Source organism: Bradyrhizobium diazoefficiens (assembly GCF_016616235.1).
Classification (GTDB): Bacteria; Pseudomonadota; Alphaproteobacteria; order Rhizobiales; family Xanthobacteraceae; genus Bradyrhizobium; species Bradyrhizobium diazoefficiens_H.
The window spans coordinates 5,811,688-5,923,688 of sequence record NZ_CP067100.1 but is presented as its reverse complement, the minus strand read 5'-3'; the positions used below and the strand labels follow the sequence as shown (position 1 = coordinate 5,923,688).

General features: G+C 62.9%; 111 protein-coding genes and 12 pseudogenes (2 of these 123 only partly in view). 56 read left to right on the top strand and 67 right to left on the bottom strand.

Going from position 1 to position 112,001, the window contains the following annotated elements:
* The 7 genes and pseudogenes from JJB99_RS28160 to JJB99_RS36980 form a co-directional block, all read left to right on the top strand.
* A protein-coding gene (locus tag JJB99_RS28160) for an SCO family protein (protein WP_246775015.1) crosses the window boundary here: on the top strand, positions 1–521 show its 3' portion. 79 nt of this gene lie to the left of the window's left edge; 521 of the gene's 600 nt are visible here — the last part of the coding sequence; its start codon lies beyond the left edge, outside the window; the stop codon is at positions 519–521.
* Between the two features lie 223 nt (positions 522–744).
* Complete coding sequence (locus tag JJB99_RS28155; RefSeq protein WP_200495499.1) at positions 745–1,110, top strand: VOC family protein; 366 nt, start codon at positions 745–747, stop codon at positions 1,108–1,110.
* Between the two features lie 392 nt (positions 1,111–1,502).
* The gene (locus tag JJB99_RS28150; protein WP_200495498.1) at positions 1,503–2,072 is read left to right on the top strand and encodes a sensor histidine kinase; all 570 of its coding nucleotides are present in this window, start codon (positions 1,503–1,505) and stop codon (positions 2,070–2,072) included.
* A complete protein-coding gene (locus JJB99_RS28145) occupies positions 2,051–2,452 on the top strand; it encodes a sensor histidine kinase (protein WP_200495497.1) in 402 nt (133 codons plus the stop codon). Before JJB99_RS28150 ends, JJB99_RS28145 begins: the two co-directional genes overlap by 22 nt.
* Before the next feature lie 379 nt (positions 2,453–2,831).
* Positions 2,832–2,936 (top strand): annotated as a pseudogene (locus tag JJB99_RS36710) (DUF892 family protein); the annotation flags it as partial.
* An 83-nt stretch (positions 2,937–3,019) separates the two neighbouring features.
* Positions 3,020–3,250 carry a DUF892 family protein gene (locus JJB99_RS36705; RefSeq protein ID WP_283815997.1) on the top strand — a complete coding sequence of 77 codons (231 nt, stop codon included), beginning with the start codon at positions 3,020–3,022 and terminating at the stop codon, positions 3,248–3,250.
* Positions 3,251–3,298: 48 nt separating this feature from the next.
* Positions 3,299–4,075, top strand: a complete 777-nt coding sequence (locus JJB99_RS36980; RefSeq protein WP_433995733.1) for a hypothetical protein — start codon at positions 3,299–3,301, stop codon at positions 4,073–4,075.
* A 32-nt stretch (positions 4,076–4,107) separates the two neighbouring features.
* On the opposite strand, the gene JJB99_RS28130 is transcribed toward JJB99_RS36980, so the two are convergent.
* A complete protein-coding gene (locus JJB99_RS28130; RefSeq protein ID WP_200495496.1) occupies positions 4,108–4,839 on the bottom strand; it encodes a DUF3750 domain-containing protein in 732 nt (243 codons plus the stop codon).
* Positions 4,840–5,133: 294 nt separating this feature from the next.
* Here JJB99_RS28130 and JJB99_RS28125 point away from each other — a divergent pair, with 294 nt between their 5' ends.
* Positions 5,134–6,531, top strand: coding sequence for an NAD(P)/FAD-dependent oxidoreductase (locus tag JJB99_RS28125; RefSeq protein WP_200495495.1), 1,398 nt, complete (start codon positions 5,134–5,136; stop codon positions 6,529–6,531).
* Between the two features lie 219 nt (positions 6,532–6,750).
* On the opposite strand, the gene JJB99_RS28120 is transcribed toward JJB99_RS28125, so the two are convergent.
* Entirely contained in the window at positions 6,751–7,113 is a 363-nt protein-coding gene (locus JJB99_RS28120) for a hypothetical protein (RefSeq protein WP_200495494.1), read from the bottom strand.
* A 228-nt stretch (positions 7,114–7,341) separates the two neighbouring features.
* Here JJB99_RS28120 and JJB99_RS28115 point away from each other — a divergent pair, with 228 nt between their 5' ends.
* Both JJB99_RS28115 and JJB99_RS28110 read left to right on the top strand, forming a co-directional pair.
* Positions 7,342–7,530 carry a hypothetical protein gene (locus tag JJB99_RS28115; RefSeq protein WP_200495493.1) on the top strand — a complete coding sequence of 63 codons (189 nt, stop codon included), beginning with the start codon at positions 7,342–7,344 and terminating at the stop codon, positions 7,528–7,530.
* Between the two features lie 221 nt (positions 7,531–7,751).
* The gene (locus tag JJB99_RS28110; protein WP_200495492.1) at positions 7,752–8,480 is read left to right on the top strand and encodes a Crp/Fnr family transcriptional regulator; all 729 of its coding nucleotides are present in this window, start codon (positions 7,752–7,754) and stop codon (positions 8,478–8,480) included.
* Here the strand turns inward: JJB99_RS28110 and JJB99_RS28105 are convergent.
* The gene (locus JJB99_RS28105) at positions 8,477–8,782 is read right to left on the bottom strand and encodes a DUF6894 family protein (protein WP_200495491.1); all 306 of its coding nucleotides are present in this window, start codon (positions 8,780–8,782) and stop codon (positions 8,477–8,479) included. The genes JJB99_RS28110 and JJB99_RS28105 overlap by 4 nt on opposite strands.
* A complete protein-coding gene (locus JJB99_RS28100; protein WP_200495490.1) occupies positions 8,758–8,949 on the bottom strand; it encodes a hypothetical protein in 192 nt (63 codons plus the stop codon). Before JJB99_RS28100 ends, JJB99_RS28105 begins: the two co-directional genes overlap by 25 nt.
* A 167-nt stretch (positions 8,950–9,116) precedes the next feature.
* On the opposite strand from JJB99_RS28100, the gene JJB99_RS28095 reads away from it, so the two are divergent.
* Positions 9,117–9,290, top strand: coding sequence for a hypothetical protein (locus tag JJB99_RS28095; RefSeq protein ID WP_200495489.1), 174 nt, complete (start codon positions 9,117–9,119; stop codon positions 9,288–9,290).
* 529 nt (positions 9,291–9,819) lie between these two features.
* Here the strand turns inward: JJB99_RS28095 and JJB99_RS28090 are convergent.
* The 3 genes from JJB99_RS28090 to JJB99_RS28080 are packed head-to-tail and all read right to left on the bottom strand — an operon-like array spanning position 9,820 to position 10,726.
* Positions 9,820–9,993: a hypothetical protein gene (locus tag JJB99_RS28090; RefSeq protein ID WP_200495488.1), complete on the bottom strand. Its 174-nt coding sequence runs from the start codon at positions 9,991–9,993 to the stop codon at positions 9,820–9,822.
* A 35-nt stretch (positions 9,994–10,028) separates the two neighbouring features.
* A complete protein-coding gene (locus tag JJB99_RS28085) occupies positions 10,029–10,244 on the bottom strand; it encodes a hypothetical protein (protein ID WP_200495487.1) in 216 nt (71 codons plus the stop codon).
* A gap of 20 nt (positions 10,245–10,264) precedes the next feature.
* A complete protein-coding gene (locus tag JJB99_RS28080; protein ID WP_210347629.1) occupies positions 10,265–10,726 on the bottom strand; it encodes a DUF4142 domain-containing protein in 462 nt (153 codons plus the stop codon).
* A 229-nt stretch (positions 10,727–10,955) separates the two neighbouring features.
* Between JJB99_RS28080 and JJB99_RS28075 the strand changes: the two genes are divergently transcribed.
* The 5 genes from JJB99_RS28075 (at position 10,956) to JJB99_RS28055 (ending at position 14,322) form a co-directional block, all read left to right on the top strand.
* Positions 10,956–11,486, top strand: coding sequence for a DUF2243 domain-containing protein (locus JJB99_RS28075; RefSeq protein WP_246775014.1), 531 nt, complete (start codon positions 10,956–10,958; stop codon positions 11,484–11,486).
* Positions 11,458–11,622, top strand: a complete 165-nt coding sequence (locus tag JJB99_RS28070) for a hypothetical protein (RefSeq protein ID WP_200495485.1) — start codon at positions 11,458–11,460, stop codon at positions 11,620–11,622. Before JJB99_RS28075 ends, JJB99_RS28070 begins: the two co-directional genes overlap by 29 nt.
* A gap of 66 nt (positions 11,623–11,688) precedes the next feature.
* A complete protein-coding gene (locus JJB99_RS28065) occupies positions 11,689–12,474 on the top strand; it encodes a succinate dehydrogenase iron-sulfur subunit (protein WP_200495484.1) in 786 nt (261 codons plus the stop codon).
* 72 nt (positions 12,475–12,546) lie between these two features.
* Positions 12,547–12,957 carry an NUDIX hydrolase gene (locus JJB99_RS28060; protein ID WP_200495483.1) on the top strand — a complete coding sequence of 137 codons (411 nt, stop codon included), beginning with the start codon at positions 12,547–12,549 and terminating at the stop codon, positions 12,955–12,957.
* A 168-nt stretch (positions 12,958–13,125) separates the two neighbouring features.
* Positions 13,126–14,322 carry an NADH-quinone oxidoreductase subunit D gene (locus JJB99_RS28055; RefSeq protein ID WP_200495482.1) on the top strand — a complete coding sequence of 399 codons (1,197 nt, stop codon included), beginning with the start codon at positions 13,126–13,128 and terminating at the stop codon, positions 14,320–14,322.
* 22 nt (positions 14,323–14,344) lie between these two features.
* On the opposite strand, the gene glgX is transcribed toward JJB99_RS28055, so the two are convergent.
* The 3 genes and pseudogenes from glgX to JJB99_RS36425 all read right to left on the bottom strand — a co-directional run.
* Positions 14,345–16,582 carry a glycogen debranching protein GlgX gene (gene glgX, locus JJB99_RS28050; RefSeq protein ID WP_200495481.1) on the bottom strand — a complete coding sequence of 746 codons (2,238 nt, stop codon included), beginning with the start codon at positions 16,580–16,582 and terminating at the stop codon, positions 14,345–14,347.
* A gap of 21 nt (positions 16,583–16,603) precedes the next feature.
* Positions 16,604–16,885 carry a DUF3606 domain-containing protein gene (locus tag JJB99_RS28045; RefSeq protein WP_200495480.1) on the bottom strand — a complete coding sequence of 94 codons (282 nt, stop codon included), beginning with the start codon at positions 16,883–16,885 and terminating at the stop codon, positions 16,604–16,606.
* A gap of 219 nt (positions 16,886–17,104) precedes the next feature.
* A pseudogene (locus JJB99_RS36425) lies at positions 17,105–17,233 on the bottom strand (glycosyltransferase); the annotation flags it as partial.
* A gap of 190 nt (positions 17,234–17,423) precedes the next feature.
* Between JJB99_RS36425 and treZ the strand changes: the two are divergent.
* Positions 17,424–19,235 (top strand): malto-oligosyltrehalose trehalohydrolase, encoded by a 1,812-nt coding sequence (gene treZ, locus JJB99_RS28035; RefSeq protein WP_200500330.1) that lies wholly within the window; start codon positions 17,424–17,426, stop codon positions 19,233–19,235.
* A gap of 1,229 nt (positions 19,236–20,464) precedes the next feature.
* Here the strand turns inward: treZ and JJB99_RS28030 are convergent.
* From JJB99_RS28030 to JJB99_RS28015, 4 genes and pseudogenes are all read right to left on the bottom strand, one after another.
* Positions 20,465–21,352 (bottom strand): annotated as a pseudogene (locus tag JJB99_RS28030) (manganese catalase family protein).
* A gap of 214 nt (positions 21,353–21,566) precedes the next feature.
* On the bottom strand, positions 21,567–21,896 hold the full coding sequence (locus JJB99_RS28025; protein ID WP_200495479.1) for a hypothetical protein: 330 nt from the start codon (positions 21,894–21,896) through the stop codon (positions 21,567–21,569).
* A gap of 44 nt (positions 21,897–21,940) precedes the next feature.
* Positions 21,941–22,826, bottom strand: a pseudogene (locus JJB99_RS28020) (MBL fold metallo-hydrolase).
* Positions 22,827–22,849: 23 nt separating this feature from the next.
* Positions 22,850–23,422: a NuoB/complex I 20 kDa subunit family protein gene (locus JJB99_RS28015; RefSeq protein WP_283815996.1), complete on the bottom strand. Its 573-nt coding sequence runs from the start codon at positions 23,420–23,422 to the stop codon at positions 22,850–22,852.
* A gap of 229 nt (positions 23,423–23,651) precedes the next feature.
* Here JJB99_RS28015 and JJB99_RS36975 point away from each other — a divergent pair.
* Positions 23,652–23,825: pseudogene (locus JJB99_RS36975) on the top strand (DNA ligase D); the annotation flags it as partial.
* On the opposite strand, the gene JJB99_RS28010 reads toward JJB99_RS36975, so the two are convergent.
* On the bottom strand, positions 23,790–24,125 hold the full coding sequence (locus JJB99_RS28010; protein ID WP_433995793.1) for a hypothetical protein: 336 nt from the start codon (positions 24,123–24,125) through the stop codon (positions 23,790–23,792). The pseudogene JJB99_RS36975 and the gene JJB99_RS28010 overlap by 36 nt on opposite strands.
* 38 nt (positions 24,126–24,163) lie before the next feature.
* On the opposite strand from JJB99_RS28010, the pseudogene JJB99_RS28005 reads away from it, so the two are divergent.
* The 3 genes and pseudogenes from JJB99_RS28005 to JJB99_RS27995 all read left to right on the top strand — a co-directional run.
* Positions 24,164–24,738 (top strand): annotated as a pseudogene (locus tag JJB99_RS28005) (Ku protein); the annotation flags it as partial.
* 116 nt (positions 24,739–24,854) lie between these two features.
* Entirely contained in the window at positions 24,855–25,151 is a 297-nt protein-coding gene (locus JJB99_RS28000) for a hypothetical protein (RefSeq protein ID WP_200495477.1), read from the top strand.
* Between the two features lie 692 nt (positions 25,152–25,843).
* On the top strand, positions 25,844–26,005 hold the full coding sequence (locus tag JJB99_RS27995) for a hypothetical protein (RefSeq protein ID WP_200495476.1): 162 nt from the start codon (positions 25,844–25,846) through the stop codon (positions 26,003–26,005).
* 117 nt (positions 26,006–26,122) lie between these two features.
* On the opposite strand, the gene ligD is transcribed toward JJB99_RS27995, so the two are convergent.
* From ligD to JJB99_RS27955, 8 genes and pseudogenes are all read right to left on the bottom strand, one after another.
* Positions 26,123–27,070, bottom strand: a complete 948-nt coding sequence (gene ligD, locus JJB99_RS27990; RefSeq protein ID WP_200495475.1) for a non-homologous end-joining DNA ligase — start codon at positions 27,068–27,070, stop codon at positions 26,123–26,125.
* 189 nt (positions 27,071–27,259) lie between these two features.
* Positions 27,260–27,451, bottom strand: a complete 192-nt coding sequence (locus tag JJB99_RS27985; protein WP_200495474.1) for a DUF3606 domain-containing protein — start codon at positions 27,449–27,451, stop codon at positions 27,260–27,262.
* 138 nt (positions 27,452–27,589) lie between these two features.
* A pseudogene (locus JJB99_RS27980) lies at positions 27,590–28,448 on the bottom strand (glucose 1-dehydrogenase).
* Positions 28,449–28,450: 2 nt separating this feature from the next.
* Positions 28,451–30,286, bottom strand: coding sequence for a glycoside hydrolase family 15 protein (locus JJB99_RS27975; protein WP_200495473.1), 1,836 nt, complete (start codon positions 30,284–30,286; stop codon positions 28,451–28,453).
* A gap of 181 nt (positions 30,287–30,467) precedes the next feature.
* The gene (gene dinB / locus JJB99_RS27970) at positions 30,468–31,568 is read right to left on the bottom strand and encodes a DNA polymerase IV (RefSeq protein ID WP_200495472.1); all 1,101 of its coding nucleotides are present in this window, start codon (positions 31,566–31,568) and stop codon (positions 30,468–30,470) included.
* A 38-nt stretch (positions 31,569–31,606) separates the two neighbouring features.
* Positions 31,607–31,879, bottom strand: coding sequence for a hypothetical protein (locus JJB99_RS27965; RefSeq protein ID WP_200495471.1), 273 nt, complete (start codon positions 31,877–31,879; stop codon positions 31,607–31,609).
* Positions 31,880–32,025: 146 nt separating this feature from the next.
* Positions 32,026–32,627: pseudogene (locus JJB99_RS27960) on the bottom strand (SOS response-associated peptidase family protein); the annotation flags it as partial.
* A 494-nt stretch (positions 32,628–33,121) separates the two neighbouring features.
* Positions 33,122–34,739: pseudogene (locus JJB99_RS27955) on the bottom strand (alpha-amylase family protein).
* A gap of 371 nt (positions 34,740–35,110) precedes the next feature.
* Here JJB99_RS27955 and JJB99_RS27950 point away from each other — a divergent pair.
* The 4 genes from JJB99_RS27950 (at position 35,111) to JJB99_RS27935 (ending at position 37,515) form a co-directional block, all read left to right on the top strand.
* On the top strand, positions 35,111–36,268 hold the full coding sequence (locus JJB99_RS27950; RefSeq protein ID WP_200495470.1) for a glycosyltransferase family 4 protein: 1,158 nt from the start codon (positions 35,111–35,113) through the stop codon (positions 36,266–36,268).
* A gap of 128 nt (positions 36,269–36,396) precedes the next feature.
* The gene (locus JJB99_RS27945) at positions 36,397–36,684 is read left to right on the top strand and encodes a hypothetical protein (RefSeq protein WP_200495469.1); all 288 of its coding nucleotides are present in this window, start codon (positions 36,397–36,399) and stop codon (positions 36,682–36,684) included.
* A 174-nt stretch (positions 36,685–36,858) separates the two neighbouring features.
* Positions 36,859–37,080 (top strand): hypothetical protein, encoded by a 222-nt coding sequence (locus tag JJB99_RS27940; protein ID WP_200495468.1) that lies wholly within the window; start codon positions 36,859–36,861, stop codon positions 37,078–37,080.
* Positions 37,081–37,092: 12 nt separating this feature from the next.
* Positions 37,093–37,515, top strand: a complete 423-nt coding sequence (locus tag JJB99_RS27935) for a hypothetical protein (protein ID WP_200495467.1) — start codon at positions 37,093–37,095, stop codon at positions 37,513–37,515.
* 333 nt (positions 37,516–37,848) lie between these two features.
* Here JJB99_RS27935 and JJB99_RS27930 read toward each other — a convergent pair whose 3' ends face one another.
* The 4 genes from JJB99_RS27930 to JJB99_RS27915 all read right to left on the bottom strand — a co-directional run bounded on the left by JJB99_RS27930 (position 37,849) and on the right by JJB99_RS27915 (position 44,678).
* Positions 37,849–39,006, bottom strand: a complete 1,158-nt coding sequence (locus JJB99_RS27930; RefSeq protein ID WP_200495466.1) for an MFS transporter — start codon at positions 39,004–39,006, stop codon at positions 37,849–37,851.
* 783 nt (positions 39,007–39,789) lie between these two features.
* Positions 39,790–40,107: a hypothetical protein gene (locus JJB99_RS27925; RefSeq protein ID WP_200495465.1), complete on the bottom strand. Its 318-nt coding sequence runs from the start codon at positions 40,105–40,107 to the stop codon at positions 39,790–39,792.
* Positions 40,108–40,396: 289 nt separating this feature from the next.
* Positions 40,397–41,320 carry a response regulator transcription factor gene (locus JJB99_RS27920; RefSeq protein WP_200495464.1) on the bottom strand — a complete coding sequence of 308 codons (924 nt, stop codon included), beginning with the start codon at positions 41,318–41,320 and terminating at the stop codon, positions 40,397–40,399.
* On the bottom strand, positions 41,310–44,678 hold the full coding sequence (locus JJB99_RS27915) for a hybrid sensor histidine kinase/response regulator (RefSeq protein WP_200495463.1): 3,369 nt from the start codon (positions 44,676–44,678) through the stop codon (positions 41,310–41,312). Before JJB99_RS27915 ends, JJB99_RS27920 begins: the two co-directional genes overlap by 11 nt.
* Before the next feature lie 171 nt (positions 44,679–44,849).
* On the opposite strand from JJB99_RS27915, the gene urtA reads away from it, so the two are divergent.
* The 8 genes from urtA to JJB99_RS27875 all read left to right on the top strand — a co-directional run bounded on the left by urtA (position 44,850) and on the right by JJB99_RS27875 (position 52,633).
* A complete protein-coding gene (urtA, locus tag JJB99_RS27910; RefSeq protein WP_200495462.1) occupies positions 44,850–46,109 on the top strand; it encodes an urea ABC transporter substrate-binding protein in 1,260 nt (419 codons plus the stop codon).
* A 151-nt stretch (positions 46,110–46,260) separates the two neighbouring features.
* Positions 46,261–47,187 carry an urea ABC transporter permease subunit UrtB gene (urtB, locus tag JJB99_RS27905; RefSeq protein ID WP_200495461.1) on the top strand — a complete coding sequence of 309 codons (927 nt, stop codon included), beginning with the start codon at positions 46,261–46,263 and terminating at the stop codon, positions 47,185–47,187.
* A 22-nt stretch (positions 47,188–47,209) separates the two neighbouring features.
* A complete protein-coding gene (gene urtC / locus JJB99_RS27900; protein ID WP_200495460.1) occupies positions 47,210–48,349 on the top strand; it encodes an urea ABC transporter permease subunit UrtC in 1,140 nt (379 codons plus the stop codon).
* Between the two features lie 67 nt (positions 48,350–48,416).
* Positions 48,417–49,172, top strand: a complete 756-nt coding sequence (urtD, locus tag JJB99_RS27895; RefSeq protein ID WP_200495459.1) for an urea ABC transporter ATP-binding protein UrtD — start codon at positions 48,417–48,419, stop codon at positions 49,170–49,172.
* A 12-nt stretch (positions 49,173–49,184) separates the two neighbouring features.
* A complete protein-coding gene (gene urtE, locus JJB99_RS27890; protein WP_200495458.1) occupies positions 49,185–49,874 on the top strand; it encodes an urea ABC transporter ATP-binding subunit UrtE in 690 nt (229 codons plus the stop codon).
* 29 nt (positions 49,875–49,903) lie between these two features.
* Complete coding sequence (gene fmdA / locus JJB99_RS27885; RefSeq protein ID WP_200495457.1) at positions 49,904–51,133, top strand: formamidase; 1,230 nt, start codon at positions 49,904–49,906, stop codon at positions 51,131–51,133.
* Positions 51,134–51,197: 64 nt separating this feature from the next.
* Positions 51,198–51,548 carry an FmdB family zinc ribbon protein gene (locus JJB99_RS27880; RefSeq protein ID WP_200495456.1) on the top strand — a complete coding sequence of 117 codons (351 nt, stop codon included), beginning with the start codon at positions 51,198–51,200 and terminating at the stop codon, positions 51,546–51,548.
* A 44-nt stretch (positions 51,549–51,592) separates the two neighbouring features.
* On the top strand, positions 51,593–52,633 hold the full coding sequence (locus JJB99_RS27875; RefSeq protein WP_200495455.1) for an aliphatic amidase: 1,041 nt from the start codon (positions 51,593–51,595) through the stop codon (positions 52,631–52,633).
* A 675-nt stretch (positions 52,634–53,308) separates the two neighbouring features.
* Here the strand turns inward: JJB99_RS27875 and JJB99_RS36415 are convergent.
* Positions 53,309–53,617: a hypothetical protein gene (locus tag JJB99_RS36415; RefSeq protein ID WP_246775011.1), complete on the bottom strand. Its 309-nt coding sequence runs from the start codon at positions 53,615–53,617 to the stop codon at positions 53,309–53,311.
* A 150-nt stretch (positions 53,618–53,767) separates the two neighbouring features.
* Positions 53,768–54,343: an HdeD family acid-resistance protein gene (locus JJB99_RS27865; protein WP_200495453.1), complete on the bottom strand. Its 576-nt coding sequence runs from the start codon at positions 54,341–54,343 to the stop codon at positions 53,768–53,770.
* A gap of 379 nt (positions 54,344–54,722) precedes the next feature.
* Here JJB99_RS27865 and JJB99_RS27860 point away from each other — a divergent pair, with 379 nt between their 5' ends.
* A complete protein-coding gene (locus JJB99_RS27860) occupies positions 54,723–56,492 on the top strand; it encodes an SDR family oxidoreductase (protein WP_200495452.1) in 1,770 nt (589 codons plus the stop codon).
* A gap of 42 nt (positions 56,493–56,534) precedes the next feature.
* Here the strand turns inward: JJB99_RS27860 and JJB99_RS27855 are convergent, their stop codons facing one another.
* The 12 genes from JJB99_RS27855 to JJB99_RS36700 all read right to left on the bottom strand — a co-directional run bounded on the left by JJB99_RS27855 (position 56,535) and on the right by JJB99_RS36700 (position 66,719).
* Positions 56,535–56,891, bottom strand: coding sequence for a c-type cytochrome (locus tag JJB99_RS27855; protein WP_246775010.1), 357 nt, complete (start codon positions 56,889–56,891; stop codon positions 56,535–56,537).
* A 41-nt stretch (positions 56,892–56,932) separates the two neighbouring features.
* Positions 56,933–57,565 (bottom strand): c-type cytochrome, encoded by a 633-nt coding sequence (locus tag JJB99_RS27850; protein ID WP_200500328.1) that lies wholly within the window; start codon positions 57,563–57,565, stop codon positions 56,933–56,935.
* Positions 57,565–58,401 carry a substrate-binding domain-containing protein gene (locus JJB99_RS27845; RefSeq protein ID WP_200495450.1) on the bottom strand — a complete coding sequence of 279 codons (837 nt, stop codon included), beginning with the start codon at positions 58,399–58,401 and terminating at the stop codon, positions 57,565–57,567. Before JJB99_RS27845 ends, JJB99_RS27850 begins: the two co-directional genes overlap by 1 nt.
* Positions 58,385–60,220 carry a methanol/ethanol family PQQ-dependent dehydrogenase gene (locus tag JJB99_RS27840; RefSeq protein WP_200495449.1) on the bottom strand — a complete coding sequence of 612 codons (1,836 nt, stop codon included), beginning with the start codon at positions 60,218–60,220 and terminating at the stop codon, positions 58,385–58,387. The genes JJB99_RS27845 and JJB99_RS27840 overlap by 17 nt, the downstream gene beginning before the upstream one ends.
* A gap of 112 nt (positions 60,221–60,332) precedes the next feature.
* A complete protein-coding gene (locus JJB99_RS27835) occupies positions 60,333–61,124 on the bottom strand; it encodes a heme-binding protein (protein ID WP_200495448.1) in 792 nt (263 codons plus the stop codon).
* A gap of 72 nt (positions 61,125–61,196) precedes the next feature.
* Positions 61,197–62,120 (bottom strand): cytochrome c oxidase assembly protein, encoded by a 924-nt coding sequence (locus tag JJB99_RS27830; protein WP_200495447.1) that lies wholly within the window; start codon positions 62,118–62,120, stop codon positions 61,197–61,199.
* Positions 62,108–62,335: a hypothetical protein gene (locus JJB99_RS36410; protein WP_246775009.1), complete on the bottom strand. Its 228-nt coding sequence runs from the start codon at positions 62,333–62,335 to the stop codon at positions 62,108–62,110. Before JJB99_RS36410 ends, JJB99_RS27830 begins: the two co-directional genes overlap by 13 nt.
* Before the next feature lie 122 nt (positions 62,336–62,457).
* The gene (locus JJB99_RS27820; protein WP_200495446.1) at positions 62,458–63,057 is read right to left on the bottom strand and encodes a cytochrome c oxidase subunit 3; all 600 of its coding nucleotides are present in this window, start codon (positions 63,055–63,057) and stop codon (positions 62,458–62,460) included.
* Positions 63,054–64,967 (bottom strand): cytochrome c oxidase subunit I, encoded by a 1,914-nt coding sequence (gene ctaD, locus JJB99_RS27815; protein WP_200495445.1) that lies wholly within the window; start codon positions 64,965–64,967, stop codon positions 63,054–63,056. The genes JJB99_RS27820 and ctaD overlap by 4 nt, the downstream gene beginning before the upstream one ends.
* Positions 64,964–65,974 carry a cytochrome c oxidase subunit II gene (gene coxB, locus JJB99_RS27810; protein WP_200500326.1) on the bottom strand — a complete coding sequence of 337 codons (1,011 nt, stop codon included), beginning with the start codon at positions 65,972–65,974 and terminating at the stop codon, positions 64,964–64,966. The genes ctaD and coxB overlap by 4 nt, the downstream gene beginning before the upstream one ends.
* A 64-nt stretch (positions 65,975–66,038) precedes the next feature.
* Positions 66,039–66,503, bottom strand: a complete 465-nt coding sequence (locus JJB99_RS27805; protein ID WP_200495444.1) for a DUF421 domain-containing protein — start codon at positions 66,501–66,503, stop codon at positions 66,039–66,041.
* 93 nt (positions 66,504–66,596) lie between these two features.
* On the bottom strand, positions 66,597–66,719 hold the full coding sequence (locus tag JJB99_RS36700) for a hypothetical protein (protein WP_283815995.1): 123 nt from the start codon (positions 66,717–66,719) through the stop codon (positions 66,597–66,599).
* Positions 66,720–67,052: 333 nt separating this feature from the next.
* Between JJB99_RS36700 and JJB99_RS36405 the strand changes: the two genes are divergently transcribed.
* The 4 genes from JJB99_RS36405 to JJB99_RS27790 all read left to right on the top strand — a co-directional run bounded on the left by JJB99_RS36405 (position 67,053) and on the right by JJB99_RS27790 (position 71,941).
* Entirely contained in the window at positions 67,053–67,301 is a 249-nt protein-coding gene (locus tag JJB99_RS36405) for a hypothetical protein (protein ID WP_246775008.1), read from the top strand.
* A gap of 53 nt (positions 67,302–67,354) precedes the next feature.
* Complete coding sequence (locus JJB99_RS36400) at positions 67,355–67,666, top strand: SDR family oxidoreductase (protein ID WP_246775007.1); 312 nt, start codon at positions 67,355–67,357, stop codon at positions 67,664–67,666.
* A gap of 378 nt (positions 67,667–68,044) precedes the next feature.
* Complete coding sequence (locus JJB99_RS27795; RefSeq protein ID WP_200495443.1) at positions 68,045–68,542, top strand: ferritin-like domain-containing protein; 498 nt, start codon at positions 68,045–68,047, stop codon at positions 68,540–68,542.
* Between the two features lie 780 nt (positions 68,543–69,322).
* Positions 69,323–71,941 (top strand): MMPL family transporter, encoded by a 2,619-nt coding sequence (locus JJB99_RS27790; protein ID WP_200495442.1) that lies wholly within the window; start codon positions 69,323–69,325, stop codon positions 71,939–71,941.
* A 58-nt stretch (positions 71,942–71,999) separates the two neighbouring features.
* Here the strand turns inward: JJB99_RS27790 and JJB99_RS36390 are convergent.
* Positions 72,000–72,438, bottom strand: a pseudogene (locus JJB99_RS36390) (S1C family serine protease); the annotation flags it as partial.
* Between the two features lie 336 nt (positions 72,439–72,774).
* Here JJB99_RS36390 and JJB99_RS36695 point away from each other — a divergent pair.
* Positions 72,775–72,903 (top strand): hypothetical protein, encoded by a 129-nt coding sequence (locus tag JJB99_RS36695; RefSeq protein WP_283815994.1) that lies wholly within the window; start codon positions 72,775–72,777, stop codon positions 72,901–72,903.
* A gap of 876 nt (positions 72,904–73,779) precedes the next feature.
* On the opposite strand, the gene JJB99_RS27780 is transcribed toward JJB99_RS36695, so the two are convergent.
* Positions 73,780–74,286, bottom strand: a complete 507-nt coding sequence (locus tag JJB99_RS27780) for a YkgB family protein (RefSeq protein ID WP_200495441.1) — start codon at positions 74,284–74,286, stop codon at positions 73,780–73,782.
* Between the two features lie 47 nt (positions 74,287–74,333).
* Positions 74,334–74,870, bottom strand: a complete 537-nt coding sequence (locus JJB99_RS27775; RefSeq protein ID WP_200495440.1) for a carboxymuconolactone decarboxylase family protein — start codon at positions 74,868–74,870, stop codon at positions 74,334–74,336.
* Between the two features lie 127 nt (positions 74,871–74,997).
* On the opposite strand from JJB99_RS27775, the gene JJB99_RS27770 reads away from it, so the two are divergent.
* Positions 74,998–75,999, top strand: a complete 1,002-nt coding sequence (locus tag JJB99_RS27770; protein ID WP_200495439.1) for an AraC family transcriptional regulator — start codon at positions 74,998–75,000, stop codon at positions 75,997–75,999.
* Positions 76,000–76,062: 63 nt separating this feature from the next.
* Here the strand turns inward: JJB99_RS27770 and JJB99_RS27765 are convergent, their stop codons facing one another.
* Together JJB99_RS27765 and JJB99_RS27760 are read right to left on the bottom strand one after the other, a co-directional pair.
* Positions 76,063–76,737, bottom strand: coding sequence for a peroxiredoxin-like family protein (locus tag JJB99_RS27765; protein WP_200495438.1), 675 nt, complete (start codon positions 76,735–76,737; stop codon positions 76,063–76,065).
* A gap of 258 nt (positions 76,738–76,995) precedes the next feature.
* On the bottom strand, positions 76,996–77,874 hold the full coding sequence (locus JJB99_RS27760) for a LysR family transcriptional regulator (protein ID WP_200495437.1): 879 nt from the start codon (positions 77,872–77,874) through the stop codon (positions 76,996–76,998).
* 149 nt (positions 77,875–78,023) lie between these two features.
* Between JJB99_RS27760 and JJB99_RS36690 the strand changes: the two are divergent.
* Positions 78,024–79,200, top strand: a pseudogene (locus tag JJB99_RS36690) (patatin-like phospholipase family protein).
* Positions 79,201–79,351: 151 nt separating this feature from the next.
* On the opposite strand, the gene JJB99_RS27750 reads toward JJB99_RS36690, so the two are convergent.
* Positions 79,352–79,711: a hypothetical protein gene (locus JJB99_RS27750; RefSeq protein WP_200495436.1), complete on the bottom strand. Its 360-nt coding sequence runs from the start codon at positions 79,709–79,711 to the stop codon at positions 79,352–79,354.
* A gap of 306 nt (positions 79,712–80,017) precedes the next feature.
* Here JJB99_RS27750 and JJB99_RS27745 point away from each other — a divergent pair, with 306 nt between their 5' ends.
* The 5 genes from JJB99_RS27745 (at position 80,018) to JJB99_RS27725 (ending at position 83,137) form a co-directional block, all read left to right on the top strand.
* Complete coding sequence (locus JJB99_RS27745) at positions 80,018–81,205, top strand: CaiB/BaiF CoA transferase family protein (RefSeq protein ID WP_200495435.1); 1,188 nt, start codon at positions 80,018–80,020, stop codon at positions 81,203–81,205.
* A gap of 146 nt (positions 81,206–81,351) precedes the next feature.
* Positions 81,352–81,519 (top strand): DUF2934 domain-containing protein, encoded by a 168-nt coding sequence (locus JJB99_RS27740; RefSeq protein WP_200495434.1) that lies wholly within the window; start codon positions 81,352–81,354, stop codon positions 81,517–81,519.
* Positions 81,520–81,743: 224 nt separating this feature from the next.
* Entirely contained in the window at positions 81,744–82,046 is a 303-nt protein-coding gene (locus JJB99_RS27735) for a hypothetical protein (protein ID WP_200495433.1), read from the top strand.
* A 78-nt stretch (positions 82,047–82,124) separates the two neighbouring features.
* Positions 82,125–82,532 carry a VOC family protein gene (locus tag JJB99_RS27730; RefSeq protein ID WP_200495432.1) on the top strand — a complete coding sequence of 136 codons (408 nt, stop codon included), beginning with the start codon at positions 82,125–82,127 and terminating at the stop codon, positions 82,530–82,532.
* Positions 82,529–83,137, top strand: a complete 609-nt coding sequence (locus tag JJB99_RS27725; protein WP_200495431.1) for a cysteine hydrolase family protein — start codon at positions 82,529–82,531, stop codon at positions 83,135–83,137. Before JJB99_RS27730 ends, JJB99_RS27725 begins: the two co-directional genes overlap by 4 nt.
* A 27-nt stretch (positions 83,138–83,164) precedes the next feature.
* Here the strand turns inward: JJB99_RS27725 and JJB99_RS27720 are convergent, their stop codons facing one another.
* Positions 83,165–83,449 carry a hypothetical protein gene (locus tag JJB99_RS27720; protein WP_200495430.1) on the bottom strand — a complete coding sequence of 95 codons (285 nt, stop codon included), beginning with the start codon at positions 83,447–83,449 and terminating at the stop codon, positions 83,165–83,167.
* A 201-nt stretch (positions 83,450–83,650) separates the two neighbouring features.
* Between JJB99_RS27720 and JJB99_RS27715 the strand changes: the two genes are divergently transcribed.
* Entirely contained in the window at positions 83,651–83,854 is a 204-nt protein-coding gene (locus JJB99_RS27715) for a hypothetical protein (protein ID WP_200495429.1), read from the top strand.
* Between the two features lie 8 nt (positions 83,855–83,862).
* On the opposite strand, the gene JJB99_RS27710 is transcribed toward JJB99_RS27715, so the two are convergent.
* Complete coding sequence (locus tag JJB99_RS27710) at positions 83,863–84,585, bottom strand: DUF72 domain-containing protein (protein ID WP_200495428.1); 723 nt, start codon at positions 84,583–84,585, stop codon at positions 83,863–83,865.
* A gap of 134 nt (positions 84,586–84,719) precedes the next feature.
* Between JJB99_RS27710 and JJB99_RS27705 the strand changes: the two genes are divergently transcribed.
* On the top strand, positions 84,720–84,941 hold the full coding sequence (locus tag JJB99_RS27705; protein WP_200495427.1) for a hypothetical protein: 222 nt from the start codon (positions 84,720–84,722) through the stop codon (positions 84,939–84,941).
* A gap of 1 nt (position 84,942) precedes the next feature.
* Here JJB99_RS27705 and JJB99_RS27700 read toward each other — a convergent pair whose 3' ends face one another.
* The 7 genes from JJB99_RS27700 to JJB99_RS27670 form a co-directional block, all read right to left on the bottom strand.
* Positions 84,943–86,091: an amidohydrolase gene (locus JJB99_RS27700; RefSeq protein WP_200495426.1), complete on the bottom strand. Its 1,149-nt coding sequence runs from the start codon at positions 86,089–86,091 to the stop codon at positions 84,943–84,945.
* A 96-nt stretch (positions 86,092–86,187) separates the two neighbouring features.
* Positions 86,188–87,276 carry a mandelate racemase/muconate lactonizing enzyme family protein gene (locus tag JJB99_RS27695; RefSeq protein WP_200495425.1) on the bottom strand — a complete coding sequence of 363 codons (1,089 nt, stop codon included), beginning with the start codon at positions 87,274–87,276 and terminating at the stop codon, positions 86,188–86,190.
* A 146-nt stretch (positions 87,277–87,422) separates the two neighbouring features.
* Complete coding sequence (locus JJB99_RS27690) at positions 87,423–88,616, bottom strand: M20/M25/M40 family metallo-hydrolase (protein ID WP_200495424.1); 1,194 nt, start codon at positions 88,614–88,616, stop codon at positions 87,423–87,425.
* A gap of 32 nt (positions 88,617–88,648) precedes the next feature.
* Complete coding sequence (locus tag JJB99_RS27685; protein WP_200495423.1) at positions 88,649–89,896, bottom strand: MFS transporter; 1,248 nt, start codon at positions 89,894–89,896, stop codon at positions 88,649–88,651.
* A gap of 126 nt (positions 89,897–90,022) precedes the next feature.
* On the bottom strand, positions 90,023–91,642 hold the full coding sequence (locus JJB99_RS27680) for an inorganic phosphate transporter (RefSeq protein ID WP_200495422.1): 1,620 nt from the start codon (positions 91,640–91,642) through the stop codon (positions 90,023–90,025).
* Between the two features lie 60 nt (positions 91,643–91,702).
* Positions 91,703–92,113: an avidin/streptavidin family protein gene (locus JJB99_RS27675; RefSeq protein WP_200495421.1), complete on the bottom strand. Its 411-nt coding sequence runs from the start codon at positions 92,111–92,113 to the stop codon at positions 91,703–91,705.
* Between the two features lie 26 nt (positions 92,114–92,139).
* The gene (locus tag JJB99_RS27670) at positions 92,140–93,645 is read right to left on the bottom strand and encodes a CYTH and CHAD domain-containing protein (protein ID WP_200495420.1); all 1,506 of its coding nucleotides are present in this window, start codon (positions 93,643–93,645) and stop codon (positions 92,140–92,142) included.
* 181 nt (positions 93,646–93,826) lie between these two features.
* Here JJB99_RS27670 and JJB99_RS27665 point away from each other — a divergent pair, with 181 nt between their 5' ends.
* Both JJB99_RS27665 and JJB99_RS27660 read left to right on the top strand, forming a co-directional pair.
* Positions 93,827–93,964: a hypothetical protein gene (locus JJB99_RS27665; protein ID WP_200495419.1), complete on the top strand. Its 138-nt coding sequence runs from the start codon at positions 93,827–93,829 to the stop codon at positions 93,962–93,964.
* Positions 93,961–94,161, top strand: coding sequence for a hypothetical protein (locus JJB99_RS27660; protein ID WP_200500461.1), 201 nt, complete (start codon positions 93,961–93,963; stop codon positions 94,159–94,161). Before JJB99_RS27665 ends, JJB99_RS27660 begins: the two co-directional genes overlap by 4 nt.
* A gap of 267 nt (positions 94,162–94,428) precedes the next feature.
* Here the strand turns inward: JJB99_RS27660 and JJB99_RS36685 are convergent, their stop codons facing one another.
* Positions 94,429–94,665: an HGGxSTG domain-containing protein gene (locus tag JJB99_RS36685; RefSeq protein ID WP_283816045.1), complete on the bottom strand. Its 237-nt coding sequence runs from the start codon at positions 94,663–94,665 to the stop codon at positions 94,429–94,431.
* A 29-nt stretch (positions 94,666–94,694) separates the two neighbouring features.
* Positions 94,695–95,363 (bottom strand): hypothetical protein, encoded by a 669-nt coding sequence (locus JJB99_RS27655; protein ID WP_246775006.1) that lies wholly within the window; start codon positions 95,361–95,363, stop codon positions 94,695–94,697.
* A 405-nt stretch (positions 95,364–95,768) separates the two neighbouring features.
* Here JJB99_RS27655 and JJB99_RS27650 point away from each other — a divergent pair, with 405 nt between their 5' ends.
* Positions 95,769–96,752: a Bug family tripartite tricarboxylate transporter substrate binding protein gene (locus JJB99_RS27650; RefSeq protein ID WP_200495418.1), complete on the top strand. Its 984-nt coding sequence runs from the start codon at positions 95,769–95,771 to the stop codon at positions 96,750–96,752.
* A gap of 72 nt (positions 96,753–96,824) precedes the next feature.
* Here JJB99_RS27650 and JJB99_RS27645 read toward each other — a convergent pair whose 3' ends face one another.
* From JJB99_RS27645 to JJB99_RS27625, 5 genes and pseudogenes are all read right to left on the bottom strand, one after another.
* Positions 96,825–97,595, bottom strand: a complete 771-nt coding sequence (locus JJB99_RS27645; RefSeq protein WP_200495417.1) for an outer membrane protein — start codon at positions 97,593–97,595, stop codon at positions 96,825–96,827.
* A gap of 237 nt (positions 97,596–97,832) precedes the next feature.
* Positions 97,833–100,373: a branched-chain amino acid ABC transporter ATP-binding protein/permease gene (locus JJB99_RS27640; RefSeq protein WP_200495416.1), complete on the bottom strand. Its 2,541-nt coding sequence runs from the start codon at positions 100,371–100,373 to the stop codon at positions 97,833–97,835.
* Positions 100,370–101,245, bottom strand: coding sequence for a branched-chain amino acid ABC transporter permease (locus JJB99_RS27635; protein ID WP_200495415.1), 876 nt, complete (start codon positions 101,243–101,245; stop codon positions 100,370–100,372). The genes JJB99_RS27640 and JJB99_RS27635 overlap by 4 nt, the downstream gene beginning before the upstream one ends.
* A 27-nt stretch (positions 101,246–101,272) precedes the next feature.
* A pseudogene (locus JJB99_RS27630) lies at positions 101,273–102,515 on the bottom strand (ABC transporter substrate-binding protein).
* 139 nt (positions 102,516–102,654) lie between these two features.
* On the bottom strand, positions 102,655–103,566 hold the full coding sequence (locus JJB99_RS27625) for an IclR family transcriptional regulator (RefSeq protein ID WP_246775005.1): 912 nt from the start codon (positions 103,564–103,566) through the stop codon (positions 102,655–102,657).
* Positions 103,567–103,790: 224 nt separating this feature from the next.
* Between JJB99_RS27625 and JJB99_RS27620 the strand changes: the two genes are divergently transcribed.
* The 3 genes from JJB99_RS27620 to JJB99_RS27610 are packed head-to-tail and all read left to right on the top strand — an operon-like array spanning position 103,791 to position 106,729.
* Positions 103,791–105,590 carry a thiamine pyrophosphate-binding protein gene (locus JJB99_RS27620; RefSeq protein ID WP_200495413.1) on the top strand — a complete coding sequence of 600 codons (1,800 nt, stop codon included), beginning with the start codon at positions 103,791–103,793 and terminating at the stop codon, positions 105,588–105,590.
* 39 nt (positions 105,591–105,629) lie between these two features.
* On the top strand, positions 105,630–106,334 hold the full coding sequence (locus tag JJB99_RS27615; protein WP_200495412.1) for an SDR family oxidoreductase: 705 nt from the start codon (positions 105,630–105,632) through the stop codon (positions 106,332–106,334).
* 11 nt (positions 106,335–106,345) lie between these two features.
* Positions 106,346–106,729 (top strand): cupin domain-containing protein, encoded by a 384-nt coding sequence (locus tag JJB99_RS27610; protein ID WP_200495411.1) that lies wholly within the window; start codon positions 106,346–106,348, stop codon positions 106,727–106,729.
* Between the two features lie 25 nt (positions 106,730–106,754).
* Here JJB99_RS27610 and JJB99_RS27605 read toward each other — a convergent pair whose 3' ends face one another.
* On the bottom strand, positions 106,755–107,216 hold the full coding sequence (locus JJB99_RS27605; RefSeq protein ID WP_200495410.1) for an NUDIX domain-containing protein: 462 nt from the start codon (positions 107,214–107,216) through the stop codon (positions 106,755–106,757).
* 107 nt (positions 107,217–107,323) lie between these two features.
* Between JJB99_RS27605 and JJB99_RS27600 the strand changes: the two genes are divergently transcribed.
* Positions 107,324–108,442 (top strand): DUF1236 domain-containing protein, encoded by a 1,119-nt coding sequence (locus JJB99_RS27600; RefSeq protein ID WP_200500325.1) that lies wholly within the window; start codon positions 107,324–107,326, stop codon positions 108,440–108,442.
* Between the two features lie 47 nt (positions 108,443–108,489).
* Here JJB99_RS27600 and JJB99_RS27595 read toward each other — a convergent pair whose 3' ends face one another.
* Positions 108,490–109,446 (bottom strand): lytic transglycosylase domain-containing protein, encoded by a 957-nt coding sequence (locus tag JJB99_RS27595; protein ID WP_200495409.1) that lies wholly within the window; start codon positions 109,444–109,446, stop codon positions 108,490–108,492.
* Between the two features lie 336 nt (positions 109,447–109,782).
* Here JJB99_RS27595 and JJB99_RS27590 point away from each other — a divergent pair, with 336 nt between their 5' ends.
* Entirely contained in the window at positions 109,783–110,196 is a 414-nt protein-coding gene (locus JJB99_RS27590) for a L,D-transpeptidase (RefSeq protein WP_246775334.1), read from the top strand.
* 116 nt (positions 110,197–110,312) lie between these two features.
* On the opposite strand, the gene JJB99_RS27585 is transcribed toward JJB99_RS27590, so the two are convergent.
* Positions 110,313–111,170 carry a VOC family protein gene (locus JJB99_RS27585; RefSeq protein ID WP_200495408.1) on the bottom strand — a complete coding sequence of 286 codons (858 nt, stop codon included), beginning with the start codon at positions 111,168–111,170 and terminating at the stop codon, positions 110,313–110,315.
* Between the two features lie 117 nt (positions 111,171–111,287).
* Positions 111,288–112,001, bottom strand: partial view of a urate hydroxylase PuuD gene (locus tag JJB99_RS27580; RefSeq protein WP_200495407.1) — the 3' portion only. The gene runs 501 nt beyond the window's last position; the window shows 714 of its 1,215 coding nt (coding positions 502–1,215); its start codon lies beyond the right edge, outside the window — the gene reads right to left on this strand; its stop codon occupies positions 111,288–111,290.

Sequence of the window (112,001 nt, the reverse complement as noted above, 5' to 3'; positions counted from 1 at the left end):
CCTCGGCCGCGGAGATGATGGACGACCTGATGTACGCCCGGGGGCCAATCGGTGGAACGTTCACCCTATCTGACCAGCACGGAAAGATACGCAGCGACACCGAGTTTCGTGGCAAGCTGATGATCATCTATTTTGGCTACACCTTCTGCCCTGACGTCTGCCCAACCGACCTAATGGCAATCACGCAGGCGTTGGACGCGCTCGGTTCCAAAGCCGAAAGCATTCAACCGATCTTCATCACGATCGACCCGGAACGTGACACGGACGTGCTTGCCGACTACCTTGAAGCGTTTCACCCCAGCTTCATCGGGCTGACTGGATCTTCCAAAACAATCAAGGAACTCGCCAATTCCTACAAGGCGTACTACGGGAAGGTGGAAGACAACCGGAGCGGCGAGTATTCCATCGATCACTCGGGTGTCATTTATTTGATGGGACGGAACGGCGAATACCTCGGCTTCATCCCGCCGCAGACGGGGCCGGATCGGCTCATCGAAATCCTTCGCAAGTATCTCAATTGACGCGCCGGACCTCCCGCTCCTCATTCATGATAGCAGCAATAGAGCGTTCGATGCTCAGTCTGCTGTTGTCCCTTAGCCGAACCATTCTGATCCTAGTTTGATGTCGGCTGTCGGTGCTAAACCGGACGCCCACCCACGCGTGGCCTCAACCGCCGCTTTTGACCCGCAATAGACCTAAGCTAAGTTGGTTGCTACAAAGCTGCTCATCCGCTGGAGCTGTTCCATGGCTGATCATACTGGCATTGGGGCCGCAGACGGCGCGCGCTCCGCGGCGTTCTATGACCATGCGCTCGGAGTTCTTCGTCTGCCAAAAGTGATGCAGATGCGGGAAGGCGCGGGAACAGACGGCATCGGATACGGCGAAGACTATCCAATATTCTGGATCGACAGGTTTCATCCGCATTCTGTCAAGCAACACACCGCCTTTGTCGCGAGAACAAAAGCCGAAGTTGACGCGTTTTACAACGCTGTGCTTGCGGCAGGCGGAACGGATAACGGCAAGCCGGGGCTGCGTCGCCCCCACTATTACGCTGCGTTCGTTCTTGATCCCGACGGGAATAATATTGAAGCGGTCTATCGCGGCGCGTGATCTACAATAGCGCCGCACGACCGCTTCAGGCCGATCTCCCCGTTGATGCGTGCCGATCCATGTCGGTTCACAGGGGCAGTTCGGAAGGTGGCGGCAGTTCGGAAGGTGGCGGCTGAGCGCCCAAAGTAACGCTTGTGACCCAGATCAGTCGTGGCGTGCTCTCTGGGCAGTCTCTGGCGATGAACGCGATTGATCACCGTCCTTCATCCTTGAGCGGCGGCAGCGCTTCCTCGCCTGGGAATTTTGTGTATCGTGCTGTGCCGCTTCGCGTGCTTCAGGTCAATGGGGAGCTGTAGCGGAAGCATCAGCTGGCTGCGTGATCTGGCGTCGTGAGCGCCATAGATTCCGTGGCGGCGTTGATAACACTAATGCCGGACGCGTAAGGCTGATCAATGGAACGAATCCTCTACTTCCTTCCTGAGAAGCGGCAGCCTCTGTGGGTCAGGTACGCGACAACCACGATCGTAATGGCGCTCTGCATTGCGGTGCAAATCGGACTTCAAAATCTAACGGGCTTTGTTGGCCTCTTCTTCCTTCTTCCCGGCATTTTCGCGGCGGGCCTTTTGTTCGACCGCGGGGCGTCTCTGTATGCAACTGCGCTTGGCGTGATGTTCGCATACCTCTCCAGCATCCCAGCTGCACCGTCTGTGGCGGCGGCCTCCATCTTGTTCGCTGCGACTGGAGCCGTCTTTGGACTCGTGGCCGTAGCGCTGCGGACCGAGATGGAAAAGGTCGTAAGGGCCGAGAAGGCCAAGACCGTTCTTCTTATGGAGCTGGCTCACCGCACCAAAAACAACCTGGCAATGCTATCTGCAATGATGCGACTTCACGCGAAGCATCCTGACGTGACGGCTTCAGATGCACTCCGCGAGATGGCCGATCGCGTTCAGTCATGGCGCAAGTATATGACCATCTCACGATACGCGCGGACCGGAAGGTCGTGGATGCAAGGGAGTACCTGACGGAAATCTGCCAGCACCTCACCGCGTCGATCAGCGGAACGAGCCCGGTTGTCATCAAAGCCGATGCCGACGAGCTGTATATTCATAGCGAACAGGCCGTACCCATTGCGATTATCGTCAACGAACTTGTGACAAACGGCCTTAAGTACGCCTTTCCGGAGGGCCGCGCTGGTCTTATCCAGGTTACGCTGCGAGCCGGAGATGAAGTGGTTCTCTCCGTAAGCGACAATGGCGTGGGCGTGCACAGAGATCAACGTGAAGGCGTCGGCTCGCGCATAGTGTCGCTCTTGGCCCAGCAACTCGGGGGGACGATAACACGTGAGAATGATCTTGGGTCTGGCTGCAGCGTGACACTGCGTATGCCGAAGCCTGCCATCTAGCTCCGGTCGCCTGCATTTCGGCTTCTGGCCCATGGCGACATACTGCTCTGCCGCACAAACTTGGTCGCTATAGGAGCAAAGCCGAGTTAGGCAGCAGTCACATGACGCCGCCGGGTTTATAGGTACACGGCCTAGTGCGCAGGCAAAAGCTGGTCCGAGATACACCCGCAAGTACTATCGGCAGGGCCTCACTCCTTCCGTCGAAGGCAGGCCGAGGGTGTCGCGCAGCTCCGATACTGACTTCTTACCGAGATCTTGCAAGCTCACTAGCGTTTTGTCAGTCGCACCGCGGACCTCCCAGACCGTTTTGAAGCCGGCGAAGTAATAGGCCCGTCAGCCTGAACCGGCGGCCCTATTGCGACAAGCTAATCGCTCACTGATGGAGCGGCAATCGGAACGGATGGACGATTATCCCGAGGTGAAGGCAAAGGTCGCAGCGCATCTTCAGGAGACGAATGCGCAGTTGCAGCGGCTTGAGCAGTGTCTCGACGTCTGCGGGGAGAGCGCCTCCACCCTCAAGGATACGACCCAGTCGATCGCCGCGATGCGATGGCGATGGCACATTCCATGGCCGGCGACGAGATCCTCAAGAATACCTTCGCCAACAACGCCTTCGAGCACTTCGAGATCGCAGCCTACAAGTCGCTGCTGGCATTGTGTTCGGCTGCGGGAATGGAGTCGGCGCGGGGGCCGCTGGAGGCCTCGCTGGAGGAGGAAGAGCGGATGGCGGCCTGGATCGACGCCAACGTGGAGAAGGTCACCATGGAGTACGTAGCGCACGAACAGCAGGCGGCATAGGAGCCTTCCAGTGGCCCCTTCCGGTCGGAGCTCGACCACGCCGGGGGCATGGTCGACGACGACGTACTGGACTGGCTGCGGCAGGTGCACGCCACGAGGACGCGGACCGCATCGGTCTGTACCGGAGCGCTGATCCTTGGGGGCGGCGGGAATCCTGAAAGGCCAGACGCGACGACCCACTGGCAAAAGATGGGCGTCCTCCGGATCATGGGCGCGAAGCCGAGGCCCGAGGAACGCGTCGTGCGCTCGGGGAAGATCGTCACGGTTGGCGGGGTCACGGCGGGCGTCGACCTGGCGCTCTGGCTGGCGCGCGAAATTGCGGGGCGGGCGGAGGCGATCCAATTGGTCCTCGAGTACGATCCGCAGCCGCCGTTCGGTGCCGGTCACTACGGCAAGGCGTCGCCCGCTGTCCGGAAGCTCGCGATCAGGATGATGGACGAGAGCATTCCGCCGGACCAGAGCAGGTTCGTCCCGAAGATAGCGTGGAGGCGTTTCATCGACCCTGATCCGGACGCGCAAATCGCGCGCCATTTCTCGAGTCTCGATCAGGTACTGGCTCACATCTCGCTGGTCGTCTTGCGATTCTGGCCCAGCTTCGGCTCCTGCCCCATCAGCCTCTCCCTGACGAACTCGAAGGCGGTGACGGCTGCGCTCGCGGGTCCATCCCACAATTCGGCCCTGAAAGGTTCGATCCGGAGCAGGCTCACGTCCGGACTGGACGGACCGTCAGGCCACCACACCTCGGCAGTCTTTCGCCAGATCGCCTTCGTCTTCTCGACATCGCGCAGGTCGGAGGCGTCCCGTCATCGAATTTACCATGACTGAATGGCCTCGCTCGCCACTGTCCGCGTGTCCCCTTACAAGCCAGTTGCGATCCCAAGGCGCCCAAGACCAGGGAGCTTAAGGGCAGGGCGCCGTACGTCGATCCCGAGCACGGCGCCAAAGAAATTGACTTCGATCCCTTCAACCCATCCTATGGTAAGGCCTACATAGCCAGCCAGCGTGGCGAAAACACCGGTTCCGGAGGGCGTCGTGCCAATCCAGCGGCCATCGTAAGGGAAGTCCTTACCGATCGCTGTTGGCGGTAGGACGACATGCAGCTCGGGCACCGAGTCCAGTGCGGCCTGAACGAAGGTGTTCGAGTTCGGACCGGGCCAGGCGCTGTAGTCGCCGTAGGCGCGGAATTTGTAATTCTCGATCACGTACCGAATTTTGGGAATGAGCGCCTGTGCGCGCTGGCCGTCAACAGCTGCGATGACTTGGGGGATCGCGCCGAACCATCGCCCGTCGGGCGCGAAGCCATTGATGCGGATCGGATCCCCCCACGCCGTATAATCGTATCGGGAGTAAGACGTCGCGTCCTTTTCCTTCAGCGCGATCCAGGTGTGGACAGCGAAGATGCTGCGCCAGCGGACAGTGCGTGCGGCGAACACCCGGATCAGCGCTTCTGAATGCTCTGACGCCGGCGGCAACAGCCCCGCGCTGGAGCGATCAGCTGTCTGCCAGTTGTCGCGGCCATCGCCGAGCCAAAAATAGCGAGCCGCCGACGCTGTGATCGGCGCGAATATGAGGAATAGGAAGACGAGCAAGGGTTTCTTCAACGGGAGTGCGCGACGGATTGACCGGCAAAGATATGGTTCGCAAGCGCAGACGTGCTAGGTCAGGGTATGTAGGAGCTCCAGCTCCAGCCTCGTTGGTCAGGTCGACGGGCACATCGGCGCGCACGGGAAGGGTGTAATTAGCATACCCGCGGATTAAACTCAGGACACTTATGGGCCGAGGAGGCCGTAAAACTAGGATCTGCACCGCAGAAGCCCTCAGGACTGGTCACCTTCATGAGCAGCGCCTGACTACGGCATCGAGGACGATCAGGAGTCCAGCACGTGGAACATGTTGTCGTGATCGGATCGGGTCTCGCGGGGCTCACCTCCGCAATCCTGATCGCCCGTCAAGGTCTGCGGGTCACTGTGCTCGAAAAAGATGAGATCTCCGCAGCTCCTCGTACAGCCGGCTCCTGGGTCCGGCCTGGCGTCGGGCAGGGCAGTCAGACGCATTCGTTTCTGGCGCTATCGAGTGAGATCCTTCGCGAGGAAGCGCCCGACCTGCTCGCCGCGGTTCATGCCGCCGGTGTGGTCGACGTGGTCGCGCCTTTGCAGGTGGATGGATCGCCAGAGCCGGCGCGTCCCGTGTTCGATCGGCGTTTGGCCTATGAGCACGTGCTGAAGGAAAAGGCCCTGCTCGAAACCAATATCGAGTTTCGGCCGGGCGCCATGGTGATTGCGCTGGTTGCCGAGAGGTCGACCTCGGTACCCCACGTCCGCGGCGTGGAGGTGCGCGGGGCGGGTGGTGAGACATGCCTTGTCCACGCCGATCTCGTCATTGATGCGTCTGGCAGAAAGTCGCCGGGCAGGCGGATGCTCGAGCAGATCGGTGCGGCGCCAATGCCGGAAGAGGCGCACCGTTGCGACCTCCAATACCTCACCCGCTGGTATCGCCTGGACGATGGCTGTGCATTCCCGAACCGCGCCGCGCCTGTGCGTGGTCGAAGCTGGTTTGGTTCTTTTCTGCTTTGCGCGGCTGGCGACAGGCAATTTTCGATCTCCCTCGTGTTATCTGTCGAGGATCCGCTACGCCATGCGCTCCGCGAGCCTGCGGTTTTTGATCGATTCGTCGCCAGTGTGCCTCGCCTCGCGGAATGGCTGAACCTCGCCAGTGCGACGGACGACCCAATTCCCTTTGCCGGGATCGAGAATCGACGAAGAGAGCTTGTGAACGCGGACGGCCCCATCGTTGCCCGCTACTTGCTGGTGGGCGATTCTGCCATGCATACGAACCCAACTCTCGGCCGTGGCACGAGCTTAGCCTTCAGGCAGGCTCAATTTGTTGCTCGCCACATTGCAACAGCACTGGCCGAGCCTGACAACTTTTGCGCAGCATTCGCCAAATGGCTGAGACAGGATATCGGTTTCTGGTTTGACAGCCAGGTCTTTGCGGATGCCGAGCTGTGCGAGCGCCTGCGGGCTTTGGCGCGGGAGGAGGAACTGCCCGCACTCTCACATCAAGGTCGGCTCGGCCTTGCGATGCAAATGTTGGCGCCGCACGACCCGAGGATCGCATGCCAAGGCGCCCGCATCTTTCAGATGCTGTCGAAGCCGACGGACGTGTTGGCGGACGAAACCACTGGGCGGGCGATCAATGAGTTCTTGGCCAAGAACCCAGGACTCACGGAGCCTCGCGAGGGAGCTTCGAGAGCCTTGCTCGTGGCTTCTCAGCACGGGTAGACCAGCGAGCGTTCTCATTTAAGCGGGATTTGCTGCCGGCTTTTGGGTAGGTGACAATGGTTTGAATAGCTCGGATGCGTTCCGCCCGGGTGATAGCGTTGCATCCCCCACGTCATGAGAAGCCCCATAAAGCAGCGCGAGCCGCAGCGGCCAAGCAATTCGGACGAGACACCCATCATCGTTGAAGAAGGGCGTGAAGCCTTTGCCGTTCCTGCCTCGTCAGGCGGCCCAACGCAGCGGCAATGCGAGTTGGAGAGCGAATGGGCGCGACGCATTGGCTTGGATGAAAGCCTCCAGCGCGGGCGAAAGGTCGAGCCGTTCGCGTGCAGCCCGTTCGGCGAGCGCGTCTGCGATGTCCTCCGTTGCGTCGCGGGACCATCCCTCGATGGCGTTGAAGACCACGATCCTGGCGGGGTAGGCATATTGGCCGGAGATGATGTCCCGCAGCACCGTCTCCCGGTCGGTGTCCTGCTCGTCGGTCTCGCGCCATGCGCAGCCGGCGCGGGCTCCGAAGTCCTCCAGCACCAAGTAGATGTCGCGGTCGAGACGATCCAGCGGCACGATCGAGGGCGAGGCACGCATACGCTTACTCCGATACGCCGCGGAGAGACGGCCCCGGCTCGCAGGGGGCTTGGGGGGTATGGGCCGGGGCCGCTCCGCCAGCTCGGTCGGCGAGCCAGCGAGACTCCCAAGCCGGTACCGCGGCCTTTGTTCCTCGCCCACATTTCGGGGGAATTACCGGTTGTCAGCCTCCTCCAATGCACGCGAAATGCTCGCGTCTGGTTGACCGCGGGTCTATGCGTTCAATGCGTGATGTTTATCGTGCCGCAAAACGAAGGCTTCCGCGTCTCCGGCGGCGCAACTGAGTTCGGCAAGGGCCGGAACAAGGCTGCCCAGACAGCGATCGGGAATATCATTTTGTTAGGCTCGACGATCCGAGCCAGCATGACAGGATGCATGGTGATGAAGATCGGCGTCTTGCAGCAAAGACGCGAATGAAGCAGCTTTCGGAGTTCTTGTGCCTTCCCGACGCAGTGCCGCCCAAGGTTGTGATTTTGGTCTCAAACTTGCTGAATGAGGCATTTAGGAACGATCTTATAACCTTGCGTTGTCTTACATCGTCGGCAGAGTCTCTTGGGCGCCGATGCTGAGAGTATACCGCTCCCGCCTAACGGGCCGGAGTGGTTTGCTCCATTCGGGTCTCAAAAATGGAGCACCCGATGTCGGCACATCTCGCTTCCGCGCTGATCACCAAGCTGACTGTGTCCAACAATCTGGACGCCGACGACATTCGTGCGATTCATAGCCTTCGGATTCGCGCGCGGCATCTCGACGCCGGCGAAGTCATCGTGGCCGATGGAGACCGGCCGAGCGACTGCTGCCTGATTGCCGATGGATTTGCATTTCGGTCGAAGACGACTGCCGATGGCAAGCGACAGGTGCTCTCGATCCACATTCCCGGAGAGATCCCCGACCTGCAAAGCCTTCACCTCGAGGTCATGGATCACGACCTGATCGCCGTCACGCCGTGCCTACTGGGCTTCATCTCCCACGACGAACTCAGAGAGGTCAATCGGCAACGCGCGAATCTGGCGTCGGCACTATGGCGCGAAACTCTGATCGATGGAGCGATCTTCAGGGAATGGATTGTCAATGTCGGGCGCCGGGAGGCAACCCCGAGAATGGCTCACCTCCTGATCGAGCTGCACAAGCGGCTCAAGGCCATCGGGCACACGCGAGATGGAGAGTTCGGCCTGCCCATCACGCAAGCCGACCTGGGCGACTGCCTCGGTCTGTCAGTGGTGCACACCAACCGGGTCCTCCAGCATCTTCGCAAGGAGGGGCTGGTGTCTGTGACCAGATCGGAGTTTCACATCCTCAAGCCCAAGCAGCTCGAAGAGCTCGCAGGCTTCGAGCCAACCTATCTGCATCTGACCCCAAGTGTTTAGGAAAGCTTTTGGGCCCGCACGTCGATGCGGTAGAGCGGATCACCCTCCCGCACGACGACAAGCGACCACGCTCCTCCAGTGGAGCGAAGTGTCGATTCGATGTCCCTGACCGTGCGGAGCGCCTGGTACCAGGCGGCCTCATCATCCGGTAGCTCTTCGCTGTCGGAGAACTCCTCGCCGTCTTCGATCTTGAAGGAATATCGAGCCATCCCCGTGAACGACCGCAACCTGACGTGCGTTCCTAATCGTTGCTGGAACCGGAGCTCGGCTGCGCTAGCTAATGCGTCTTCGACTTCTGCCATTTTTCCAGATCGATCGACGGCCGCTTCGGGTCGATCTGGTCTTTCTCCGGATTGCCCTGCCAGGGCTTGTCGGTCTGCCGGTGAGTGGGCAAATCGGACTGCTGCCGCGGATCGTCGACCGGTGTCTCTCTTGGATCGCTTTCGATTGTCTTTGGTGCCTTTGGCATCTGTTCCTCGCTGTGCCTTCGGAGCGCGCGCCTTCTCCAATGCGCTGACCAACCGGGGGGTCAATCAGTCGTTCCTGCCGACGCGATCTGCGGCGATCGATACAGGAACGGCCGGCGGGTCTGCAGATTTCCCTTTGTAGGCGGGTGACAAAAATCAGGAGACCACAATGTCCAAAATGCCTCCGGTACCACCAGAGCAGCGGAGCAACAAAGGACCCGGCTCGGATCCCGCGACGGAGCCGGAAGACAAGCTCCCTGGCCGCGAGAACTTCGACACTCAGGGACGTCACGGCAACATCAAACAGAATACGACCAATCAGGGGTATCAGCAGGATCGATAAATGCGGCACAAGAATCCCGACACGGAACGTTTCGGTGGCCCCGGTTCCTCTCGCCAGGATCGTAAGCATCCTGAAAAAGGGCGGTCGTGAGCATGACATGCCGGCGCCGAGCACGCCTACCAACGCTTCGAAATCAAAGGTCTCGGGCGGTGGTGGGGAGCGCGATCAGCACCACACCCATGATCGTCACAGGAGCTGAGAGGCGCGAGATCGCAGTGATAAACAACGCAGAGATGCGATGCGCATGACCGGTTTTGGAGTGATGCTGATGGCTGTCCTTGCGAGTGCTTCCCTCGGTCCTGCCTCCGCCCAGAGCGGCGGGAGTGGCGGAGGCGCGGGCGGATCGACTGGCGGAAGCGCCAGCGGATCCGCTGGCGCAGGAGGCAGTGCCGGCGCAGCCCCGGGAACGATGAACCAGGGCGGCAGCGCGACACAAAGCGGCGCCACATCGGGCGTCGTCACGTCCACAAGCACCTGGCGACGCCGCACGAGGTACAACGGCGCCCGGAACCAACGCGGCCGGAACAGCTCAATCGGGCGGCGGCAGCGGTCGGCAGGGATCGACCACCGTCGTGCGCCCCGGCAATTTGGCGGGCGGGACCAGCAGCGGCCGCATCGACGGCACCACGACGCCCGGTCCCTCGATGCAGGGTGACGACCAGATCCGTTCCGAGAACTCGCAGAACTCCAACGTGGACCGCAAGATCAAGAGCATCTGCAAGGGATGTTAGCTCTCGGTCAGGACACCGGTTTTTCCGGCATCCAATCGAGCTCTGCGTCGTCGTGAGGCTCGGGATCGGGGGCGCATGGCTCGATCTTCAGCTCGTCCTCGAGCACGGGTTGGCCACCGTCGTGCTCGACGAGTCCTGCCTCATCGGCCTTCTGAAGCGTTTCATTCCTCGTCGAAAACGCCCGGCTCACTTTCTCTCCGTCCTTGAACACGGCGTAGGGCATGGCAGCCTCTCTCGCTTCACCTACGCCATTTCCCTGAGATTGCTCAGGATTGCGAGATGGCGCTGGATGATCGGAAGTGACATCTGGGCGACCTGCTGCTCCCCGGGGTTGCTGCCCGTCCGCAGGTACGAATTGTTGAGTGCGAGCAGCTCGCGGTGCCCTCTGATCTGTCCCTGCACATACATCCGGTCGAATGGTCCCGATGGCGCCGCCTGAAGCCGTTGCAGCAGGGCAGCGTGGTCGGACCGCAGCGGAGCGGATCCCGGAGCCGCATTGAGCGCGCTCGCCACTCGAACTTGCTCCGCGATTTCGGCGTTCGCGAAATTGATGATGTCAGGGTTGCCGGTGCGCGTCAGGGCAAGCTGGCTGGTCTGCATGGCAAACGAGCCGCCCATGAGGTCAGCAGTCCGGAAATCTCTCTGTGGCAGCCTGCGGGCTTGAGCGGTGTAGGTCGACAACCCAACGCCGCCCAGTGCGAGCAAGAACGATCTTCTCAGCATGTTGCATCTCCATGTGTTGGCGACAGACGCAGACGCCATATCGTTCGTTCCTATCGACGGCGACGCCCTGGTGAGATTGCCTCGGCCGGTGTCTCGCCCTTTAACGGATGTTATTGCCGATTGCCCCCGCAACTGCGATCAGTGTGTCTCGACGGCCGCAAGCGACGACTGACAGGAACGCATCAACGCGGGATGACTTTCCCTGCGGTTCATGGCCCCGCGCAAGGGTGCACCTATGCAAAATGGAACATCAGGTCGTTTTCCGACCTCAGCGGGCGTTCTTCTCGGGCTTGGCCTCGGCGCGTTCTTCGACGGCATTGTGTTTCACCAGCTCTTGCAATGGCATCATATGTTGAGCGGCTGGTATCCGCTCGAGTCCCTCGACAACATCAGGCTCAACACGACCTGGGACGGCCTATTCCACAGCGGCGCCTACGTTCTCCTGCTTGCCGGCCTTTATTTGCTGTGGCAGCGGGCGCGGAAAGGCGGGTTGCGCTGGTCGCTCCCGCACTGTCTTGGCGCGCTGTTGCTCGGATGGGGTATGTTCAATCTGCTCGAGGGCGTTGTCGATCACGAGATTCTGCGGCTCCACCAGGTGAACGAAACCGTGCCCAAAGCTCAACGGGTGTTCTGGGACATCGGCTTCCTGTTGTGGGGAGCTGCGATGCTGGTCATGGGCGCGGGCATGATACGCGCGACGCAGGAGAGACTGCATGCGGAAGCTGGCTTACAGCCTCACTAGCAGGACGCCGCCGGCGGTGGTCTATACCATGTTCCTTGTGCTGCTGGTGCTCGCGATCGCACCGGCGTCTCGCGTGATCCTGTTCGGCCTCTCGCTCGACGATCTCCTGCAACTGCGCTGCTTCGGGGTCGGCTGAGCCTCGCAGGTGCGTTGAAGTGATCCGTTTTTCACCGACTGTCCCTTGAGCGTGCCGGAGCTACCCATGGTCGAGTTCAGGCTTCCGAAAAATTCGCGTATCGAGGAGGGGAAGGTCTGGCCCAAGCCGGGCGGAAAGACACTGCGCGAGTTTCAGGTCTACCGCTGGAATCCCGATGACGGCCGCAATCCCAGGCGCGACACTTACTTCGTGGACACGACGGAGTGCGGGCCGATGGTGCTGGATGGCCTGATCTGGATCAAGAACAACGTCGACTCGACATTGACGTTCAGGCGGTCCTGCCGCGAGGGTGTTTGCGGCTCCTGTTCGATGAACATCGCCGGCCAGAACACGCTGGCCTGCACCAAGTCCATGAGCGAGGACGTTGCCGATGGCGAGCCGCTCCGTGTGCTGCCCTTGCCGCACCAGCCGGTGGTGAAGGATCTGGTGCCGGATTTGACGAATTTCTACGCGCAGCTCGCGTTGATCGAACCGTGGCTGCAGACCACCTCGCCGACGCCACCGAAGGAATGGCGGCAGAGCCATGAGGACAGGGCCAAGCTCGACGGTCTCTACGAATGCATCCTGTGTGCCTGCTGCTCGACCTCGTGCCCCAGCTACTGGTGGAATTCCGAACGCTTTCTCGGTCCGGCAGCCCTGATCCAGGCGGCGCGATGGATCAATGACAGCCGCGACGAGGCGACGGGCGAGCGGCTGGACATGCTCGAGGATCCCTTCAGGATCTATCGCTGCCACACCATCCTGAACTGCGCCAAGGCTTGCCCGAAGGGTCTCAATCCCGGAGAGGCCATCTCCGCGCTGCGCCTCAAGATGGTCGAGCGGAAATTGTGATCGTGCACAGCCGCGCTTGGCTCGAGGAACCATGGCTGCGGCGTTCGCTTATCAACCGGTTGGAGGCAGCTGATGGGCAAGAAGCAATACGCCGCTTTGCCGTTTCGTTTGGACAATTCCGAACTGCGCGTGATGCTGATCACGACCAGGCGCAAGCGCAGGTGGAGTGTCCCCAAGGGCTCACTGATCCGCAACACGGAGCCGCATCGGACGGCCGCGCTCGAAGCCTACGAGGAGGCTGGCTTGACCGGTGTCATCGCCAAACGCGCATTGGGCAGCTTCAAGCATCGCAAGCGCAAGGGCGAACGCAAGCAGACCATGGACGTCGCCGTCTTTCCGTTGAAGGTGCATGGCCGCGAACGCTGGTGGCCCGAGAAGGGCCAGCGCGAGGCGATCTGGGTATCAGCGAAGAGGGCGGCGCGCCTGGTGCACAAGGATGAGCTGCGGCGGCTGATCACGCGTTTCGCGGCGCAGACGGGGTAGGGCTCTCCGGATGCTGGCATCTCCTGACGAAAGCCGGCGTTCCAAGGCCCCGCCCAGCGCGCATCCCATGTGCTGGCGAAGTGCTGGCGAACCGCTAACCTGTGTGAAGCGCGCCCCGCGCGGTTCGCGGCTACAGTCACGATAGCAATGTCGTCGATCGGAAGCACGATGCCCGAACAGTCTCCGAGCCTCAGAAACTTCACCATCAATTTTGGCCCACAGCATCCTGCCGCTCACGGCGTGCTGCGGCTCGTGCTCGAACTGGATGGCGAAGTCGTCGCGCGCGTCGATCCTCACATCGGGCTGCTGCATCGAGGCACGGAAAAGCTGATCGAAGCCAAAACCTATCTCCAGGCGATCCCGTATTTCGATCGGCTGGACTACGTTGCTCCTCTGACGCAAGAGCACGCATTCTGTCTCGCCATCGAAAGGCTGCTCGGGCTCGAAGTGCCCCGGCGAGGGCAACTGATCCGGGTGCTCTATCACGAGATCAGCCGGATCCTGTCCCACCTCCTGAACGTCACGACCCAGGCCATGGACGTCGGCGCGTTGACGCCGCCGCTCTGGGGTTTCGAGGAGCGCGAGAAGCTGATGGTGTTCTACGAGCGGGCGTCGGGCAGTCGAATGCATGCGAACTATTACCGGCCCGGCGGGGTGCACCAGGATCTTCCGCCGAAGCTGATCGACGACATCGAGGCTTGGTGCGATCCGTTCCTGCGCGTAGTCGACGATCTGGACCGATTGCTCTCGCTCAACCGGATATTCAAGGCGCGGAACGTCGACATCGGGCGGGTGACGCTCGATCAGGCATGGGCCTGGGGCTTTTCCGGCGTGATGGTGCGCGGGTCAGGCGCTGCGTGGGATCTGCGGAAGGCGCAACCTTATGATTGCTATGCCGAGATGGACTTCGACATCCCGATCGGAAGAAACGGCGACTGCTATGACCGCTATCTCATCCGGATGGAGGAGATGAGGCAGTCAGTTCGGATCATGAAGCAGTGCATTGCGAAGCTGAAGTCGCCGGATGGCGGCGGCCCGGTCATGGTTCTGGATAACAAGGTGGCGCCGCCGAGACGCAGCGAGATGAAACGCTCGATGGAGGCGCTGATCCACCACTTCAAGCTCTACACCGAAGGATTCCATGTTCCGCCCGGCGAGATCTACGTCGCGGTCGAAGCCCCGAAGGGGGAGTTCGGTGTTTTCCTGGTGTCGGACGGGACCAACAAGGCCTACAAGTGCAAGATCAGGTCGCCCGGATTTGCCCATCTCCAGGCGATGGACTTCCTCTGCAAGGGACACCTGCTCGCCGACGTCTCGGCGATCCTGGGCTCGCTGGACATCGTGTTTGGCGAGGTCGATCGCTGACCGATCGGCTCGAAATCTCGATCTAATCGGACAGCGGCGTGTCGGCGATGTCCAGAAGCGCCCCGAGTCCCTGTCGAAGCCGGCGCGTTGCGGTGCTCTCGTTGGCGAGCGCAAACACCAGCAGTGATCGCCCGGTGACGGCGTAGGCGTGCCCGAACTCGAATTCTGTCATCGGCGCGTTCGGCTGGTTGGTGTCGATCAGCCCGAGCCAACTGCGCCCGTCGGTGACTTCAGGCAGAGTGAAGCTCACGACGTCATGGTGCGCGTTATAGACCAGCAGCAACGTGGCATCCGAGCCGCGGCGCTTGATCCCGGTCTCCTGGGCGCGTCCGTCGAGCAGCATGCCGAAGCACTTGGCACTGCCGTCCTGCCATTGCTCGGTTGTCATCTCCTCGCCTGACGGCGACAGCCATGTCACGTCCTTGACGTCAAGCTCCTCGTTGTGGGAGCCGACCAGGAACCGGCTACGGTACAGGATGGGGAACGCCTTGCGCGTGGCGATCAGCTTGCGCGCAAATTCACGCAGGTTTCGACCGTTCGCGCTGATGCCCATCCAGTCGAGCCAAGTGGTCTCGTTGTCCTGGGCATAAGCATTGTTGTTGCCATTCTGGCTATGTCCGAACTCGTCGCCGGCGAGCAGCATTGGCGTGCCATGGGAGAGCAGCATCGTCGCAAGCAAATTGCGCTTCTGGCGCTCGCGCAGCGCCGTGATCTTTGCGTCGTTCGTCGGTCCCTCGACGCCGCAGTTCCAGGAATGATTGTTGCTGTGGCCATCGCGATTGCCCTCGCCGTTCGCCTCATTGTGCTTGTCGTTATAGGAGACGAGGTCGTTGAGGTTGAAGCCGTCATGAGCGGTCACGAAGTTGACGCTGGCCCAGGGCCGGCGGCCGCGCTTGTTGAAGAGATCGCCCGATCCGGATACGCGCTTGGCGAACTCGGCGAGCGTCCCGGAATCGCCTTTCCAGAAGGCGCGCACGGTGTCCCTGAACTTGTCGTTCCACTCGGCCCATCCGGGGGGAAACTGGCCAACCTGATAACCGCCGGGTCCGATGTCCCAGGGCTCGGCGATCAGCTTGACGCTGGAGAGCACCGGATCCTGGCGGCAGGCATCCAGGAAACCGCCGCCTTCGTCGAACCCATAGGGCTCACGCGCGAGGATGGTGGCCAGGTCGAAGCGGAAACCGTCGACGCGCATCTCGGTCGCCCAGTAGCGCAGTGAATCTGCGACGAGCTGGAGCACGCGGGGGTGCGAGAGGTTCACCGTGTTCCCGGTACCGGTGTCGTTGATGTAGTAGCGCTTCTTGTCCGGCAGCAGACGATAATAGCTGGCGTTGTCGATGCCCTTGAATGACAAGGTCGGGCCAAGCTCATTGCCTTCCGCCGTGTGATTGTACACCACGTCGAGAATGACCTCGATGCCATGGGCATGGAACTGGTTGACCATTTCCTTGAATTCGTTCGCAAACGGCGTCCTCAGGTAACGCGGCTCCGGCGCGAAGAAGGCAATGGAATTGTAACCCCAGTAATTGCGCAGGCCCTTGTCGACCAAGTAGCTGTCGTCGACGAAGGCATGGATCGGCAGCAGCTCCGCACTGGTGATCCCGAGCGAGCGCAGATACGCGGGGATTTCCGAATGCGCGAGGCCGGAGAACGTGCCGCGGTCTGCCTCGGGCACCAGCGGATGCAGCTGCGTAAAACCCTTGACGTGCATCTCGTAGACGATCGTCCGCTCCCAGGGCACTTCGGGTTTGCGCGCCGCGCCCCAGGTGAATGCAGGGTCGATGACGCGGCACTTCTGCATCAAGGGTGCGCTGTCCCGCTCGTCGTAGGAGAGATCCTTGTCGGTGTGATCGAGCTGATACCCGAACAGCTCCGGTCCCCAGCGCAGTTGCCCGACCAGTTGCTTGGCATAGGGATCAAGCACGAGCTTGTTGGGATTGAACCGGTGCCCGGCATCGGGTTCGTAAGGACCATGGACGCGGTAGGCGTACACCGTGCCGGGGCGCGCCGAGGGCAGATAGCCGTGCCAGACTTCATCGGTATATTCCGGAAGCTCGATCCGCTCGAGCTCGGTTTCGCCGTCGTCGTCGAACAAACATAGCTCGACCTTGGTCGCATGGGCGGAAAACAGCGCGAAGTTGACGCCAAGCCCGTCCCAGGTCGCGCCGAGCGGAAATGGCCTGCCCTCGGTGATCCGCGAGCGGCGCAAGCTCGAGGCCGCCCGCGTCAGGGCGTCGTCGGGATGCGTTGTCTGTTCCATCTCTGCCCCCTGCAAGGCCGGTCAGGATGCGGGCGGTGTCCCGGCTATTTCGGTCGTGGCCTGCTCGGTGGCCGCAGCCGAGGCGATCACTGCAACAGGTGGCACGCCGGCCGGCTTCGTCAGCACATCGGCACGATGCCGGGCTGCTTCCTTGCTGATCGCGGAAATCGAATTTCCGGCCCGCCCGACGATGGTTGTCAGCTCGGCGTCGGACAAGCCCAGGCGTTTTCTGACGAGGCGCATCTGGGTGCGGTCGGTCAAGTCGAGCTTGTTACGGATCGGTTTCGGGGGCGAGCGGCGCATGCGACAACTCCTTGTGTATGATCGTAACCGCAGCTCGACTATTCTGTTCCAGCGCTTGGCACGGGGAGCGCGTTACACTGCGTCAACCGCACGCATCAGAGCCGGCAGAAGATGCCGACATCTGGATCGCGCCTTGATAAGCGGCCATCGCGAGTTCGCAGAGCCTGCACTCCCATTTGCGGACCGAGTTCGTCGCCGCGAGGGTCGCCTTCACGCAGTCACGACAAGTCCGCTTACGCTGGGGTCGACAACTTCGGGCGCCGAGCCGTGGGCGAGGGCAATCACAGGCGTGCCGCAAGCCATGGCTTCGATCGTGACGAGGCCGAACAGCTCCGGCCAGCAGATTGGACAGGTCGAGGGGTGCAAAACTGTACGCAGCGCGTCTATCGGTCGGACGAGAGTGGCCCCACTTGGCGGACGACGTGTGCTCTGCTCGCGTCGAGGAACGAATGCACCGACCCCAGCCTTGTCGCCCGAGGCGTGATTAAGCGTCGCGGGGGTGCAAAAAGGCGGAGCGGATTTGATTCAGAGACTGGGAATAGCCGGACAGGCCCGGCGTCATGGTCCTCAGATCGTCGATCATGGCGTCATCTTCAATCTCTGGGCGCCGACCGCCCGCTCGGTCGAGCTGCTCGAGACCGGCCAGCCAGCGCGCAAGATGCCGCGCGATGTCGACGGATGGTATCAGCTGCTGAGCCCGACAGCACATGTCGGCACGCGTTACCAGTTCAGGATCAATGGAGACTTGGTCGTTCCGGACCCGGCCTCGTTCTTCCAGCCCGATGATGTCCCCGCCCCGAGCGAGGTGGTGGATACGGCGGCCTTCCGGGATTCCATTCCCTATGCGGGCCGTCCCTGGAGGGAAGCCGTCATCTACGAGCTCCATATCGGAACCTTTACCGAGGAGGGGACCTATGCCGGGGTCGAGAAGCGGTTGCCCTATCTGCGGGATCTCGGCGTCACGGCCATCGAGCTGATGCCGCTCAACGATGTCCCGGGCCGGCACAATTGGGGTTATGACGGCGTGCTGCTGAATGCGCCGAATGCGCGCTACGGCAGGCCGCAGGCTCTCAAGCAGCTCCTGCGTGCAGCACATGCCCTCGACCTCATGGTGTATCTCGATGTGGTCTATAACCATTTCGGGCCGCAGCTGAATTATCTGCACAGCTATGCGGAGAATTTCTTCAGCGCGCGCCATGCGACAGGTTGGGGACCTGCCGTCAACCTCGACGGACCAGACGGCGTGTTCGTGCGCGATTTCCTGATCGAGAATGCGCTGATGTGGCTGCGGGACTACGGTTTCGACGGGCTTCGTTTCGATGCAGTCCACGCCCTCAAGGACGATTCCGAGCGACACCTTCTGGTTGAGCTTGCCGAGACCGTGCGCCATCAGCTGCCGGGCCGGTGCGTGCACCTGATGCTGGAGAACGAGGCCAACCAGGCGCATCTTCTCGCTCGTTCACAAGGCGAGGCCAGGTACTATGACGCACAATGGGGCGACGATTTCCACAATGCATTGCATGTCCTGTTGACCGGGGAGGACGAGGGATACTATCGCGCCTTCGCCGACAAGCCGCTCCAGCACCTCGCGCGATCTCTCACCGAAGGATTTGCTTACCAGGGTGAGGTCTTTCCGCTTCACGACGCACCACGTGGCGAACCGAGCGCCCATCTTCCGCCTGAGGCCACCATCTTCTTCGCCCAGAACCACGACCAGATCGGCAACAGGGCGTTTGGAGAGCGGCTGTCGAAATTGGTCGGGCCGGAAAAGCTCAGTCAGGCCATGGCACTAGTTCTGCTCAACCCACACATCCCGATGCTGTTCATGGGCGAGGAGGCGGCTGCCGAGACGCCTTTCCTGTTTTTCGCCGATTGGAGCGGCGAAGCCGCCGAACTGACGCGCGAGGGACGCCGAAAGGAGTTTTCGCACTTCAAAGCGTTCTCGAGCGCGGGCATGCGCGCCAGAATTCTGGATCCCTGCGATGAGGAGACATTTCAAGCTTCGAAGCTCGACTGGACGAGCATCGAGCACTCCCCGGCCAGTCTGAAATTTCGGGCGCTGACGAGGCAGTTGTTGAAGATGCGGCGAGAGAAGATCGTGCCACTGATCGAGCAGGGATTTCTTTCCGCCAGAAGCGAGTTGCTAGGAGAGAGCCCGCGTACCGGCGGATTGAACGTATGCTGGCGGACGGCCAACGGCACCACGCTGCAGATCGTCGCGAATTTCGCCGATCATGAATTACCGATGCCAGGGCTTGTCCCCGGCGAAAGCCTGTGGCGATCGCTCCCGGCCGACACGCAATCGCTCTTGCCGGGCGACATCGTCGTGCGATTGGGTCAAGAAGTCTGATCGATGGCTAGGAATGGTTGCAGTTGCCTTCCCTACCGCAGCAAGCTCCGGAGCCGGTTCCAGATAGAACATCCCAAGCCGCCCTTTCCAGCGCAGCAGCAACCCCGGCTCGTCTCGCCTGATGAACCCGCAGCCGTGCCCGGAACGATTGGTGCGTGCCCGTCATGGCTGATCTCGATGTGATACAGGGAGCTCCAGTCTGGCCTGCCCACGTCGGCCTCCCCCCACCGCTGGGGAAGAGTACGTCTTCGATATCTCGGGTGAGCAAGCGGGCATTCTTCCGGGCTGCCTCGTCGGGCAGATCCCCGCCGACCTGGTCTTCCAAGGAATGGCGCTATTCTGATCCACTCGCGCGGTCCGGCGTCACAGGGTGATGACGTAGACGGCGAAGACGATGATCACCGCCAACCCGGCAAGGGCAATGGTAATCAGCAGCTTTCCCATGGCGCTCCACGCTAACGGGAACGTCAATAGAACATCCGCCTTTCCGTTCCAACTGCCGGATGTGTCGGAATAGTACCTACCTACAACTGTTTTGCCCGGCGGGTCAAGTGGAATTCGAAAAACCAGAAATGCGTTGTACTCGGCCCGTTAGTCTTTGATTTCGTTGTCGTCCGCTACTGTGCATGGGGTTGTTTTCAGCGTTTTAGGCATCCGCCGCCCGGCGCAGGGGTGGTGAACATTGCTGCTCCGACATCCAAGCTAAATCATCGGAACAGCGACGGAGGAACCGGTCGAGCGGGGAGCGGTTGTCCGAACCATCCACGAGAGGTTTCCCATGGACCTGACAGACGCCTCCGCAATGACCGAAGCATCAGGCCTGAGCGCTGATCCCGCCGCTGCAGCCGATCCAGCAACCGGTGCCCGAAAAACGGAACCATCGCCGCATGAACCAGCTGCGAAGACGGCCAGCTCCTTGGTCGCCGAGGAATTGCGGGAGATCGCCAGGGCCGCTCCGCTCCGCTCCCTCGCCGCGGCTTTCGTGATCGGTGTCCTGATCGCGCGGCGGCGATAGGCGCTATCCAAATGGCATGGCGGGCAAGCTCAAGACGTTCCAGACCTCACTCGCCAGACCTCACTCGGCTTCTACGTTCTCGGGGGCGCTGCGTCCACGATGACGGGCCTTATTCAAAGTGGGCAGACCGAGCTGAAAAGTTTTCAAGCGCCTTCGTGACTCCGACCCTGCAAAATTGGGCCGCCCGCACTCGGCGGCCCAACTTTTTCTGACTTCAGCGCAGGGCGTTCGTCACGGCCGGTTCGTTCATCTGCTCCAGTTGCGCGCCACTGTCGGGTCGTGCGGGCCCGAGCACGGGTTCCTGGCCAAGAGGCTCGAAACCTCCGCGGAACGTGAAAGTCCCCTTGCCGTCCAGGGATGGACCCTCGCAGTAGCGGCCCGTTTGCAGAGAGTCGCCACCGCGCTCGGTGCCCATGAACATGTAGCTGAACTCGGTCGCTTCCTTGCTGCGGTCGAAGCTGTTGGGAATTGGCAGTGATGCTTCCGCACCCACCTCCTCGATCACTGCTAGCCATTGCTGCTGGTGCATCGTGTCGCGTGCAATCAGCTAGCTCAGCATGTCCTGCATGCCGGGATCGCTGGTGGAGTTGTAAAGGCGGACTGCAAGTGTCCGACCCGTCGACTCGGCCGCGACATTGCAATACATGTCGGCCGCAAGATTGCCGCTGGCGTAGATGTGCGAGCAATCGAATGGCACGCCATCGCAATCAGCGGGCAATGCCGACAGGCCGGTCGAGAGCAGGTGCCGATGCAACATTCCCTCGATGACGTGCCGCGGCCTTTCGCCGCCGTTCATGACGGCGCCGACGACCGGATTGGCCTGCATGCTGGTCTCTTGCATCGTTGTCGGCGCGTCCTCGAGATTCAATGCGACGGCCGTTGCAAGCATCTCGATGTGGCTGATCTCCTCCGTTGCGGTGTTGAGAAGGACGTCGCGATATTTCGCAGGTCCGCGCGCGCCCCACGCCTGGAAGAAGTATTGAAGGCAGACGCGGATTTCGCCCTCGACCCCGCCGATGGCCTGTTGCAGTTGACGCGCGAAGATCGGGTCGGGCTTCTCGACCCTGACGGGATATTGCAGTCGCTTGTCGAAGTAGTACATGCGCAGCTCCTTTTGTGTCCTGGCACACGGGCGCAATGAACGCTGGCAGGTTGCGTTCCTAAAACATTCGCGCTTTCGCTTCAACGCGTTCTAAATTCCCCGAACATCGTTCTGCAGAAACGAATGCGGCCCCGGCGCAGGGAGGGTGTCGCCGAGGCCGCTCTCGCGCGCACGTCTGGAAGGAAGCGGACCGAGGTGCGCGGGCGATGATTGATTAGTGCCGAGGGACGTTGCCGCTCGAAGGCGGTATCGTCTCGTTGCGCATGCCGGGTGGGCTGGAGGCGCCCTGTCCGCCGCGCTCCACATGAGAGATGCCGCCGCCGCCCGATCCGGCACCACCCGCGCCGGCGCCGCTGCCCGATCCAGCTCCGCCGGCCCCGGCACCACCTGCGCCTGCGCCTGCGCCAGCTCCGCCGCCGGCACCGCCTGCACCGCCGCCAGCGCCACCACCAGCGCCACCACCTGCGCCTTGCGCAAACGCTGCGCCGACCGAAGTGCCGGCCAGCATCGCAGCCATGAGGACAGTCAGAATTGCCTTACGCATGTTGTGTCTCCTGAGGTTGACTTCTGACGTTGACTTCGGACCAATCACCCTCGGCCTTGACCGTTCCTAGATGTTGCATCTTCAGCGGTAACGTTGCGTGGAACAGCGACGTCATCGAAACGCGCGGCAAGCGTATCCAACGCCGCGCGCATCTCTGGCCCCTGCATCGCCGCGCCGTGTCCCGTGATGACGATCTCGGGTGCAAGGACCGCCCAATTCCCGCACCGATGACTTCGCGCTGTTCCAATCCGGCGTGAAGTACATTGGAGGCCCGTGCATCTCCTGCGATTGTGTGACGGCTGCATAGACGGACTCCTGGCGCGTGGTGATGAAGGCGTCGCCCGCGATTAGTACGCCACCGCGTTCGCGCCAGAGCGAGACGTGTCCCGGCGTATGCCCGGGCGTGTGGATCCAGCGCCAGTCCTGCATGAAGGGCATGCTGTGATCGCTGGACAGATCGTAAAGTCGCGATGCGACGTTGACTGACTTGGCCGGGAACAGCGGCGAGAGCAGCGCGAGGAGCCCGCCGCCCACGTCCGGATTTGCCGGCGGGTAGGAGGGGCTGCCATCGAGGTAAGGATGTTCGGCCGCATGCGCATAGACCGGAACGTCCCATTCGTTCGCAAGTGTCTCGACCGCGCCGACATGGTCGAACTGACCATGCGTCATGATGATGCAGGCAGGTCTGCCACTGCCACCGAAGCGGGCGCTTGCTGCGGAGCGAATAGCCCGGGCCGAACCCGGGATTCCCGCATCCACCAGCACCCAATTGCCGCCGCCGGCATTTTCGAAGCCTACGAAGATCACATTGACGATCGCAAGCTGCCGATAGCCGACGTCGGCCACGATCTGACGGGTATTGTCATTGCGGTCGAGATCGAGATTTGGGTGCTCGGCGCCGGCCGATGACCGAACGGGAATTTGCGTCATGTCTTGGCTTGGCCGGGTTCTGCTTATCGTTCGATTGTGCCCATCCGCCTGATCTTCTTCTGGAGCAACATGACGCCATAGAGCAGCGCCTCGGCCGTCGGCGGGCAGCCGGGGACATAGATGTCCACGGGAACCACGCGGTCGCAACCGCGTACGACCGAGTAGGAGTAATGGTAGTAGCCGCCGCCATTGGCGCAGGATCCCATCGAGATCACGTAGCGGGGCTCCGGCATCTGGTCGTAGATCTTCCGGAACGCCGGCGCCATCTTGTTGGTCAATGTGCCCGCCACAATGATTACGTCTGACTGCCGCGGCGATGCGCGCGGTGCAAAACCGAAGCGTTCGGCGTCATACCGCGGCATCGACATCTGCATCATCTCGACTGCGCAGCAGGCGAGTCCGAACGTCATCCACATCAGCGATCCCGTGCGTGCCCACGTGATCAGCTCCTCGGCCGTTGCCGTGAAAAACCCCTTGTCGGCAAGATCGTCGCGGATTTGCATGAAGTACGGATCGGACGCGTTCGCCGGTAACCCAGCGCCAGGTCGCGGGAGCGGATCGTGGGAAGCATTGGGGTGCGAAGGAGTGTCGATCATTGGTGGTCCTGGGGGATGCCGTCGCTGGCGAACTCTCGCCCCGGGAGAACTGCCGTTCCACAGGGACCGTTCCTCCGGCGTTCACGTCTTTGATGTTCGCATCGCAAGTTGGCCCCGGCTCCACGTCCGGAGCGCGCCAGCCGGACAACCCCGACGGAGCAGCGGACTTAGGAACGATCGCGCCGAGTTGCGGTTGGCCAACGAAGCCAGGAAAATGGAGGACAGGAGCGAGCTGGGCCTGGAAGGCTCATCGCCAAGCGGCTTGGAGAACCCTATCGCTCGGGCCAGCAGGAGACGTGGATCAAGCTCAAGTGCAAGAAGAGCGGCGTTCGTGGAGAAGCTTGGGGCCCACCCTCGCAAGATCGCCTCACTCTACGTGGGTCGTCGTGAAAACGGCCCATTGTGGAAGATTCGGTCGCCACCGGCTTTCCAAGCTTTCGACATAGATGAAGGTGTCAGGCGCATGCTTGAGGAGGCGTTGGAGCAAACGCTTGCGATCTTCATACGCGACCGCACGCAAATCGTAGCCATCTAAGTAGAGCAGATCGAATGCGTGGTAGCGCACACGCTCGCTGCGCTTTGGGCCGAGCTCGCGCCGGAGCTGCTGAAAGTGGGGTAATCCGGCGCTGCCGTCCGTGCGCGAATACACTTTGACGTCACCATCGTCCAAGTGCAGCTGCGCGCGGTAGCCGTCGGCCTTGATCTCATAGGCCCAACCCTCGCCGCGCGGCGGCGACTCGCTATATCAGGCCGGACGGCAAGGTCCGCATGACGCTTCGCCGTGATCCGCCAGACCATCCGCGAGATGAACGAGGTGGCGATCGGCCGCGTCGTGCTGACGAACCGCGAGCACATCATCGTGCTTGAGCCGATGGACAAGGGCTGGTCGGCACGCTGCTGCGCTACCCCTACGAGGTCCGCGGCGAGCAGGACTATTTCGACGAGATCGAGGACGTCAAAGTCACGAGGGACATGCTCGATCTCGCCAAGCACATCGTCAATCAAAAGGGTGGACGCTTCGATCCGCAGAAGTTTGAAGACGAGACCGCGCTCGTCGAACTCATCAACCAGAAGCGCGCGGGCAAGCCAATTCCCCCGAGGGAGAAGCCCGCGGCGAGCAACGTCGTCGATGTGATGGAGGCGCTGCGGCTAAGCGTGGGCCAGGGGCTGCGCCGACGAAAGCCGCAAAGTCCGCCAAGACGCCCCGCAAGGCGGCGGCCGGCCAGAAGGGGATGCTGATGCCGATCACCGGAATGCCGGTGAAGGAGGCCTCCGCAAAGAAGACCTCGGCTAAACCGCAGCGGAAGTCGGCCTAGCAATCGTCCATGGGTAACGCCTCGCGCGCAATCGCGAGGAACGCGTGCCGCCCCCTGACGTTCGACCTGAAGGTAGCCGCACCCGCGCTTCCGAATTCGTTCCAAAGGAGGATAATATGAGGTCGATCACAAGCGCGCTTGTGTTCGCTCTGGCGCTTTCCGCTCCGGCAGCACTTGCCCAAACCACTAAGCCAGACGTCTCCGGCGCGCCGAGCGCGCAGAACTCCGGCGCCGGCATCGCTGGTCAGCCCGGAAACAAGAGCGGTCCGGCCGCAAAGCCCGGCGAGACCGTCGGCTCGGGCTCGACGTCGAACCAGCAGAATCCGACGGTTCAACAGCAGGACCCTTCGAATATCAAGGGCCTGCCGGGCAACAAGAGCGGACCGCCGGCTAAGAAGCCCAATAGCCAGTGACGTTGAAGCCGCGTCGGATTTCGAGCCGTTCCACTACCTCGGCGCGATGCGCTTTTCTCTGCCGAACTCCTTCACCATCCGGACGATCTCGTCCGCACGGAAGGGTTTCGTCAGGGTGCGACTGCCGGGGACCGGTCGTGGCGGGGTTGGTGAAAAGCCGGTGGGGTAGATTACGGGGGCAGGTCCGGATCGTGCTCACGGCAACGCTCCGCGGGCCGTCGGCCTCTCCAGGAAGGCGGCCGGTGACGAGAATCTCCGCGACGTGCCGCTTGCACCCGTCCAGCGCCTGCTCACCCGTGCTGGCGTGGATGACGTGGTAGCCAGCGTCGCGCAGCGCACAACGAATTCGCGGACCGCGGCGGCCGAAATGCGTGGTCGTTCCTCGGTTTCAACGGGTCTCATGCCGAAAGGGCCCAAGAGCTATCAAACGTCGCTTGGCTGAAGGCCGTTGGGCCCGGGAAAGGAATGTCATAAGAGACCGTCCAGAGGTGATCGCTGCCACCATGTCAAGGCTCGGCGTAGTCCTGAAGCGCGGGCTTGGCTCGAGCCGCTTGGGGCTGCGATGCGGCTGGCCTCAGAACCTGTGTGCTACAGGAAAACCTCTGCTCAGTAAGACGTCCAAGCGCAGGAACATGCGAGCCGCAGGGAAATTGAAGGGGAAACGCGTCCGGGGGCGACAACTCGGAGCTGCCATGCATGTAGCCGAACTTCTCGAGCGGAAGCGCACCCTGCTCGACGACCGCCAGGAAGCGTCCCCTGATCGCTTGATCGCACTCGATCACGAACTTGAGGAGATCGATGACTACCTGACTCGCTTGGAATGGGCGGAGGCGCCGCCTACGGCCCCGCACTAGGCCTCGCCATGGTCATTTTGCTCTGCCGGAGCTTTGCTCGTTTCGCCACGAGACCGGCTGACCAGCGGTTTGAGTCAGATGCGGCGCGTTTATTGGTCCTTCTGCGACGCCGATCTTTCACTTCCGCGGCTGCTCCTGTTCGCGCACCACGTCCTTCGAATCCTTGTCGCCCCTCAGGCCCAGAAAGACCGGCTGGCGCAACTCGCCCTTGCTTGTCCATTCCGCAAACTTCACCTCGCCAACGAGTAACGGCTTGACCCAGGTCGTCACTCCTTCGTCCTTCACGCGAGTCGGAAACGGCGATTTTGCTGTACGCAGCTTTAGCAGCTTGGCGTGAAGATCTCCCAGTGTCTTGTGGGTGAAGCCGGTCCCCACATGTCCAATGTATCGCCAGGCATCATCTTCGCGTACCGCAAGAACGAGAGCGCCGAAGAACGGCCTGGTTCGCCTCGGCGCGGTGAAGCCGGCGATCACGACTTCCTGCCGCTTCGCAGTCTTTATCTTCAGCCAGTCGGATGTACGGGCGCCCGATGCGTAAGCGCTGTCGGCGCGCTTCGCCATGATGCCTTCAAGGCCCTTTCGCTCTGCTTCCTTGAAGAACTTGTTGCCGCTCCCTTTGCGGTGACGACTGAACGTTATCAATCTGTGCTGTGGAAGGATGGCTTTGAGGCGCTTCTTACGCTCGAGCAGAGGCAGTTTGCGCAGGTCCTCTCCGTTTTCGAACATGAGATCGAAGGCGCAGTACAGAAGCTTTGCTTGGTGACGAAGTGCATTCTGAAGCAATTGAAAATGAGAGACACCATCCCGACCGAGAGCGACAAGCTCCCCATCGATCACGGCGTCAGCCTTGACACCCTCGAGCGCCTTGGCGACATCGATATAGCTGTGGCTGATGATCTTGCCGTTACGGCTGTAGAGGGCGACTTTTCCGTGGCTGACTTCAGCGATCATGCGGAATCCGTCGTACTTGTCCTCAAACACCCAGGCGGGGTCGTCAAACGGCGCGTCGGTCAGGGTCGCGAGCATGGGTTGCAGGCGTTTCGGCAGACTTGATATTCGGGCCATGACATTTCTCGGAGCGCCTAACCTACACACCCGTGGTGGGAAACCAGAAGCACGCGCTAATCCCGCCTTCAGTTCGGTCCCTCGGAACTCCTTATGTCAGCTGAAGATGGTCTACACCGTAATGACAGCGCGCCGAAGAGGCCGGATATCTCAAAGGTCTCTTGCAAGCCAGATGACGCAGCTTGCCCGCTACTTCTTACGACTGAGCCGTTGCTCGACCCTCTTCCGGCTGGTGCCCGCCTTCTTGACCGCCGATTTCACGGCGGCCGCCGAGCGGCGCGTCTTCTTGGCCTCATAGCGGACCTCATAGTCTTGGCCGCCCGCCACCCGAGCGCGATCCTGATTACGGCCACGACTGGTCTTCTTCTTCGCTTTTGCCATTGGCTCATCCTCCTCAACTCGCAACGAGCCAATGTAGAATGCTGTTCCCGATTGGGACCGCGTGACCTTGGTCGTTCCAGCTCCGACGGGCGCTCCGTCCCGTGATTTGCTCGCCATCGGGGACGATCGAGCGGGTGCCTACCCGCCGGTCGCAAAACCGGGGAAAAGCATCATGCCGCCGTCGATGAACAGCGTCGCGCCGGTGACGTAGTCGGCGGCGTCGGAGGCCAGCCAAGCCACCGCTTGGGCAATATCGTCGGGCTCGCCAATGCGCTTATACGGTACGAGAGTCATCAGGCTTTCGTACGCCTCCTTGGTTTCCCAGGCGGGGCGATTGATAGGCGTGCGAATGGCACCCGGGGCCACGCCGTTGACGCGGATGGCGAGGGGCGCTACTTCTCATCATCTGCATGACGCCGCCTTTCGACGCTGCATAGTTCGCGTGTCCCGCCCAGGGTATCTCCTGGTGGACGGAGCTCATGCAGATGAGCTTGCCGGCGGCGACCGAGACGTCCTTCATGACACCTCGTCTCCTGAATTCGCGTACGGCTTCCCTGGCGCAGAGAAACTGGCCTGTTAGATTGACGCCGATAACTTTATTCCACTCGTCGAGCGACATGTCGTGGAATGGCGCATCGCGCTGCAATCCGGCGTTGTTCACCACAATATGCAGGGTCCCGAAATAATCGATGGCGGTCGCAAACATCGATCGGACATGTTCCTCGCTACTGACGTCGGCCTTGATCGTGATCGCCCTCCGTCCGATCGCTTCGATCCCGTGGGCGACATCTTCGGCCGCCTCGGGATCCACGACGTAGTTGACGACGACGTCGGCGCCTGAGGCGGCGAGACCCAGGGCGACCGCGCGGCCGATTCCTGAGTTTGCACCGGTTACCAGAGCAGGCTGCCCCTCCAGCACAACCGGAAAGCGGACCGCCGGTCGAGGGCGTTCGCCTGGGCTGGCTGGAGCGGCCGGGTCGGTCTGGTTTTCTGCCATGCTTACCTCCTGGTCGCGTCGGTTGCTTGTTTTCCCTTGCTTGGAAGCGCCTTTTTGCTGCCGCGGTGCTCGGACGGCTTCTCTCGATGCGTGAGGTTGTGTGCCGTATTGACAAGGGCGATATGGGAGAAGGCCTGCGGGAAATTTCCGACGAGGCGCCGACGCTTGGTGTCATACTCTTCTGACAGCAGGCCGACATCATTGCGAAGCGTCAGAAGCCGCTCGAACAACTCCTTGGCATCTGCGTCGCGGCCAATCAGATGATACGCGTCTGCCAGCCAGAAGCTGCAGGCCAGGAACATCCCTTCGCCCGGCGGCAGGCCATCCTTCGTAGCACCAGTGTCGTATCGCCGAACGAAGCCGTCCTCGAAGAGTTCATGTTCGATGGCATTGATGGTCGAAATCACCCGCGGATCGTCGGGCGGCAGGAACCCCACAGCCGGGATCAGCAGCAAGCTCGCGTCGAGCTGCGGCTCGCCGTAGACTTGAACGAAGGTCTTCCGATTTTCGTCATAGCCGTGGCGACACACGTCATCGTGGATCGCGGCGCGTTGCGCTTCCCAGGTCTCAACGGGTCCATCCATACCGAACTCAGCTGCCGACTTGATCGCTCGATCGAAAGCGACCCACGCCATGATCTTTGAATAGGTGAAGTGCTTTGCACCGCCGCGGACCTCCCAAATGCCTTCGTCGGGTTCGGTCCAGATACCTTTGAGATGGTCGAGCAGGGCGCATTGGATCGTCCAGGCCCGCTTGTTCTCGCGCAGTCCGCCGCGGCGCCCCTGGTACAGGGCATCCATCAACTCGCCGTAGACGTCGAGCTGAAGCTGCGTGTGCGCCGCATTTCCGATCCGCACCGGCTTCGAATTCTCGTAGCCGGATAGCCACGGTACCTCCCACTCGGTCAGCCGGCGCTCGCCCGTGACCGTGTACATGATCTGCAGTTGCTTTGGACTTCCCGCCACAGCGCGGACGAGCCAGTCTCGCCACGCCCGCGCCTCGTCGTAGTAGCCACCCCCCATGAGGGCCAACAGCGTCAGCGTGGCGTCACGGACCCAGCAGAACCGATAGTCCCAGTTCCTTTGGCCGCCGATCTGCTCCGGGAGCGAGGTTGTCGCCGCGGCGACCATGCCGCCACTTGGCGCGAAGGTCAGGGCCTTCAGCGTTATCAGCGACCGTAGAACCGGCTCCGAGTACGGGCCCGCCGCTTCGCAGCGGCTGGACCAATCACGCCAGAAGCGTTCGGTCTGATCCAGCAGGGCGATTGGGTCCGCTGGAGCAGCAGGATCCTCGTACGAAATCTGGTGGGAAAGAACGAAGGCAACGCGCTGCCCATCGCTGATCGAAAATGAACCGACCGTCTTCATGGACGCGCCGTGCATCGGTACTTCAGTTCCCAGCAGCAGCATGGAGGCTCCGGCAACGAGGCTGATCGCCCCTTGCTCGCTGCGACTTACCCAGGGCACGCTAATCCCGTAGTCAAAGCGCGCGGTCAGTTCGCTGCGCATCTCGACCGTGCCTTCGAGCCCTTCCACGATCCTGACGACCTTTGACAGGTCTGATTTCGGGGGCATGAAATCGATGAGGCGGGCACGACCGTGATCGGTCGTGAAGACCGTCTCCAGGATCAAGCTGTCCGGCCGGTAGCGGCGCTCGCTGGCATACCGATCGACCGGACACAGCTTCCAGTATCCGTTCTCCTCATTTCCGAGGAGCCGCCCGAAACAGCTATCGGAATCGAAGCGTGGCAGGCAGAGCCAGTCTATCGAGCCGTCGCGCCCGACCAGGGCCCCAGTCTCACAATCACCGATCAGCGCGTAATCTTCGATAAGAGGCATGTAAACACCCACAGGAACAATGGGCGCGGCGGCATCCAGTTCCGAGGCTAACTTGCCGGTCGCTTATACTTTCGTCCGGGGACGGGAGACCTGCCGGAGGCGGGTGGTTCACGGTTGCCTGGTCATGCGCCTCATCGCTTTCAGGCGGACGTCGCCGTGCTACAACCTTCGTCGATCGCCGCTAGATCGGAAGGTCGAGTTGCGGCTCGGCTTCAGCTTCGCCTTGTAGCGACGAAAGTGAGACCCCCAGCAGCCGCACCGGCTTCGGGACCGGGGTTTCATTTTTCAGCAGTCCCTCAACCACCATTGCCAAGGCCTCGCGATCCGTGATGACGGTCGCAGCAGACTTGCTCCGTGTGATGATTTCGAAGTCGAAGAACTTTACCTTGAGAGTCACTGCTCGTCCGCGGCTTCCCGTGATCTCGCAATGACGCCAGACTTTGTCGATCAGTGGTTGGAGTTCGGCAACCATGGCATTGAAGTCCGCAAGGTCAGTCGAGAACGTATTCTCTGCTCCGATCGATTTTCGGATTCTGTTGGGTCGCACTGGCCGCTCGTCGACTGCGCGCGCGATCCAGTAGTAGTAAGCGCCCGACTTGCCGAAGTTTGAGCTCATGAACTCGAGCGACTGCTTGCGCATGTCCAGCCCCGTGAAAATGCCAAGCGCGTTCATCTTCGCGCTGGTTGCAGGACCGATGCCGTGGAATTTGCCTACCGGCAGCGCCTCCACGAAGGCAGGTCCCATCTCCGGGGAGATCACGAATTGTCCGTTGGGCTTACGGTGATCGGAGGCGAGCTTGGCCAGAAACTTGTTGTAGGAGATGCCAGCGGAGGCGTTGAGGTCCGTCTCGGCTTTGATCTTTTCACGGATCCGCAGGGCGATGTCCCTGGCGAGTGGGATGCCCTGAAGGTTCTCGGTCACGTCGAGATACGCCTCATCGAGCGACAAAGGTTCGATGATGGTCGTGTGCTCGGCGAAGATCTCGCGGATCTGTCGGCTGATCGCCTTGTAGACCTCAAAGCGCGGCTTGACGAAGATTAGGTCGGGACATTGGCGCTTGGCGGTCACCGACGGCATTGCGGAGCGGACACCAAATCTGCGAGCTTCGTAGCTCGCGGCGGCGACCACCCCTCGCTCGGCCGAACCGCCTACCGCAACCGGCCTGCCACGCAAATCCGCGTTATCGCGCTGTTCGACGGACGCATAGAACGCATCCATGTCTATATGGATGATCTTGCGATGGGCCGCGCTCAAGGCGCCTTGCTCCGGATCGGATGCCATCGCGCAATTATAGAAGGTCGCCTCGGTTCGTCCCAGTATCAGACGAGGCCCTCGGGCGGGCACTCCGGACAGCTGTCCCCAATCGAATCGAGAATCTCCCGGACCTCAGAGGCGGCCTCTTCCGAAGAGACGCCGGGCGGCGGATCCCGACGAGCGATGTCGACGGCCCGCTCGCGGGCATGCGGGTCGGCCCGATCTTGCATCCAGCCGTGCTCTTCGCACTCGCGAATTGCGCCAGCCTCTTGCAGCACGGAGATTGCCCAGCCCCGCAGCGTCCGGATCGCGGGCCGCCTTTCCCTAAACATCAGCATCAGATTGCTCCTGACTGGGGACGAATCCTTGCCGGCCGTGCCCGTTCCGGGCTGCTAACACAGACCAGGGATTCCGAATTGCCGTAGCTTCGGCTTGTCCACCTGTTCCGCCGCCCTGTGCATAGACTTAGGCGGCGAGAGGGGGTCTTTGCAACGATTTGGAGCGCACCATCCGGAAGAGGGCGCTGTAACGCTTTGGCCTCGTCCCACGGCGCGCGCATCCAGACATCGTACGCCTCGGTGGTGGTCAGGATCACCGGCATCGCCTTGGGATGGACGCGCTTGACCTCTGCGTTCGGATCGCAGTTCAGGAAGCCGAAGAGGTCGGCCGTGACCTCGCCTTCCATGGCCTTTCGGACAGCGCGTCCAGTTGGTCCAAAGGCCGGCAAATGCCAGGAGTGGCCGGCTCTCGTCCAGCGCGAACCACACCGGAACTTTCTTGCCGTCGATGGTGTCGCATTTGGAAAATGACGTGAACGGCACCAGGCAGCGGTGCTCCGGACCCAGCCACCCCTTCCAATGTCCGTTATTGATTTTGCGGATATTGGTTGGTGCCGCCGTCGGGCTCCATCCTGAGCAATTCCTTGAAATGGACGGTCTTGCCCCGAGCTTCGAGCTTTTGGGCGCGCTTTTTTTGGTGGCCTCGCGATCGGCGCGCCCTTGATGAAGGCGGCGCTTGAGGCCTGAGGCGCCGGCAGAAATCCTTCCATCGGGGCGTCGCGAAGGAGACCGACGACCCCGATGTCATCGCCGCGACGATGTCCAGGCCGGTCGTCGTGCTCAAGCGGCCCGCGGGATCGAATGACCGTTTCGCGGAGCACTCCGATCTGCCATCGGATCTGGGATGCAACGACAAGGGGACTCGGCAGAAGAGCGTCGGCCGAGGCCGGCGAAGCGAGCCGCGCCCGAAATCAGCGAGCGGAATGCCCAAAGGCCGCCGGCGATTTCGAGCAGAAGCGGCACGACGCCGAGCGCCGGCGCGAAGAGGCCGCCAGGCAACGGGAGCGGGAACGGCGCGAAAGGTCAATGGCCAAAGCGCAAGCCGCGCTGGACAAGGCCGAAGCGCGAGCATGCCGAGAGGGCCGCTGCCATCAGGGCCGAGGCCGAAGTTCTCGAGAAGCGTTGACGCAAGGAGGACGACCGGTGGGAAAAGGAAAGTGAGCGGCTGCAGGCCGCGGTGCGGCGTGCCCGGAACTAAGCATGGGCGGACGATCGTAATCCTCGAGGATGCCGCTCATTGGCTCAGTCGAGGCGAAACCATCGATAGCCATAACCATCAAGCGCGATAGCAGTGGCGTCGGCGGGGGTCGAACCGTAAATTCGGTTGCCGAATATATCTGTCAGCTTCCGTCCCTCCGGAATACCCCTGATCTCCGTGCTGCAGCTGGATTGTGACAAGTTGTGCAGCACGAGCACGAATTTGCCTTCCCAAACGAAATGCTGGATCAGGACCGCGGGACAGTTGCTTTCGGGAAAGGTGCATTCACCCCAACCGATCTCGGGGCAGGACTGGCGCATTTCAACCAGACGCCGCAACCAATTGAACAGCGAATCCGGGTCGCGCTGCTGGGCAGTCGCATTCACCTTGGCTGGTGCGTATTCGCCCTCCCGGATCACATGATGAAGCAAACGATGCCCGGGCCGCGAGGAGAATCCGGCGTTTTCATCCTCCGTCCATTGCATGCACGTCCGTACAGGCCATCGCTCCGGAAGCGACAGATCGTCGCCCATTCCCAGCTCGTCGCCATAGTAAATGACCGGCGTGCCAGGAAGACTGAACAGCAGACTGAATGCCAGCTCGATGCGGCGGCGGTCGTTTCCAAACATGCCGGCGAGCCGCCGCCGAATTCCGCGTCCGTAAAGCTGCATTTTGCGGGTTGGAGCGAATGCTGCATAAACCTCGTCGCGCTCGTCGGAAGTAAGGCGACCGAGATCCAGCTCATCATGATTGCGTAGAAACTGGGCCCAGTGTGCGAATTGCGGCAGTTGAGGCAGCTGGCTCATGCAGCGCCGCAGCGGTTCGGCACTTTCGCGCGCAAGTGCAAGGAACAAGTGCTGATTCAACAAGAACGCAAACAGCATGTGAATCCGCGATCCATCCCCGAAATAATGCTGAAGCTCCGCGGGAGCTACGTTTGCTTCCGCCAGCAAGACCGCGTCCCCTTTGCGCCAGGACAGGAAGTTGCGGAGCTCGGCAAAAAACTCATACCGGCGCTTCGCCGGACGGTCTGGTCGTATTTCCTCCACGACGAACGGCGCTGCGTCGATGCGGAATCCCGATACACCGAGTTCAAGCCAGAAGCCGAAGATCCTGAAGATCTCTTCGCGGACGGCGGCGCAGGATATGTTGAGGTCGGGTTGGTGTTGGTAAAACCGGTGATAGTACCACGACTGCGCGCAGAGATCGTAAGTCCACACGCTGAGTTGGACCCCGGGAAACACAACGCCCTCCGTGCTGTTTTCGGGTTCGCGGGTTGACCAGACGTAGTATTCCCGAAACGGGGACGACGGGTCGGCGCGAGCCTGCTGAAACCAGGGGTGCCTGTCCGAAGTGTGATTGATGGGAAGGTCGACTATCAGGCGCAATCCGCGCAGTCGGGCCTGATGGCTGAATTCGACGAAATCGCCCAACGTTCCGAGTGCCGGTGCGACGTTGTAGTAGTCCGTGACATCGTAGCCGTGGTCCAGTCCGGGACTGGGATAATGGAAGCAGCCACAGGCAATTTACGCCAAGTTGAGCGATGTGATCGAGCTGCTCGGTTAGACCTTTGAAATCGCCAATCCCGTCTCCGTTGCCGTCTTTGTAGGTGGCGACGTTCAGGCTGTAGATCACGGCGTTCTTGTACCAGAGATCGAGCAAACGACTTCCTTTGCTGGCCGAGCGATCGAACGGCTTTCAGGTAACCGCGAGTGAGGGTAGTCGTTCCGGGAATTTGTGGCAACGAGGCCCTAGAGCGACATGCGCGGTAGTGGTCATCGAATTACCGAACGCATTGTATGCGGCGGGCACGGAATAGGAACCAAGTGTCCCGAGCGGAAGGGCGGAACGTTCTCCCGGCGCGGCGGTTGGTGGCGATCAATCGAGGTGGCCGATGAAAGCAGCCCTCGCGCGCCGCGGATCGCGCCGTCCCAAAGAAATCTCGGCGGGGACGTTTCTGGTGGTGATATGCGCCGCGTTGTTGGTCGTGTGCTTCACGTCGCGCAGCGCCGCGGCCGGGTGAGACCACACCGATGCGGATCGCCCAAATTGCCCCCTTAGCCGAAAGCGTTCCTCCGAAGCTCTATGTCGGCACGGAAAGGGTCGCTTGGCTCGTGGATGAACTCGTCCATCTCGGTCACACGGTGACCTTATTTGCGAGCGGGGACTCCACCACGCGCGCGAAGCTGCATCCGGTCTGGCCTCGCGCGTTGCGTCTGGGCCGCCCCCGCGTCGATCCGAAGCTGGCGGTCGCAATTCTGCTGGAGGCGATCTCGCGGCGTGCCCGAGAGTTCGACATCATCCATTCGCATATCGATTGGCTTCACCTGCCGCTGCTGACGCGCTTGGGAATTCCGTTCGTCACCACGATGCACGGGCGGCTGGATCTGCCCGGGATTCCCGAGACGCTTCGTGAATTCCCGGACGCCTGTTTCGTCTCGATCTCGGACAACCAGCGCACCCCTATTCGAAGCGCGACGGAACTGACCGACCGGCAGTCCATGATAGACGGTGCCGCACCAATCGCCGGAATGCCGCTGCGGATTGCGGCGAAGCTCCCGCGCGGAGAAGCGGCCTATTTCAAGAGGCATATCGAGCCGCAAATCGACGGCACGGAGACCCAGCTCATCGGGGAAGTCGACGAGCGTGGAAAGCAGCCGTTTCTGTCGGGGGCTGCGGCCTTGCTGGTTCCGATCAAGTGGCCCGAGCCTTTCGGCCTGGTGATGATCGAAGCGATAGCCTGCGGCACGCCGGTGATCGCGTACCGGGCCGGCTCGGTGCCGGAGGTCATCGATCAAGGCGTCAGCGGCTTCATTGTCGACGGACAGGAGGAAGCAGTTCAAGCGGTGAAGAACCTGGCGTGGATCGACCGACACGTGGTGCGAGCTCGCTTCGAGGAGCGCTTCACGTCCGACCGGATGGCGCGAGCCTACGTGGGCCACTATGAGCAGCTCGCGAGCACAGTCCCGCAGGCCGCCGCCGCTCTACGATGGGTCAGATCGTCGAGACCAGCTCTCGGGATCGCACTGGTCGCCTCGCGCTGCGCGATGCGTTCGATACGGTCGCGGTTCCCGGCGCGAGTGGGAAGCCGACGGCGCAAGGGCGAGGTGCAGCACCTGCCTCAGCGGCGGCGGGCTGAACGGCATCGAAATTCTCGAGTGGTGCCGGATGCGGTTATCGCGGAGCCCTAGAGCGCGGCGCTGGCCCTATTGCATGAACCTGTTACCGATCAGCAATCCTGACCGCGCGCTTCGGCGGTCCGGACGACCGCGGAGCCGAGCACGAATTGAAACGCCGGTTTCCGCGGCGTGAACTCCGCATGCTCGACATGGAGCGCGATCCTCAACGGCGGCGGCATCAGGTGCCTGACACCGCCGGTGCCGATGTGAGTAGGCGGTCCATTGTTGGGCTACCGGGCAGACGCAGTGCGCCGAAGCTGTCCTGTAAGCGCCTGAGCCTCGCAGTACGATTAACGCAGTCCGCTTGGGAAAGCCCGGTTGGTTGGGCTTGCGCGGCCAAGCGCTACGGGACCATCTGGTATTACCGCAAGCGCAAAGAGATTCTCGATGCCGCCCTGCCGAGCGCGCTGCTCGGCAACTCGGACTGACGGTTTTCATCTTCCCGCATGATCAAATCGGCTCCGCGACGGGTCGTTCCGACATTGGCCTTTGAGCTGATCAGGTCCGACGTTCGCGACGGCATCTTCTTGTCTTGAAATTCCGCGACTTCGGATGGATACTTGGATCAGTCATTAGCCATCATCATTCCAAGGAAGACGATCATGGCGATTCAAATCGTAATGGACAGTACTGGCGACGGCCGTCACTTTTTCGATCCAGACGACGCCCGAGAGCTCGCAAAGGCGGAGCGGCGGTTCTACGAACTGACCGATGCCGGGTTCACCGCGGCGGTCCGGACCGGTCCGGGTCAAGTATCGCAAATGCGATCGTTCGACCCGAATGCGGAAGAAACCGTCTTCTTCCCCAGGCTGGTCGGCGGGTGATCAGCCCACGTCATGTTGGGCTTTAGATTATCTCGCTCGCGTGAACGCCGGCGCGCGAGAGCCATTCGCGCCCTCTTCATCATCCACGGCGCGGAGAGAACTCCGGAGGGCCGCTCGCTGCAGCTGTTGCGGGAGTGGCTATCGCCGGCCCAGCATCTACAGTTCACGGCAAAAGGCTATTTCGAAGTGATCGGTGGCGATACTGGCAGGAAATATCGGATCTACGCGGGCGCGTCGACGAACGTATGCGAGGTCGACGAAAAGGGCCGCCCGACGCGCGGCCTGTGTTTCGTGCCGCGTGGTGATCTGCCGGTTGGAGATGTTATGCTTTCCCAAAAGATCGCGCTGGAATGCTGCGAGAACCGCGCGCTCGAGGTGGCCAGAAGGTTCGCACCGACCGGTTTCATGTTCGGGCGAAGTCGGCTCCTTGGCTGAGCCGCGACGGTCCTCGTTTCGATATCGATTGCCCCCAGCGGATATCAAATACGTGCTGAAATCGATCAGGACACCTGAATCGACAGCAACTAAGCTGAGAATTCGAGGCTATGTCGACCTCGCTATTATTCTCTGGCCGCCGTCTACTTCGGTAGGCTCCGACGTGGTCCCGAAGGGGAGATAAGATGCATGTTGCAGATGGTATCAGTTGGCTCGAACAGGATCTCCTCCAATCGCCGAAGTGGCCAGCGCGCGAGACAGAAGGCACAGCCGAATCCACTTGTTGGCGGAGCGTAGAACAGCGGTCTCTCCGACGTTCGCTCAACCGAGCGATCACTCCCTCCCATTGGGGAAGCCAAACCAGGCGAATGGAAGCGCGACGAGGCAGAGCGCGGCCATAGGAAAGAACGCCCCCCCGGCATAGGAAGCATACAGTGCGCCGGACAAGAATGTCAGTACTGCCGTTAGTAGTCCTGAGCCAAACGCATAGAGAGCTTGCGCGGTTGCGGCGACGCTTGCTGCGACCAGCGTTCCCATCATCCGCATGCAGGCGAGATGAAGCAGAGCGAACGTTAATCCGTGTAACGGCTGTATCAACGAGAGCAGCAACATAGAGGTGGTCATGCCCGCTACGGACCAGCGGATGATGCCAGCCGCAGCTGCTAAGATAGCCGCGCCGCGGACGCCAAACCTCTCCAGGAGTGCTGGGCCGGCGAGCATGAAGACCAACACTTCGGCAACCACCGCTTCCGACCAGAGGAAGCTAATCGCCGAAGTGCTGATGCCTGCTTCGCTCCACCTGATAACTGCAAATGCGTCGTGGACTGCATGGCTGCCATAGACCAAAGTTGATGCGAAAATCATCACTCGAAACTGCGACATGCCGATCAGAGCTTTAAACTCTGACACAGCAAAGGACGGCGATCTGTGCGATCTGGCTTGCCCAACTAACAATGGAGTGGCACCAGTGGCGGCAATCAGGAAGCTAGCGTTCAGCCAGATAAGCGCAGAGAGATCGGTTGGGGTTACGAGTTGTCCGGCGGCCAATGTTCCCAGCACGAAAGCTGCGGAGGCTGCCCCCCGTATCCACCCGTACTCAAATGGGCTTCCCGCGAACAGCGGCCTTGCTGTATTGACGGATAGCGCATCGGCGATCGAAGTAATGGGGGCGAGAGCGGCAGCTTGTACCAACGCGACAAGAAGCAACACCCAGAATCCATGGGCCCATAGCAATGCGACCGCTGCTGCGGCCGCCACGGCAGCACAGCCTGCGAGCACGAGACGCAATGTCCCGAGCCGATCCGCCAGTATGGCAACTAACGGTCCGGAAACGAGCCGAGTCAGCATTGCAACAGAGAGGATCAGACCAATCTGCTGTGCGCCCAGAGCTCTCGTTTCGAAAAATATTGGCCAGAATGGAGATGCGGCGCCGAACGCCGCGTAGAGGGCGACGTAGAGGGCAATATAGGCGATTGGTGCGGGAATGCGCACAGGGAGCCTTATCGATGCCTTACAGCCTACATGGTGTGCGAACGCTGGAGCCAAGCTTCAAGTCGATCAGAGAACCAGTCTGAAAGCAAAGTGTGGCCGCACAGACGAGTCATATCAAGTCGATCCGCACGCCCTGTTTCGCGAACTGACGTGCGTAGGGGCGACTCTCCTCTGAGCATGTTTTCCACGCGGGGGCGATCATTTCGACCGTAAAGTCTGTGCTTGGGGCAGAAAATTCTACGAGCATCATGCATTTGTAGTTGTCGGTTCACGCTCGACTACCAAGCGGCCAGTGGTCATTCCCGCGGGCGCAGCGCACGGCGAAGGTCTCCCGCGCCACGAGGATGTATACCCCCGGCACGGCAAGTATTTCGTCGGTACGTGAACGTGAGCGCGGGGCTCGAGGCGGCAGGAACGCTTTTATGTTCCGGCAACGCGGAGTGATCTGAATCGGCCATGGCCGGTCCAGCAGCGAGCAAGAAAATAGGGTCCTAAGCGGCCCGAAACGTTCCGGTCTGCAAGGCGCATCGGTACCGGGACAGGTTGCCCAGAAGTGAGCACTCGCGCCGGCGAAGGCCAGATTGTCCTTATCTCTGGTGAACCGGGTATTGGCAAATCGCGGCTTGCAACGGCTCTAACGGAACGTGCGGGCAACCATCAATCAGACGCGCAATTTCGCTATGCACCACTGACTTACCTCGGATTCGTGCCGATCGTGAAATCAGGAGCTTCAGGCGGGGCTGGCCTGGAGCCGGTCGCGTCTCGCACCAAATTGGCACGGTCTCACACTGCGTCCGCCGGCACGAAGCAGCTGATCACGATGCTGCCGCGGTGGTGCACGTACCACACGACGGCTTCGCCGACCGGATTGCCGCGGTCGCGGATGATGGCACGTTCCGGTACCGCGATCCACTTGCCTTCGATTGGGACCCAATAAGCGCCTTCGCGAAAATCATATAGGGTGCGATGGCCGTCGGAGATGTCGCAGCACGGAACGCCGTTCGGCGCGATCACACTCTTGAAGCAGTTGCGGAGGTCCGCCGGCACGTTCTCGTATTGTCCGCCGTCGAACGCGAGAGCTGTATGGGTCAACGCAGGCATGCATGCCAGCAGGGCGATCTGCGCGAACTTTCCCTTGCAATCCTCCACAGCCTTGCGTTCGCATCATCGTCGCGTTCCATTGGGCGGCGCGTTACGAATGTCGCGATTGCGGACGATTTAGCCCGAGCTGCCGCACGGATGCATGCCCAAAAATTGAGCGGTACGCGAGTAACCCGCGCAATTGCTCGGCCGCGAAACGTGCCGGGCCAGTCATCAACCGCTGCGGCGCGATGTACAGCAATTCCCGCAGCTGTTGCTCGCAGAATTGCTGGATCACCGGCGCTTTTTGCTAGGACTTCCCATGTGTGGCGTTCACTGCGATGGCAGCCGCCGCAGTTCGGTTCTCGACGCCCAGCTTGGAATAGATTTGCTCGAGGTGCTTATCGACGGTTCTCGGACTGAGACCGAGGATCTGGGCGATGTCGCGGTTGGTCTTTCCCTTGGACAGCCAAGATAGCACCTCGCCCTCGCGCGTCGTCAGCCCGAGCTCACTGGAAAATGCCGCCGGCGTCTCGGCGCCGGAATCCTTGGCCAGTCGCAGCAGAAATTCGTTCGGACCGAGTTTGCCCATATACTGCAGCCGCAGTTGCTCGTTGACTGGAAAGGGCGCCATGACCGCCGCGTTCGATCCTATCTTGCCCTTTTGAACCTGCTGCAGCCGTTGCGGCATTGGGTCCGGCAGTACGAAGTCTTCGTCGGCCGCAAGCGTCTCCGACAGCAATTTCTGCGCCTGTGGTGTTGCCCACATGATCTTGCCGACACTATTCACCGCGAGCAGATAGCGACCGGAGACGTCCAGGGCGGCGCGTGCGCTCTGCGTCATCCGCGCATTCGTAAGGTGGACGCGGATCCGCGCCAGCATCTCCTCTACCACAATCGGCTTCGTCACATAATCGACGCCGCCGGCCTCCAGGCCACGCACGATATGCTCGGTCTCGGCGAGTCCCGTCATGAAGATGATCGGCACGCCGTCGAGGCCGGCGTCGCGCCTCAGCCGCCGACAAGTCTCGAACCCATCGATGCCGGGCATCACGGCATCGAGCAGCACGATGTCGGGCGTGATCTGGTCGACGATCCGCATAGCCGAGGCGCCGTCGAGCGCGACCATCACGGTCATGCCGGCCCCGTCGAGCGCGTCATTGAGCAGCCGGAGCGTCTCGGGAGAGTCGTCGACGACGAGGGCGACATCACGCTTTTTGGGATCAGTGACCATGGCTGTGCAAGGTTTTGAGCGTCGCCATGTATTGGTTGAGGTCGAGGCGATCGACCAGGGTGCGCATCTGGGTGACGAAATCGGCATGCTGGGGGTGCTCGGTGCCGATCTCGTCGAGCTTGAGCTGGATCGCTCTAATATAGCCGAGCTGCCCGAGTCCAATCAGCTCGTCGACATATTTCACCGGTGGGCGCGAGCCGCTCTCCGGCTTCCACAGCGGCACCGGCGCCTGGTCGGCTTCGTACCGCCATTCGAGCTTCAGCAATTGACGGATGGTCTCCAAGAGGCGCGGGATTTCGATCGGTTTCATCAGATAGCCGTCATGGAACGGTTGCGCCAGCGGCGCGCCGTGTGCTTCCAACGCGCTCGCCGATACCATCAGGATGCGTGCGGTGTGATGGCCATTGTCGCGCAAGGTCTCCGCCACCGTCCAGCCGTCCATGCCGGCCATGGAGATATCTAGCAGGAATAGATCGGGCCGGCAGTGCTGCGCCAGCGCGAGGCAACCTGGGCCATCGGGCGCGCTGAGCAGGATGAAGCCGAGCGGCGCCAGCACCTCGCGCAAGAGATCGCGGTGGGTCGGATCGTCGTCGGTGATCAGGATCGTCTTGCGCGGGCCGAGATAGCCATAGATGGGCGCTTCAATCGGCGCGTCGCGCCTGGGGTTGGTGACTTCTGACAGCAGCAGTTTCACACGGAATGTCGAGCCGGTGCCGACGGTGCTGGTCACCTTGATATCCCCGCCCATTACGCCCGCGAGCAGGCGGCTGATGGTGAGGCCGAGACCGGTGCCGGTCTGCGGCTGCGCTACGCCGAGCGCGCCGCGCTCGAACGGCGCGAAGATGCGTTCGAGATCGTCGGGCTGGATGCCGGGGCCGGTGTCGGTGACCTCGAACTCCGCGACCGGGCTGCGGTAGTGCATGACGAATTTTACGCTGCCGGTCAGTGTAAACTTGATCGCGTTCGACAGTAGGTTGATCAGGATCTGCCGCAGTCGTTTTTCATCCGCATAGACCACCAGCGGCAGCACGGCGGGTCGGTTGAACGCGAAATCGATGTTCTTGGCGGAAGCCTGCAGGCGGAACATGCCGACCAGCTGATCGAGGAAATCGGTCAAGAGAACCTCGTCGCGCGACAGATAGAGCCGCCCGGCCTCGATCTTGGAGATGTCCAAAATACCATCGATCAAACCCGAGAGATGATCGGCGCTGCGGCGGACCACGCGCACCTGATCGCGTGGCCGCGTCTGCAGGCTGTTGTCCTGCTCGAGCAATTGCGCGTACCCGGAGATCGCGTTCAGCGGCGAGCGCAGCTCATGGCTCAAGCCCACCACATATCGGCTCTTGGCGAGGTTGGCGGATTCGGCGACTTCCTTGGCGCGCTGCAGTTCGGTGTCGGTCCGCTTGTGCGCGTCGATCTCCTGGATCAGAAGCGTAGTCTGCCGCCGCGTTTCTTCCTCCGCCGCACGCCGGCTCTGCTGCGCCAGCACGAACAGCCAGGCCACCACGCCGATGATGATGATTAGCGCGAAGAACACCTTCCACAGCACGTCCGTCAATAGCGCATCGCCATGCACGGTCGCCGAAGTCTGCAGGTAGATCAGTCCGAGCACGAGCCCGACCAGCCCGGCCGACATCGCGAACACGCCGACATAGTGGCCGAACTGCGAGTTGATCCGCGCATAGATCGTCTCTGGCAGCATCTTGCCCAGCGTATCCTGCACCTGGGCGCCGATCCGCGCGTGCGGCTTGCAGAGATCCTGGCAGCGCGCATCGAGCGAGCAGCACAGCGAGCAGATCGGGCCGGCATAGGCGGGGCAGGAGGCCATGTCCTCCGGCTCGAACGAATGCTCGCAGATGCAGCACTGGATGGCCTCGACGTTCTGCCAGCTCCGCTTCGGCTTGCGCGCGATGTAGTATTTGCCTTCGGTGGCCCAGGCGATCAGCGGTGCCGTGATGAAGGCGACCGCAAGCGCGACGAAGGCCGACAACGCCTTCGCGGTCGGCCCGAACAAGCCGTAGAACGCGCTGATTGAGACGATAGTTGCGATCGTCATGGCGCCGACCCCGACCGGATTGATATCGTAGAGATGGGCGCGCTTAAACTCGATTTGCGGCGGACGCAGGCCTAGGGGCTTGTTGACGACGAGATCGGCGACCAGCGCGCCGACCCAGGCGATCGCGACGTTGGAATAGAGCGCGAGCGTCTGCTCCAGCGCCTTATAGACGCCGATCTCCATCAACAGCAGTGCTACCGTCACGTTGAACACCAGCCAGACAACGCGGCCGGGATGGGAGTGCGTCAGGCGTGAGAAGAAGTTCGACCAGGCGATCGAGCCGGCATAGGCGTTAGTGACGTTGATCTTGACCTGCGATAGGATGACGAAAGTGCCGGTCAGCGCCAGCGCCAGATCGGGCTGCGACAGCACGTGACGGAAGGCTTCGAGATACATGTTGGCGGGCTCGGCGGCCTGCTCGTTGGCGACGCCGTGGCTCAGCGCGAAATAGGCGAGAAACGAGCCGACCAGCAGCTTCAGCGCGCCGAAGACGATCCAGCCCGGACCGGCAGAGAGCAGGGCTAGCCACCACGAGGTCCTCGAGGTGCGGCGATCGCGCGGCAGGAAGCGCAGGAAGTCGACCTGCTCGCCGATCTGCGCCACCAGCGAGAACACCACCGACGCCGCAGTCCCGAACAGCAGCAGATCGAGATGGCCGCTCGGATCGCCATGCTCGCCGGCGAATTTCCGCCACTCCGTGAACGAATGCGGATTGGCCCAAGCGATCGCGACGAAAGGAAGGACGTGCAGGACGACCCACAGCGGCTGCGTCCACAGTTGGAAGCGGCTGATCAGCGTAATGCCGTAGGTCACCAGGGGAATGATCACGATGGCGCTGATGAGATAGCCGAGCGGCCGCGGAATGCCGAAGCACATCTCGAGCGCCGCTGCGAGGATGACCGCCTCGAAGGCGAAGAAGATGAAAGTGAAGGAGGCGTAGATCAGCGAGGTGATGGTCGAGCCGATATAGCCGAAGCCGGCGCCCCGGGTCAGCAGGTCGATATCGATGCCGGATTTGGCGGCATAATAGGCAATCGGCAATCCGCACAGGAAGATGATGACGCTGACGACCAGGATAGCCGCGGTCGCGTTGCTGGCGCCGTAATTCAGCGTGATGGTACCGCCGATCGCTTCGAGGGCGAGAAAGGAGATCGCTCCTAGCGCGGTGTTGGCGACGCGGGCGGCTGACCAGCGCCGCGCGCTTTTGGCGGTGAAGCGCAGCGCGTAGTCTTCCAGGGTCTGGTTGGCGACCCATTGATTGTATTGGCGCCTAACGCGGTCGATCCGCTGCCGCCCTGCCACTTCTGTACTCCTGACCCGCTTCGCCGGCGCGTATCAGAAGCAAACCCCGTACCAAAACGTACGTCGCTATTTTGCGGTGCAGTATATGCAATCCCACGTATCTGTGCAGTGCACAATTATGGGCAATCCTCGCCTCACCAACAAGCGCGTTCTCAAACAAGTGGGGTGCTCATGTCAGACGAAACAAACCAGGGCCTGCATTCGGCATTCCGCCGCAAGCTGCTGATGGGAATTGCGGCAATTCCCGCTCTGACCATGCTTCCGCGGTCGTCTTTTGGGCAGACGCCGGCAACTTCCGCGATCAACACCACGGGGCTCGCGGTGACCGATACTGAAGTCACCGTTGGCATCCTGCATTCGGCGACCGGCACGATGGCGATCTCGGAGACCGGCTCGATCGAGGCCGAGAAGCTCGCGATCGAGCAGATCAACGCCGCCGGCGGCGTGCTCGGCCGCAAGATCAAGTTCATCCAGGAGGACGGCGCCAGCGACTGGCCGACGTTCGCGGAGAAGGCCAAGAAGCTGCTCGTCAACGATAAGGTCGCGGCGATCATGGGCTGCTGGACCTCGGCCTCGCGCAAGGCGGTGCTGCCGGTCATGGAGCAGTATAACGGCATGCTCTACTACCCGACCTTCTATGAAGGCCTCGAGCAGTCCAAGAACGTCATCTACACCGGCCAGGAAGCCACCCAGCAGATTCTCGCCGGCCTGAACTGGATCGCCAAGGAGAAGGGCGCCAAATCGTTCTTTTTCGTCGGTTCGGATTATATCTGGCCGCGCACCTCGAACAAAATCGCGCGCAAGCATGTCGAGAACGTGCTCAAGGGCAAGGTGGTCGGAGAGGAGTATTACCCGCTCGGCAACACCCAGTTCAATTCAGTGATCAACAAGATCAAGCTGACCAAGCCCGACGTGATCTTCACCGACGTGGTTGGCGGCTCGAACGTCGCTTTCTACAAGCAGCTCAAGGCGGCCGGGATCGACCTCTCCAAACAGGCGCTGCTGACGATCTCGGTGACCGAGGACGAGATCGACGGCATCGGCGGCGAAAACATCGCGGGCGCCTATGCCTGCATGAAGTACTTCCAGTCGCTCGACAACCCGAACAACAAGACGTTCGTGCCCGCCTTCAAGAAAATGTGGGGCGAGAAGACGGTGATCGGCGACGTCACCCAGGCTGCCTATCTCGGCCCGTGGCTGTGGAAGTTGACCTGCGAGAAGGCGGGCTCCTTCGACGTCGACAAGATCGCGGCCGCTTCGCCCGGCGTCGAGTTCAAGGGCGCTCCGGAGGGCTACGTGCGCATCCATGAGAACCATCACCTTTGGTCGAAGACCCGCGTTGGAAAGGCCAAGCTCGATGGCCAGTTCGAGCTGATTTACGAAACCGCCGATCTGGTCGAGCCCGATCCGTTCCCGAAGGGTTACCAGTAAGAGCGTCGCGCTCCGCGATCCCGCCCCGAGCAAGAGCTCCCTGGCGCGGGCCGTCAATCCGCGCTTCACGACCCCGCGTCGCGAGTTGTCTCGCGACGCGGGACCCCGTCCCCTCGGACGCGGGACGCTGTCCCCTTGACGGAGAAGTCAGATGTTCGGCGACTATTCGATTGGTGATTTGGGCTCCATCTTCGTCATGCAGGGCTTTGCCGGGCTGATCCTGTTCTCCGTCTACGTGCTGATGGCGCTCGGTCTTGCGATCATCTTCGGCCAGATGGGCGTCATCAACATGGCCCATGGCGAGTTCATGATCCTCGGCGCCTACGTCACCTGGATGACGTCGAACTTCTTCCAGTCCTATCTGCCGAGCCTGTTCAGCGGATACTTCTTTCTTGCGATGATATTGGCCTTTTTGGCCTCCGGCGCGCTCGGGATGCTGATGGAGTGGGTGCTGATCCGGAACCTCTACAAGCGGCCGCTCGATACGCTGCTGGCGACCTGGGGCCTCAGCCTCATATTGCAGCAGGCCTACCGCTCAATCTTCGGCGCGCGCGAAGTCGGCGTCGAGTTGCCGCAATGGATGCTCGGCTCGCTGCATGTCAGCGACTCGATCGAGGTGCCGATTAACGGCGTGTTCGTGATGGGCCTGACCGTGCTGATCACGATCGGCGTCGCCTACATCATGTACAGGTCGCGCTGGGGCCGTCAGGTCCGCGCCGTCGTGCAGAACCGCATCATGGCTGGCGCCGTCGGCATCAACACCGCGAAGGTCGACCGTTACACCTTCGCCCTCGGCTGCGGCATTGCCGGCGTCGCCGGCTCGGCGTTCACCATGATCGGCTCGACTGGTCCGACGTCAGGCCAGCTCTACATCGTCGATACCTTCCTGGTTGTCGTGTTCGGCGGCGCAGCGAGCCTGCTCGGCACCATCGCCTCAGCCTTCTCGATCTCGCAGACCCAGTCGACGCTCGAATTCTTCATGTCGGGTTCGATGGCGAAGGTGCTGACGCTGCTTGCGGTGGTGGGAATTCTGATGCTGCGGCCGCAGGGCCTGTTCGCCCTCAAGGTCCGCAAATAGCAAATGACAGGTGGCTGAACCCATGAACGAAAATCGCTTTATCAATCGTTCGGAACTGATCGGCATCCTGGTGCTGGCCGTCTTCCTGGTGGTGGTCCTGCCGCTCTGCCTCGACGTCTTCCGCCTCAACCTGGTCGCCAAATATCTGACCTACGCCTTCGTGGCGCTGGGGCTGGTGATCTGCTGGGGCTATGGCGGCATCTTGAGCCTGGGGCAGGGTGTGTTCTTCGGGCTCGGCGGCTACTGCATGGCGATGTTTCTCAAGCTCGAGGCATCGAGCGTCGAGAACACCAAAATCCAATCGACCCCGGGCATTCCCGATTTCATGGATTGGAATCAGATCACCGCGCTGCCGTTGTTCTGGAAGCCGTTCCACAGTCTCACCTTCGCGGTCTTGGCGGTCATGCTGGTGCCGGGCATCTTTGCCTTCATCATCGGTGCTGCGATGTTCAAGCGCCGCGTCGGCGGCACCTATTTTGCAATCATCACGCAGGCCGTCGCCGCGATCCTGACCATCCTGATCGTTGGTCAGCAGGGCTACACCGGCGGCATCAACGGCATGACCGACCTGCGCACGCTGAAGGGATGGGACATCCGCCCTGACCACGCCAAGGTCGTGCTCTACTTCTTCGAGGTCGGCCTGTTGTTCCTCTGCATCTTCATCGCCTATTTCATCAGGCGCTCGAAGCTCGGTCGCATCCTGGTGGCGATGCGCGACCAGGAAGACCGGGTTCGCTTTTCCGGCTACAGCGTCGCTAACTTCAAGATATTCGCGTTCTGCGTTGCCGCTGTGTTCGCGGCGATCGGCGGCGGCATGTTCGCGCTCAATGTCGGGTTCATGTCGCCATCCTTTGTCGGCATCGTGCCGTCGATCGAGATGGTGATCTACACCGCAGTCGGCGGCCGCCTCTCGATCCTCGGCGCCGTCTATGGGACGATCCTGGTCAACTTCGCCAAGACCAGTCTCTCCGAGTCGTTCCCCGAGCTCTGGCTGTTCGGCCTCGGCGGGTTGTTCATCGCCGTGGTGCTCGCTTTTCCGAACGGTCTCGCGGGTATCTGGGGAGATTACGTCCAGCCACGGATCAGCAAGCTGATTGGCGCGCGCAAGCCGAAGTCAGGCTGGACCGATAATTCGGTTGCCGACGGCGCACCGGCAGAGTGAGGAGGATTTCATGCTCGTCGGTCATCTCAGTTGCCGATGCCACACTGGCGGAATGAGGGGATAGATCATGCTCATCGGTCACCAGCCAAAACCCTTCTTGCTGTCGGTCGAGGGGCTCACCGTCTCCTTCGACGGCTTCAAGGCTGTCAACGATCTCTCGTTCTATGTCGAGGAGAACGAGATCCGCGTCATCATCGGCCCCAATGGCGCCGGCAAGACGACCGTGCTCGACCTGATCTGCGGAAAGACCAAGGCGACGTCAGGCTCAATCGAATTCCGCGGCAAGGAGCTGACCAAGCTGAAGGAGAACCAGATCGTGAAGGCCGGCGTCGGCCGCAAGTTCCAGACCCCGTCGATCTACGACGACCTCACGGTGTTTGAGAACCTCGAAATCTCCTATCCGCGTGGCCGCTCCGTATTCGGCGCGCTGACCTTTACGCGCGATGCGGCCGTGCGCGAGCGCGTCCACGAGGTCGCAGAGATGATCTTCCTCAAGGATCGCCTCGACATGAGCGCGGCGCTGCTCAGCCACGGCCAGAAGCAGTGGCTCGAGATCGGCTTGCTGCTGATCCAGGACCCGGACCTGCTGATGCTCGACGAGCCCGTGGCCGGCATGAGCGTGTCCGAGCGCGCCAAGACGGCTGAGTTGCTCAATCGCATCATCAAGGACCGCTCGGTGCTGGTGATCGAGCACGACATGAAATTCGTGGAGGACATCGCGCACAAGGTCACGGTGCTGCACCAGGGCCAGATCCTCTCCGAGGGCACGATGGAGAAGGTGAAGAGCGATCCGAAGGTCATTGAAGTCTACCTTGGACATTAAGGGGCGCACCGCATGCTGGCTATCTCTGATCTTCACGTCGCTTACGGCCAGAGCGAGGTGCTGCACGGCCTCAACGTCTCCGTGGCTCCGAACGAGATCGTCGCGATTATGGGCCGCAACGGCATGGGCAAAACCACGCTGATGAAGTCTCTGATGGGGATTGTGCCCATCACCAGCGGCTCGGTGACGATGGACGGCACCGAGCTCGGCGGTCTGCCGAGCTACGATCGCGTCGCCAAGGGGCTCGCCTATGTGCCGCAGGGGCGCATGATCTTCTCGGCCATGACGGTGAAGGAGAATATCGAGACGGGCCTTGTCGTATCCGGCGGCTCGGAAGTGCCCGAGGATATCTACGAGCTGTTTCCGGTGCTGCTTGAGATGAAGGGCCGCCGCGGCGGCAATCTCTCCGGTGGCCAACAGCAACAATTGGCGATCGCCCGTGCGCTCGCGACCAATCCAAAGGTGCTGCTGCTGGACGAGCCAACCGAAGGCATCCAGCCGTCGATCATCAAAGACATGGCCAAGACATTGAAGCGCATCCGCAATGAGCGGGGCCTCTCGATCGTCGTTTCCGAGCAGGTTCTGAGCTTCGCGCTCGATATCGCCGACCGCGTGCTCGTGATCGAGAACGGCGAGATCGTCCGTGACGATCCGCGCGAGGGCGTCGATGCCTCGCAGATCTCGAAATATTTGTCCGTGTAACCGCAGCTGTTAAGAAGGGGAGCATCTCGATGCCAGAGACACTTATCAAGGTCGATCTCACCAAGTCGGCTTATGAAAACGACAAGATCCACAACCGCTGGCATCCGGAGGTTCCGATCGTCGAGTGGGTCAGCCCCGGCGATGATTTCATCATCGAGATCGTCGACTGGACCGGCGGCTTCATCAAAAACAACGACTCGGCCGACGACGTGCGCGACATCGACCTGTCGATCGTGCACTTCCTCTCCGGTCCGATCGGCGTCAAGGGCGCTGAGCCCGGGGATCTTCTCGTGGTCGACCTGCTCGACGTCGGTCCGCTTAAGGAGAGCCTGTGGGGATTCAACGGCTTCTTCTCCAAGCAGAACGGCGGCGGTTTCCTGACCGATCATTTCCCGCTGGCGCAGAAATCCATCTGGGATATTAAGGGGCTCTACACCTCGTCGCGCCACGTGCCCGGCGTCAACTTCGCCGGGCTGATCCATCCCGGCCTGATCGGCTGCCTGCCTGACGCCAAGATGTTGGCAGCCTGGAATGCGCGTGAAGCCGAGCTGATCGCGACGAACCCGGCGCGGGTGCCGGGCCTTGCCAATCCGCCGTTCGCGCCGACCGCGCATGCCGGCCAAGCCAAGGGTGACGTCAAAGCCAAGATCGGCTTTGAGGGCGCACGCACGGTTCCGCCGCGCGAGCATGGCGGCAACTGCGACATCAAGGATCTCTCCCGCGGCTCCAAGATCTATTTCCCGGTCTACGTGCCCGGCGGCGGTCTCTCGATGGGTGATCTGCACTTCAGCCAAGGCGACGGCGAGATCACCTTCTGCGGCGCGATCGAGATGGCCGGCTGGCTGCATCTGAAGGTCGACGTTATCAAGGATGGCGTCGCCAAATACGGTATCAGGAATCCCGTGTTCAAGCCGTCGCCGATCACGCCCAACTACAAAGATTACCTGATCTTCGAGGGCATCTCGGTCGACGAGGCCGGCAAGCAGCATTATCTCGACGTCCACATTGCCTATCGCCAGGCCTGCCTGAACGCCATCGAGTATCTGAAGAAGTTCGGTTACTCCGGCGCCCAGGCCTATTCGATCCTCGGCACCGCGCCATGCCAGGGCCACATCTCTGGCGTGGTCGACGTACCGAACGCCTGCGCCACGTTGTGGCTACCGACCGAGATATTCGACTTCGACGTGATGCCGTCCTCGGCCGGGCCGATCAAGTACATCACAGGCGATATCCAGATGCCGATTTCGCCGGACAAGTAGCCCTTACCCGAAACGGATGCGGGGCACTGCGCCCCGCATCCCAGCGCAACAGCGAGGGTCGACGATGCCCATCTATGAATATCTTTGCAACGATTGCGGCCCGTTCACCGATATGAGACCGATGGCGGATTGCGATGCTCCGCAGGAATGTCCGCGCTGCGAGATGGAATCGCCGCGCGTGATCCTGACTGCGCCGGCGTTCTTCTGCGTGCCCGCGGACAAGCGCAAGGCGATAGCCACGAATGAACAGAGCAGGCACGCCCCGAAGACACTCGATCAGTACAAGGCCGCGCACGGTCCGGGTTGCGGCTGCTGCAGCACTGGCAGCAAGAAGAAACCGGGACGGCTGGTCACGACAAGCAAGAGCGGCGCCGTCGGCTTTCCGACCGCGCGGCCCTGGATGATCAGCCACTGACGCTGCGTGCTGAAAAACTCAAGCCATGACAGAAGGGCGTTTCAATGCTTCACGGTGACATTTCTTCCAGCAACGACACGGTCGGCGTCGCCGTCGTCAATTACAAGATGCCGCGGCTGCACACCAGGGCCGAGGTGCTCGACAACGCCCGCAAGATCGCCGACATGGTGCTCGGCATGAAGCTCGGCCTACCCGGCATGGATCTGGTAATTTTCCCGGAATACTCGACCCACGGCATTATGTACGACTCCAAGGAGATGTACGAGACCGCCTCGCAGGTGCCGGGCGAGGAGACCGCGATCTTCGCGGAAGCCTGCCGCGAGGCGAAAGTGTGGGGCGTGTTCTCGCTCACGGGCGAGCGTCACGAGGAGCATCCGCACAAGGCGCCGTACAACACCCTGATCTTAATGAATGACAAGGGCGAGATCGTGCAGAAGTATCGCAAGATCATGCCGTGGGTGCCGATCGAAGGCTGGTATCCAGGCAATTGCACCTATGTCTCGGAAGGCCCTAAGGGCCTGAAGATCAGCCTGATCATCTGCGATGACGGCAATTTTCCGGAGATCTGGCGCGATTGTGCGATGAGGGGCGCCGAGTTGATCGTGCGCTGCCAAGGCTACATGTATCCGGCCAAGGAGCAGCAGATCCTGATCTCGAAGGCGATGGCCTGGGCCAACAACGTCTATGTCGCGGTCGCCAATGCCGCCGGCTTCGACGGCGTCTATTCGTATTTCGGCCACTCCGCGATCATCGGCTTCGACGGCCGCACGCTAGGCGAGACCGGCGAGGAGGAATATGGCATCCAATATGCGGCGCTCTCAAAGCATCTAATCCGCGATGCCCGTCGCAACAACCAATCGCAGAACCACCTCTACAAACTGGTGCATCGCGGCTATACCGGCATGATCAACTCCGGCGAAAGCGCAAAAGGCCTCGCGGCCTGTCCTTACGACTTCTATTCGAAGTGGATCGCCGATCCCGAAGGCACGCGCGACATGGTTGAGGCGATCACCCGTGGGACCGCGGGCACCGCCGAATGCCCGATCGATGGGATCCCGAATGAGGGGTCGGCGACCAATTACTAGGGCATAGGCAGCAGCACCCGGGCAGAGCGCGGGCATCGCGCAAGACGGCCTTGACGGTCTCCTGCCCGAGCGCGTCACGCATGGCGTCAGCGGAAATGAAGCGCATGGGTCCAGACCCTCGCGCATACCGTACGATTACCCTGGCCCCGGCACGGGCCAGGACCGGCGTCACTTCCTCGAAGGCATGTACGTCGTACGGGAAGCCGTGCGACAGGATGACCGGCCAGCCATTGGCCGGACCCTGCTCGAGGTACGCGATCCGCGGCGTTTCGGTGTGGATAATTCTTGCCGGTTGTTCAATCATTGAATGCCCTTTCGAGGTGGAGGGCAGCGGTTCGTCACCGTCCGCCCCGCTGTCTCATGAAGGAGATCACAAACCGTGCCGCCGCGAGGTCGCCTGGAGGATTTCAAGTCCGGCGGCGCGACTGCATGCGCCGCTAAGCCCTGCACAGTCAGTGCGGTGCGACGAGCTTCAGAAGCGAACAATTGCGATGTCAGGACCGCTCTCCCAATATCTCGGTGATGAAAGGCCGAAGGTCGGCCACATCAGCGCCGGTTCCTCTAATGCAGCGAAGTGGCCGCCTCTCGGCATGTCGGTCCAGTGAACGACGTTGTAACTCTTCTCCAATGAGCGAGGGGTGGGCAGAAACACGGGATCAGGGGCACGCCCCTGAACTAGGACCTCTGCATCGGCGTGGCGGCGTTTCCGAGGGACGCGCAGGATGCCGTCTCCTGCTGGCGAATGCCGATGCCGATCGCGGAACGGAGCGGCTCGATTGCGCAGACCGACGACTGGGTGCTGATGGATGCGTGCAGGCAGGCCGCTTCGTGGGACCAACCTCTCAGGGTAGCGGTCAACGTCTCGGCAGCCCAGTTCCGCCGGACCGCGGCGCTGGCGCTGAGACACTCGGCCGCATCGCCGGCGGCCACTCCGTCGTCGGAGAAAGCGAGCGGTAGAGCGATGTAGTGGGTCACGTCACTCATCTGGCACTGCTCTGTTCGTGTTCTCCCACCAGCGGTCACCGGGCGGTAGTCCCTCGAGACCTCCTGCGCAAACCTTGGAGCTGGGCTCGTTGTCGAAGATGAGCGCCTTCAGCGTTGGCCGCAGTGCAGCGAAGATCGGCCACGACCAAATCAGAGACTTCCGCTATGTGCGGCCAACGCCATGCCTATCAGCGTTGCGCCGCCAAACGCCAGGTTGATTCCGACCAGCAGGCCAATAGCCCAGAGCGCCGATCCGGGAAGGCCAATAATGATGATGGCGGCGATCAAGATGTCCATCAGACCTGCAACGAGCATCCACGACCAGCGGCCGGTCAGTTCGCGCCGATGCTCGAGCGCATACAGGATCGAGGCGACGCCCTCAGCCAGAAAATAGGCGCCAAGGACGATCGTCAGGGCATACGTACCTTGGACGGGCGCTGCGAGCAGGATGACGCCTGCCGCTACGGCGAGGACGCCGGAAATCAACGACCACCAAAAGCCCGGCATCCCTCTTGCCCAAAACGTGAGAACCAGCCCGACGACACCACTGATCAGGAAGATCCACCCCAGCCAGATTGTTGTGGCGATACTGGCCAGCGGCGGCACTATCATTGCGGCAAATCCGAGGACAGTGAGCAGAACACCTTCAACAAGGAAAGCCACCCAATGCTCGCGTATTGCCTCTGTCGCTCTTGATTGTAGGTTGGCAAAGTCCGGTGTCGTCATGGATAGCTCCTGACCGCCTCGTAGTGCGCCCTGCCGCACAGCAGTCGAAACGTGCAGCCTGAACTTTGTTCCATATTTTTTGCGAAGCGCGCGAACCTTCCGCGATGAGACCTCGAGTTGCTGCGCCCACTTGCGGAGCGCGATGCTATCGGTCACGCCGGAGTGACTGGCCCCCACTTTGCCCGCACGGAACGCGAACAGCGCGGGAATGCCTTGAACGGCCGTATTTGCGAGCGGCCCATCTCGCGGCCGGGCGTGTTCCTGGACAGCGCTCTTCCGCGCAACAGCCTTGCCTGCGCCTGAAGCTCGCATCGGTGCGACTCAGGAACGAGCGTCGCCTTGGCGGCTTGAGAAAGGTCCTCGTGACGGGAAGATGCTCATGCCATATGCCGATGTCGGATCGTCGACGGCCAGTTTGTCGCGGGTCTCAGATGACATCTGGATCGTAGACGATGAACCGATCAACGCAGCCGGCCTGGAACTGCCCGTGCGTATGACCGTCATACGGCTGTCGAACGGCGATCTTCTGTTGCATTCGCCGGTGAGGTACGCGCCCACACTCCGTTCCCAGCTGGAGCGCCTTGGCGCGATAAGATACCTGCTCGCGCCTAACATCGCGCACTGGATATTCTTGTCTGATTGGCAACGGGAGGTGCCTCAGGCTGAAACATTCGCCGCGCGTGGTCTTTCCGCGCGCAGGCAGGTTCGCGCAGCAGGAATTCGCATCGACCGCGAGCTTGGAGATACGACTCCTGAGGAGTGGGCCGGCGACCTGGAGACCGTGTCGGTGAATGCCCCAATGTTCTCCGAGGTGGAGTTGTTCGACAAGCGGAGCCGGACCCTGGTTCTCACCGATCTCGTGCAGAATCTCGATCCTGATCATCTTAGTGGCTCGGCCGAGGGCGTGGCGAACTTGCTCGGAATCTCCAAACCGGACGGCAAGGCGCCGATCTATCTCCGTCTGCTGCTGCGGCTCGGTGGTCGTTCGGTTCGCGTTGCCGCCGAGCGGCTGGTGCGCCTGGGCCCTGAGCGCGTCATCTTTGCGCATGGCGACTGGTTCGAGTCGGACGGGAGCGGGCGTCTCAGGCAATCCCTGCGCTGGCTCGTTCCCGGGGGTACCTCGAGCCCCGAGCAGCGGCGCATGCTGGGCATGCGCGTCGTCATCACCGGCGCCTCAAGTGGAATTGGCCGGGCCGCGGCGCTGGCTTTTGCACGCCACGGCGCAAGCGTCGCCCTTGCAGCGCGTCGCAGTGAGGTCCTGACGCGTCTCGCGACGGAATGCGAGGGGCTCGGAGGAACGCCACTGGCCATCGCGACCGATGTTACAGACGCGGAGGCGGTGCAGCTCCTGGCGAGGCAAGCCGACGCGGCCTTCGGCGGCATCGATGTGTGGATCAATAACGCCGGTACGGGTGTTTTCGGTGCCTATCAGGACGCAGACATGGCGCTTCACCGCCGAACCATCGATGTTAATCTGCTCGGTACGATGCATGGCGCCTTCGCGGTGCTTCCGATCTTCCTCCGGCAGAACCGCGGCATTCTGATCAATAATATCTCCCTCGGGGGCTGGGCGCCGACGCCTTTTGCAGCAGCCTATACGGCCAGCAAATTCGGCCTGCGTGGCTTCACCGCAAGTTTGCGCCAGGAGCTAGGCGCGCATCCCCACATTCATGTTTGCGGCGTCTTCCCCGCCATGGTCGATACGCCAGGGTTCGTCCACGCCGCCAACATGTCCGGACGTACGCTCGATCCGGGCCCGCTGCTCTACCAGCCAGACGATGTTGCCGAGACCTTCCTGAGCCTGGTGGGCGCGCCTCGTGACGAAATCGCCGTGGGCTGGCCAGCGCGTGCCGGACAAGTGGCCTATGCGATTGCTCCGCGGTTCACCGAGAATGTCCTTGGAGCCGCGTTCCGCTTCCTCCTCTCGCGCGCCCGCCCGGCAAGAAGCAGCGAGGGCACGGTGATCGAGGCCGCAGCTCAGGGCACCTCCGTGGATGGCGGCTGGCTGGCGCGCAAGCAGCTTCCGCCCGCGGGTATCGTCAGCAAGGCACTTGCGGTGTTTGGAATTGCAGCCTGCCTTGCGTTCGCCGCCTCCAGAGCCACCCGTTCGACTCGACCTCGCGCCAGGGCAAGGCGTCAGCGGGCGTGAGCGGCTGGGCACTCTGACCTATGCAGGCAAGCCGGGGGATGGTCACTTCAACGTATAAAGGAACGCCGCGATGTCGCGCGCGTCCTTTGGCGGGATTCCTATTGTCGGCATGGCATTGCCTGGCAATGCCCGCTGCGGATTCTCGATCCAATCGGCCAAGTTGTCCGGCGAGTTCTGGATGTATCCCGCAATATAGGTACGCGTGCCGATCCGATGGAGCGGCGGTCCGACGTTGCCGTTCGCGCCGGCAATGCCGGGAATATCGTGGCAGGCGCCGCATTGATAGTGTCTGACGAGGTCAGTGCCGCGACGAGCATCACCCGTGAAGTTGTCCGGGCCTGCAGCCTTGCCTTGCTCGCAAGCGGCGGCAGCCATCGCCAGCAGGGAGGCGATCAGCAATCGTGTAACCAAACTCACCATCGGCTGCTCCGCTTCGCCGATCAGGGTTTTTGGCCGAAATTGAAAGTCTTGGTGGCGGACCAGGGATCGGTCGTCGAGACCTGCTGGGTCGGGACCTGCTCGACCTCGGGAGACAGCGGATTCGCCGAGAAGGTGCGGCCCCATTGGCGGTTCGGCTCGTTGCTGATCTTGCCGATGTAGGTGACCAGGTCCCAGATCACGTTGTCGGGCAGCACGCCGCCCCAGGCGGGCATTCCGTTCGGCCGTCCCTGATAGATCGAGAGAAAGATGTTTTCGGGCTGCGACCCATAGACGAAGTTGTTATTGCTCAGCGCCGGCCCCATGCCGCCGCCGCCATTCGGTGCGTGGCAGCCGACGCAGTTGAAATTGACATAGTACGTCATTCCGCGCTGCTCCGCGTTGGGGTCGCCTTGGACAGGATTCTTGATCTGCGGCGGGTCCGGCTGCGCGCCGGGGAACAAGTGGCTGACCGGGACCTGCATGAAGACACCGGGCCTGCCGTTGCCGACAGTGCCGCCGAAATTCGGGCGCGGCGCGAGTGGCGGCCTCTGCGCCTCCTGCGCCTGCGGCAGGCTTTGCTGGGCTGACGCGGTGCCGTTCGGCCCGGCCAAGAGTAACAAGATCGCGCTCGCGCGCAGCGCCGGAGCAGACATCACTCGTGTCCTCCCGATTCCGTGACTGGCTGATCGACCAGCGGCACACCGTAATTGTCTAGCAGCGACCCGATCTCGGACCGGTGCTCCTCGATGAAGCTATTCAGCCGGTCGCGCAGGTCATCGTCGCCTTTGCGCACGCCCATGGCTATGGCGAACTGGAATTGTTGAGGTGCAAAACGCTCGTAATCCCGGATCGGCGTGACCGTCAGCGGCACAGGCGAGCGCTGCGCGAAATAGCCGCCCAGCGGACCCCAGGCCGCGGCGACGTCGATGTCGCCGTTCTCGACTGCCTCGATCAGGCGCGCCGGCGGATCCGCCTCGCGGTAGTCGCCGTAGATCGGGTAGCCGCGGACGTTTTCGACGATGCCTTGATCGCCGAGGGCCTGCGCTGGCGGCGGGTTGTTGCCGTCATCGCCGATCAGATGCACGCCGATCACAAGCTGATGCAGCCGCGAATCGAGCAGCGAGGAAAGATCGAGGTGCTGGGCTTGCCGCGTGACGAAGACATAGGTCGAACGATAGTAAGGCTTTGTCGTTTCCACGAGATCGTAGCCGACCGGCATGCCCATCACGACATCGCATTTGCCGGCCTTCAGTGTGTTGCGGATGAAGCCACGCCGCTGCGCCCACCAAGTGTAGGATACTTGCTCGCCGAGATATCGGCCCAACATATCTGCGAGCCTGTTCTCGAAGCCGGCCCCGGCACTGTTCGAGAACGGCAGATTGTTGGGATCGGCGCAGACGCGAAGTTCGCCGGCCGAGGTTGCTGCCGCGTGGACCGCGACCCCGACCACAATCCCGAGGACGATGCCGGATCTATTTGGAAGGCGCATGGCTGGTGTCCTCACCGCTCGCTCCGCCCAGCTTGAACACAAGCAGCTCGCTCCCGCCGGCTGTGTAGAAGGGCAGATCCTGTGTCGCACCGGAAAAGCCCAGCGCGGCGTTGCGCACGCGCGGATCGACCTCGGCATTCGCCACCACTCCGGGCCAACCGCCGACGCCGGAGAGGATGGCGATGTATTGCTGTCCATCGCTGCCGCGATAGGAGATCGGCTGGCCGATGAAGCCGGAGCCCGCCCGAAACTGCCACAGCGGATGCCCATCTTTGGCGTCCACGGCTTTGAACAGGCGATCCATGGTGCCGTAGAACGCGACGTCGCCAGCTGTCACGAGCGCGCCGCTCCAGACCGGCAGTTTTTCGTGGATCTCCCAAACTTTCTTTCGCGCGCCAGGGTCCCACGCCATAAACTCGCCGCGATAACCGCCGGGGCCGGCATACATGTCGACGTCTGCGCCGATATAGGGCGTGCCGGCAATATAACCGACCTGCGAGGCCTTGAAGTCCATGCAAAGGTGCTGGTGCGGCACATAGAGAAGCTTCGTGCGCGGTGACCACGCCGTCGGCTGCCAATCCTTGGCGCCCGGCGCGCTCGGGCAGATGTTCTCCACGGTCTTGCCGACCAGCGGCGTCTTTTCCTCGTTCGGGATGATCTTGCCGGTCTTCAGATCGACGCCCTTGTAGCTGTTGACGAATTCATAGGCGTCGGCCGAGATCACTTCGCCGGTCGCCCGGTCCATGACGTACATATAGCCGTTGCGGCCCGGGTGGATCAGCACCTTGCGGGTCTGGCCGTTGAGTTCGAGATCGACCAGCACGTTCTCATTGATCTCGTCGTGATCGAACAGATCGTGCGGATTGATCTGGTACGCCCACCTAGCGCGCCCGGTGTCGGGGTCGCGGGCAAAGATCGTTGTGCTCCAGAGATTGTCGCCGCTACGCTGGTTGGCATTCCACGGACTCGGATTGGCAGTGCCATAGTAGATTAGGTTCAGATCGGGATCGTAGGAGATCCAGCCCCAGACGGTGCCACCGCCGACCTGCCAGCGGTCGGCGGGCCAGGTCTTCACCCCGAGGTCCTGGCCTTTGAGATTGTCGTAAAAAGGCTTGAAATCTTCGCCGATCAGGACGTCCTTGTCCGGTCCCGTCGAGTAGGCGCGCCAGGAGATGGCGCCGGTGTTCTCGTCCAGCGCCGTAACCCAGCCGCGTACGCCCAGTTCGCCGCCGCTATTGCCGACGAGGATCTTTCCTTTCACCACGACGGGCGCCATCGTGATCGTCTCGCCTTTGTTGATCTCGCCGAGCTTCGTGTGCCAAAGCTCCTTGCCGGTTTTTGCATCCAGCGCGACGGTATGATTGTCGAGCGTGTTGAGGAAGACCTTGCCGCCGTCAAAGGCGAGTCCGCGATTGACGACGTCGCAGCAGGCAACGCCCGCGGCAGCTGGCTCCGGCTTCGGTGCATATGACCATTTCAACTCGCCCGTCGTGGCGTCGAGCGCGAAGACGCGATTGGGATAGGGACCGGCATAGGGCCCGACGACATACATGGTGCCGTCCACCACGAGCGGTGCCGCCTCCTGGCCGCGATCGGCGCCGACCGAGAACGTCCACGCCAGCTGAAGGCGCGATGCATTGGTCGTGTTGATTTGGTCGAGTTCGCTGTAGCGGGTATTGGCGTAGTCGCGCGCGGCCATGGGCCATTGGCCCGGGTCCTTCATGCGACTGGCGAGATCGGTCTGTGCCGACACCGACGACAGTAGCGCGCCCGTCGCGCAAAGGACGCACAGCAACCACGCCAAACCACGCACTAACATATGTCAAGATCTCCACGGCGGTGATGAGGCCATGCCGCGTTGCAGGCCGGTTTGCCAACGTACAAACGTTGCGTCTGCGCTTGGTTCCAAAAGGGTCCTCGTTGGCGCAGGGCTATCTCACGACATTGCCCGCCACGCCCGCGCCAAGATCGACCGCGATCTGATCCTCCTTGCCGTTGCACTTGGGATGGCCGAATCCCGACGGGCTTTTGCCGTCCGGTCCGATGTCATAGATGATCGCGTCCTTCATGTTCGGGCTGACGCCCGCCGGCACGTGGTCAAGTCCGAGCTGGTGACGTACGCGCCAGGCAACATTGTGATCGGCGCAGGAACTATCGCCGCTTACGCCCAGCGCACCGGCGACGCCGTTGCCGTCGTACAGCGCCAGCCCACCGCCGAAGACGATCACGCCGCCGACGGGCTTGCCGACCATCGGATCATGTGCAGTCCCGAATTCGTCGGGATTGCCGGCGTAAAGAACCTCCGGAGATGGAGGGTTGCCGAGGGCCGCACCGAACAGGAATCCGCCAGGTTGCGCGCCGGCGTAGAGGTTGGCCGTGGCCATCGCCTTGTCCTTCAGACTGAATGCATTGGCCGTGTTCGCCTTCTCGGCTGCGATAGCGCGGCTGCCAAGCCATTGATCGTCGGGCTTGCCGCCGCTGTAAGCGATGGCGCAGACGACACCCTGTCGATTGACGACAGCGGCCCACTCGTTGTTGTCGAAGCCTCCGTTGCTCGGCCCACCGCCGGGCTTGACGGCCTTCTTGAGAATATCGGCGAGCTGGTCATGATCGACTGGACACGACATCGGTGGCCGGGGCTGGTCCTGCGCATTCAAGGCTGCGGGTATCGAAAGTGATGCGGTCAAGATTGCCGTTGCCGCCATGACAAATCGCTTGCCCATGTTATCTCCGTGGAGTGTCGCAGTCAGCAGGCGAACGTTCGAATCGAACTTGCGGTTCCTATTCGCGGTCGATCAGGCCGCGCCTCGAATGACCAGCGGGTTGGAGTGATCACCAGTGGCAGTCAGCCAACGATGGGCAAAGAACAACCCGGCGCCCGTATAAAGGACGCCCATGGGCACCCACATCAGGATGCCGGCAAGCTGCTGGTCCTCGAGCGCCGAGAGGCCGAATTCACCGGCAAGCGCGCCCTGGCCGGGAATCCAGAGACGCGGGGACACGGTCAGCAGAGCCCCGAGCACGCCGGAATGCAGAATCGTGATGAACAGGCAGGCAACGGCGATTCCGTCGCGCATTCGTGTGCTGCGGCCCCGTCCTCGCCCATGCAGCAGTACCCACCAGAACAACAGCGCAGTCGCGAAAAAGCTGACGTGCTGGAGACGATGGACCGTGGCGTTCTCGAGCGCCCATGCATAGAGCGGCGGTGCATGCCAGACCCAGAGCGCTGCGCCATGAAGAATCGTCGCGCTCATCGGATGGCTCACAAAGCGCCATGGCAGCGCCAGGATGGGTAGATTGAGAACGCGGCCAGCCGCCGGTCGAAACGATGCCGGCAGGCTCCACATCATCGGGCCGTTGATCCGGGCAAAAGCCATCAATGGTGCCGCGACGACCATGAGCAGTTCGTGCTCGACCATGTGCGCCGTGAACAGCCGCTCGCCGAGCCAGTGCAGCGGAGAGGTCACGGCAAGAGCTGTGATTAGCCACCCGATCCAGAACGCGCCGACCTGTCGGAAGCTGACGCCGCGGCCTCCGCCCGCATGTCGCCAGAGCCGCTGCGTCCCAACATAGAAGCCGATACCGACGGCATAGAGGGGTGCCATAAGCCAGAGATCGTAGCTCCAGAGCGATCCCGAATCGACATCGGATAGCCCGTGCGCGGCGGCCGGCTGCGTGAGCAGCGTAAGCAGCAATGCTGAAAAGCTCAGCGCAGACATGGGGCGATCATGAGAGATGCGGCGAGCTGGTTCGCAATCACCAGCGCAAACAGCACGCCGGATCCGACGCCGAGCCAGGCCATGAACGCCCGTGGCCCGCCCCCCTGCGCATCGGTCCATTCAGCCCCCGCCTTGCGCCGAACCGCGCGGGCGGAAATGGCTGTGCCTGCGAGCGAGATGATTGCCAGAATAGCGCTCAGGATCGTCCCGCTCATCCTGGTCTTCTCGCAGGAGAAATGCGCGAAAACGTACACGCCTTGCAAATTGATGCCCCAGGCAAGAGGTCCGAGCGCAACGCCGGCCCAATACAACAATCTGGATTGTCCTTCAGCTATGGTCATAGGCGCGGCACCCAATCGAGCAAGGCATAGAGCGGCAGCCATGCGAGCACGACGAAGTTCCAATAGAATACGTTGTCGGTGACGTCGCTAAAGCGGCGCGGCTTCGCGTGGCGCGTGAACATCAGCACCGCCAGCACGACCGTGTCGCCGACGTCGGTGGCAAGATGGGTCGTGTGCAGTCCGAGGATGAGCCATACGATGGAGCCGTAAGCCGAATTGTCCCAGCGCGTATTCAGATGCGCGAACTCGAAGCCGCGCAGCACCAGAAGCGCGATCCCGATCAGGGCCATCACGACGAGGCCCACCCGCACTTTCGCGAGGTCCTGACGGTGCGCGGCGCGGTTGGTGATCTCGTTCGGGATGATGCTCATGAGATAGACCGCCGCCTCCACCGTCCCCGGCCAAAGGTCGGGCGGCGCAGCGCCGATCGGCCAGTTCGGGTTGACCGCGTAGAGATAGAGATAGGTGCCAATGGCAATGGCAAAGCCCATGCCCTCGAGCGCCATGAAGCCCATGGCGCCCCACCACGGCCCGCTGCGCGGGCCGTAGCCATAGGTCGGCAACTCCGAAACATTGCGGACGATGGTCTGTCTCACTCCTCGTCCTCCTTGCTGCCGCTCGGCCAGAACCAGCCGATCAAGGCCACGGCCATCGGCGGCGTACCCCACAGCACCGCCCATGGGGTGAAAATCGAGCCGATGAAGAACACCGTCGTTGCGATGGCCGTGAGCAGCGGCCAGATGCTCGGTTCGGGCGAGGCCTCGCGGGTCTGCGGCTCCGCTTCCGCGAGCGAAGTCAACAGCACTTCGCGCCGCTCTACGCTCAGGCCCGCAACCACCGGCAGGCTCTCGCTGTCGGCCCACAACGGATCGCGGTGCTTGACGACTGGAATGCGGTCGAAATTCTGCGGCGGAGGTGGCGAGGAGGTCGCCCATTCCAGCGTCGAGGCATTCCAGGGATTGTCGCCCGCCAGCGCACCCTTGCGCAGGCTGTAGATCACATTCACCAGAAGCAGCGCGAAGCTGAGCGCGAACACGAACGCTCCGATGCTGGACAACAGATTCAAATGTGCCCAGTCCATGTCGGCCGTGTAAGTGTAAACGCGGCGCGGCATTCCGATCAGCCCGAGGAAATGCATAGGAAAGAATGCAACGTTGAAGCCGATGAAGGCGAGCCAGAAATTCCAGCGCCCCAGTCTTTCGCTCAGCATGCGCCCGGCGATCTTTGGAAACCAATAATAGACGGCGCCGATCAGCGGAAACACGGCGCCGCCGATCAGGACATAATGGAAGTGGGCGACCACGAAGTAAGTGTCGTGCACCTGGGTATCGATCGGCACCGAGGCGACCATGACGCCGGAGAGCCCGCCGAGCACGAAGATCACGAGGAAGCCGATCACGAACAAGAGCGGCGTGCGGTACACTGGCCGGCCGTCCCACAGCGTTGCCAGCCAGCAGAAGATCTGCAAGCCGCTCGGCACCGCAATCAGCATGCTCGAGGCGGTAAACAGGCCGGCGCCGAGCTGGGGCAGGCCTGTCACAAACATGTGGTGGACCCAGAGGCCGAACGAAAGGAAGCCGGTGCCGATCAGCGAGAGAATGACGACCGGATAGCCGATGACCGGTCGACGGGCGAAAGTGGCGAGGATTGCCGAGACCATCCCTGTGCCAGGGATGAAGATGATGTATACCTCGGGATGACCGAAGAACCAGAACAGATGCTGCCAGAGCAGGGGATGGCCGCCGGAAGATGGATCATAGAAGCGGGTGTTGACGAGGCGGTCCAGGATCAGCGACGTCGACGCGACCATGATCGAGGGCATCGCGAACATCACCAGGAAGCTCGTGACCAGCATGGCCCAGACGAAAAGCGGAATCCGGTCGAGAGTCATGCCGGGCGCGCGCAGCTTGAACACGGTGACGACGATCTCCACGGACACCGCGAGCGCCGCGACTTCGGTGAATGTGATCATCTGCGCCCAGACGTCGGCGCGCTTCGTCGGTGTGAACTGCAGGCTAGAGAGCGGAACGTAGGAAAACCAGCCGACATCGGGGCCAACGTTGAACAGGAAAGAGATCCAGAGAAAGCAGCCGCCAAACAGGAACATCCAATAACTAAAGGCATTCAGGCGGGGAAAGGCGATGTTTCGCGTGCCGACCATCAACGGCACGAGATAGACCGCGAACGCCTCCATGACGGGCACGGCGAACAGGAACATCATCGTCGAGCCATGCATCGTAAAGATCTGGTTGTACTTGTCGGCGGAAAGGAACGTCTTCTCCGGCCCGGCAAGCTGCACCCGCATGAGGACCGCGAGAATGCCGCCGAGAAGCAGGAATACGAATGCGGTCGCGATGTAGCGGCGGCCTATCACTTTGTGGTCCACCGACATGAGCGCGCCGGCAAGCCCGGACGGCGTCCGCCAAATGCGTTCGAGCTGGCTCGAAAGCTGAAGGCCGTTCAGGACGTCATCCCGCAACTCATCTCGATCAACGACGGCGCTCACTTGAGTTGCTCCAGGTAGTGAATGATCGCGATGAGCTCGTCCGATTGTAACGGCATCTTCGGCATGAGATTGCCGGGTTTGACGTGCTGCGGATCTGATATCCATCCGCCCAGCGTCGCGGGCGTATTCGGCAGCGTTCCCGCGGCGATTGTCGTGCGGCTGCCGACATGGGTGAGATCCGGGCCGAGCTGTCCGCCGGCCAGCGTGCCACTGACGTTATGGCACAGGGCACATCCGCGTGCTCGGAACAAAGCCTCGCCCTGCTTACCGAGCTGATCGGCGGGGCTGTCTGCGCTTTGGTTTTCGTGCTCGCGCCAACGGCCGAACTCATCGGGCGGCAGAGCGAGCACGGCGAACGCCATGTGGGCGTGCTGGAGCCCGCAGAACTCGGCGCATTGCCCACGATATACGCCGGCATTCTTGGCTGTGAACTGCAGCTCGTTCTTCTGCCCAGGGATAAGGTCCATCTTGCCCGTCAAGCTCGGCACCCAGAAGCTGTGAATCACGTCTGCGGATTCCAGTTCGACCTTCACCGGCTGACCGGTCGGGATCCGGATCTCGTTCGCTGTCACGAAACTCTGATGCGGACTGTCGGCTTCATAACGGACTTCCCACCACCATTGGTGACCGATGATCTTCAACGTGAGCACGTTCGCATCCTTAGCGAAGACTGTGCGCTGTCCGGCATAGCTGACGAAGGAGAGGCCGAGCACGGTGACGGTGGTCGCAATCCCGAGCGCCAGAATGACGCGGCCAGTACGTTCTTCAAATGCCTGGTGGAGATCGAGCGGCTGACCGGCCGCCCGCTTGCGGCGCATCATCGCTCCGCCGAGAGCAATCACGACGGCGGTCCAGACCACCGCCGCCACCACCAGAAATATGAACAACGTGTGTCGAATCTGGTCGGATTGCAGCCCTTGAGGGTCAAGCGCCGACTGCCGGCCCGCGCAGGCAGTAAGCGGCAACGTCGCGCACACCGACAGAACCCTTCGTACCCAGACCTTCATTGCCTCCACGCCATGCTTCCCCTTTAGGGCGGGAACCGGTCAGTCCTACAAAGGTTCCTATGCGCTAGTCCGAGCGATTCGCCTCATTCGAGCCGCCTAATTCCGGGATGTCTGCCAGCGCCGTCGCATCAGATCCGAGTTGGCGGATGACGCTGAAGGTGCCATCGGCCTCGAGCACGACGGCACCGACGTCCTCAATGCGATCAACGCCTTGATGCCGGATTGCGGCGCGAACGTCCGCCTCTGCCACCCGTTGTCGTCGCATCGCATCGTGGACAAACTTGCCCTGATGGAGCAGCAGCGTGGGCTGCGGATTCACGATGACCCGCAGCTGGCTCCAGTGCGCCACGGCGAAAGCGATGATGAATTGCAGCCCGATCAGGATGACGAAGCCGACGAGCGACTGCGCCACGCTGATATTGCCGGAGAGAACGCTGTTGGCAAAGGTTGAGCCAAGCGCAACGGTGACGATCAGGTCGAAGGCGTACCATTTCGCGAGCGTTCGCGGTCCTGCGATACGAAGCAGCACGACCAGTGCGAGATAGGTGATTGTTGTTCCAAGCGCAGTCCGCAGCAGCGGCGGCCAGCCCTGGTAGAGGATGTGTCCGACATCGACCATCGGCTAAAACGGCCAGCCCTTCACGGCGACCACGATCACCGCGTCGGCACCGGCCATCAGCAACAGGACTGCAAGACTGGCAACGATCGCACCGGGCTGGGCAAGGACGCGCAATTCTCCAAGCATATTCGGCTCCAAGACACCGCGTTTGAAGCGGCAATGTCCCGGTGACCGGGAGGTTCCTGTCAGGATCGGTAGAGCGAGCGCGGCTGCTCCTACCGGACCCGCGCCGCGTAGCTGTTGGGTCGTCGAGAATGTAACCGTGAGCGAGATGTTCCTGCATGCTCGTGACAGAGTCAGACGCCAGGAACGCTCCGGACTGAGCACAGTTGGTCGGCCGAACCCTCCGGAGGCCGGCATGAGCAACTATCCCAAGCCGCCCTAGCCGGCGCAAAAGCAACCGATGCCGGGCGCGACCGGCGCCATGAACCCACGGCCGGACCACGGGGAGGAGAGTCATTGCGGCTCTGGCCGGCTTGCACGCGAGGAGCCGACCTTATCATCGCCTATCTTGACCTTGACGAGGACGAGGACGCCGCCGAGGTCAAGGTCCTGGTGGAAAAGGAAGGCCGCAAGGCCGTGCTGATTCCCGGCGACATCCGCAGTTCCAAGCACTGCCGCAGCATCGTTCGGCGTGCGGTCAAGAACTCAGCGGGGTCGATGTCCTCGTCAACGACGCAGCGCATCAGGCGACATTCTTCGATATAGGCGACATCAGCGACGAAGAATGACAGCGCACGTTTGAGACGAACATCCACGCCATGTTCTATCTGACCAAGGCGGCGGTTGCCTATATGAAGCCGGGAAGCGCAATCATCAACACCGCCTCGGTGAACTCCGACATGCCCAATTCGATCCTGCTTGCCTATGCCACGACGAAGGGCGCCATTCAGACTTCACGGGGGGCTCGCCCAGATGCTGGCCGACAAAGGGATTCGGCGAACGCAGTCGCTCCGGGTCCGATCTGGACACCGCTGATACCCTCGACCATGCCTGACGATGCCGTGAAAAACTCTGGTCAGCAGGTGCCGCTAAAGCGGGCAGGGCAGCCGGCTGAGCTCGCGACGGCCTAGGTGATGCTGGCTATCCCCTATCAAGCAATACGTCAGGGACGACGGTCGCGGTCACCAGCAAGCGGTTTCTCTCGCAGATGCGGCGAAAAGCCTGACCCTTGCCGCCTCCATGGCTATCCCGAAATGAGTGAGCGCATTTCGTAAATGATGCTGGATTTCCACCATTCGTCTGCAGGCTTGATGCGGCAGGCATAACGCCCAGCTCGTGCTCCGAGAAGTTTTCTGTCACCGGCAATTGTTCCTGTCGCTGAGCATCGGTGATGGTCCGGTCAACTGCTCTGAGCGCAGGGGAAGGCACGGCAGCTTTGCTAGGAACTATCGATGTCGCGGCAAGTTGGCGCCGGCAGAACGAAGCCCAACAGAACAAGGAATATGACAATGACGAACGCAGCGAAGGACACCTTCGTCGTCGGCCTCCGCAACGCCCATGCGATGGAAACCCAGGCCAGAGAGCTCATGGAAAGGCAATCCGAGCGCCTCGATCAGTATCCTGAGATCAAGGCAAAGATCACGGCCCATCTGCAAGAGACCAACGAACAGCTCCGGCGGCTGGAGCAATGTTTGGAGGCCTGCGGCGAGAGCACCTCGAGCTTGAAGGACACGACTCAATCAGTCATGGCCAATGCTCAGGCGATGATGCACGCAATGGCCGGCGACGAGATCCTCAAAAACACATTCGCCAACAACGCTTTCGAGAACTTCGAAATCGCAGCCTACAAGTCGTTGCTTGCCCTGTGCGGTCCTGCCGGTGTCGAGCAGACTAGGGCGCCTCTGGAGACATCCCTGAAGGAAGAACAGCGCATGGCACAATGGATCGACGCGAACGTCGAGAAGGTAACGATGGACTATATCGCACGCCAGCCTCAGGCCGCTTGAGCCGGCCCTCCTCGCAAAATCCTTTCCTCGCGCCGGCTGGCGGCCCAGGGGATGTCGGGTGCCGCTCGACTATGTTGTGATCGGGCGCGGCCCGGCCGGCCCGATTGCCGCGATTTACCTGGCTCGCTTCCGCCGCAGCGTGTACGTGGTGGATGCCGGCATGAGCCGGGCTGCGCTGATTCCCCGCGGTCACAACATCCCGTGCTTGCCCACGCCTGTCCGGCCCCTAATTCATCGCTCAGATGTCTGATTAGACAGACGGACTCGCGGTTGTCTCGTCACGGGGAGACGCGGTCGCGGCCTGCGCCATCAACAACGCTTTGCCGCGCGCTCCCGCGTAAGCATAGCGAGTGACGCAACACGGTCCTCAGCCGCGAGAACGGATTCGGATTAACATATGTTTACGGTGGATAATTGCGATCTGGTTCGCGCCGTTCGCGTGCATTTTTTCTGAGGGCCTAAATTCCGAGGGCGCTGATCCCCTCTGTCCGCGTGGGAGCGATATCCACCGCTTTGCCGTTCCCTTCATCTCTTGCGGGGAGCCGGATTTCGGAAAATGGGACCAAGAAGAGGGCTCGACAGCTGTCACCATCGCCGGCGGTGAATCCGCATCCATTACACGGGTAGCAACCAGCGACGTCTATCGAACGTTAGATAGTTGATCGGCCCGAGCACCGGCGATCGAGACCACCAGCTCTTTGGCCGGCAGCCCCTCTGGCTTACGCTGGGACCCTTGATCTGGGCCGAGCTCACCTACCCGTTTTCGAAGAAGTCCAGGTAATGACCCAAATCGTAGTCAACATCGTCGATCTTTGCGTCCGCCGTTGGTGGGTCATCATCGTCCTGGGGGTGCTGCTGCTGTTTGGATGCGCGTTCTACGCCGCGGCGCGGTTCTCCATCAACACCGACATCGAAACGCTGGTGTCGCAGAAGCTTACATGGCACGAGCGCCAGATGGAGCTTTCGCGCGCATTTCCGCAGAAGGGGATCTCTGTTGTGGTGACCGCTTCGACGCCCGAAAATGCCGAAGTTGCAACCGACCAGCTCGTACGAACGTTGAAGGAAAGCCCAGAGCTGTTTCACCAGGTCGTGCAGCCCGACAGCGGCGAGTTCTTCGAGCGCAATGGGCTGCTGTTTAGCTCGACCGCGGACGTGCGCCGCGTTGCCGACGGGCTGGCTCATGCGCGGCCTTTCCTGCAGGCGCTCTCGGCCGATCCGACGTTACATGGCGCCGCCGGCGTGCTCGGCTCGGCGGCGCAAGGGATTGCGGCTGGCAGACTGAAGCTTGAGCAACTCGGCTGGCCACTTTCGCTCACGCGGAAGCTCCTGGAAGATGTCCTCGCCGGCAAGCCTGCATTCTTCTCTTGGCAGGAGCTTCTACAAGGGCACCCGCCTGCGGAAAGCCAATTGCGACATTTTATTGAGATTGCTCCGCGGCTCGACTTCAACGCGCTTCAACCCGGCCGAGCGGCAACGGATGCGATCGGGAAAGCGGCCTCGGATCTTCAATTGAAGCAACGTTTCGGAGCCGAGATCAGCCTTACAGGTCAGGTTCCGATGAATGACGACCAGTTCTCCGTGATCCGCTCCAGCGCTGTACGCGACACGCTTACGGCGCTCGTGGGCGTGCTGATCATCCTTTGGCTTGCGCTCCGCTCCTTCAGGCTGATCGCCGCGGTGTTCTTTAGCTTGGCTGTCGGGCTCGCCGCAACCGCGGCACTCGGTCTGCTGATGGTCGGCTCCTTCAACCTGATCTCGATTGCCTTCTTCGTGCTTTTCGTGGGGCTGGGGGTCGACTTCGGCATCCAGTTCAGCGTGCGTTACAGGACCGAGCGGCACGAGATCGATAACCTGCGCCACGCGCTGCGCTGCGCGGCGCACAAGGCCGGAGCGCCCTTGGCGCTCGCGGCAGCAGCTACGGCGATTGGCTTCTTTGCATTCCTGCCAACCGACTATCGTGGTCTCTCCGAGCTCGGACTGATTGCAGGGTGCGGCATGTTGATTGCCTTTGCCTGCAGCATCACGCTCGTGCCTGCCATGCTAACCGCGCTCAATCCGCCCGGGGAACCCGCAGCCGTGGGATTCAGATGGCTCGCGCCGGTGGATGCTTTTCTGCAGCGCAACCGAATTGTCGTGATCGCCGGCACTGTTCTTGTGGTCTTGGCCGGGACGCCGCTGCTGCTTCATCTGCCATTCGATTTCAATCCGGTCGATCTCCAAAATCCCGCTTCCCCCTCGGTTCTCACTTATCGGAAGCTGCAATCGGAGCCTGAAACGAACGGCAATGATGCCGAGGTGCTGGCTGCGTCGCAACACCAGGCCGACCAGATTGCGCAGCGGCTCTCGTCATTGCCGGAGGTCGCGCGCGTGGTGACGCTCACGAACTTCGTTCCAAGCGACCAGGAACAGAAGCTCGCCGCGCTTCATTCCGCTGATCACGCGATCGGGCCCGTGCTCAGCCTGCGCCGCGAGAGGCCGGCTCCGGGCGACGAGGATACCGTCAATGTGCTGCGGAGTACGGCAGAAGCGCTCTCCAAGGCAGCAGCCGACGCGAATAGCCCGGCCGCGGACGATGCACGCACCGTCGCATCCCAGCTTGAGCAACTGGCAAATGGGGCGCCCGAAGTTCGTCGCAAAGCGGATGCAGCAATCACGCCGTCTCTCAATTACGATCTGGACCTCCTGCGCAAGACCCTCGCAGCCCAACCGCTGACACCCGAAAGCTTGCCTGCCGACCTGGTCCGCGATTGGCAGTTGCCGGACGGACGAGCGAGGGTACAGGCGCTCGCTAAAGGCGATGCAAACGACGTCGGCGTGCTCCGAAAATTCGCGGAGGCCGTTCTTTCTGCCGAGCCGACCGCGGCGGGAACTGCGGTTAGTTATTACGAATCAGCCCGCACGGTGACCCGGGCCTTCGGGGAGGCTGGGATAATGGCGCTGGTCGCCATCGCCATCCTCCTCGCGATTGCTTTGCGGCGGATCACAGACGTCCTGCTCACCTTAATCCCGCTGCTTGTCGCCGGGGCGCTCACGCTCGAGCTTTCCGTCCTGCTTGGTCCGGAGCTCAACTTTGCCAATATCATCGCACTTCCGCTACTCCTCGGCGTCGGTGTGGCGTTCAAGATCTACTATGTCATGGCATGGCGGGCCGGCAAAACCGGACTGTTGCAGTCGACGCTGACGCGAGCCGTGGTGTTCAGCGCCATGACCAATGCGGCCGCGTTCGGCAGCATGTGGGCCTCAAGCTACCCGGGGATGTCCAGCATGGGAAAGCTGATGGCACTAGCGCTTGCGTGCACCATGGCTGCCGCGGTGCTGTTTCAGCCGGTCCTAATGGGGCAACCACGCCAGATCAAGCCGCATGCGGAGGTGTCGCCTTTGCGCGAGGCCGCCGAATAGGTGGCCAGAACAGCGAAGGGTCATCGTTCGGTGAGCCGGGAAATGTCTGCTCGCCCGCAATGCGGTTGACAACATAGACGGGAATGGCGAACCCGATTCCGGCCGATGCGTCCGAACCGGAGAGGATGGCGCCGTTTACGCCAATAAGGCGCCCGGCGCTGTCGAGAAGAGGACCGCCGAAATTTCCCGATTAATCGGCGCGTCAGAATCATCTCCTTGACTTCGCGAGCAGTGACCGAGGGCAGTTTTCGGCCAAGCGCACTTACAATGCTGAGGTCAAAGTCGAGACCGTAGGGGTTGCCGATGGCAAACGTGCTCTGTCCGACCTGCAGGTCGGTCGAACGGCCCACGGCAAAGGGATGCAGTGGGAACCTGGGTCGCTCCAACTGAAGAACGGCCGGGTTATAATTGGGGGCAGCGCCTACCACCCGGGCCGTGACGAATTCACCGGAGGTCAGTCGAACTCTAATCTGGCCCGTGCCGCTGATGACGTGATTGAGGGCACGCGAGCGCGGATCCCCGCTGGCTTTCGCAAATGGCGTTGGCTCGCAGGGATGAGTGCCGCGCCTGTGGCACCGGCCCGGGGCGGATCGATTACTTCTGCATTTCGGAGTTGTTGGAGGATGACGACTCCGAATCCGAATTGCCGGAGGGGGTGCGGCCTGGACCGGATCCCACAGTCGCTGAGTTCGTCCCGGTCGTCATGGCCTCGAAGACGGACATGCCGTGTGGGCCTATCGTCATGACTACGGGATTGCCATCCTTCGATTTCGCCTGCACCACAAAGGGGCGGCATCGCCGGAAGTGGCGACGAAGACGTCTTGGGACCTAATGTGATCCTCGTCAAGGGCGACAAGTCTGGAACCGGGCCTGGTGCTGGCGGCCACAAGGGCGCCCACAAGGGCGAGCGCAAGGGCGGCCAGAAGCATGAAAACGATAAAGGTAAAGCTAAGGGCAAGTGAGAGTTGTCCGCGCAGCCACGAAGCATCGCGCAGCCCGCAAAGCATGAACCGGCACAGAGAAACGCTGGCGGGGTGGGCCTGCGCAGCCTCGCGGTTAAGCTGCCGGCCGATCTGCCCGAATTCATCCATTGGTCGGCAACGCCCGCGGCGCCGGACTCATCGGCGCGGTTGAACTGCTCGGCAAGAAGGAGTCGAAGGGGATTTTCAACCCGTCCTGGGGCGCTGCGGCTTACGTCGGAGAACGGGCTCAAGCACGGTCTGATCACGCGTGCGCTCGGAGACACGGTGAACTTCTGCCCGCCGATGATCATCACCAAGGCCGAGATCGGCGAGATCTGTGCGCGCTCCCGACGTGCACTCGACCACATTTATGCGGCTGCAGGCCGGTCGCCCGGTGGCTGCGACCTGGCGTTCCAACTGACGCCGAAGGCTCGATGCGGTAGGCCTTACCGAAGAGATCAAGGCAGCAATTCTCGGCGGCAACCCCGCGCGGGTCTTCCGCTTTTACGCGATTTCGGACCCTTGGCTTCGGAGGGTAGCAGCCGTTTCGATACGCAAAGTCTTGAGTGCGTCGGCGCCATTCGCCACCAGACCTGCCACGACGAATCCCCCGGTGCGGCGGGCTGTTTTTGTTTGGAAACGGCTGCTAAGCTATTAAGTTTGCTAGAAGCCATTCTGGCCATCTTTTCCAAACGTCCCTTGAAATCACTCGATAACCAAACTGATTTTGATTCCGCCATTCGGAGGTTCGATCCCTCCCGCCCCAGCCAGTTGATATCTCCACCTGAAATTGCTGGAATGATCATGGGATGCGCAGATCGCCGGCGAGGTGGGACGCTCGCCGGCGACGCTTCGCCATCGGCAGGGTGCCACCCCTCATTGCCGCGTCAGGCGAACCACGTCCTGCCGCAGCAGGTAGAGCGAGACGGCGAGCAGGACGACGTCCTTCATCAGGAACGGCACGTTGCCCGTCATCGCGGGGAAGCCGCCCGCAGCGACGTCCCAGCCCTCCGGCATGAAGGGAATGATGGTGACCGTCGCGATAAAGGTGCCGGTCGAGCCGAGGGCGCCGAGAACGCCGAGCCGCTTGTCCCAGAAACCTGCCAGCAGCAGGAACCCGAACGTCCATTCCGAGGCGCCCAGAAAGTAGCTGGCGCCGGCATGGCCGAACACCGGATAGAGCCACCAGATCAACGGCCCGTTGCTGATGAACGGGACCAGTCGTTCGAATTCATACGGAAACCACTTCTGGTAGCCGAAGAAGGCGAACATGATCACCATCGCGGCGCGGACGAGGTGGTAGTCGAGGTCCTCGGCCAGCAGGCCGGACCTTTCCAGCGCGCGGACGAGCGGATTGTGAGCGGTGTCGGACAGCGTAGTCATGGTCGTGATCCTTTCATGCTGGAGATCTGAGTGATCGCAGCGTCGCCTCACGCGACGGCGGGGAAGTCGATGTCGGTGTCGTTGATGCGGTTGAAGACGTTGGTGAAGACGGTGGTCGCGAAGGCCAGGCTGATCTCGACGAGCTGGGCGTCGCTGTAGCCGGCGGCCTTGATCGCGGCGAACTCCTCGTCGCTGATGGTGCCGCTGGACTGCGCGAGCTTGCGGACGAAGCGGATCAGCGCATCGCGCTTCTCATCGCCGGTCGCCCGACGATCGCGGATGTTCTTCAGCTCGTCGGGCTTGAGGCCTGCGAGCTTGCCGAGCACGCTATGCGCGGCGACGCAGTAGTCGCAGCCGGCGACACCGCTGATGACCAGCTTGATAGTCTCCTGATCGCGCTTGCTGAGCGACCCGGACGCGAGCACGGCATCGGCGGCGAGGACCGACTTGAGCGCAGCCGGACCGTGGGCGGCAATCGCCGCGAACGTGTTCGGCACGCTGCCGATCGCCTTCTTGATCTGGGCATAGACCTGACCGGACGGACCGGCATCGGATTCGAGATCGGGGACTGGAAGACGAGACATGGTGGCACTCCTTGTTGGGGTTGGTGAACGATTGCGGAGTGACAATAGAGACCGGATCTGAGACTTTGAATGTCGTCATAACTCAGATATATGCTCAGTCGTCTCATCTGGCGTCGTGGAGGATGTCATGGACTGGCTGAGCCGGCTGTTCGAGATGATGCCGGTGCGCGGCCGGCTCGACCTGCGCTGCACCTACGGCGCGCCGTGGCGGATCGAGCAGGGGCCGGGCGAAGCGAACGAGATCCCCTATCACGCGGTCGTCGGCGGCTCGGCCGTGTTGGAGGATCCGGCCGGCGGCAAGCCGCTGCGGCTGGACACCGGGGACATCCTGTTGCTGCCGGGCAATCCGCGCCACGTCATGCATGACGGCGGCGGCGCGCGGCCGAAGCCGGCGCGAAATCGCAAGGAGCTCAATCTCGTCATCAGCGAGAACGCCGGCAAGGGAGAGCGGCTCGATCTGCTCTGCGGGCATTTCGCGATCGCGCCTCCGCACGACCGCCTGCTGCGCGCCTATCTGCCGCCGCGCCTTGTCGTGCATGCCGGCGCTCGCAATGAAGGCGAGAATGCCGCGCAACTCGCGGGCCTCGTCGCGCTGATGCGCGGCGAGTCGGCCGGCGATCATCTCGGCGGCCGCGCGATGCTCAATGCGTTGTCGGCCGCGATGTTCGCGCTGGTGCTGCGGCTCGCCAGCGAGACCGAAGACGCACCGCGCGGTCTGCTCGCATTGGCTGGCCATCCGCGCCTCGCGCCGGCGGTGGCCGCTCTCTTCAGCGAGCCGGCGCGCGCCTGGTCGCTGCCCGATCTCGCGCGCCTGTGCAACATGTCGCGTGCCACACTCGCCCGGCAGTTCCAGGAGAAGCTCGGGCGATCGGCCTCCGATCTCCTGACCGACATCCGGATGACGCTTGCGGCGAACGAGTTGAGGAAGTCGTCGCGGTCGACGGGCGCCGTGGCGGAGGCGGTGGGATATCAATCCGAAGCCGCTTTCCAACGCGCCTTCAAGGGCCACATGGGCGTCACGCCGGCGCAGTGGCGCAAGATGCAGGAGCAGTTGGGGCGGGATATTTTCGCAAGGCCGGCGCGACCTGAAGATGCCGGATCATTTCCGGCAGGGCCGGATTCGAGATGAAGCGGTCGCCGAAGGTGACAGCGGCCGGTGGTCATTGCGCCCCACCGGCCGGCTCGTGCGCCGTCACACCTTGACGGCCGCCGCCCGCTGCAGCACCGGGATCATGTCCTTCGGCTCCGGCCGGCGGGTGTAGTCGGGGTTCACTTCGGAATAGAGGATCACGCCATCCTGTCCGATGACGTAGCGGGCCGGCATCGGCAGCGTCCAGCTCGGGTCGTCGTTGAACGTCGGCAGATCGTTCTTGAGCTGCTTGTAGAGCTCGACCAGATAGTCGGGCAAGTTGAAGCGAAGGCCGAACGCGGCGCCGACCGCACCCTTGGCGTCCGACAGAATCGGGAACGAGAGCTTGTTCTGGCGAACCGACTTGCGGCTGTTCGGAGCGGTCTGCGGCGAGATCGCGATCAGCGAAGCGCCGTATTTGTCGAACTCCGGCTTGGCGGCCTCAAGCGCCTGCAGCTCCATGTTGCAGTACGGACACCAGACGCCCCGGTAGAAGCTGAGCACCAGCGGGCCGCGCTTCAGCAGCTCGGTCGAGCTCACGATGTTGCCGTCGGGGTCCTTCAGCAGGAAGGACGGCGCGAGATCGCCGGCCTTCTTGGCGCGCTTGGCCGCGCCCGATTCGATCAGCTCGGCGGTGGCGCGGTGCATCGTCTCGATGACGGCGTGAGGAACGTTGTAGGGCGGCTTTCCGGCTTCGAAATCGGCTTTGAAAGCGTCGAGCTTGGCTTGAAGCGACATGATGGTCTCCTTCGGTGTCTGCGTGGACGGCGCGGCGCCGCCCGTTTCGTTGAACTCACGTGGAGAAACCTAAAGCAGGCCGCCGCAGCGGGGTAGCCGGGACGCCGGACTAGCGCTTATTCCGCCCAGGAATAATGGTCGCGCGGCCGGTGTTCACCGTACGCGGTCAGTCGTGACGTTGAATGCCGGCCGGGATCGAATAGATGCCCGTTCGTCTCATGGGCCCGCGGCTGCGAGCACAGGGGCCTTAGCAGGGCCTTACGCGTTGAACCTACGCTCGAAGAAATCCACGAACGCACGCGCCTTGGCTGTCGCCGCGCGGCCGCCCGGAAGCACCGCCCAGAGGTCGAGTGGCGGCAGGCTCCATTCCGGCAGGACCGTACGGACCGTGCCCGACCGCAACTCGGGGCTGAACATCCACTCCGACGCGATGGCCAGTCCCGCATGCGCGAGCACGGCTGCTCTCACGCCTTCGGCAGCACTCACCCGAAGCCGACCTTGAACGGTGACGGCCAATTCCGTGCTCTCGCGCGTGAACGACCACACGCTGCCTTCGCGCAGATAGACGACGGCCTGATGCGTGCTGAGCTCACTCGGCGCCGACGGCGTGCCGGCCCGATCGAAATAGGCGGGTGTCCCGAGCACGTGCCGCTTGCACCTGCCGACGCGGCGAGCGGTCAGTGTCGAATCCACCATCTTCCCCATCCGCAGCGCCACATCGATGCCCTCCTGGACGAGATCGATTTGACGATCGTCCAGCACCACCTCGAGATCCAGCTCCGGATGCTGCGCCATGAACTGCGGCAGCAATGGAATGAGATGGATACGGGCGAAAGTCACGGCTGCACAGACGCGCAATCGTCCCTTGAGACCTGCGCCCGCGCCGCGCGCGGCGAGCTCGGCCTCGGTCGCTTCCGCGAGCGCGCGTCTGGCGCGTTCGAGATAGCCAAGTCCGGCTTCGGTGGGTGTCAGCCCTCGCGTCGAGCGCGTCAGCAGCTTGACCCCGAGATAGTTCTCCAGCTGTGCGACGGATTTCGAGACCGCCGGTTGGCCGACGCGCAGCTGCCGCGCCGCTCCGGAGAACGAGCCAGTCTCCACGACCCGCACGAATGTCTCCATCGAAGCCAGACGGTCCATCTTATTCTCCGCAGGAATGAGCGATATCGCTGCGCCCTGTCTGCCATGCCGGACGGAAATTGGCCACTGCACTGCGCCGGCGGACCGATTGACAGAACGCCGTCCAAGCCTTGAATCGGCGAACAGTTTTCCGAGAGCAGGAGACACGCATGGACCGACCGATCGAACGTCTTCAGGCCGCGGATGCTTCGCGGCCTCGCCGGTTGGACTGCGGCGAGCTCCCGGGCCAGGTGGTGCTGGTGCTGCAGGGCGGCGGCGCTCTTGGATCCTATCAGGCGGGAGTCTATCAGGCGCTCCAGGAAGCCGGAATCGAGCCGGACTGGATCATCGGCACCTCGATCGGCGCCATCAACGCAAGTCTGATCGCGGGAAACGAGCCGCCGCGCCGGCTGGAGCAGCTGCTCGCGTTCTGGAGCCGCGTGCAGCGCGCCCCCCCGCTGGAGCTTTGCGAGCGCTTTCGCTGGCCTCGGCGGACGGTGGTCGCACTGGAGCACGCTGACCCAGGGCATACCCGGCTTCTTCACGCCGAACCCGCTTGCCCATGCCGGCGATGCCTTCCCGCTGGGTGCCGACCACGCCGGCTACTACTCGACGGCACCGCTCGAACACACGCTCGCCGAGCTGGTGGACTTCGAGCTGATCAACGAGGGCAAGCCGCGCCTGACTGTCGGCGCCGCGCATGTACGGAGCAGCCGGATGCGCTATTTCGACACCCGCGATGAAAAGCTCGATGTCAGGCACATCATGGCGTCGGGAGCCCTTCCGCCCGCCTTTCCGCCGGTGCGTATCGACGGCGAGCTCTACTGGGACGGCGGCATCCTCTCCAATACCCCCACCGAGGCGGTGTTCGATGACAATCCGAGAAAGGATTCGGTGATCTTCTCGGTCCATCTGTGGAATCCGGTGGGGCCGGAGCCGACGACGATGGCCGATGTCCTCAACCGCCACAAGGACGTCCAGTATTCGAGCCGCATTGCGAGCCAGATTGCGCGCCACCAGCAGACGCATCGGTTGCGTCACGTCATCAACGAACTCGCATCGCGGCTTCCCAAAAGTGAAAGCAGCAACCCGGAAATCATGGAATTGCTCGGCTACGGCTGCCAGACCCGTATGCACGTGATCCAACTGCTGGCGCCGCAGCTCGACCACGATGATCACACCAAGGACATCGATTTCAGCGAGGCCGGAATCCGGCTGCGCTGGGACGCAGGCTACGCGCACACCAGGGCGGTGCTGGCGCGCAGGCCGTGGGAGGACCAGTTCGATCCGCTGGCGGGCGTCGTCCTGCATGAAGCGCACGATTTGACGCCGCTCGCCGCCGAATGACCCCGCCACCCTCGCGGTTCGGCAGAGACCAGGAATGATCAGTGCTTCGACATCACCGCGCGATCCCGACCGTCATGCCTGGTTCGAGGTCTGCCGCCATCATCTGGTCGTGCTTATCGGCCGGGATGGCCGCTTTCGGCAGGCCCGATGATCAGTTGCGCCGTGCGGTCCAGTATCCGGCGCACCGCGCGGTGCCGGAATAGCCGCTCCACCGTCCGCGGCCAGCGTTACCCGAAAGCCGGCCGCTGCCCGAGGCGAACTTGTCCTGAACGCTCACCGAGGCGCGGACAGCCCCGGATCTTGCGACGTAGCCCCTGAACCTCACCAGGTTCGGATGTGTCACGATGCCGTCGGTGATGTTGACGGAGAAATTGTACGTCGGATCGCATGCACCTCGCTGCGTCACGAAGACGAGATCCCAGGTGCCGTCATAAGCCGAGCGAGCCTCGGCTGCGGAGCTGGAGGCGGCGAGACAGACCGCCGCCGCGGCCCAATAAACGCACTTCTTCATCACGATGTCTCCGGGCCGTGGTCATGGCGGCCACGAGCTGTGCTGCACTTGTCTTTCGAGAAGATAGCAGCTTTTTCGATCGTCCAAAGAGGACGGTTTCGCGAGCCTCGTGCTTTTTCCAAATGCACCTCGAAGTCGTTGAATGCGCCAGCTGGCGCCGCTTCTATCCCTCGTGCTGATCCAGCCCCGCCAGCCGAAGCGGGGCGCCGATCACATCTTGGGCGCAGGGCAGCATGCCCGCCGCGGCCTTGCCGTGGCAGCCGGTCCCTGTAATCTGGCGAGAACACCGGATAAGGGAAAAGATCGATGAGGGGAGTTCTGGAGGGCGTGCGCGTGCTCGATTTCGGGCGCTATATCGCAGGCCCCTATTGCGCGACATTGCTGGCAGAATTCGGCGCCGAGGTCATCCGCGTGGAGAAGCGCGACGGCAGCGAGGACCGCTTCGTGGCGCCGGTCGGCGAGAACGGCGAAGGCGCGCTGTTTCTTCAGGTCAACCGCAACAAGAAGTGCATCACGCTCGACCCGATGAAGCCTGAGGGACAGGAGGTGATGCGCCGCCTGATCGCCACCGCGGACGTCGTTGTCGCCAATCTGCCGCCGCAGACCCTGCGCGCGATGAAGCTCGATTACGAGCAGCTCAAGGTGATCAAGCCCGACATCATCCTGACCACGGCGACCGCATTCGGCGGGCCGGGGCCGTGGTCCGACCGGGTCGGCTTCGACGGCGTCGGACAGGTCATGTCGGGCGCGGTGTACATGACCGGCGCGGGCGATCCGCCGTACCGGGCCGCAGTGAACTGGGTCGATTTCGGCACCGCATTGCATTGTGCGTTCGGCACGCTGGCCGCGCTGATCGAGCGCGGCAAATCCGGACGCGGGCAGGTCGTCGAGGGCGCGCTGCTCGCAACTGCGTTGTCCTTCGCCAATGCCACGCTGATCGAGCAGGCCGTCATCAACGTCAACCGCGTGCCGACGGGCAATCTCGGTCAGACCGCCGCTCCCGCCGACATCTACCGCACCAAGGACGGCTGGGTGCTGTGCCAGGTCACCGGCCAGCCGCTGTTCAAGCGCTGGGCGAGGCTGATGGGCGAGGAGGAGCTTTGGCTGAACGATCCGCGCTTTGCCGACGACATCAGCCGCGGCAACAACGGTCCCGTCATCAGCGAACGGATGGCGCGCTGGTGCGCGATGCGCACCACGCAAGAGGCCGTCGACGCATTGGGCGAGGCGATGATTCCGACCGGGCCGGTGCTGAGCCCGCAACAGGCGCTGGATCATCCGCACATCCGCGCCGCCGGTTTCCTGCAAGAGGTGAATTATCCGGGCTTGCCGAAGAGTGCGCCGGTCGCCCGCGCCGCCGTCCGCCTGTCGGAAACGCCGGGCGAAATCGCCAGCCGCCCGCCGACGCTCGGCGAGCATACCGAGAGCGTGCTGGCGGAACTCGGCTACGACGCGGCTGCGATTGCGGCGCTTCGGCAGGGCGGCATCATCTAACGGATGCACGCTTGGCGTTGACGTCCTTGCGCAAGGCCACGGTGTTGGAACGCGCGGGATCGTCCGCCGTTCCCTATTGTCGAACCGGACAGGATCCACGCACCAAGGCGAACTGAGCTGGACGGCAAATCTTGGCGAGAGAACTCATGGCAAAGCCGACCGAGGATAGCATCCGGACCCGTGCACATCAGCTCTGGGAATTGGCAGGCAAGCCGGAAGGACAGCAGGAGAAGTTCTGGCATGAAGCGGAGCGGGAGCTTTCGGCCGATCCGGCCGACAACGCCGAAGAATCCTCCGATCGGTTCACGGAATAGGTGCGGGGCAGCACTGCTGCCTTGCATTGATCTGCATCAGCGCGCCCGGCCAGGCTTGCAAGTTTCGCCAGCTTTGGGAACGTCCGCCGCCCTGCGCAATTAGACGAAAAACCTTCGCGAGAGGCGACAAACGTCACTCCCGCGGAATGGTCGCGATGAGGGAGCGCAAATGGCGGAAGCCGGCTCCGCCTGGGATGAGCCGGCACTGCAGCAAGGAGATTGTCATGCTTACGAGATCAATGCTGATCGGCGCCATGCTGGCGGTCAGCTCCACCATCGCCTTGGCCGGTCCCTGCAACACGGCCAACCGCGATGCCGGCTCAGGACCGGTCACGACCGGCAAAGCGACCGATACGACCGGCGTTGCGTCGTCAGATGCCAAGGAGCACCCGCCGACCGCAACCATGAACAAGGCAACCGAGGGCACGGCGACCTCCTCGCAGGACGCTCAGCGTCAGATGCAGGGACAGCCGACCGCAGCCGAGCAGTCGAAGACGGCAGCGGGGACCAGCGACAAGGATTGCTGAGGCGTCCGTACTCAAGCCAGCGCGAGATGCCGATCCCCGCGGCGTCTCGCGCCCCGCCCGGCCCGGAGCATTGAGCCCATGATCCATCACGTATCGGTCGGAACGAACGACGTGCATAAGGCGCGCGCGTTTTACGATCCATTGATGGCGTTGATCGGCTTTCGGGTTCTCAAGTCCTCCGATCGCTCCGTCCATTACGGCGCATCTGACATCGTCTTCAGCCTGGAAACGCCGGTGGACGGTGAGCCCGCGAGCGCCGGAAACGGCGTGCATATCGCCTTCCAGGCGCCGGACCGGGAGACCGTGAGGCGCTTCCACAGCGTGGCCATTGCCAACGGCGGGCGTGATGAGGGGCCGGCAGGAATCCGCGAACAGTACAACGCCAATTACTACGGCGCCTTCGTGCGCGATCCCGACGGCAACAAGATCGAAGCCGTGACCTACACGGCGCGGGAGAGTTTCGGTCTGCGGACGGAAGACCGATGAACGACGCCAGGTTGCCCGAAAGCCCGATCGTACGCGCCGTTCACCTCTGCACCGACATGCAGAACATCTTCGCACCCGGCGGTCTCTGGGAAACGCCATGGATGGAAAAAGTGCTGCCGACGATCGCCTCGATCGTCTCGCGTCATCCGGCGAGAACGATCTTCACGCGCTTCATCACGCCGGAGAATCCGGAAGACCGTCCCGGCCAGTGGCAGGCCTATTTTGAACGCTGGCACCAGGCAACCCGCAGCCGACTCGCGCCAGCCGCTCTCGATCTCGTGCCGGCACTGGCGCGCTATGTTCCTCCGGCCCGCATCGTCGACAAGCCGGCCTATTCCGCATTCAGCAATCCGGATCTGGCGCGCCTGCTGATCGAGAAGCACATCGGCACGGTGGTGTTGACGGGCGCCGAGACCGACGTCTGCGTGCTCTCGACGGCGTTGAGTGCCGTCGACCTCGGCTTTCGGGTTGTCATCGTCGAGGACGCGCTGTGCAGCTCGTCCGATGTCGGCCATGACGCGCTCATGACGATGTACCGCACCCGCTTTCACGGCCAGGTGGATCTTGTGACCGCGGAAGAGCTCGCAGAGTTCTGGCGGGAATAGGAAGCGGTGCCGCTCGGCGCGTTGGGATCAACGCCGCTTCGCAGCTTTCGTTCGCCGGTTGTAAGGCGAGCGGTTGACGGGCCGCAGCGAAATCCCTTCGCGCTGCGCCTTGCTGCGGATCGCCGCGACCGGACGCTGAAGCTTGATGCTCATGACGCCCGTCGGCGTATTGCCCTTCGCAAGCTGCTTCAGCTTGCTCACATCCGCAGGCGTCCACGGCTGACGCGAGCGGCGCTTGTAGGCGGGATTTGCCTTGCGTGGGCCTTTGCGGCCGATCGGTGATCCCGGCCGCTTCCATGCTGCTTTCGCCATTGATGATCCTCCTTCAAGTCCTTCCTGAACCTGCGAATCACCATTTCGGTTCCGGCGTAGCGCCATGCGAGGGCCGATCCGCGGGAACCGCGCTTCGCGCCTCGGGTTGGTCGGATGACCACAATCTGTCGAGGAGGAGAGTTCGTCGAGCCGGTGCCGGCCTCGGGAATCACAACTCCGAAATGATTGAAAGGACAGCAAATGCTGGAAGAGAAACTCAAGGAAGCCATCGTCGGCGAGCTTCAGCGCCAGGCCGCCAACCGGCCGCAATCGCTGAAAGTCCAATCGCTGAAAGTCCAATCGCTGAAAGTCGAAGGCTCCGCCGAAGAGCTGGTCGTCAACGGAAAGATCGATCTCGCCGAGCTTGCCATGGTGATTGCAGGGTCGGTCGCCGGGGGGCCGTAGCTTCCGCTTCAAAGCAGGGCCTTGAGCTTCAGCGCATCGGCCGGTGCCGCGCTCTTCTGGTCGTTGTCGAAATAGACATAGACGTCGCAGCCCTGCCGCTTCCAGGACTTGATGCGGCGGGTCCATTGCGTCAGCGCGGGCTTGGCATAGTGCCCGTGATAGCGCCCGCCCGGCCCGTGGCCGCGCACATAGACGAAGTCCGCCGTGCGCGTCCATGGTGCCGGTGCATCGTGATGGTCCGACAGGCACAGTGAGATGTTTTCGTCCGACAGCATTCGGAGAATGCGCGGCTGATACCAGCTCGGATGACGGAACTCGAAGCTGTAGCGGCGCTTGCGCGACAGCAGCTTGAAGAAGGAGGCGAGGCGGTCGGGATTGGCCTCGAATTGCGGCGGCAATTGAAACAGGATCGGGCCGATCTTGCCGCGCAGCAGTGAGATGCGATCCTCCAGCAGTTCGAGGCTATTGACGGAGCGGTCGGACAGGCGCTTCCAGTGTGTGATGAATTTGGACGCCTTCCAGGCGAAGACGAAATCGCGGCCGGTCTGCTCGCGCCACCCTTTCACTGCGTCGGGCGTCGGCGTGCGATAGAACACGCCGTTCAGCTCGGTCGTGTCGAACTGGCTGGCGTAATAGCCGAGCTGCTGCTTCAGCGGCAGGCCATCGGGGAAGAACGGGCCGCGCCAGGAGGCGTAGTGCCAGCCGGAGGTTCCGATCAGAACGCGCGCCATTCACCTGACATCCCTTAATACCCGTGCCATCGCCGAGGAGGCTTGCCAATGGTGGAAGCCGCGTCTGCCGAAGGGGAACGTCGGTGCGGTCGATACGTTGCTCGTGAGCTTGGTCAACGGGAGGACCGGAACCGATGTACGCGCTGTTCGAAGGCAACAAGCAGATCGGCAGTCCATTTCCTTCCGAGAAGGAGGTGTGGGAAGCCGCCTTGATCGAAGGACTGGTGACCGACGTTCCCGTCGCGGACGAGGAAGGCGGCCGGATTCTGCCCCAGGGATATCATGTTGCGCGGGTGGAGCAGGCCGAGGTCTGCGAGCCGCGGCCGGAGTGGAAGCTGCCCCGCGAGATCTCGTGAGCTAGTTCGACGCCAGCGCCGATTTAGCGACCTCGGCCATCCAGGTCGATGCCACCGGGAGGATCGCGTCGTTGAAATCGTAGCGCGGGCCGTGCAGCTCGGCGCCGTCGCGCAATTCGCCGTTGCCGATCCAGACAAAGGCGCCCGGCCGCTTTTGCAGGTAGAAGGCGAAATCCTCGCCGGCCATGCTGGGGGCGAGGTCGCGGCGCACGGGCGCCTGCGCCTTCTCCGCGGCGAAGCGGGCGAGGCCGGCTTCCGCCGGCGTGTTGATGACGACGCCGACACCCATGACGATCTCGGGCGTCACCTTGACGCCGAAGCTCGTCGCAATGCCGCCGCAGATCTCGTCGATCCGCGCCAGGATGATGTCCTTCACCGCATCGCGATGATAGCGCAGCGTGCCGCCGATCGCGACGCGTCCTGCGATCTGGTTGCGCGCCGTGCCGCCTTCGAGCGTGCACAGCGAGAGCACGGCGGTGTCGAGCGGATCGACACTGCGCGACACGACGGATTGCAACGCCACGATCAGATGGCCGGCCGCCATGACGGGATCGCGGGTGAGATGCGGCATGCCGGCGTGCCCGGCATGGCCCTCGATGGTGATGGTGATGCGCCCGCCCGAGGCCATGACGACGCCGTCATGGACCGCGATGGTGCCGGCCTCCAAACCCGGCCAGTTGTGGAAGCCGAACACGCGCTGCATCGGAAAGCGCTCGAACAGCCCGGCTGCGACCATTGTGCGGGAGCCGCCAAAGCCTTCCTCGGCCGGCTGGAAGATGAAGTCCACCGTGCCGCTCCAGTCGGTGTCGGCGGCGAGCAGCGCCGCGGCACCGAGCAGCGAGGCGGTGTGCCCGTCATGGCCGCAGGCATGCATCACGCCGGGATGTGTCGAGGCATAGGCAAGGCCGGTCTCTTCGGTGATCGGCAGCGCATCCATGTCGGCGCGCAAGCCGACGCGCCCATGAGCGGACCCTCGCGCGAGGGTCGCGACGATGCCGTGGCCGCCGATTCCCGCCTCGAAGGGAATGCCGAGCTCGGCGAGTTTGTCCTGCACGAAGGCCGCAGTCGCCTTCTCCTGAAGGGACAATTCGGGGTGCGCATGCAGATGCCGGCGCCACTGGGTGAGTTTCTGGTGCAGCTCGGGTGTCAAGGCGGGGAGACTCTCGGATGGTGGCGGCTGCTGCCACCATAGCCGATTATTCGCCTGCTGCACCCAGGCCCTCGGAATGCCTCGCGTGCAGCAAAGCTACGGCGCCAGTTTCGCCAGTCCCTGCCAGTCGAAGCTGATGCCATGACCCGGACGGTCCGGCGCCAGCGCCTTGCCGTCCTCCAGCACCAGCGGATGCTCGATGTAGGTGTCCAGCCCAAAACCGTGCGCCTCCAGATACGACCGGTTCGGACAGGCCGCGAGCAGGTGCACGGTGACGTCATGCGCGCCGTGGCTGGTGACGGGCAGGTTGAACGCTTCCGCCAGCCGCGCGATCTTCATGAAGCTCGAGACGCCGCCGCAATTGGTGACGTCGGGCTCGGGATAGGACACCGCGCCCGCGACGATGTAGTTCTTGAACTCCCACAGCGAGCGCAGATTCTCGCCGGCCGCGATCGGCACGCCGCCGGCCTGCATGATGCGCGCATGTCCGGCGATATCGTCGGGAATGATCGGCTCCTCGAGCCAGGTGAGATCATAGGGCACGAAGGCCCGAGCGGCGCGGATCGCGTCCTCGACGGTCCACTTCATGTTGGCGTCCGCCATCAGCGGAAAGCCGTCGCCGAGATGCTGTCGCATCGCGGCCACGCGTGCGACGTCGGATTTGAGATCGGGCCGCCCGACCTTCATCTTGATGGCGCGAAAGCCCTTGGCGAGATTGCCGTCGGTCTGCGCGAGCAGCGCCTCGAGCGAGAGATCGAGGTCGATGCCGCCGGCATAGCACGGCACCCGCGCATCGAAACCGCCGAGCAACTGATACAGCGGCAGCTTGGCGCGCCGCGCCTTCAAATCCCACAGCGCGATGTCGAGCGCGGACAATGCCAGCACCGCCGGCCCGCCGCGGCCGCCATAGTGCAGGCCCCACCAGACGTGATGCCAGAGTGCTTCCGTGTCGTCCGCCTCGCGTCCCTCGACCAGCGGCGGAATCTCGCGCTTCAGGATATCGGCGACCGCGCCGCCATTGCGCCCGACCGTGTAGGTGTAGCCGACCCCTTCGGCGCCGTCGGCATCGCGGATGCGGCAGGTGATCAGCTCGAAGGCCGACATGTCGCCATGGGTGGAGTCGGACAGCGTGACGGGCAGGGGAATCCGGTAGAAACCGGTCTCGATATCTGCGACGCGCGGCATGTGGCCTCCATATTTTTCTTTTCTTCGTAATTCGTAGGGTGGGCAAAGCGAAAGCGTGCCCACCAACTCTTGCTGTGCTCGTCGAGAGACCAATGGTGGGCACGGCGCTGCGCGCCTTTGCCCACGCTACGGATTACGAGCTTGCCTCACCGCATGGTCGCGAGCTGCACCGCCAGCGCGCACGCCCTGTCGTATTCGTCGAGATTGATCCACTCGTCGATCGTGTGCGCCTCGTTCTGCCCGGCACCGAAGGTCACGGTGGGAACGCCGTGGCGCACCATCCAGTTGGCGTCGAGGCCGCCATTGGCGGCGCGGACGTTCGGCGTGCCGCCCACGGCAGAGACCGCCTCGATCGCGCGTTTGACCACGGGCAGGCTCTCCTTCATGCGGAACGGATAATAGTCGGTCTCGGCCTTGAACTTGATCTTGCCGGACTTGCCTTGCGCATTCGTCACCTTCTTGGCGGCCTTCTCGAACGCGGCCTTGTAGGCCTTGGTGATCTCCTTGAAGAATTTTCCGTCATGGCTGCGGCTCTCGCCGCGCACATGGACGTAGTCGGTGACGACGTTGGTGGCATCGCCCGCGGGGCGGCCGTCGCCGCCGGTGACCGGGCCGACATTGCTGGTGCCCTGCTTCTTGCCCTTCACCACCTTGCCGAACCAGCCGCCCGCCTTCACGTCCGCCAGGGCGAGCGCCATGATCATGGTCGAGGAGATGCCGCGCTCGGGCGCGACGCCGGCATGCGAGGCGCGGCCGAAGATCTCGACGGTCCAGCGGTCGGCGCCGACCGCGCCGATCACGACGTTGGAGGCCGGGCCGCCGTCATAGTTGAAGGCCATCACCGGCTTGCCGAGCTCCTCCAGCTTGACATGACGCGCGCCATAGAGCCCGCTCTCCTCGCGCACGCAGAACAGCAGCGTGATCGGCGGATGATCGAGCTTCTGCTTTGCGAGCTCGGCGGCCAGCGTCACCAGCACGCCGCAGCCGCAGCGATTGTCGCCGCCGAGCGCGGTCCTGGCCTCGTTGACGATCTTGCGGCCGGATTTCTTGGGCCTCGCGCCGGCGCAGAGCGGCACGGTGTCCATATGGGTCATGAACATGATGCGCGGCTGGTTTTGCAGCGCGCCGCGGCCGGGCAGGTCGACGATGAGGTTGCCGGTCTCGGTCGGCACGGGAATCCGGGTGTTGGCGTCGTCGAGCCGGATCGCTTTCCCCGGCACACCGCTCTCCTTCAGCGCGGCGGTGAGCTCACGCCCGATCGCCGCCTCCTGTCCGGTCACGCCCTCCACGGCGAGGAAGCGCATGAGGCGGTCGGTGGCGGCTTCGGTGTCGACGGGCATGATGATTCCTTTGGCGGGCAGGGCGCGCCATCTTATGGGCTCGGTGAGGTGTAAGCCAAGAAGATCAGCACGCCGAATGCCAGCATGGCAGCCATGAACAGCAGCACCGCCGGCAGCCCGGCCAGCGCCGCCACCGCACCGGTGACCGACTGCATCAGCGCCGCGCCGAGGAAGAAGGCGAGGTTCACGGCCGCGAGCGCCTTGCCTGCGGTTTGCGCATCGACGAGTTGCCTGGACATGCCGAACAGCAGCGGCTGCGCCGACGTCGCAAGGCCGATGACCACGAACAGCACCAGATCGTATTGCGGCGGCATCACCGGCAGGCCCAGCAGTGCGGAGACCGCGTAATGCGGCGCGCCGAGCGCCATCAGCACCAGCAGCAATGCGCCGACCATATGCGAGCCGGCCACCAGCGCGCGGCGGCGGCCGAGGCTGCGGTCGATCATGCCGATGCACAGCGGCCCCGCGATCATCGCCAGCGTGAACGCGCCGAGCTGGTTGCCGGCCTCGATCCGGGACAATCCCTTGACCTGCATCAGCCACGGCCCGCCCCACAGGCCGCGCAGCACCAGCGAGGTCGCCAGCGACACCAGCGCCAGCGCAATCAGCCCGCGCAGCGGCCGCGAGAAGCCGAGCCTGAGCACCTCGATCATCTGCGACAGCGGCGAGGATTGGTCCTTGTGCTCGGCCGGCTGGCCCGGCACCAGCATGAACACGGCGAGCGCCACCGCGATGCCGCCGACGCCTGCGATCCAGAATCCGGCGCGCCAGCCGTAATGGTCGACCACGAAGGCCAGCGGGCTCGACGACAGCAGCATGCCGATATTGCCGATCGAGAGGATCGCGCCCGACCACAGGCCGAAGCGGGCCGCCGACAATTGCTTGGCCGCCAGCGTCATCGGGCACATCAGCATGCCCGAGGTGGCGATGCCGAGCAGCACCTGTCCGAAAGCAAAGCTCGAAGGCCCGGTTGCAAAGCCCGAGGCGATGGCGCCGATCACGGTCCAGGCCAGCAGGCTGAGCGACACCGGCCGCACGCCGAACCGGTCCATCGCCGCACCGACCGGAATCTGCGCCGCGGCAAACGCGAAGGGATAGACCGAGGTGAGGCTCGCCAGCGCCTGCGGCTCGATTTGGAAATCCGCCGCCATCAAATCGAGGCTGACCGCCGGGATGGTGCGCAGCAAGGTCGAGAGCATGTGCCCGCAGGCGAGCGCGAGCAGCGCAAAGATCAGCGCGCGGGTGCCATCTCCCGCTTGATCCGTGGCAACCGCAGTCATCAGCGTCCCGTCCCGGCAAGGGTTTTCAAGGGTTTTGGCCGGGTTACACGATTGCGGGAAGAGTGCCAATGGCGGCAGCGGCAGCCCCCTCATTCCGGATTGCCGCCCGTCGGCGCGATCCGCGCGTCAGATGATCGCGCGGAAAAGCAGATACAGGCATCCCGAGATCAGCATCGCGGCCGGCAGGGTGAGGATCCACGCCAGCACGATATTGCGGATCGTTCCGGTTTGCAGGCCCGAGCCGTTGGCCGCCATGGTGCCGGCAACACCGCTCGACAGGATGTGCGTGGTGGAAACAGGCATGCCGTAGAACTCGGCGCCCAAAATTGTTCCGGCCGCGACCAGCTCGGCCGAGGCGCCTTGCGCGTAGGTCAGATGCTGCTTGCCGATACGCTCGCCGACGGTGATGACGATGCGGCGCCAGCCGACCATGGTGCCGAGGCCGAGCGCGATCGCAACCGAGACCTTGACCCAGTTCGGGATGAAGCGCGTGCCATGTTCGAGGCTGGTGCGATAGTCTTTCAGGATCGCGGTGTCGGCCGGCTCGAATTTCGCGCCGGCTTCGGGCAGCAGACGGATCGCGTCGGCGGCCAGATACATGTCGTTGCGCATGTTCGGCGTCGCCGCAGCCGGGATGCGGCTGATCGAGCCATAGTTCTTCACCCCGTTCGCGACCTCGTCCGACAGTGCAGCCAGGGCCGCGAACACCTCCGGACGGTTGAGATTGCGGGTCTTGAGCGCGTCGCCGATCAGGCCGCGCGCGTCGCCGGCGTTGCCCTGCTGGGCGCCTTGCGCATGCGCGGAGAAAACGGATTTGGCCTTGCCGGTGACCTCGACGAATCCCGGCGTGCTCGCTTCAGGCATGGTGCGGTTCAGCGCATAGGCGGTCGGTGCCACGCCGATCAGGATCAGCATGATCAGCCCCATGCCCTTCTGGCCGTCATTGCCGCCATGCGCAAAGGACACGCCGGTGCAGGTGAGGATCAGGATGCCGCGGATCCACCACGGCGTCTTGCCCCTCGGCTCCTCGTAGAGCTTGCGCACGGGAACGATGACCTTGAGCAAGAGCAGCAGCAGGGCGGACAGCGCGAAGCCGACGACAGGGCTGAACAGTAGCGCCTTGCCGACGCTGATCGCCTGCGACCAGTCGACGCCGGATGTTGCCTGTCCGGCGGGGGCAACGAGCTCGTTGGCAAGGCCGACGCCCATGATCGAGCCGATCAGGCAGTGCGAGGAGCTGTTGGGAATGCCGATCGACCATGTCGCCAGATTCCAGATGATCGCGGCGATCAGCAGGGCGAAGATCATGGCATAGCCGGCAGTGCTGCCGACCTGGAGGATCAGATCGACCGGCAGCAGCGTGATCACGCTGTAGGCCACCGCGCCGGTCGACACCAGCACGCCGAGGAAGTTGAACACGCCCGACCAGATCACCGCGGTGAGCGGCGGCAGGCTGTGGGTGTAGATGACGGTCGCCACCGCATTGGCGGTGTCGTGGAAGCCGTTCACGAATTCGAAGCCGAGCGCGATCATCAGGGCGATGCCCAGCAGAAGCAGCGCGCCGAGCGCCAGCGGCTCGCCGACGCTGCTGGTGTCGGTGAAGATGCCGTAGGCGGCATATCCGATCCCGCTGACGAGGAAGAGCAGGAAGACCGCAACCATGCTGACATGCGGTTTCCTGTGGAGGTCGGGCTTGGCGGCGGCTTGCGGGCTCAGGCGTGCATCGTTCAATGCGAGATCGGACATCGGAATGGCTCGTCAGGCGGATTGTTGGCAATGCATTGACGGGGGGACGGAGGCCGAACGCTACGTGCGCTCGAAAGTGTCGACGTTGGTTGTCACGGCGCGCCACCAGTTCAGCGGCTTGAGCTTGGCGGGATCGCCTTCATTTGCGGCACTCAGCGCCTGGTCGGCGACCACGAACCAGGCGGTCTCCATCTTCCCGTGACGCAACAATCCCGTGTAGGAAACGACACGGTCACCCGTCGCGGACGAGCCCACGGCGACAAAGCCGATGCAATTGCCTCGATGAAATCCGGTGACCTGCACCGTTTGTCCGTAGAAGCCGCTGTCCTCGAGCGCGGTCTCGAAAGTCCCCTCGATGCGGCCCTCGGCATCGCCGATGATGCGCAGGACGGAGCCGAACTGGTTTCGCCAACTGCCGACCCAAGAACTGCCGAAAGAACTGCCGACCCAAGAACTGCCGATCCATGACATGCTCGTTCTCCACGGTCGCTTGACGGTTACGTGGCCGGCGCGGCGCGCAGCCGATGCAATCGATGCAGCTCTTTCGCGGCGTCCTTCATCAGGCCCTGCGCCGCCTCGCGCTCCTGGCCGACGATGAACCCCGAGGCGAAAGCCTGGGCGCGGCGGTTCGCCGGCGGCGCCGCCAGCGCGGCCTCGGTTGCGAGCTCGCGATGCGCCATGAAATCGTTGAGCGATCCCAGCGCGGACTGAATCTGCTTCAGCCGGCCGGAGAGGCTTGCCAGCTGCTTGCGGTCGCGACCGCTGTAGAGGCTCTCGAAGAAGTCGATGGCGTAGCGAATCTTCTTGATCTTGATCCGCAGCTTGTGGCGCTGCCTCGGATCGAGATCGTCCAGATGCTTGCCCTGCTTGCGCGCCTTCCCGATCCGCCGGTCGAGCACCTCGGCGGCGTAGGCGGCAATCGTCCGGTCGTCGCCAGGGCGGGGCTGCCTGGTTTCGATCCACTCGATCACGTCGATCAAGAGGCGGCGGTAGCGAGCCGAATCGACGGCCTCGCGGGCGCGCGCGAAGGCTGCCCTTCGCTCCGCGGAAAACTTCTTGGCGATCGCGCGAGCGCCGCGTTTCGGGACGCCCTGATCCGCGATTGGCTGAATGCTTTCCTTGAGGAACACGTCGATCTCGCGCGCCGGCGCCAGCTCGCCCGTGAGCCATTTGAGCTCGGCCTTGATCCGCTCCGTGCTGGCGTGCGGCAGGATGTCGCCGAACAGCGAGATCGCGGCCCGCAAGCGCCGCAGGCCGACGCGCATCTGGTGGACGCCTTCCGAATCCATGTCCCGTACCGGATCGGCATTCGCCGTGATCTGGCGAAGCGTCGAATGCGCGATCGCCCGGAACGCATCCTGGGGCGAGAGGTCGGGCTTCAGCTCGATCGGCTCGGCATGCTGGGCCTTGTCGCCATCCCCCGCGACGAGCCGGTAGCCTCGCTCGGCTTTCGAGCGCAGATCGAGCTCGGCGCTTGTCTTGCGCTCGAGGCTGCGCGCGAGACGGAACAGATCGCCGACTTGCCCGGACTTCAATTCCAGCTCGAGCTCGGCAACGGGTCGCGAGCGCCGCCCGGCACCGATGCGGCCGCGATCGACGGCAAGCTCGATCTGGCTCTGCCGTACCCGCCTTGCTTCGGTGGTGCGATGCACCTCGGTCTGAAATACCGGCCGCAGCTTGCGCGGAAGCTTTTTGGATGCAAGGTCCGCAAGCGGCGTGTTCTTGACCTTCTTGAAATCGGGTTTTGCACCTTCGACCTCATGTTCCCACTCGCCGCGGGTGACTGTTCCCGAGCCGCCAGCCTTCACGGTCTGCACATAGCTCCCGTCGACCTTGCGGACGCGGAGCGTGAGGCCATGCCGCCTCAGCTTCTGCTTCTTGGTGTCGTAGTAGGTCGACACGAGCTCTTGCCGGTTGCCTTGTCCGTTCGCGGCACTGCTGCGCAAGACGGACGACAGTTTTCGCGGGGCAAGGCGGAATTTGAGTTCCGTTTCGGCGTTCATGGGGCGTGCTTCCGTTGCCAATTCAAAGTTGCGCAAGGCGAGAAGTTCCGGGTGCGGCGGGCATTTCGAATGAAGATGATCGCGAACGATCATCACGTCCGCTGTCATAGAAAATTCACGGAACTTCGCGTGATAACGGCTGATTGACAGGCGTCATTGCGTCAATCGGAGAGGGCGCCCCGTGAGCACAAAGAATATCATCGCGATCGTGGTCATCGTCCTTGTTCTCGCCGGCGGTGCCACTGCGCTGTATCGTCTGGACACTGGCGAGGGAACACGTACCAGCCGCGATGTCTCGGCGAGGACGGCGTCGGATTGAGCGGACCGCGCGAGAGAGACCATGAGCAAGCCTGTCATTCATCCAGACGATTTTCCGGTCGAAACCAGCAAGACGACGTCAAGACGCAAAAGGGAAAGCCGCTGGCGCACGCGAAAAACGAACCTATGGCCGAGGAAATCGCCGACCGTCTGAACGAGCAGGCCTACCGCGAGGAGCACGAGAAGTGGTCGCCATGACCGGGCAGTCGCATACGGCATGTTGATGGCCTGAGCGCGCGCCTCGTCCTTCGAGACGACCGCGTCCAGCGGTCTCCTCGGGATGAGGCTAAGCGGCACCTTTGCTTGCTGAAACTCCTGCCGCGTACTCCGTCCTCATCCAGAGGGCCCGCCAAAGGCGGGCGCCTCGAAGGATGGCCGCAGGGAAGCTGCTTCCATCTGCGATAGCGCTGGCCACGACCGCGGATTGAGCTGCACGCATCCGCCCGTGATCCGCCGCGGCCGGCATCAGGGGATGTCCCGAAGCAGTCTGGACGCCTGGTCCAGTAGCGCCCTGACGTCGTCCCGCTCCGCGATCGCGGCGCGGGTGAAAAAACCGTGCTTCCATGCATTCCGGTTGCCGAAAGGCGCGCGGGACGCCGGTACGCCGCCATGCATGCGGCAACGCGATCTGCCGCGGATCGCCGGCGCACAGCAGGCGCTGCCCTGGCGGGTCCTGGCACCGCAGCGGCGGCTTGCGCGCATCGGGCCGGTATTGCGGACGTGGTTGCTGCTCATGCGATGACGCCGCGCGCTGCGCCGGGCATGTCGTCACTGCGACCGCACGCGTGCTGCGCCGTCATCCGGTCATTCGCAGATCCGTCCTTCGTGCCGGCCTCTGCGATGGTCATATTGGCGTGCTGCGTGACGTTGCCGACGATCGCCTTGCCGCCATCCTGCACCGACAGGTTTTGCACCGTGATCGCGCGCTCATCGTTGCCGCGATGGCGGCCGAGCGCTTCGATCTGGGCTGCAAAGGTGCGTGTCAGCCGGGTCAAGGCGCGCGTGATGCTCTCCTGTTGCTGAAGATCGTCGGTGCAGGCGAGGCGGCAGGCGGAACGCATCGCCGCCATGTGGACGCACACCATCTGCGAGACCAGCATGGCCTCGATGGAATCTTTCGGCGCGATGCTCCTGATCATCGAGACCATGAAGGCGAGATTGGCCTCGTCCGGCTTGTGCCCGATCGCGCTCGCCTTCACCAGCTGCTTGAGAATGCCGTGCAGCGCGTCGCGGTCGACGGCGCCGAGCGCGTCCGCCAGCAGTCTTTCGCCGGCTTGCGGATCGGGATGCTTGATCGCAATGCGTCGCTTGTAGAGCCTGACGCGCGGGCTCGCGATGACGCCGCTGCGATCGTTTGCCGCAACCGGCGAGGTGGTGGGGAGGTCCGGTGCTGTCGTCATGTGTTGTGTCCTTTGCTGGCGCAGGCGCGCGCGAGCGACCGTTCGCTGGCGCGCGCGGATGCGAATTTTGGGATGTCGATGAAGGGTTTATGCGCAACCAGGTCATGGCCGCCCTGGCGGGGCCGGCGCGGACGCTGACGATTGTTGCGATGATGCCATTGTGCCGGTGTTTTGCCCGACGTGTCAAATGCTGCTGCGAGATGCGTAAGTCCGTGGTCTCACGGCTGCCTGCTACTGTGCATGGGGTTGTTTTCGCATTTTTGTTGACAGGCGGCGCCCGCGTGCCGCGCGGCGGAATGCCCGCGCGCAAACGCGATTGCGAAATCGGGCGCGACTGCTCATCATGACCGTGCGTCGTACCAACAAACATGCACAAGCGGCGCGTGAGCTTGGGGGAGAGAACGAATGCAACGAACGGCCCGCCTGCTGACGCTCATCGCCGGTCTATGCGCCTGCGCGCTGTCGACCGCGGCGGTGGCGCAAAAATATCCAGCGCATCCGGCCAAGATCATGGTCGGCTTCAGCGCGGGCGGCCCGGTCGACGTGGTCGCGCGTATCGTCGCCGACCACCTGGGTCGCAAGCTCGGACAGCCCTTCGTGGTCGAGAACCGCGCCGGTGCCAACGGCATGATCGCCGCCGAAGTCGTCGCGCGTGCGGATGCGGACGGCTACACGATCCTTGCCTGCAACTCGTCCACCATCACGCTCAACAAGACGCTGTTCAAGGAGGCCCGCTACGACCCGGTCAATGACTTCGCGCCGCTCACCACCGTGGTCTCGGCGCCGCTGGTGCTGGTGGTCAATCCCGAGAATCCCAAGACCGCTGACATCAAGACCGTCGCCGATCTCGTTGCCGCGGCAAAGGCCGTGCCCGGCGCACTCGCTTACGGCTCAGGCGGCAACGGCAACCTGGCCCATCTCGCCATGGAGCTGCTGAGCCAGAAGGCCGGCATCAAGCTGATCCATGTGCCCTATCGCGGCGGCGCGGCCTCCGAGGTCGGCATCCTCGCGCAGGAAGTGCTCGCCGTGTTCGATCCGCTCTCCGCGGTGCCGCTGGTGAAGGCCGGCAAGCTGCGCGCGCTTGCGGTGTCCTCGGCCGAGCGGCTGCCGTCGCTGCCTGACGTGCCGACCGTCGCGGAAGCCGGCTATCCCGGTTTCGACATCTCGTTCTGGGTTGGCTTCTTCATGCCGAAGGCTGTGCCCGCGCCGATCCTGGAGACGCTATACCGGGAGATCGTCACTGCTGCCAGCGATCCGGCGGTCGCGGAGAAGCTCGGTTCGCAAGGCGTCGTCAGCGTGCTGAGCCCGGCCGAGTATGCGGCCAAGATCGCGAAGGAGACGAAAGAGCTCGCCGAGGTCGTCGCGGCCGCGAACATCAAGGCGGAGTGAGGCCGCACGAGTCAATCACCGCAACAACGGCGCGCCCCATGCGACGCGCCGTCGTTCGGTCCAACGCGTCGATCAGTATCGGGCAACGAGCGGGGCGAGGCGGGTATTGAAGCGCCAGTTCACGCCGAGCATGACGGTTTGCATGTTCTGCCGGACGCTGACCGGGAACATGGGAGTGCCGGCGCATGCGGGGTTACCGGAGCAGTTCAGGGTGTAGCCGTTCGTTCCAAAGTCGAAATAATTGTACTCGGCCGTCAACGATAGATTGGGTAACAGCGCATATTCGAAGCCGCCGCCGACGACGAATCCCGCCACGTCGCGCGAGCCCTTGAAATCGACCGTGAGGGCAGCGAAATCGGTCTGCGTCATCTGATGGTTGAACCGGGCGAAGGCCGCGCCGCCCTTAGCATAGAACAGCACGCGGTCGAAAGCGTAGCCAATGCGGCCGGTGGCGGTGGCGACGCGGTCGAGCTGGGTCGTCAGCAGGAAGCCGATCGCACCAGACGGAATCAGTGTCGCCGTGGTGTCCTTCATGTCGGCCCAGTCGAACCGGCCTTCGATGCCGACCACGAGCGAGCCGACCTGATAGTCGCAGCCCCCTTGCACGCCCGCGAGCCAGCCGCTGTTGTGATCGGCGTTGAATGTTTGCCCGACGATCGGCTGCTGCTCGTTCACTCCGCGTCCGCCGCCGCCGTTGGCGCCGACATAGCAACCGGTCCAGGAGAATGCCGCCGGTGCAGGCGCCGCCTTGTACGGCATCGGCACATCGGCCGCCATGGCCGAGGTCATGGCTGAAGCCAGTGCCGAAACTGCAATGGCTCCGAAAATGGTTCTTGTGGTCATGAGAGAATTTTCCTTCAACGAACGACAGAAGTATCCGTCGCGGCTCATGCGAACCGGGATCGCGCGCTCGCCAGCGACCGCATCAGGTGAGTAGTTCACCCGACTGCTGATTCACATTATCCGGCGGGCCACGCTCCGGCTGTAGCCAGCAGGCCACAGCAGAGATAACCACCACTGCCGGTTGCGACGTGCGATTGAGCCTGGCGCGACCGCAAAAAAGAGAACGACCGCCGGCCGTCACAGCCACAAAATCTGCTTCCGGTACCCGAGATCGTTCAGCAGCGGCGCCGCTGGTCCTTGGTGGAAGGCGGCGCCGCGCTCGAGCGCGAAGACGCGGTCGGCGAGCGCGAGCACGAGGTCGAGATTGTGCTCGACGATCACGATCGACATGTGGCGGCGGAGCTGGTCGAACACTTTGAACAGCTCCAGCGTCACCGCCGGTGCAAGCCCCTCGAACGGCTCGTCGAGCAGCAGCAGGCGGACATTGCCGGACATGGCGCGGGCGACGGCGACCATCTGCTGCTCGCCGCCGGAGAGATAGTCGGCCGCGATGTTCATCCGCTCCTTCAGGCGCGGGAAGTAGTGCAGGATCTGCTCCTCGTCCCAGACCACGCCGTCGCTGCCGTCGGTCTTGCGCGCAAGACGGCCGAGCGCGAGGTTTTCGCGCACGGTCATGCCGGCAAACAGCCCGCGCCCTTGCGGCACATAGCCGACGCCGCGCCGTGCGATGTCGGGCGCGGGGAGGCGCGCGATGTCGGCGCCGCGATAGTCGATGCTGCCGGAAGCCGCCGGCACGAGGCCGGCGATGGTCTTGAGCAGCGTCGACTTGCCGGCGCCGTTGCGGCCGAGCAGCGCGACGATCTCGCCTTCGCGGACATCGAGCGCGGCGTCGTTGATGATGTGGCTCTTGCCGTAGAAGGTGTTGACGCGCTCAAGGCGCAGCACGGTGTCGCGTTGGCCGGCTTCTTCGACGCTGCGCCGGTGCTCGACCGCGGGAATGCCCTTGCCGGTATAGATCTCCTGCACGCGCAGGTCGGCCCGCACTGCCGCGGGACAGTCCGACATCAGCACCTCACCCTGGTTCATCACGGTGACGACCTGCGAGAAGCCGAGCACGCGGTCGATGTCGTGCTCGACGATCAGCACAGGAATGTTTGCTGCGATGTTCTTGACGAGGTTGGAGACGCGCTCGCGCTCGGCCGCCGCAAGGCCGGCGAGCGGCTCGTCGAGCAGCAGCACCTGCGGCTTACTGCCAAGCGCGATGCCGAGATCGACCAGCCGCTGCCCGCCATAGGAGAGCTCGCCGCCCTCGATCTCCTCGATGCCTTCGAGGCCCAGGAACTTGACGAGCGCAGCGGTCTCGGCGTGAATGTCTTCGTAGGCGTCGATGTCGCTCCAGATGTTGAAGCGCATCGAGCGGCACGCCTGCAGCGACAGGCGCAAATTCTCGTAGATCGTCAGCCCGCGAAACAGGTTGGTGATCTGGAACGAGCGCGCCAGCCCCTGGTGGCAGATCAGATTCGCCGGCACGCCGGCGATGTCGCGGCCCTGCAGACGGATCGTGCCCCGGTCGGGGGCATAGAGGCCGGACACCAGATTGAACAGCGTGGTCTTGCCGGCGCCGTTCGGTCCGATCAGCGCGTGGATCTCGCCGGCGGAGACGGTGATGCTGGCATTCTCGACCGCGCGGATGCCGCCGAACTTTCGCGAGACGCCGCTGACTTCGAGCACTGTGCCCTGCAGCGGTTCGGGGCGCAGGAAGTCGGGCAGCGGCAGGCCGTCATAGATCTTGCGCCGACTCATCGCGGCGGATTCTTCGGCCGGAGGGCGAAGGCGCCGCATGATTAGCGCACCGATGCCGACGAGACCGCCGGGCGAGTACATCACGAAGACGACGAAGGTGAGGCCGAACCAGAACAGCCAATCCGACGTCCAGATCGAGAACAGCTCTCTGAACAGGATGAAGAACAGCGCACCGAGCGCCGGACCCAGCAGGCTGCGCATGCCGCCGATCACGACCATCGCCAGCAGCTCGCCAGCGAACGGCACCGAGACCGCTTCGGCCGAGACCAGATAGTTCAGGAACGCGATCAGCGCGCCCGCGAGCCCGGTGACGACAGCCGAGATCACGAACACTGCGAGCTTGTAGCGTTCGACCGGATAGCCCTGAAAGCTCGCGCGCAGCTGGTTCTCGCGGATCGCGACCAGCACATGGCCGAACGGCGAGCGCACGAGGCGCATCAGCACATAGAGCGTTGCGAGCCCAATCGCCGCGACCACGACGTAATAGTTGAGCGCGCTGTCGAAGCTGATCGGACCGATGCCGCCGCGCTTCAGCCCGCCGAGGCCGTCCTCGCCGCCGGTGAGGCTCGTCCAGCGGAAGGCGGTCGTGTAGACGAGCGCGGCGAGGGCCAGCGTGAGCAGAGAGAAGTAGACGCCGCGCCGGCGCAGGATCAGCATGCCTGTTACGGTCGACGCGATCGCGACCACGACCATCGCCCCGATCAATGGCAGCCAGATATCGCCCGGAAAGAGGCGGAGCTGGATCAGGCCAGCGGCGTAGGCGCCGATGCCGAACCAGGCGCTGTGGCCGAACGAGACGAGGCCGGTATAGCCGATGCAGAGATTGAGCCCCATGGTCGCGATCGCGAGCCCGACGATCCAGGTGCCGGTGTTCAAGGACAGGCCGACCGCCCTCAGGAGGAAGGGCAGCGCGATGACAGCGACAGCCGCGATCAGCAGCGGCTTTAGCCGCTCGATGGGAGAAGCGGTTCTCATTCGAACTTCTCGATGCGCTCGCCGAGCAGGCCGCGCGGGCGCACCAGCAGCACCAGGAACATCAGGATGTAGATCGAGGCCTCTCCGGCGGCAGGCTCGAAGTGAATGGCGATGCCGCGCACGACGCCGACGAGCAGTGCCGCCACGACGACGCCCCAGAAGCTGCCGAGGCCGCCGATCACCACGACGACGAAGGCCACCGTCATGATCTCCGCACCCATCGCCGGGTGCACCGTCGTGATCGGTGCGAAGAAGGCGCCCCCCAGCGCGGCGAGACCAACGCCGAGCATCACGATTGCGGTCATGTAGGGTTGCAGGCGAATGCCGAGCGCGGCGACCATATCCGGCCGCTGTATGCCGGCGCGCACCACGCGCCCGAACGAGGTCTTTTGCAGCAGCAACCAGACGCCGAGCAGGATCGCGGCGACCACGGCCAGGATCAAGAGGCGATAGCGCGAGAACAGGAAGTCGCCGACGATCACCGAGCCGCGAAAGCTCTGCGGGATCTCGGTCGAGACGGGGGCTGCGCCCCAGATCATGCGGATCGCCTGTTCGGCGACCATGGCAAGGCCGAACGTCACGAGCAGGCTCAGGATCGGGTCAGCCGAGTAGAAGCGGCGCAGGATGAAGCGTTCGAACAGGATGCCGAGCAGGGCGACCGCGAATGGCGAGATCACCACGGAAGCGCCGAAGCCGAGACGCTTCGTCAGCTCGACGCAGACATAGGCACCTAACGCGTAGAAGGCGCCATGGGCGAGATTGACGATGCCGCCGACGGAGAAGATCAGCGACAGCCCGAGCGCAATGAGCAGGTAATAGCCTCCGAGCACGAGGCCATTCACCACCTGTTCCAGCAAGAACTCGAACTGCATGTTGCGTCCATGCCGCGCGCTCGCGCGTCAGGCCTTCATCTCGCAGGGGTTCTGCTCTTTGCTCGGATAGATCGTTTCGAGCGGATCGTTGGCCGCGGGCACGGCATCGCCAACCACCAGCATGTCCCACTGGTCCTTCATCTGGTCCTTGGGCTTGACGGTGAACGGATAGGCCTCCTGCACAAGCTGGTGGTCCCAGCTGCGGAAATAAGCCCTGCGCGCTTTGCCGATGTCGAATTGCGCCTGCTTCTCGAAATAGGCGATCAGCTCGCCGCTATCAGTCGACTTCGCGGTGTTGATCGCTTCAGTCAAGAGCTTGAGCGTGATGTAGTCGATCCAGGCGTGGTTCTCCGGCGGCTTGCCGTATTTCTTGCTGAAGGCCGCAACGAAGGCCTGTGACGTCGGATTGTTCAGCGTGTGATACCACACCGTCGGCCACGTGCCGCTGAGATTGCCGGCGCCCGCGGCCCAGGCGTCGCCGGTGTTGAGGTTGAAGCCGACCAGCGGGTAAGGCAGGCCGAACTCGGCATATTGCTTGACGAGATTGGTCACCTGGTTGCCGGCGAGATTGCAGCAGACCACGTCGGGCTTGGCCTGCCGCACCTTGAGCAAGTATGGGCCGAAGTCGGTGACATCTGTCGCGATCAGCTCGTCGCCGATCAGGTTCGCCTCATGCGCGCCGAAGAAGGTCTTTGCGGCTTTCAGCAGGTCATGGCCAAAGATGTAATCGGCGGTGAGGGTGAAGAACTTCTTGCCCTTCACCATGCCCTTCTGCGACAGCGCGGTGCCGACCGCGTTGACCATCACGGTGTTCGGGATGTCGCAGTGGAATGCGTATTTGTTGCAGTTCTTGCCGCGCAGCGCGTCCGAGCGCGCACCGGTCGAGAAGAACACCTTCTTTGCGTTCGGCGACCTGCATGATGGTGAGCGAGGACGCCGAGGAGATTTCCCCGAGCAGCACCACCGCGCCGTCCTGCTCCAGCATGCGCTGCGCCTTGGTGGCGGCGGTGGCCGGATTGATCGAGTCTTCCGAGAGCAGGTCGATCTGCTTGCCCAGGATGCCGCCGGAGGCGTTGATCTCCTCGGCCGCGAGCTTGACGCCCAGCTGGGCGTAGCCGCCAATCACGCCGAGAAAGCCGGTCAGCGGCGTCAGGTGCCCGATCCGGATCTTCTCGGCCTGCGCCCTTACGATCGCCGGAAATCCCAGTGCCGACGCGCCGACGAAGGCTGCGCCCGCCCGTAACAACGTCCGTCGCGGGTAGCGGATCATGGTTCTCTCCTCCCGGGTGCATCGTGTCTCTCTTCAAATCGAGTATCCGATATTGTGAGAGATGCTTTTCTAATGCTGGATGATAATCCCGAACGTCATCGCCGGTGTCAACCGGCAAAATCGCCGCTTCACTTGCCGCTCAGGCTTTTTGCGAGAACGCCTTGTGCGCCCGGTCCTTGGCGCCGAACTCGGCGGACAGGCGGTCGGCGGCGGCCTGCACGATTTGTGCGCCGGCGTGCAGCGCCTGATTGGAGAGCCGCCAGATCGGCCCGGAAATACCGAGCGCGCCGATCACCTGCCCGGTGAAATCGGTCACCGGCACGGCGACGCAGCGCACCTCCGGATTGAACTCGCCGTCGTCGAAGGCAACGCCGGTGCGCTGCACTTCGGCGATCTCGCGCGCGAGCACGCCGGCGTCGGTGATGGATTTCGGTGTCGACGGTTTCAGCTCCGCGCGCTCCAGGAACCGCTTGAATTGATCGGGACGGAGCGATGCCAGAATGATCTTGCCGAGCGCGGTGCAATGCGCAGGGCGCACCACGCCGACGCGGTCGGTGAGCTGAAACGCGCCGGGCCCGCTGGTGCGGGCGATGACGATGACTGCATCGCCCATTCGCACGGCAAAATGGCTGCTTTCGCTGGTCTGGCGTGACAGCTCCTCCAGCACCGGGGTCGCGACATTGACCATCTCGATCTCGTCGAGTGCCGAAGCTGCGAGTGCAAACAGAGGACGGCCGATGCGGTAGCGCTTGTTGTCCTTTTCCTGGCGGAGGTAGCCGAGCGAGACCAGCGTCTTCGCCAGGTGGAAGGTCGTCGAGTTGTGCAGTCCGACCAGCTTGCTCAGCTCGGCAAGCCCGATTCCCTCGCGATGACGCGCGACCTGTTCGAGGATCGAGAAGGCGCGGCCGAGCGACTGCACGCCGCCGCCGCGCTGCTTGTCGTCAGCCTCATCGTCACCGGCGGCTTTGGGAGCGGGCACCAACTCGGCAATCGCAGTCTTGCGCGGGCTTGCAGGCTTCTCGCCGGTCGTGGGCTTGGTACGCGATTTCAAGGACAAGGCCCCTTCTCGTGAATCGTCACGTCTCCGTTCTTGCGAGACTAGCACGCAACAGGCGCGGCCGTCGGCGCGCAGTTCTGCGTTTCTTCAAGGGAAGGCTATCACAATATAAATTGACGTACAGCATTATGAGAAATAGGGTGCCCGCGGCCCAGCGACGACCGCCATGTTCCCTGCATCGGTCCATAAGAGTCGTGGGCCGAGAGGGAGACGGGTTGATGTCGAAGAACATGCTCACTGGCGCCCAGGTCATTGTCGATTACCTGATTCAGGAGAAGGTGCCGCAGGTGTTCGGGCTCTGCGGCCACGGCAACATCCAGTTCATCGACGCGCTGTACGAGCGCTCGTCCGAGATCAAGACCATCTCCGTGCATCACGAGAGCGTCGCCGGCTTCATGGCCGACGTCTATTACCGGGTGTCGGGCAGGCCGACGGCGACCTTCACCTCATGCGGGCCCGGCTCGGCGAACCTGCCGATCTCGCTCGCCAATGCCTTCCTCGATTCGGTGCCGTTCATGGCGATCACCGGCAATGTGCCGACCAGCCAGTTCAACCGCGGCGCGTTCCAGGAGATGTACCGGCACTATCAGGCCGACTTCCCATCCACTGTCCGCACGATGTGCAAGAAGGTGTTCCAGCCGACCCGCGGCGAGATGGTCCCGCTGGCGGTGCGGCAGGCCTGGAAGACCATGATCACGGGGCGGCCGGGGCCGGTCGTGATCGACGTGCCATTCGACGTCTTCATGGAATCGGCGGCCGAAGAGGCGCCCAAAGCGATCGAGTGGAGCGCCAACATTTCCAGCCGTTGCGGTGCCGATCCTGATGGCGTCGAGAAGGCGGTCGACATGCTGCTCTCGGCGGAACGGCCGGTGATGCTGGTCGGGCAGGGCGTGCGCTATGGCGGTGCGGCGGAGGAATTGCGAAGGCTCGCCGAGCGGCTCCAGATTCCGGTGGCGGCATCCGCCAGCGGCCTCGGTGCGATCGACGTCAACCATCCGCTCGCGCTCGGCCTCGTCGCGCGCGCCGGCCATTATCAGGCCAATCACGCGACGCGTCAGGCCGACGTGCTGCTGGCGCTCGGCGTTCGCTTCGACGACCGCACCTCGAGTTCATGGATCCCGGGCTATTCCTTCACGATCCCGCCGACCAGGCTGATCCATGTCGATATCGACCCTGAAGAGATCGGCCGCAACTATCCCGTGGCGCTGGGGCTGATGGCCGACGTGCGCACCTTCCTGCGCCAGCTGCACGCCGAGCTCGACCGCCGAGACAACCTCTTCAAGAAGTCCGATGCGCGCAAAAAGTGGCTGGCGCAGATTGATGGTTATCGGAAAGAGTGGGACAAGTTCGTCGCGCCCGGCTTTTCCGACGATACCACGCCGATCAATCCGCAGCGCGCCGCCGCCGAAATCGACAAGGCGCTGCCGGAGGACGCGATCCTCGTCTCCGACATTGGCGTGCACCACAACTGGCTGCTCGGCTTCTGCAAGCCGAGGCGGCCGGATTCGCTGATCGGCTCGATGGGCTTCGGCCCGATGGGTTTTGGCGTCGCCGGCGTGATGGGCGCGAAATTCGCCGCGCCCGATCGTCCTTGTGTGTCCGTGTGCGGCGATGGCGCCTTCTTCATGCACGCCAACGTGCTCGGCACGGCGGTCGAGTACAATCTGCCCGTGGTCTGGGTGGTCTGGAATAATTACGCCTATGCCTCGATCCGCGGGCTTCAGCGCGGCTATCTCGGCGGACGCGAGCTTGCGACTGACTTCAAGCACCCGGAGACGGGCGAGCGCTACAACCCTGACTTCGCGGCGATGGCGCGCTCCTGCGGCGTCGAGGGCGTGCGGATCGATCGCGCCGGCGATCTCGGCGAAGCGATCCGCAAGGGCATCGCGGCCAACAGGCCGTATCTGATCGACGTCGATATCGCGGCCGACGTCAATCCGGCCGGCGCCGGCGTTTGGGAATTGCCGGGCCTCGGCCAGAGCAAGGCCGGTATCGGCACGCGCTTTCAGCCGGGCTGAGCGCAGCCTCGCCAATCAACAACGATACGGGAGATGGGAATGATGTTCGCAGGCAAAACGGTCGTCGTGATCGGCGGCTCCTCAGGCATCGGGCTTGCCACGGCGGAGCTTGCCAAGAAGGAGGGCGCGGAAATCATCATCGCCTCGCGCAGTGCCGCGAAGCTCCATCCCGTTGCCGAGCGCTTGAAGGTGACGGCGATCCCGACCGACGTCACCAGCGACCAGAGCGTGTCAGAACTGTTTCGCCGCATCGGCCCCATCGATCACGTCGTGCTCACGGCCGCGCAGCTTCGCACCGGGCCGTTCAAGACGGTACCGATGGAGGACGTGCGCGCCACCATGGAAGGCAAGTTCTGGGGCGCCTGGCGCGTCGCGCGCGAGGCGGAGATCCGCCCCGGCGGTTCGCTGACGCTGGTGACCGGGTTTCTCAGCGTCCGGCCGCGGCCGAACTCGGCGATCATCAGTGCGGCAAACGGCGCGCTGGAATCGCTCGCGCGTGCACTCGCGCTCGAGCTTTCGCCGGTGCGCGTGAATGCCGTGTCGCCGGGCGTGATCGACACGCCGATCCGCGCTGCGATGCCGGAGGCTGCGCGCAAGGAGATGCTGGCGAAGACCGCCGCCGCGCTGCCGGTCGGCCGCGTTGGCATGGCCGAGGATATCGCCTGGCAGATCCTGAGCTTCATGGCCAACGGCTTTGCCACCGGCTCGATCGTCTATGTCGATGGCCGCGCGCTGGTGAATTAGGGAGCACTGACATGATCGAGGAAACTGGCGGCGCCTTCATCCGCAACATCGCCGAGGTGCCCTGGCGCGAATTCCCCAACCATTTTGGCGGCGCGCTGTCGAAGCCGCTGGTGATGCCGGAGACCGCGGGCTCGCGCCGCATCGACTATCGCATCTCGATGTATCAGCCGATGGCCTATGTGGCGCGGCATCACCACAAGGTGCAGGAGCAGGTCTATCACGTGCTCGACGGCGAGGGGCTGATGGAGATCGCCGGCAAGAGCCATATCGTGCGCAAGCACGACGTGATTTTCCTGCCGCCCGGTGTGGAGCACGCCATCGCGAATTCCGGCCTGACCGATCTCGTGTTTCTCGTGGTGACGTCGCCGGTGAGCGACGACGAGAAGCCGGTGTGAGCGGCATGCCATAGCTCGCACCGAACTAGCTCGAGCCGACCAGTCGCGCCAGCCGCTCGAGCAGCGGACGCTGGCCCTCGTTTATCTTCCTTTTTGCCTCGTCCAGCGTGAAGAACGCGGCGCGGTCGATCTCGGGAAACGCTTGCCGTTTGCCGCTGCGCGGCGGCCATTCGATCTCGAACGTGTTGCTGCAGACATTGCGCGTATCGATGTCGAGCTCGACGGCAAAGGCGGTCACGATCTTGCCGCCGCGCTGCTTCACCTGCCCGAGCGCGATCAGGGGCTCGACCAGCTCCAGTCCTAGCTCCTCAGCGAACTCGCGCCGCGCAGCTTCCTCGGCATTCTGTTCGTCGCCGTACTCGCCCTTCGGAATCGACCAGGCGCCGAGGTCCTTGTTGCGCCAAAACGGGCCGCCGGGATGGACGAGCAGAACCTCAAGATCCGATCGCATGCGATAAGCGAGGATTCCGGCGCTTCTGGCTGGCATCGGGGGTTCCTTATCTCTGTTCACGGTCCGGGAAAAACTGGAACCGAGCCTCTTAACGCAGGTTGGTAGCCAACACAGAACCGGACAAAGGACAAAGGAGGAGAGCCATGATCCGAATGTTAGCGACCACTGCGCTTGGGCTGGTGCTGGCGAATGCTGCCTTGGCGCAATCACCGAGCACGAACTCGAAGAGTGAGCAGACGCCGCAATCGCAGTCAAATACCGCCTCCCAGCCGACCACCCCAGCGCCGGGCGCGACCGACTCACAACGCTCGACACCATCCTCCCAGTCATCACCGGGAGCATCGACGCAGAACACGCAGACCTCGCAGCCTTCATCCGGATCCGCCAACAACAGCTCCGGAAGCCCAAATTCCACCAACAGCGCAGATTCGTCGCGACCACAGGGTGGCGCGACCAACTCCAACAACACGGCCGGCAATCCGCCCGCCTCCCAGCAGGGCGCCAACCCGCCGGCAACGAACACGAACCAGGCACAGGACCGGACCAATCCGCCGGCCAGCGCTCCGTCCAACAACGCCAATCAGGCGCAGCAGGCGCCAAGTGCGACTGGAACCAATCAGGCCCAGTCGCCGAACGCATCGGGCACCAATCAGGCACAAGGCGAGCGGGCCGGAACCAACACGGCGTCGCGCACCGACGTTAACCTCAATCGCCAGCAGGAAACCAGGATCAGCGCCTCGATCTCGCACCTGAACGTGCGGCCACTGACCAACGTTAATTTCTCACTGAACGTCGGCACCGTGGTGCCGCGCGACGTGCAGCTGTCGACGTTGCCGCCCGATGTGGTCGAGATCGTGCCGCAGTACCGCGGCTACAGCTTTGCGCTGGTGAAGGATCAGATCGTCGTGGTTGATCCCGCGACCTACAAGATCGTGACTGTGCTGCCTTACTCAGGGCAGTCCACTGCGACGACGACCACGCGTGAGCGCAGCGCCAGCAAGTTTTCGGATCGCGATCGTGAGGCGATCCGCAAGCATGCGAAAACGCGAACGGACGGACGGGAAGCGCGAACCACCGGCAGCACCGCGCGCACCGAGTTCCATGTCGGTGACCGCGTCCCCGACACGGTCGAGGTCGAGGAATTCCCGAGCACGGTCTACCAGGATGCGCCCGACCTGCGGGAATACCGCTATATCCATCGCGATACGCGGACCTACGTCATCGAGCCCAGCGAGCGTCGCGTGATTGAGGAAATCGATTAAGTCGCGGCACGCCGGAAGCCGCTCAGGCGCGGCTTCCGGTCCGTTCATCACCCTGAAGTTCGCTCGCTCGCGGCGAGCCGGACGGCGCGGGCCTTGGCGCTCTTGCCGGCCGCGCGCGCTGCGATCATGCTGCGCGCCTTGCCGTGGGTGGTCTTGTGGATCAGCGAGGCAAGCCGCCTGCGCGCACGGTTGGCCGTCAGGTGCGCCGCCAGTTGCTCGGCCTTGCGGATGATGCTGGAGACCGATGGCGTCAGGTTCACCGGAACCCAGGCGACGTCCCTGGACTTGGAGAGACTGCCGATGCCTTCGCAAGGCGCTTCGCGCGGCAGGTCGATCCGGATCGCGAGCGCCTCGGCGCGCGCGGTCCAGTCTTCGGCCTGGGTGCCGGTGATGATGCGCACATAATCGCGCGTCTCGCGCGGCAGCTCGCTTTCTTTCGCCAGCCATTTCTGGATCCGGCCCGGGCCGGCGTTATAGGCGGCTGCAGCAAGCCCGAGATTGCCGAAATCGTCCCGGAGCTTGCGCAGGAATTTCGCCGATGCCGGCAGCGCCTTCATCGGATCGAAGGGATCGTCGAGCCCGACTTCCGCGGCCGTCTCCGGCATGAACTGCGCAACGCCTTGCGCGCCGGCTTGGCTGACCTCCTTGGACTTGAAGCGGCTTTCCTGCCAAATCAGGCGCGCGAAGAACGGCACCGGAATGCCGCTGGCCTCGGCAGCTTCGCGCAGCGCGTGGCAGAATTTTTCGGTCGGCGAGAGCGGTGCCTCCACGACGGTTTCGATTTCGCGTACGGGCTCGGTCGCCTCCTCATAAGCAGCGCGCGCATTGGCGAGCTCGATGGCCTGCACGCTGGCGAGGAAGAGCTCGGCCACCGGAACAAGTGGTGAGGCTGTATTGTTCTCAAGAACGGCACGGTCGAAAGTTGATGTTTGCCGGGATGCCGACGGATCGAGATCGCACATCAGAATCAGGAACGCGGCGCAAGCCGCGACGACAAATCGCATTGCGTGGACAACCTCGAACTGTGGGATGAACGGCCGACGATGCGTCGGTGACAAGGACTTCTTAACCGTCCGATTGCGGCAAAGCTGCGATTCACCGGTCTCGTCGGTGTTACTACGGTGTTCCCGCAGAGAAACTCTCCGCGGTCTTTACGGACCGATTTGCAGGTCGGAACCAGCAGATGAAGCAATCGGTGCTCGGTGTGACGATTTCGCTGTGGCTGAGAAAAGTCCTTCGACAAGGTCGATGAGACGATCGTCGTCGCGAATGTCGCGGCTCGAAACGAGCTGCCGCGCATCGCGCGGCTCGAGATCGACAAGAAGAATGAGACCTTGAAGGTGTTCGACGCGTCAGAACGTCTCGTCGCGTTCTATCCGGCGTCAATCGGCGGTCCCGATCGTCCGACGCCGAGCAGGACGTTCAAGGTGACCAGCACCAATGACAAGTCGACCTATCACTACAATTCCGACTACAAGTTCGACAGCGCCGGATCGAAGGAGCCGTTCGACGTCAAACCGGGGCCGAACAATCCGGTGGGAGCGTACTGGATCGGCCTGTCCGCACAGGGCTACGGCATTCACGGAACGGCGGAGCCCGACAAGGTCGGCAAGTCCGCTTCGCACGGCTGCGTCAGGCTCACCACCTGGGACGTGCGCACGCTCGATGACAATATCAAGCGCGGCACGCCGGTCGTCTTCCTCGATGCGCCGACGGAGTCTTCGTTCAGGCAGCAGGGCAAGCGCGCCTTCTAATGCTTCAAGCAGTCCTAGGAGATATCCTTGCGCATCGCGATCTCGGTCCATTGCCAGACGACAGCCTGGAAAGCCTAGGCCCGCTGCGCGAACGCTTGTTAAAGAATTGTTTCAAATCACCCAGCAACGAAGGCGAGCAGGGTGCCGTTGGCCTTGGTCGGAGGCACGCAGACCGCAGCCCCGCTGCGCACGGCCGCCGCGCCCAGCGTCTTTTCGGTCGCTGCGAGATCGCCACTGACGAGGACGAGGGCCGCACCGCCGCGCTCGGAGAGGCCGGTGAGGGGCACGCCCGGATAGCGTTTGCCGAGCTGCTCGAGCGTCAGATAGACGAAATCGGCGCGGTCGCCGCCGGAGGGCACGGTGACCGCGCCGTCGGCCTCGGCCTTGGGCTCGCGGTCGATCAGCCGGCCGAGATGCGCGGCGTCCTGCGCGGGCTCGGGCGTTGCGATCAGCGTCTGCTTGATCCGCTTCGCCGCATTGGCGTGCGTCATCAGCTCGGGGATCCACACCGTCTCGCGCGTCTTGTGCTGGCAGGCGAAGATGCGCACGCCGCCCGGCGCCTCCGCGGTCGGCCACATGAAGGTGCGGAATTTCGCCGCCGCCACCGTGCCATCAGGCAGCGTCACCGGGCGCTCGAAATCGGTCGGGCCGATCGGCGTGAGGCCGCGCGCGCGGATCTCCTCCGCGCCAGCCGCTGAATCGATCGCCGTGAAGGCGATGCGCTCTATGCCTTCGCCGTGTTTGTCGAGGAAGGCGCGGGCCGGCGCATTGAGCTCGGTCGCGGTGAGCACGCCGAGCAGCTCCATATAGTCCGGATCGAACATGATGGTGTAGTTGCCGGTGCCCATATGCGCGCTGTGGGTGCCGCGCGGCGACAGGGTGAAGCCGAGCTGCCGGTAGTTCTCGGCGGCCTTGTCGAGGTCGTGAACCATGACCACGGCGTGGTCGATACCGATGACGTTCTTGAGGGCCACTGTTCTTTCCCGCATACCGGCTGACTTGCCGATCTTGTCTACGCCGGATAGACGGTCAAGTCATTTTCAATTCAGTGGGAGATGCGGAAATTTCATTCCGCGAACGGCGGCGCGACGCTAGCGCGCCCGCGCGAGATAGGCGGCCAGAATGGCGCGCTCCTCGCCGGTCATCTCGGTGACGTTGCCTGGCGGCATCGCGCTGGACCAGGCGGCGACGCGGCCGATCAGGCGGATGTTGCGATGGACGTGCTCGGGCGCGTCGAGCAAAATGCCTTTCGGCGCGGTGACGATGCCGGCCCAGACCGGCTCGGCCGCATGGCACATGCTGCAGCGGGACATCACGATCTCCTCGACATTGGCGAGCGTCGGCTTCGCCTGTAGTGCGCCTGTCTTCACGTTGCGCGGACCTGCCGCGGAGAGGAACAGGATCGCGATCGCGCCCGCTGCCGTGACGCCCCACACCCACCACGGCGACTTTCGCCCCGCATGCCGCTCGTTGAAGAAATGGCGGATCACCGGGCCGAGCGCCAGGATGATCGCGACGATGATCCAGTTGAAGCGGGTGGCGTAGAGCAGGGGATAGTGGTTGCTGATCATCAGCACGACCACGGGGAGCGTCAGGTAGTTGTTGTGGACCGAGCGCTCCTTGCTGGCCTTGCCGAGCTTGGGATCGGGCGCTTGTCCCGCGATCAGGCTGGCGACGATCTTCTTCTGGTTCGGGATGATCAGCGCGAAGACGTTGGCGACCATGATGGTGCCGATGATCGCACCGATCTGGTTGAAGGCGCCGCGGCCGCTCAGCACATGGATGAAGGCGTAGGTTAGCGCGAC

Bases quoted from the DNA above. Each gene is read 5' to 3' on its own strand.
- JJB99_RS28155 (WP_200495499.1), top strand. From the start codon at position 745: ATGGCTGATCATACTGGCATTGGGGCCGCAGACGGCGCGCGCTCCGCG.
- JJB99_RS28150 (WP_200495498.1), top strand. From the start codon at position 1,503: ATGGAACGAATCCTCTACTTCCTTCCTGAGAAGCGGCAGCCTCTGTGG.
- JJB99_RS36705 (WP_283815997.1), top strand. From the start codon at position 3,020: ATGGCCGGCGACGAGATCCTCAAGAATACCTTCGCCAACAACGCCTTC.
- JJB99_RS36980 (WP_433995733.1), top strand. From the start codon at position 3,299: ATGGTCGACGACGACGTACTGGACTGGCTGCGGCAGGTGCACGCCACG.
- JJB99_RS28120 (WP_200495494.1), bottom strand. From the start codon at position 7,113: ATGCGTGCCTCGCCCTCGATCGTGCCGCTGGATCGTCTCGACCGCGAC.
- JJB99_RS28110 (WP_200495492.1), top strand. From the start codon at position 7,752: ATGTCGGCACATCTCGCTTCCGCGCTGATCACCAAGCTGACTGTGTCC.
- JJB99_RS28105 (WP_200495491.1), bottom strand. From the start codon at position 8,782: ATGGCAGAAGTCGAAGACGCATTAGCTAGCGCAGCCGAGCTCCGGTTC.
- JJB99_RS28100 (WP_200495490.1), bottom strand. From the start codon at position 8,949: ATGCCAAAGGCACCAAAGACAATCGAAAGCGATCCAAGAGAGACACCG.
- JJB99_RS28095 (WP_200495489.1), top strand. From the start codon at position 9,117: ATGTCCAAAATGCCTCCGGTACCACCAGAGCAGCGGAGCAACAAAGGA.
- JJB99_RS28085 (WP_200495487.1), bottom strand. From the start codon at position 10,244: ATGCCCTACGCCGTGTTCAAGGACGGAGAGAAAGTGAGCCGGGCGTTT.
- JJB99_RS28075 (WP_246775014.1), top strand. From the start codon at position 10,956: ATGGCCCCGCGCAAGGGTGCACCTATGCAAAATGGAACATCAGGTCGT.
- JJB99_RS28070 (WP_200495485.1), top strand. From the start codon at position 11,458: ATGCGGAAGCTGGCTTACAGCCTCACTAGCAGGACGCCGCCGGCGGTG.
- JJB99_RS28065 (WP_200495484.1), top strand. From the start codon at position 11,689: ATGGTCGAGTTCAGGCTTCCGAAAAATTCGCGTATCGAGGAGGGGAAG.
- JJB99_RS28060 (WP_200495483.1), top strand. From the start codon at position 12,547: ATGGGCAAGAAGCAATACGCCGCTTTGCCGTTTCGTTTGGACAATTCC.
- JJB99_RS28055 (WP_200495482.1), top strand. From the start codon at position 13,126: ATGCCCGAACAGTCTCCGAGCCTCAGAAACTTCACCATCAATTTTGGC.
- glgX (WP_200495481.1), bottom strand. From the start codon at position 16,582: ATGGAACAGACAACGCATCCCGACGACGCCCTGACGCGGGCGGCCTCG.
- JJB99_RS28045 (WP_200495480.1), bottom strand. From the start codon at position 16,885: ATGCGCCGCTCGCCCCCGAAACCGATCCGTAACAAGCTCGACTTGACC.
- JJB99_RS28025 (WP_200495479.1), bottom strand. From the start codon at position 21,896: ATGCGTAAGGCAATTCTGACTGTCCTCATGGCTGCGATGCTGGCCGGC.
- JJB99_RS28015 (WP_283815996.1), bottom strand. From the start codon at position 23,422: ATGATCGACACTCCTTCGCACCCCAATGCTTCCCACGATCCGCTCCCG.
- JJB99_RS28000 (WP_200495477.1), top strand. From the start codon at position 24,855: ATGAGGTCGATCACAAGCGCGCTTGTGTTCGCTCTGGCGCTTTCCGCT.
- JJB99_RS27995 (WP_200495476.1), top strand. From the start codon at position 25,844: ATGCATGTAGCCGAACTTCTCGAGCGGAAGCGCACCCTGCTCGACGAC.
- ligD (WP_200495475.1), bottom strand. From the start codon at position 27,070: ATGGCCCGAATATCAAGTCTGCCGAAACGCCTGCAACCCATGCTCGCG.
- JJB99_RS27985 (WP_200495474.1), bottom strand. From the start codon at position 27,451: ATGGCAAAAGCGAAGAAGAAGACCAGTCGTGGCCGTAATCAGGATCGC.
- JJB99_RS27975 (WP_200495473.1), bottom strand. From the start codon at position 30,286: ATGCCTCTTATCGAAGATTACGCGCTGATCGGTGATTGTGAGACTGGG.
- dinB (WP_200495472.1), bottom strand. From the start codon at position 31,568: ATGGCATCCGATCCGGAGCAAGGCGCCTTGAGCGCGGCCCATCGCAAG.
- JJB99_RS27965 (WP_200495471.1), bottom strand. From the start codon at position 31,879: ATGCTGATGTTTAGGGAAAGGCGGCCCGCGATCCGGACGCTGCGGGGC.
- JJB99_RS27950 (WP_200495470.1), top strand. From the start codon at position 35,111: ATGCGGATCGCCCAAATTGCCCCCTTAGCCGAAAGCGTTCCTCCGAAG.
- JJB99_RS27945 (WP_200495469.1), top strand. From the start codon at position 36,397: ATGCTCGACATGGAGCGCGATCCTCAACGGCGGCGGCATCAGGTGCCT.
- JJB99_RS27940 (WP_200495468.1), top strand. From the start codon at position 36,859: ATGGCGATTCAAATCGTAATGGACAGTACTGGCGACGGCCGTCACTTT.
- JJB99_RS27935 (WP_200495467.1), top strand. From the start codon at position 37,093: ATGTTGGGCTTTAGATTATCTCGCTCGCGTGAACGCCGGCGCGCGAGA.
- JJB99_RS27925 (WP_200495465.1), bottom strand. From the start codon at position 40,107: ATGCCTGCGTTGACCCATACAGCTCTCGCGTTCGACGGCGGACAATAC.
- JJB99_RS27920 (WP_200495464.1), bottom strand. From the start codon at position 41,320: ATGGTCACTGATCCCAAAAAGCGTGATGTCGCCCTCGTCGTCGACGAC.
- urtA (WP_200495462.1), top strand. From the start codon at position 44,850: ATGTCAGACGAAACAAACCAGGGCCTGCATTCGGCATTCCGCCGCAAG.
- urtB (WP_200495461.1), top strand. From the start codon at position 46,261: ATGTTCGGCGACTATTCGATTGGTGATTTGGGCTCCATCTTCGTCATG.
- urtC (WP_200495460.1), top strand. From the start codon at position 47,210: ATGAACGAAAATCGCTTTATCAATCGTTCGGAACTGATCGGCATCCTG.
- urtD (WP_200495459.1), top strand. From the start codon at position 48,417: ATGCTCATCGGTCACCAGCCAAAACCCTTCTTGCTGTCGGTCGAGGGG.
- urtE (WP_200495458.1), top strand. From the start codon at position 49,185: ATGCTGGCTATCTCTGATCTTCACGTCGCTTACGGCCAGAGCGAGGTG.
- fmdA (WP_200495457.1), top strand. From the start codon at position 49,904: ATGCCAGAGACACTTATCAAGGTCGATCTCACCAAGTCGGCTTATGAA.
- JJB99_RS27880 (WP_200495456.1), top strand. From the start codon at position 51,198: ATGCCCATCTATGAATATCTTTGCAACGATTGCGGCCCGTTCACCGAT.
- JJB99_RS27875 (WP_200495455.1), top strand. From the start codon at position 51,593: ATGCTTCACGGTGACATTTCTTCCAGCAACGACACGGTCGGCGTCGCC.
- JJB99_RS36415 (WP_246775011.1), bottom strand. From the start codon at position 53,617: ATGAGTGACGTGACCCACTACATCGCTCTACCGCTCGCTTTCTCCGAC.
- JJB99_RS27865 (WP_200495453.1), bottom strand. From the start codon at position 54,343: ATGACGACACCGGACTTTGCCAACCTACAATCAAGAGCGACAGAGGCA.
- JJB99_RS27860 (WP_200495452.1), top strand. From the start codon at position 54,723: ATGCCATATGCCGATGTCGGATCGTCGACGGCCAGTTTGTCGCGGGTC.
- JJB99_RS27850 (WP_200500328.1), bottom strand. From the start codon at position 57,565: ATGTCTGCTCCGGCGCTGCGCGCGAGCGCGATCTTGTTACTCTTGGCC.
- JJB99_RS27845 (WP_200495450.1), bottom strand. From the start codon at position 58,401: ATGCGCCTTCCAAATAGATCCGGCATCGTCCTCGGGATTGTGGTCGGG.
- JJB99_RS27840 (WP_200495449.1), bottom strand. From the start codon at position 60,220: ATGTTAGTGCGTGGTTTGGCGTGGTTGCTGTGCGTCCTTTGCGCGACG.
- JJB99_RS27835 (WP_200495448.1), bottom strand. From the start codon at position 61,124: ATGGGCAAGCGATTTGTCATGGCGGCAACGGCAATCTTGACCGCATCA.
- JJB99_RS27830 (WP_200495447.1), bottom strand. From the start codon at position 62,120: ATGTCTGCGCTGAGCTTTTCAGCATTGCTGCTTACGCTGCTCACGCAG.
- JJB99_RS36410 (WP_246775009.1), bottom strand. From the start codon at position 62,335: ATGAGCGGGACGATCCTGAGCGCTATTCTGGCAATCATCTCGCTCGCA.
- coxB (WP_200500326.1), bottom strand. From the start codon at position 65,974: ATGAAGGTCTGGGTACGAAGGGTTCTGTCGGTGTGCGCGACGTTGCCG.
- JJB99_RS36700 (WP_283815995.1), bottom strand. From the start codon at position 66,719: ATGCTTGGAGAATTGCGCGTCCTTGCCCAGCCCGGTGCGATCGTTGCC.
- JJB99_RS36400 (WP_246775007.1), top strand. From the start codon at position 67,355: ATGTTCTATCTGACCAAGGCGGCGGTTGCCTATATGAAGCCGGGAAGC.
- JJB99_RS27795 (WP_200495443.1), top strand. From the start codon at position 68,045: ATGACGAACGCAGCGAAGGACACCTTCGTCGTCGGCCTCCGCAACGCC.
- JJB99_RS27790 (WP_200495442.1), top strand. From the start codon at position 69,323: ATGACCCAAATCGTAGTCAACATCGTCGATCTTTGCGTCCGCCGTTGG.
- JJB99_RS27780 (WP_200495441.1), bottom strand. From the start codon at position 74,286: ATGACTACGCTGTCCGACACCGCTCACAATCCGCTCGTCCGCGCGCTG.
- JJB99_RS27775 (WP_200495440.1), bottom strand. From the start codon at position 74,870: ATGTCTCGTCTTCCAGTCCCCGATCTCGAATCCGATGCCGGTCCGTCC.
- JJB99_RS27770 (WP_200495439.1), top strand. From the start codon at position 74,998: ATGGACTGGCTGAGCCGGCTGTTCGAGATGATGCCGGTGCGCGGCCGG.
- JJB99_RS27765 (WP_200495438.1), bottom strand. From the start codon at position 76,737: ATGTCGCTTCAAGCCAAGCTCGACGCTTTCAAAGCCGATTTCGAAGCC.
- JJB99_RS27760 (WP_200495437.1), bottom strand. From the start codon at position 77,874: ATGGACCGTCTGGCTTCGATGGAGACATTCGTGCGGGTCGTGGAGACT.
- JJB99_RS27750 (WP_200495436.1), bottom strand. From the start codon at position 79,711: ATGAAGAAGTGCGTTTATTGGGCCGCGGCGGCGGTCTGTCTCGCCGCC.
- JJB99_RS27745 (WP_200495435.1), top strand. From the start codon at position 80,018: ATGAGGGGAGTTCTGGAGGGCGTGCGCGTGCTCGATTTCGGGCGCTAT.
- JJB99_RS27740 (WP_200495434.1), top strand. From the start codon at position 81,352: ATGGCAAAGCCGACCGAGGATAGCATCCGGACCCGTGCACATCAGCTC.
- JJB99_RS27735 (WP_200495433.1), top strand. From the start codon at position 81,744: ATGCTTACGAGATCAATGCTGATCGGCGCCATGCTGGCGGTCAGCTCC.
- JJB99_RS27730 (WP_200495432.1), top strand. From the start codon at position 82,125: ATGATCCATCACGTATCGGTCGGAACGAACGACGTGCATAAGGCGCGC.
- JJB99_RS27725 (WP_200495431.1), top strand. From the start codon at position 82,529: ATGAACGACGCCAGGTTGCCCGAAAGCCCGATCGTACGCGCCGTTCAC.
- JJB99_RS27720 (WP_200495430.1), bottom strand. From the start codon at position 83,449: ATGGCGAAAGCAGCATGGAAGCGGCCGGGATCACCGATCGGCCGCAAA.
- JJB99_RS27715 (WP_200495429.1), top strand. From the start codon at position 83,651: ATGCTGGAAGAGAAACTCAAGGAAGCCATCGTCGGCGAGCTTCAGCGC.
- JJB99_RS27710 (WP_200495428.1), bottom strand. From the start codon at position 84,585: ATGGCGCGCGTTCTGATCGGAACCTCCGGCTGGCACTACGCCTCCTGG.
- JJB99_RS27705 (WP_200495427.1), top strand. From the start codon at position 84,720: ATGTACGCGCTGTTCGAAGGCAACAAGCAGATCGGCAGTCCATTTCCT.
- JJB99_RS27695 (WP_200495425.1), bottom strand. From the start codon at position 87,276: ATGCCGCGCGTCGCAGATATCGAGACCGGTTTCTACCGGATTCCCCTG.
- JJB99_RS27690 (WP_200495424.1), bottom strand. From the start codon at position 88,616: ATGCCCGTCGACACCGAAGCCGCCACCGACCGCCTCATGCGCTTCCTC.
- JJB99_RS27685 (WP_200495423.1), bottom strand. From the start codon at position 89,896: ATGACTGCGGTTGCCACGGATCAAGCGGGAGATGGCACCCGCGCGCTG.
- JJB99_RS27680 (WP_200495422.1), bottom strand. From the start codon at position 91,642: ATGTCCGATCTCGCATTGAACGATGCACGCCTGAGCCCGCAAGCCGCC.
- JJB99_RS27675 (WP_200495421.1), bottom strand. From the start codon at position 92,113: ATGTCATGGATCGGCAGTTCTTGGGTCGGCAGTTCTTTCGGCAGTTCT.
- JJB99_RS27670 (WP_200495420.1), bottom strand. From the start codon at position 93,645: ATGAACGCCGAAACGGAACTCAAATTCCGCCTTGCCCCGCGAAAACTG.
- JJB99_RS36685 (WP_283816045.1), bottom strand. From the start codon at position 94,665: ATGCGCGCAAGCCGCCGCTGCGGTGCCAGGACCCGCCAGGGCAGCGCC.
- JJB99_RS27655 (WP_246775006.1), bottom strand. From the start codon at position 95,363: ATGACGACAGCACCGGACCTCCCCACCACCTCGCCGGTTGCGGCAAAC.
- JJB99_RS27650 (WP_200495418.1), top strand. From the start codon at position 95,769: ATGCAACGAACGGCCCGCCTGCTGACGCTCATCGCCGGTCTATGCGCC.
- JJB99_RS27645 (WP_200495417.1), bottom strand. From the start codon at position 97,595: ATGACCACAAGAACCATTTTCGGAGCCATTGCAGTTTCGGCACTGGCT.
- JJB99_RS27640 (WP_200495416.1), bottom strand. From the start codon at position 100,373: ATGAGAACCGCTTCTCCCATCGAGCGGCTAAAGCCGCTGCTGATCGCG.
- JJB99_RS27635 (WP_200495415.1), bottom strand. From the start codon at position 101,245: ATGCAGTTCGAGTTCTTGCTGGAACAGGTGGTGAATGGCCTCGTGCTC.
- JJB99_RS27620 (WP_200495413.1), top strand. From the start codon at position 103,791: ATGTCGAAGAACATGCTCACTGGCGCCCAGGTCATTGTCGATTACCTG.
- JJB99_RS27615 (WP_200495412.1), top strand. From the start codon at position 105,630: ATGATGTTCGCAGGCAAAACGGTCGTCGTGATCGGCGGCTCCTCAGGC.
- JJB99_RS27610 (WP_200495411.1), top strand. From the start codon at position 106,346: ATGATCGAGGAAACTGGCGGCGCCTTCATCCGCAACATCGCCGAGGTG.
- JJB99_RS27605 (WP_200495410.1), bottom strand. From the start codon at position 107,216: ATGCCAGCCAGAAGCGCCGGAATCCTCGCTTATCGCATGCGATCGGAT.
- JJB99_RS27600 (WP_200500325.1), top strand. From the start codon at position 107,324: ATGATCCGAATGTTAGCGACCACTGCGCTTGGGCTGGTGCTGGCGAAT.
- JJB99_RS27595 (WP_200495409.1), bottom strand. From the start codon at position 109,446: ATGCGATTTGTCGTCGCGGCTTGCGCCGCGTTCCTGATTCTGATGTGC.